This window comes from Micromonospora sp. NPDC023814 (genome assembly GCF_040639595.1).
GTDB lineage: Bacteria > Actinomycetota > Actinomycetes > Mycobacteriales > Micromonosporaceae > Micromonospora.
In genome coordinates, this window is the sequence record NZ_JBFAAF010000029.1 from 1 (window position 1) to 91,016 (window position 91,016).

At 73.3% G+C, this 91,016-nt stretch carries 87 protein-coding genes, 3 tRNA genes and 2 pseudogenes; 51 read left to right on the top strand and 41 right to left on the bottom strand.

Annotated features, from left to right (window positions below; genetic code table 11):
• Positions 1-112: 112 nt before the first annotated feature.
• Positions 113-928, bottom strand: a complete 816-nt coding sequence (locus AB0G14_RS17435; RefSeq protein WP_357698402.1) for a D-Ala-D-Ala carboxypeptidase family metallohydrolase — start codon at positions 926-928, stop codon at positions 113-115.
• Between the two features lie 305 nt (positions 929-1,233).
• On the opposite strand from AB0G14_RS17435, the gene AB0G14_RS17440 reads away from it, so the two are divergent.
• Positions 1,234-1,875 (top strand): hypothetical protein, encoded by a 642-nt coding sequence (locus AB0G14_RS17440; RefSeq protein ID WP_357698404.1) that lies wholly within the window; start codon positions 1,234-1,236, stop codon positions 1,873-1,875.
• A 93-nt stretch (positions 1,876-1,968) separates the two neighbouring features.
• On the opposite strand, the gene AB0G14_RS17445 is transcribed toward AB0G14_RS17440, so the two are convergent.
• Together AB0G14_RS17445 and AB0G14_RS17450 are read right to left on the bottom strand one after the other, a co-directional pair.
• Positions 1,969-2,610: an NAD(P)H-binding protein gene (locus tag AB0G14_RS17445; protein ID WP_357698406.1), complete on the bottom strand. Its 642-nt coding sequence runs from the start codon at positions 2,608-2,610 to the stop codon at positions 1,969-1,971.
• Between the two features lie 137 nt (positions 2,611-2,747).
• Positions 2,748-3,980 carry a serine hydrolase domain-containing protein gene (locus AB0G14_RS17450; RefSeq protein ID WP_357698409.1) on the bottom strand — a complete coding sequence of 411 codons (1,233 nt, stop codon included), beginning with the start codon at positions 3,978-3,980 and terminating at the stop codon, positions 2,748-2,750.
• 79 nt (positions 3,981-4,059) lie between these two features.
• Here AB0G14_RS17450 and AB0G14_RS17455 point away from each other — a divergent pair, with 79 nt between their 5' ends.
• The 6 genes from AB0G14_RS17455 (at position 4,060) to AB0G14_RS17480 (ending at position 7,680) form a co-directional block, all read left to right on the top strand.
• A complete protein-coding gene (locus tag AB0G14_RS17455) occupies positions 4,060-4,653 on the top strand; it encodes a pentapeptide repeat-containing protein (protein ID WP_357698411.1) in 594 nt (197 codons plus the stop codon).
• Between the two features lie 46 nt (positions 4,654-4,699).
• Entirely contained in the window at positions 4,700-5,149 is a 450-nt protein-coding gene (locus AB0G14_RS17460; RefSeq protein ID WP_357698413.1) for a pyridoxamine 5'-phosphate oxidase family protein, read from the top strand.
• A gap of 154 nt (positions 5,150-5,303) precedes the next feature.
• Positions 5,304-5,741 carry a nitroreductase family deazaflavin-dependent oxidoreductase gene (locus AB0G14_RS17465; protein WP_350676869.1) on the top strand — a complete coding sequence of 146 codons (438 nt, stop codon included), beginning with the start codon at positions 5,304-5,306 and terminating at the stop codon, positions 5,739-5,741.
• Positions 5,742-5,860: 119 nt separating this feature from the next.
• Positions 5,861-6,205, top strand: a complete 345-nt coding sequence (locus tag AB0G14_RS17470) for a DUF1330 domain-containing protein (RefSeq protein ID WP_357698416.1) — start codon at positions 5,861-5,863, stop codon at positions 6,203-6,205.
• Positions 6,206-6,277: 72 nt separating this feature from the next.
• Positions 6,278-7,264: a hypothetical protein gene (locus AB0G14_RS17475; protein WP_357698418.1), complete on the top strand. Its 987-nt coding sequence runs from the start codon at positions 6,278-6,280 to the stop codon at positions 7,262-7,264.
• Positions 7,265-7,353: 89 nt separating this feature from the next.
• Entirely contained in the window at positions 7,354-7,680 is a 327-nt protein-coding gene (locus AB0G14_RS17480; RefSeq protein ID WP_357698420.1) for a hypothetical protein, read from the top strand.
• Positions 7,681-7,766: 86 nt separating this feature from the next.
• On the opposite strand, the gene dacB is transcribed toward AB0G14_RS17480, so the two are convergent.
• Entirely contained in the window at positions 7,767-9,350 is a 1,584-nt protein-coding gene (gene dacB, locus AB0G14_RS17485) for a D-alanyl-D-alanine carboxypeptidase/D-alanyl-D-alanine-endopeptidase (RefSeq protein ID WP_357698422.1), read from the bottom strand.
• 62 nt (positions 9,351-9,412) lie between these two features.
• Positions 9,413-9,844 carry a hypothetical protein gene (locus AB0G14_RS17490; RefSeq protein ID WP_357698424.1) on the bottom strand — a complete coding sequence of 144 codons (432 nt, stop codon included), beginning with the start codon at positions 9,842-9,844 and terminating at the stop codon, positions 9,413-9,415.
• A 168-nt stretch (positions 9,845-10,012) separates the two neighbouring features.
• On the opposite strand from AB0G14_RS17490, the gene AB0G14_RS17495 reads away from it, so the two are divergent.
• Positions 10,013-11,086: an NAD(P)-binding domain-containing protein gene (locus tag AB0G14_RS17495; protein WP_357698426.1), complete on the top strand. Its 1,074-nt coding sequence runs from the start codon at positions 10,013-10,015 to the stop codon at positions 11,084-11,086.
• Positions 11,087-11,266: 180 nt separating this feature from the next.
• Positions 11,267-11,548: an adhesin gene (locus AB0G14_RS17500; RefSeq protein ID WP_357698428.1), complete on the top strand. Its 282-nt coding sequence runs from the start codon at positions 11,267-11,269 to the stop codon at positions 11,546-11,548.
• A gap of 37 nt (positions 11,549-11,585) precedes the next feature.
• Here the strand turns inward: AB0G14_RS17500 and AB0G14_RS17505 are convergent, their stop codons facing one another.
• From AB0G14_RS17505 to AB0G14_RS17520, 4 genes are all read right to left on the bottom strand, one after another.
• Positions 11,586-12,689, bottom strand: a complete 1,104-nt coding sequence (locus tag AB0G14_RS17505) for a hypothetical protein (protein WP_357698577.1) — start codon at positions 12,687-12,689, stop codon at positions 11,586-11,588.
• A gap of 277 nt (positions 12,690-12,966) precedes the next feature.
• The gene (locus AB0G14_RS17510) at positions 12,967-13,470 is read right to left on the bottom strand and encodes a PepSY domain-containing protein (RefSeq protein ID WP_357698430.1); all 504 of its coding nucleotides are present in this window, start codon (positions 13,468-13,470) and stop codon (positions 12,967-12,969) included.
• A 227-nt stretch (positions 13,471-13,697) separates the two neighbouring features.
• Entirely contained in the window at positions 13,698-14,972 is a 1,275-nt protein-coding gene (locus AB0G14_RS17515) for a HAMP domain-containing sensor histidine kinase (protein WP_357698432.1), read from the bottom strand.
• Positions 14,969-15,661, bottom strand: coding sequence for a response regulator transcription factor (locus AB0G14_RS17520; protein WP_350676845.1), 693 nt, complete (start codon positions 15,659-15,661; stop codon positions 14,969-14,971). Before AB0G14_RS17520 ends, AB0G14_RS17515 begins: the two co-directional genes overlap by 4 nt.
• A 102-nt stretch (positions 15,662-15,763) precedes the next feature.
• Between AB0G14_RS17520 and AB0G14_RS17525 the strand changes: the two genes are divergently transcribed.
• The 3 genes from AB0G14_RS17525 to AB0G14_RS17535 all read left to right on the top strand — a co-directional run bounded on the left by AB0G14_RS17525 (position 15,764) and on the right by AB0G14_RS17535 (position 18,850).
• On the top strand, positions 15,764-16,216 hold the full coding sequence (locus tag AB0G14_RS17525) for a septum formation initiator (RefSeq protein WP_357698435.1): 453 nt from the start codon (positions 15,764-15,766) through the stop codon (positions 16,214-16,216).
• 285 nt (positions 16,217-16,501) lie between these two features.
• Complete coding sequence (locus tag AB0G14_RS17530; protein ID WP_357698437.1) at positions 16,502-16,906, top strand: cupin domain-containing protein; 405 nt, start codon at positions 16,502-16,504, stop codon at positions 16,904-16,906.
• Between the two features lie 147 nt (positions 16,907-17,053).
• Positions 17,054-18,850, top strand: a complete 1,797-nt coding sequence (locus tag AB0G14_RS17535; RefSeq protein ID WP_357698439.1) for a glycoside hydrolase family 15 protein — start codon at positions 17,054-17,056, stop codon at positions 18,848-18,850.
• Between the two features lie 65 nt (positions 18,851-18,915).
• On the opposite strand, the gene AB0G14_RS17540 is transcribed toward AB0G14_RS17535, so the two are convergent.
• Together AB0G14_RS17540 and AB0G14_RS17545 are read right to left on the bottom strand one after the other, a co-directional pair.
• The gene (locus AB0G14_RS17540) at positions 18,916-20,109 is read right to left on the bottom strand and encodes a threonine synthase (protein ID WP_357698441.1); all 1,194 of its coding nucleotides are present in this window, start codon (positions 20,107-20,109) and stop codon (positions 18,916-18,918) included.
• 75 nt (positions 20,110-20,184) lie between these two features.
• Entirely contained in the window at positions 20,185-21,234 is a 1,050-nt protein-coding gene (locus AB0G14_RS17545; protein WP_357698443.1) for a DNA polymerase ligase N-terminal domain-containing protein, read from the bottom strand.
• Positions 21,235-21,330: 96 nt separating this feature from the next.
• Between AB0G14_RS17545 and AB0G14_RS17550 the strand changes: the two genes are divergently transcribed.
• The 6 genes from AB0G14_RS17550 to ctaD all read left to right on the top strand — a co-directional run bounded on the left by AB0G14_RS17550 (position 21,331) and on the right by ctaD (position 27,523).
• Entirely contained in the window at positions 21,331-22,119 is a 789-nt protein-coding gene (locus AB0G14_RS17550) for an aldo/keto reductase (RefSeq protein WP_357698445.1), read from the top strand.
• Between the two features lie 186 nt (positions 22,120-22,305).
• Entirely contained in the window at positions 22,306-22,470 is a 165-nt protein-coding gene (locus AB0G14_RS17555; RefSeq protein ID WP_357459210.1) for a hypothetical protein, read from the top strand.
• Positions 22,470-23,432 carry an N-acetylmuramoyl-L-alanine amidase gene (locus AB0G14_RS17560; RefSeq protein WP_357698448.1) on the top strand — a complete coding sequence of 321 codons (963 nt, stop codon included), beginning with the start codon at positions 22,470-22,472 and terminating at the stop codon, positions 23,430-23,432. Before AB0G14_RS17555 ends, AB0G14_RS17560 begins: the two co-directional genes overlap by 1 nt.
• Positions 23,433-23,595: 163 nt before the next feature.
• On the top strand, positions 23,596-24,288 hold the full coding sequence (locus AB0G14_RS17565; protein ID WP_357698450.1) for a DUF4304 domain-containing protein: 693 nt from the start codon (positions 23,596-23,598) through the stop codon (positions 24,286-24,288).
• 217 nt (positions 24,289-24,505) lie between these two features.
• Positions 24,506-25,612 (top strand): FAD-dependent monooxygenase, encoded by a 1,107-nt coding sequence (locus AB0G14_RS17570; RefSeq protein WP_357698452.1) that lies wholly within the window; start codon positions 24,506-24,508, stop codon positions 25,610-25,612.
• Positions 25,613-25,765: 153 nt separating this feature from the next.
• A complete protein-coding gene (gene ctaD, locus AB0G14_RS17575) occupies positions 25,766-27,523 on the top strand; it encodes a cytochrome c oxidase subunit I (protein WP_357698454.1) in 1,758 nt (585 codons plus the stop codon).
• Positions 27,524-27,983: 460 nt separating this feature from the next.
• On the opposite strand, the gene AB0G14_RS17580 is transcribed toward ctaD, so the two are convergent.
• The 4 genes from AB0G14_RS17580 to AB0G14_RS17595 form a co-directional block, all read right to left on the bottom strand.
• The gene (locus AB0G14_RS17580; RefSeq protein ID WP_357698456.1) at positions 27,984-29,213 is read right to left on the bottom strand and encodes an MFS transporter; all 1,230 of its coding nucleotides are present in this window, start codon (positions 29,211-29,213) and stop codon (positions 27,984-27,986) included.
• Positions 29,214-29,278: 65 nt separating this feature from the next.
• A complete protein-coding gene (locus AB0G14_RS17585) occupies positions 29,279-29,860 on the bottom strand; it encodes an isochorismatase family protein (RefSeq protein ID WP_357698458.1) in 582 nt (193 codons plus the stop codon).
• Positions 29,861-29,873: 13 nt separating this feature from the next.
• Entirely contained in the window at positions 29,874-31,160 is a 1,287-nt protein-coding gene (locus AB0G14_RS17590; protein ID WP_357698460.1) for a nicotinate phosphoribosyltransferase, read from the bottom strand.
• Positions 31,161-31,176: 16 nt separating this feature from the next.
• Complete coding sequence (locus AB0G14_RS17595) at positions 31,177-33,852, bottom strand: LuxR C-terminal-related transcriptional regulator (protein ID WP_357698463.1); 2,676 nt, start codon at positions 33,850-33,852, stop codon at positions 31,177-31,179.
• Positions 33,853-34,054: 202 nt separating this feature from the next.
• Here AB0G14_RS17595 and AB0G14_RS17600 point away from each other — a divergent pair, with 202 nt between their 5' ends.
• From AB0G14_RS17600 to rdgB, 10 genes are all read left to right on the top strand, one after another.
• Positions 34,055-35,614 carry a hypothetical protein gene (locus tag AB0G14_RS17600; RefSeq protein WP_357698465.1) on the top strand — a complete coding sequence of 520 codons (1,560 nt, stop codon included), beginning with the start codon at positions 34,055-34,057 and terminating at the stop codon, positions 35,612-35,614.
• Between the two features lie 148 nt (positions 35,615-35,762).
• Positions 35,763-36,053 (top strand): ATP-dependent Clp protease adapter ClpS, encoded by a 291-nt coding sequence (gene clpS / locus AB0G14_RS17605; protein WP_350702872.1) that lies wholly within the window; start codon positions 35,763-35,765, stop codon positions 36,051-36,053.
• 2 nt (positions 36,054-36,055) lie between these two features.
• Entirely contained in the window at positions 36,056-36,550 is a 495-nt protein-coding gene (locus AB0G14_RS17610; RefSeq protein ID WP_357698580.1) for a DUF2017 domain-containing protein, read from the top strand.
• A gap of 53 nt (positions 36,551-36,603) precedes the next feature.
• Positions 36,604-37,092, top strand: a complete 489-nt coding sequence (locus tag AB0G14_RS17615; RefSeq protein WP_350676806.1) for a M67 family metallopeptidase — start codon at positions 36,604-36,606, stop codon at positions 37,090-37,092.
• 74 nt (positions 37,093-37,166) lie between these two features.
• Positions 37,167-37,502, top strand: coding sequence for a MoaD family protein (locus AB0G14_RS17620; RefSeq protein WP_350702868.1), 336 nt, complete (start codon positions 37,167-37,169; stop codon positions 37,500-37,502).
• A 10-nt stretch (positions 37,503-37,512) separates the two neighbouring features.
• Entirely contained in the window at positions 37,513-38,478 is a 966-nt protein-coding gene (locus AB0G14_RS17625) for a pyridoxal-phosphate dependent enzyme (RefSeq protein WP_357698468.1), read from the top strand.
• A 292-nt stretch (positions 38,479-38,770) separates the two neighbouring features.
• The gene (locus AB0G14_RS17630; RefSeq protein WP_357698470.1) at positions 38,771-39,517 is read left to right on the top strand and encodes an MBL fold metallo-hydrolase; all 747 of its coding nucleotides are present in this window, start codon (positions 38,771-38,773) and stop codon (positions 39,515-39,517) included.
• A 57-nt stretch (positions 39,518-39,574) separates the two neighbouring features.
• Entirely contained in the window at positions 39,575-40,279 is a 705-nt protein-coding gene (locus AB0G14_RS17635) for a hypothetical protein (protein WP_357698472.1), read from the top strand.
• 72 nt (positions 40,280-40,351) lie between these two features.
• Positions 40,352-41,080: a ribonuclease PH gene (gene rph / locus AB0G14_RS17640; RefSeq protein WP_357698474.1), complete on the top strand. Its 729-nt coding sequence runs from the start codon at positions 40,352-40,354 to the stop codon at positions 41,078-41,080.
• 108 nt (positions 41,081-41,188) lie between these two features.
• Complete coding sequence (gene rdgB, locus AB0G14_RS17645) at positions 41,189-41,809, top strand: RdgB/HAM1 family non-canonical purine NTP pyrophosphatase (protein ID WP_357698476.1); 621 nt, start codon at positions 41,189-41,191, stop codon at positions 41,807-41,809.
• 49 nt (positions 41,810-41,858) lie between these two features.
• Here the strand turns inward: rdgB and hutH are convergent, their stop codons facing one another.
• The 6 genes from hutH to AB0G14_RS17675 all read right to left on the bottom strand — a co-directional run bounded on the left by hutH (position 41,859) and on the right by AB0G14_RS17675 (position 49,866).
• Entirely contained in the window at positions 41,859-43,397 is a 1,539-nt protein-coding gene (hutH, locus tag AB0G14_RS17650) for a histidine ammonia-lyase (protein ID WP_357698478.1), read from the bottom strand.
• Positions 43,394-44,596: an imidazolonepropionase gene (gene hutI, locus AB0G14_RS17655; protein WP_357698480.1), complete on the bottom strand. Its 1,203-nt coding sequence runs from the start codon at positions 44,594-44,596 to the stop codon at positions 43,394-43,396. Before hutI ends, hutH begins: the two co-directional genes overlap by 4 nt.
• A gap of 58 nt (positions 44,597-44,654) precedes the next feature.
• Entirely contained in the window at positions 44,655-46,013 is a 1,359-nt protein-coding gene (locus tag AB0G14_RS17660; protein ID WP_357698482.1) for a formimidoylglutamate deiminase, read from the bottom strand.
• Positions 46,014-46,119: 106 nt separating this feature from the next.
• Positions 46,120-47,340, bottom strand: a complete 1,221-nt coding sequence (locus AB0G14_RS17665) for an allantoate amidohydrolase (RefSeq protein ID WP_357698484.1) — start codon at positions 47,338-47,340, stop codon at positions 46,120-46,122.
• Between the two features lie 11 nt (positions 47,341-47,351).
• The gene (gene hutU / locus AB0G14_RS17670; RefSeq protein ID WP_357698486.1) at positions 47,352-49,001 is read right to left on the bottom strand and encodes a urocanate hydratase; all 1,650 of its coding nucleotides are present in this window, start codon (positions 48,999-49,001) and stop codon (positions 47,352-47,354) included.
• 13 nt (positions 49,002-49,014) lie between these two features.
• Entirely contained in the window at positions 49,015-49,866 is an 852-nt protein-coding gene (locus tag AB0G14_RS17675) for a MurR/RpiR family transcriptional regulator (protein ID WP_357698488.1), read from the bottom strand.
• A gap of 159 nt (positions 49,867-50,025) precedes the next feature.
• Here AB0G14_RS17675 and AB0G14_RS17680 point away from each other — a divergent pair, with 159 nt between their 5' ends.
• Positions 50,026-51,972, top strand: a complete 1,947-nt coding sequence (locus AB0G14_RS17680) for a trypsin-like peptidase domain-containing protein (protein ID WP_357698490.1) — start codon at positions 50,026-50,028, stop codon at positions 51,970-51,972.
• Between the two features lie 68 nt (positions 51,973-52,040).
• Here AB0G14_RS17680 and AB0G14_RS17685 read toward each other — a convergent pair whose 3' ends face one another.
• On the bottom strand, positions 52,041-53,018 hold the full coding sequence (locus AB0G14_RS17685; RefSeq protein WP_357698492.1) for an acyltransferase: 978 nt from the start codon (positions 53,016-53,018) through the stop codon (positions 52,041-52,043).
• A gap of 191 nt (positions 53,019-53,209) precedes the next feature.
• On the opposite strand from AB0G14_RS17685, the gene AB0G14_RS17690 reads away from it, so the two are divergent.
• Positions 53,210-55,423, top strand: a complete 2,214-nt coding sequence (locus AB0G14_RS17690; protein ID WP_357698494.1) for a sialate O-acetylesterase — start codon at positions 53,210-53,212, stop codon at positions 55,421-55,423.
• A gap of 49 nt (positions 55,424-55,472) precedes the next feature.
• Here AB0G14_RS17690 and AB0G14_RS17695 read toward each other — a convergent pair whose 3' ends face one another.
• The 6 genes from AB0G14_RS17695 to AB0G14_RS17720 form a co-directional block, all read right to left on the bottom strand.
• On the bottom strand, positions 55,473-56,786 hold the full coding sequence (locus AB0G14_RS17695; RefSeq protein ID WP_357698496.1) for an O-antigen ligase family protein: 1,314 nt from the start codon (positions 56,784-56,786) through the stop codon (positions 55,473-55,475).
• A 1-nt stretch (position 56,787) separates the two neighbouring features.
• The gene (locus tag AB0G14_RS17700; RefSeq protein WP_357698498.1) at positions 56,788-58,152 is read right to left on the bottom strand and encodes an oligosaccharide flippase family protein; all 1,365 of its coding nucleotides are present in this window, start codon (positions 58,150-58,152) and stop codon (positions 56,788-56,790) included.
• Positions 58,149-59,219 (bottom strand): glycosyltransferase, encoded by a 1,071-nt coding sequence (locus AB0G14_RS17705; protein WP_357698500.1) that lies wholly within the window; start codon positions 59,217-59,219, stop codon positions 58,149-58,151. Before AB0G14_RS17705 ends, AB0G14_RS17700 begins: the two co-directional genes overlap by 4 nt.
• Positions 59,219-60,175, bottom strand: a complete 957-nt coding sequence (locus AB0G14_RS17710) for a glycosyltransferase (protein WP_357698502.1) — start codon at positions 60,173-60,175, stop codon at positions 59,219-59,221. The genes AB0G14_RS17705 and AB0G14_RS17710 overlap by 1 nt, the downstream gene beginning before the upstream one ends.
• Positions 60,176-60,301: 126 nt before the next feature.
• Positions 60,302-61,840 (bottom strand): sugar transferase, encoded by a 1,539-nt coding sequence (locus AB0G14_RS17715; protein WP_357698504.1) that lies wholly within the window; start codon positions 61,838-61,840, stop codon positions 60,302-60,304.
• Positions 61,841-61,953: 113 nt separating this feature from the next.
• Positions 61,954-63,003: an LCP family protein gene (locus AB0G14_RS17720; protein WP_357698506.1), complete on the bottom strand. Its 1,050-nt coding sequence runs from the start codon at positions 63,001-63,003 to the stop codon at positions 61,954-61,956.
• A 176-nt stretch (positions 63,004-63,179) separates the two neighbouring features.
• On the opposite strand from AB0G14_RS17720, the gene AB0G14_RS17725 reads away from it, so the two are divergent.
• Positions 63,180-64,013, top strand: a complete 834-nt coding sequence (locus AB0G14_RS17725) for a class I SAM-dependent methyltransferase (protein WP_357698509.1) — start codon at positions 63,180-63,182, stop codon at positions 64,011-64,013.
• 53 nt (positions 64,014-64,066) lie between these two features.
• On the opposite strand, the gene AB0G14_RS17730 is transcribed toward AB0G14_RS17725, so the two are convergent.
• The 3 genes from AB0G14_RS17730 to bcp all read right to left on the bottom strand — a co-directional run bounded on the left by AB0G14_RS17730 (position 64,067) and on the right by bcp (position 65,356).
• The gene (locus AB0G14_RS17730; protein ID WP_357698512.1) at positions 64,067-64,606 is read right to left on the bottom strand and encodes a GNAT family N-acetyltransferase; all 540 of its coding nucleotides are present in this window, start codon (positions 64,604-64,606) and stop codon (positions 64,067-64,069) included.
• Positions 64,607-64,700: 94 nt separating this feature from the next.
• A tRNA-Leu gene (locus tag AB0G14_RS17735) sits at positions 64,701-64,783 on the bottom strand.
• Between the two features lie 96 nt (positions 64,784-64,879).
• Positions 64,880-65,356, bottom strand: a complete 477-nt coding sequence (gene bcp / locus AB0G14_RS17740; RefSeq protein WP_357698514.1) for a thioredoxin-dependent thiol peroxidase — start codon at positions 65,354-65,356, stop codon at positions 64,880-64,882.
• A 248-nt stretch (positions 65,357-65,604) separates the two neighbouring features.
• Between bcp and AB0G14_RS17745 the strand changes: the two genes are divergently transcribed.
• The 4 genes from AB0G14_RS17745 to AB0G14_RS17760 are packed head-to-tail and all read left to right on the top strand — an operon-like array spanning position 65,605 to position 68,269.
• Positions 65,605-66,321 carry an energy-coupling factor ABC transporter permease gene (locus tag AB0G14_RS17745; RefSeq protein WP_357698517.1) on the top strand — a complete coding sequence of 239 codons (717 nt, stop codon included), beginning with the start codon at positions 65,605-65,607 and terminating at the stop codon, positions 66,319-66,321.
• Entirely contained in the window at positions 66,318-66,725 is a 408-nt protein-coding gene (locus AB0G14_RS17750) for a PDGLE domain-containing protein (RefSeq protein WP_357698519.1), read from the top strand. The genes AB0G14_RS17745 and AB0G14_RS17750 overlap by 4 nt, the downstream gene beginning before the upstream one ends.
• A 6-nt stretch (positions 66,726-66,731) precedes the next feature.
• Positions 66,732-67,502 carry a cobalt ECF transporter T component CbiQ gene (gene cbiQ, locus AB0G14_RS17755; RefSeq protein ID WP_357698522.1) on the top strand — a complete coding sequence of 257 codons (771 nt, stop codon included), beginning with the start codon at positions 66,732-66,734 and terminating at the stop codon, positions 67,500-67,502.
• A complete protein-coding gene (locus AB0G14_RS17760; RefSeq protein WP_357698524.1) occupies positions 67,499-68,269 on the top strand; it encodes an ABC transporter ATP-binding protein in 771 nt (256 codons plus the stop codon). The genes cbiQ and AB0G14_RS17760 overlap by 4 nt, the downstream gene beginning before the upstream one ends.
• 98 nt (positions 68,270-68,367) lie before the next feature.
• Here the strand turns inward: AB0G14_RS17760 and AB0G14_RS17765 are convergent, their stop codons facing one another.
• Genes AB0G14_RS17765 through AB0G14_RS17780 form a run of 4 tightly spaced genes read right to left on the bottom strand, consistent with a single transcriptional unit; the run spans position 68,368 to position 71,326 of the window.
• Positions 68,368-69,468 (bottom strand): hypothetical protein, encoded by a 1,101-nt coding sequence (locus AB0G14_RS17765; RefSeq protein WP_357698526.1) that lies wholly within the window; start codon positions 69,466-69,468, stop codon positions 68,368-68,370.
• Complete coding sequence (locus AB0G14_RS17770) at positions 69,465-70,181, bottom strand: thioredoxin domain-containing protein (protein ID WP_357698528.1); 717 nt, start codon at positions 70,179-70,181, stop codon at positions 69,465-69,467. The genes AB0G14_RS17765 and AB0G14_RS17770 overlap by 4 nt, the downstream gene beginning before the upstream one ends.
• Positions 70,174-70,692: a MauE/DoxX family redox-associated membrane protein gene (locus AB0G14_RS17775; RefSeq protein ID WP_357698530.1), complete on the bottom strand. Its 519-nt coding sequence runs from the start codon at positions 70,690-70,692 to the stop codon at positions 70,174-70,176. Before AB0G14_RS17775 ends, AB0G14_RS17770 begins: the two co-directional genes overlap by 8 nt.
• Positions 70,693-70,741: 49 nt before the next feature.
• Positions 70,742-71,326 (bottom strand): sigma-70 family RNA polymerase sigma factor, encoded by a 585-nt coding sequence (locus tag AB0G14_RS17780; protein WP_357698533.1) that lies wholly within the window; start codon positions 71,324-71,326, stop codon positions 70,742-70,744.
• A gap of 107 nt (positions 71,327-71,433) precedes the next feature.
• Here AB0G14_RS17780 and AB0G14_RS17785 point away from each other — a divergent pair, with 107 nt between their 5' ends.
• The 4 genes and pseudogenes from AB0G14_RS17785 to AB0G14_RS17800 form a co-directional block, all read left to right on the top strand.
• Entirely contained in the window at positions 71,434-72,078 is a 645-nt protein-coding gene (locus tag AB0G14_RS17785; protein ID WP_357698535.1) for a zf-HC2 domain-containing protein, read from the top strand.
• 109 nt (positions 72,079-72,187) lie between these two features.
• Complete coding sequence (locus AB0G14_RS17790; RefSeq protein ID WP_357698537.1) at positions 72,188-73,852, top strand: copper resistance protein CopC; 1,665 nt, start codon at positions 72,188-72,190, stop codon at positions 73,850-73,852.
• A gap of 15 nt (positions 73,853-73,867) precedes the next feature.
• Entirely contained in the window at positions 73,868-74,602 is a 735-nt protein-coding gene (locus AB0G14_RS17795; RefSeq protein WP_357698539.1) for a YcnI family protein, read from the top strand.
• 701 nt (positions 74,603-75,303) lie between these two features.
• A pseudogene (locus AB0G14_RS17800) lies at positions 75,304-75,519 on the top strand (hypothetical protein); the annotation flags it as partial.
• A 438-nt stretch (positions 75,520-75,957) separates the two neighbouring features.
• Here the strand turns inward: AB0G14_RS17800 and AB0G14_RS17805 are convergent.
• Complete coding sequence (locus AB0G14_RS17805; protein WP_357698542.1) at positions 75,958-77,226, bottom strand: glycosyltransferase 87 family protein; 1,269 nt, start codon at positions 77,224-77,226, stop codon at positions 75,958-75,960.
• A gap of 75 nt (positions 77,227-77,301) precedes the next feature.
• Between AB0G14_RS17805 and orn the strand changes: the two genes are divergently transcribed.
• Positions 77,302-77,892 (top strand): oligoribonuclease, encoded by a 591-nt coding sequence (gene orn, locus AB0G14_RS17810; RefSeq protein ID WP_357698545.1) that lies wholly within the window; start codon positions 77,302-77,304, stop codon positions 77,890-77,892.
• Between the two features lie 97 nt (positions 77,893-77,989).
• Positions 77,990-78,062 (top strand) — tRNA-His (locus AB0G14_RS17815).
• 52 nt (positions 78,063-78,114) lie between these two features.
• Here the strand turns inward: AB0G14_RS17815 and AB0G14_RS17820 are convergent.
• Both AB0G14_RS17820 and AB0G14_RS17825 read right to left on the bottom strand, forming a co-directional pair.
• Positions 78,115-79,407 (bottom strand): Ig-like domain-containing protein, encoded by a 1,293-nt coding sequence (locus AB0G14_RS17820; protein ID WP_357698547.1) that lies wholly within the window; start codon positions 79,405-79,407, stop codon positions 78,115-78,117.
• Positions 79,408-79,728: 321 nt separating this feature from the next.
• Entirely contained in the window at positions 79,729-80,985 is a 1,257-nt protein-coding gene (locus tag AB0G14_RS17825; RefSeq protein ID WP_357698549.1) for an Ig-like domain-containing protein, read from the bottom strand.
• 187 nt (positions 80,986-81,172) lie between these two features.
• Here AB0G14_RS17825 and AB0G14_RS17830 point away from each other — a divergent pair.
• Together AB0G14_RS17830 and AB0G14_RS17835 are read left to right on the top strand one after the other, a co-directional pair.
• Positions 81,173-81,248: transfer RNA gene (locus AB0G14_RS17830), tRNA-Lys, on the top strand.
• A 150-nt stretch (positions 81,249-81,398) separates the two neighbouring features.
• Complete coding sequence (locus tag AB0G14_RS17835; RefSeq protein ID WP_357698552.1) at positions 81,399-81,824, top strand: DUF4326 domain-containing protein; 426 nt, start codon at positions 81,399-81,401, stop codon at positions 81,822-81,824.
• On the opposite strand, the gene AB0G14_RS17840 is transcribed toward AB0G14_RS17835, so the two are convergent.
• The gene (locus tag AB0G14_RS17840) at positions 81,814-82,704 is read right to left on the bottom strand and encodes a hypothetical protein (RefSeq protein ID WP_357698583.1); all 891 of its coding nucleotides are present in this window, start codon (positions 82,702-82,704) and stop codon (positions 81,814-81,816) included. The two genes, AB0G14_RS17835 and AB0G14_RS17840, sit on opposite strands and share 11 nt — an antisense overlap.
• A gap of 525 nt (positions 82,705-83,229) precedes the next feature.
• On the opposite strand from AB0G14_RS17840, the gene AB0G14_RS17845 reads away from it, so the two are divergent.
• Positions 83,230-84,027, top strand: coding sequence for a MarR family transcriptional regulator (locus AB0G14_RS17845; protein ID WP_357698554.1), 798 nt, complete (start codon positions 83,230-83,232; stop codon positions 84,025-84,027).
• A gap of 325 nt (positions 84,028-84,352) precedes the next feature.
• Entirely contained in the window at positions 84,353-85,033 is a 681-nt protein-coding gene (locus AB0G14_RS17850; protein WP_357698557.1) for a YdcF family protein, read from the top strand.
• Between the two features lie 6 nt (positions 85,034-85,039).
• On the opposite strand, the gene AB0G14_RS17855 is transcribed toward AB0G14_RS17850, so the two are convergent.
• A complete protein-coding gene (locus AB0G14_RS17855; protein ID WP_357698559.1) occupies positions 85,040-86,266 on the bottom strand; it encodes a helix-turn-helix transcriptional regulator in 1,227 nt (408 codons plus the stop codon).
• Between the two features lie 370 nt (positions 86,267-86,636).
• On the opposite strand from AB0G14_RS17855, the gene amcA (AB0G14_RS17860) reads away from it, so the two are divergent.
• From amcA (AB0G14_RS17860) to AB0G14_RS17885, 6 genes are all read left to right on the top strand, one after another.
• A complete protein-coding gene (amcA, locus tag AB0G14_RS17860; protein WP_357698561.1) occupies positions 86,637-86,801 on the top strand; it encodes a multiple cyclophane-containing RiPP AmcA in 165 nt (54 codons plus the stop codon).
• The gene (locus AB0G14_RS17865) at positions 86,798-87,145 is read left to right on the top strand and encodes a hypothetical protein (RefSeq protein WP_357698563.1); all 348 of its coding nucleotides are present in this window, start codon (positions 86,798-86,800) and stop codon (positions 87,143-87,145) included. Before amcA (AB0G14_RS17860) ends, AB0G14_RS17865 begins: the two co-directional genes overlap by 4 nt.
• The gene (gene amcB, locus AB0G14_RS17870; protein ID WP_357698565.1) at positions 87,142-88,278 is read left to right on the top strand and encodes a cyclophane-forming radical SAM peptide maturase AmcB; all 1,137 of its coding nucleotides are present in this window, start codon (positions 87,142-87,144) and stop codon (positions 88,276-88,278) included. Before AB0G14_RS17865 ends, amcB begins: the two co-directional genes overlap by 4 nt.
• Entirely contained in the window at positions 88,275-88,457 is a 183-nt protein-coding gene (gene amcA / locus AB0G14_RS17875) for a multiple cyclophane-containing RiPP AmcA (protein ID WP_357698568.1), read from the top strand. The genes amcB and amcA (AB0G14_RS17875) overlap by 4 nt, the downstream gene beginning before the upstream one ends.
• Positions 88,458-88,518: 61 nt before the next feature.
• Positions 88,519-89,181 carry a pentapeptide repeat-containing protein gene (locus tag AB0G14_RS17880; protein ID WP_357698571.1) on the top strand — a complete coding sequence of 221 codons (663 nt, stop codon included), beginning with the start codon at positions 88,519-88,521 and terminating at the stop codon, positions 89,179-89,181.
• A 14-nt stretch (positions 89,182-89,195) separates the two neighbouring features.
• Complete coding sequence (locus AB0G14_RS17885) at positions 89,196-89,765, top strand: kinase (RefSeq protein WP_357698574.1); 570 nt, start codon at positions 89,196-89,198, stop codon at positions 89,763-89,765.
• Positions 89,766-89,878: 113 nt separating this feature from the next.
• Here AB0G14_RS17885 and AB0G14_RS17890 read toward each other — a convergent pair.
• A pseudogene (locus AB0G14_RS17890) lies at positions 89,879-90,365 on the bottom strand (HAD domain-containing protein).
• Positions 90,366-91,016: the final 651 nt, after the last annotated feature.

A 91,016-nucleotide genomic window follows, 5' to 3' on the forward strand; every position in this document is an offset into this window, starting at 1 on the left:
TGCGTACCACAGGGCGCCCGACCGGCTGAGGTCGTCGCCGCCGGGCTCCGGGACGGCGCCCAGGCGCGGGAATTTCCCACCCGCGCCCCGGGCCGGCGTCGCCGTGACCGTCCTACCGATCCGCCGGCTCCTGGCTGGCCCGGGCGTTGCCGGCGCCGATCCCGCAGTCCGGCGCGGACCAGCTGGTGGTGTTCGGCGTGCGGTCGCTGTCGTTCTCCCGCCGCGAGTCCACGTGCACGTGGTCGTCGTGGTCCGGGTAGCCCGGCCCGTAGATTCCGCTGAAGCCCCGGTTGCGGGCGTCCCGGGCCACCTCGCACAGCGAGCTGGTGCGGGAGACCACGTCGGCGGCGTTGCCGTATAGGTGCTGGCTGTCCGACGCCCCGCCGACCTGGTCGTTGCAGGCGCGGCTGCGGAAGCCGCTGCTCACGTAGAGCGGCTTGTCACCGAGGCTGCGCCGCAGCGCCTCCAGCTTCCACATCGTCTGCAGGGCGTTCTGCCGGGTCTGGGCGGGCGGCAGCGGGCCGCCGGTCCATCCGCCGCGACCGCAGCCGTCGTCCATCTCCGCGAAGCTGAAGTGCCGCGGGGTGCAGTCGTTGTCCTGCAGCTCGTAGAGCTTGGCGTACGTCTGCGGTCCGGCGACGCCGTCGACCCGCAGCCCGTACGCGGACTGGAACCGCCGGACCGCGGCGGCGGTCTTCGGCCCGAAGCGGCCGTCGAGTTCGACGATGTCCCGGTTGCCGGCCCAGCCGGCGACCCGGATCTGCAGCTGGCGGACGTCCTCGCCGGAGCGCCCCTGGTAGAGGTTGCGGTTCCACGTGTAGCAGGCGTCGGCATGGGCCGCCGGCGCGGCGACCACCGTGGCGATCGCGGCTCCCGGCACCGCCAGGGCGAATGCGACAAGCGCCCGTTTCAGGGTGTTAACGCGCACAGAAGTCCTCCCGATAGGAGTGCGATTGGGGTGGCGTTCGGGACTTCGACCGGGGCGTCCCGCGTTTCCACCCTGGCACCTGGGAGGCCCTTTGGCGGCAATTAACGAGAATTGTCCTCACGATTGGCTGTTCCTAGGTCCTGCCCGGGCATCGGGCCCATTTGCGAAACGCCCAATCGCTGCGAACCGGCCGCAGAAAACCGCGAACGGCACGCGGCGTCGCAATCGGCGACACCGAGGGTGATGTTCTGCGGGCGGTTCGACGCGGTAACGTCAGCGCCGGCGGGAACGGGGGAGGTGGCGGCGTGGCGCGCGGTGGCGTCTTCTGCGTCGAGGGCCAGTGGCACCGGGACCTCAACGAGCGCGGTTCCGTCCTGCCCACCCTCGAACTGCTCGAACGGCTCGGGAAGATCCGCTTCATCCACAAGGACGCGGCGACCCGCGACGAACTCTTCTACTTCGTCGACCGTTGGTTGCTCAAGCAGTACGCCGACCACCGGGTGGGCTTCTTCGCGATGCACGGCGAACCGAGCCGGCTCTGCCTCACCGACTGGGAATCCGTCGAACTCGCCGACGTCGCCGAACTGATGGCCGGTCGTTGCGAGGGTCGGCGGCTCTATTTCGGCAGTTGTTCCGTGCTGCGCGCCTCCGACGCCGCGCTGCGGGACTTCCTGGCCGCCACGGGAGCGGCGCTGATCTGCGGTTTCACCCGGGAAGTGGACTGGGTGGAATCGGCCGCCTTCGAAACCGTCCTGCTCGACGTGCTGGCCAACGGGCAGCGGCACAACGCCGCCGAGCTGCGGATGGGCTCGGCGCACTGGGCGCCCCTCGCGTCGTACCTCGGTTTCCGGATCATCTACGCCAACGGCCGCGCCTGGCGGCCCTCGGTCCGCCCCCGGGTCCCCGCCCAGCCCGCCGCCGGCCGCGCCGCGCCCCGCCCGCGCTGACCGACTGGTAGAAACGGGTGGTGGCAGGCATCGCGACGAACACCCGGGTCGACCGGGCCGGGTCGACGGCACCGCGGAGGTGCTGAACCGCCGTCAGTACGCGGCGGTGAACCGCTCGTTCGTGTGGCGCGGGGTCTCGATCTCGTCGACGATCGCCACCGCCAGGTCCTCGTAGCTGAGCACCGAGCGGCCCTCGTCGTCGGTGACCGGCTGGTCGCCGCCGGTGCGGTAGTGCCCGGTCCGCTCGCCCGGATGGAACTCCAGCGGCGGCGGGGAGACGTACGTCCAGGTCACCCCGTCGGCCGACGAGCGGTAGAAGTCCAGGGCGTCGGCCTGGCCCAGCGCGGCGTCGCGGTACTCGTCGGGGAAGTCCAGCTCGTCGAGGTAGCGGGTGCCCTTCGGGGTGAGCAGCGTGGACCCGCCGCCCACGTGGATGATCCGGGGCGCGGCCGGCAGGTTCCGCAGGGTGCCGACCAGGGTCCGCGCCGCGTTGAGCCAGAGGCCGCGCTCCCCGCCACCGATCGCCACCACCATCGCGTCGGTGTCGGGCGCCAGCTCCCGTACGCTCCGCCCGCTGGTGGCGTCGCCGGTGACCAGCTTGACCGACGGCGGCAGGTACGAGGTGGCCTCCGGGCGGCGCACCGCGGCGGTGACCCGGTGCCCCCGGCCGACCGCCTCGGCGGTGATCCGCGAGCCCGCGGTGCCGCCCGCCCCGAACACGACGATGTTGCTCATGACCGCCTCCCGCCCCCGTCCGGCCGGGGCGGTGACCGTCTGCCTGCCCGCCCGCCGGGTTGCCGTCCGCCTCCCAGGTTATGGAGCGGGTGGCCCGGCCGGTGCGGTAACCGGCGATCCGACCGTGCCCGGCCGGCTCAGTCGACCAGGGCGGAGTAGACGAGCTGGCGCAGCTGCGGCCGCAGCGGGTAGGTGCTCGACGGCATGAGCTGGGTGAAGAGCAGCGCGGTGACCTCCTCGGCGGGGTCGACCCAGAACGCCGTGCTCGCCACCCCGCCCCAGTAGTACTCGCCGACGCTGCTCGGCACCCGGCTCGGGATCGGGTCCTCCACCACTGCGAAACCCAGCCCGAAGCCGATCCCGTCAAAGGTGGTCTCGGCGAAGCCGCCGGTGGAGAGGGTCCCCAGGTCCTGCCCGCCGGGCAGGTGGTTGCGGGCCATGAAGCGCACCGTGCGCGGCGCCAGCAGGCGCGCCCCGTCCAGCTCGCCGCCGCGCAGCAGCATCTGGGTGAACCGGTGGTAGTCGGCGGCGGAGGAGATCAGGCCGCCGCCGCCGGAGAGGAGCAGGGGCTTCTCGTACGCCAGGCCGCCCAGCCTGTCGTAGCGGAACGCGCGGCCGGTGCGCGGGTCCGGCGCGTAGAGCGCGGCGAGCCGGTCCGCGGCGTCGCCGTCGGCCCACCAGTGGGTGTCGGTCATGCCCAACGGGCGGAAGATCCGGTCGGCGAAGAAGGCGTCCAGGCTCTGCCCGGAGACCACCTCGACCAGTCGGCCCAGCACGTCGGTGGCGACGGAGTAGCCCCAGGCGGTGCCGGGCTGGAACAGCAGGGGCAGCTCGCCGAACGCCTGGCAGGCGGTGGCCAGGTCGACGTCCGCCGGCGGGTAGATGTCGTAACCGGCGGCCCGGTAGAGGCCGTCGACCACCGAGGTCTGCATGAAGCCGTACGTCAGGCCGGCGGTGTGGGTGAGCAGGTGCCAGACCCGGATCGGCTCGATCGCCGGCACCGTGTACGGCTTGAGGGCCGAGCCCTTGCTGTAGACCCGCAGGTCGGCGAACTCGGGCAGCCAGCGGCTGATCTCGTCGGTCAGCTCGAAGCGGCCCTCCTCCCAGAGCATCATCGCGGCGACCGAGGTGACCGGCTTGGTCATCGAGTAGATCCGCCAGAGGGTGTCCGCCTCGACGGGCGCCCCCGCCTCGACGTCGCGCAGCCCGTACGTCGACGAGTGGGCGATCTCGCCGCGCCGGGTGACCACCACCTGCCAGCCGGCGAGCCGGCCGTCGTCGACGTACCTGCCGAAGTGCTCGTCGATCCGCGCCAGGCGCGCCGGGTCGAAGCCGATCTGGTCCGGGTCGATGCTGCGTGCCACACTCACGCCGCAGAACCTACTAGCCGGTACCCCGCACCGGAAGAGTCGGCGGCCACATGTCGTACGACGTCGGTAGCCTGGCCCGATGCCCGAGCTGACCGAGGACGCGACCTTCCGCAACGAGGACTGGTACGGCGAGGAACTGGTGGACCGGCACTTCGTCGGCTGCTCGTTCTTCCACGTCGACCTGACCGAGGCGGTCAGCCAGGGCGCGGTCTTCGACGGGTGCACCTTCGGCAACGTGCGGTTCAACGCCTCCCGGCACACCGACTCGGCCTTCACCCGGTGCACCTTCCAACGGTGCAACCTCTTCGAGGCCGAGTTCACCGGCTGCAAGCTGGTGGGCAGCACGTTCGCGCAGTGCGACCTGCGGCCGTTGACGGTCTCCGGCGGCGACTGGTCGTTCGTCGCCCTGCCCGGCGCCGACCTGCGCGGCGTGCGGATCACCGACGTACGGATGCGGGAGGTCGACCTCACCGGGGCCAACCTGACCGGCGCCACCGTCACCGGCGTGGACCTCTCGGGCGCGCAACTGCACAGCTCCCGGCTGTCCGGCGCCGACCTGCGCGGCAGCGACCTGACCGCGCTCGACCCGACGGTCGTGGAGCGGGCCGGGGCGATCGTCGACCCGGAGCAGACCGTGGTGATCGCGCAGGCGCTCGGGTTCGAGATCCGCTGAGGAAAGCTGCCACGGGTTGTCCGGATTGGCTGCCACGCTGAGCCCCATGACATGGTGGTCCGACCTCCTGCGCGAGGAACCCGAGTTCGCCGAGCGGGTGCGTGCCCGCTTCGCGGTACGCAAGCACGGCACGATGGCGACGCTGCGCCGGGACGGCTCGCCCCGGATCAGCGGCACGGAGTTCGACTTCGGCCCCGAGCACCTGCGGTTGGGCAGCATGGCCGGCGCGCTCAAGGCCCTCGACCTGCGCCGTGACCCACGGGTGGCGCTGCACTGCCCGACGGAGGACGCTCCCGAGGACGATCCGCGGTCCTGGGACGGCGACGCGAAGATCGCCGGCCGGGCGCACGAGGAGCCGCCCGCCGACGACGGCTCGCACCGGTTCCGGATCGAGCTGACCGAGGTGGTCCTGACCCGGGTGGGCGATCCGCCGGACCACCTGGTCATCGAGAGCTGGCACCCCGGCCGCGGGCTGCACCGCCGCCGGCGACACTGATCCGCGCACGAGCCCGGGCGACCCGGCCCGCAACCACTCCTGCGGCGGCGTCCGCCCCGGCGGGCCGCCGCGCGGCGGCGTTCGCCCGGTGGCCGGCCGCGCCCGGGGGTAGCGTGAGCGCAACGAGGAGCGACGCGGACGAACGGGAGGGCGGATGACGTCGGGCGAGCAGGTGCTGGACAGCCCGCAGGGCTGGGTGGCCGACCACATCCGGCGGTACGTCGAGACCGACGGTGCCGAGGGCCACGAGTGGCGGCCGGGCGTCTTCACGCTGCTGCTGACCACCCGGGGCCGGCGCAGCGGGAAATTGCGGCGCACCGCGCTCATCTACGGCCGCGACGGCGACGCGTACCTGGTGGTCGCCTCGCAGGGCGGCGATCCGAAGCACCCGGCCTGGTACCTGAACCTGCTCGACGAGCCGCTGGTCGAGGTGCAGGTGGGTGGCGAACGGTTCACCGCGCGGGCGCGTACCGCGACGGCCGAGGAGAAGCCGCGGATGTGGTCCACGATGGCCGCCATCTGGCCGTCGTACGACGAGTACCAGGCGAGGACCGACCGGGACATCCCGGTCGTCGTGCTCGACCGCGTCTGAGCAGGGGCGGCGGGTCGCCGTTACCCCATGGGTAATCGACGCCGGGCGGGCGCCGGCGCGAGACTCGGCGTACCGCACCGGCGACCGGCCGGGCGGACCGGCCCCACGGGGAGGGATCCATGCCCGCGTTCGCGCTCGCCCACCTGCACGCACCGCAGATCAACGAGGACGTCCTGACCTACATCGAGCGGATCCAGGCCACGCTGGACCCGTTCGGGGGCCGGTTCCGGGTGCACGGCGCCGAGGTGGAGGTCAAGGAGGGCGACTGGCCCGGCACCGTGGTCATCGTGGAGTTCCCCGACCTGGAGCGCGCCCGGGCCTGGTACGACTCGCCGGCCTACCAGGAGATCGTTGCGCTGCGCACCCGGCACATCCCGGGCGCGACGCTGATCGTCGACGGGGTCGCCCCCGACTACGACGCCCGCCGCACGGCGGCCCGGCTGCGGGAGCGCGCCGCCCGCTGATCCCCCGGGCGGGGGAGCCGGTCCACCCCTGCCGGGGAACCGTCGCGCCACGTACGACGGCAGCCTGGCGGCATGACCACCACGCTGCCGTCACCGGCCCCGTCACCCGCCGCCGCCCGCCCGCGCCGCCCGGTCCTGCCGTACGCCGTGATCGCCTGGGCCCTGCTCTACGGCGCGGTGCGGGTGCGCTGGGCCCTCGTCGGGTCGCCGGCCTTCCCGCCGCTCGACACGGACCTCGTGGTCTTCACCGGCTGGTGGGCGGTGGCGCTCTGTGCCGCCGCCGGGCTGGTCGGCGCGGGCCTCGCCGCCGCCCGCTCCTGGCGGCCGGCGCTGGCCGTCGCCGGCTGGGTGGTCTGTGCGGCGGTGCTGTTCTCCTGCGCGTTGCTGCTGCTGGACGTGGTCGGGCTGCTGATCCTCGATCCGGGTGCGGCGTTCCACCCGGGTGCCCTGCTCAGCCGCCTCGCCTGCCTCGCCGGGGCCGCGCTGCTGCACGCGGCGGTCCTGCAACACCGCCACCGGCTGCGGGGCGACTGCCGCCGGTGCGGGCGCACGGGCCCGGCGCGCGAGGCGGCGACGACGGTGCCGACGTGGGCCCGGGCGGCGGCCTGGTCGGCGGTGGCCGGCTGCCTGCTGCGCCTGGCGGCCCAGGTGTGGGTCGGCTTCGAGGACATGCCGCTCAGCCAGGGCGCGTCGATGGTCGCCTTCGAGGTGGGCTTCCTGCTCGCGGGCGTGCTGCTGCCGCTGGCCCTGGCGTACTCCTGGGGCGTGGTCTGGCCCGGGTGGGTGCCGCTGCTCGCCGGCCGGCGGATCCCCCGGCTGCTGCTCCTCGTCCCGGCCGCGCTGTTCTCCGTCGGCCTGGTCTGCTACTTCGGGCTCGGCCTCGCCCAGCTCACCGTCGAGACGGTCACCGGCACGTTCGACCCGGGGGACGGCCGCTATCCGCTCGCGTTCTTCTGGGTCGCCGAGCCGGCGTACTGGCTGTGGGGGTGGGGGCTGGGGGTCGCGGCGGTCGGGTACCACCTGCGTACCCGGCGCCCGTGCCGGGGCTGCGGTCGCTGACTCCGGGACAGTTTGTCCGTCGCGTTGCGTTCGCCGTGTCGTAACTTTCTGCTGTCCACGTCCGACAATCCTCTGTGGAGGCTCGACCGATGAGCAGCACCATCGCCCGCACCGTCCGTCCGCCCGCCCCACGCGGCGCCGGGGAGCCCTCCGGGGAGGTGCTCCGGGAGATCCCGCTGCCGCCGTACGTCACCGCCGAGGACGCGCAGTTCGCCGTCCGGGCGGTGGTGGTGCACGCGCCCCGAAGCTGGTCCGGCGGGACGGTCTGTCGCAACGACGCCAGCTCGCACCCGTGCCGGCTGCACCGCTGGGGCGTCCGGGTGCTGGCGAAGCGCGGCCTGCGCCCCGCCGACATCGCCGCGCTGATCGCCGGCGGCGACCCGACCGCCGAGCCGCCGCAGCGCCCGGGCGCCTGAGCGCCTGAGCGCCTGAGCGCCGGCGGGGCCCTCGCACCCGGCCCCGCCGGCCCGTCGGCGGGACCCGGCCCGGGCCCGCCGGCCCGTCAGCAGGCGACGGGTTTCACCCAGGAGCACTCCCGGCCCTCGGGGACCCGGGGGGCGTCGGGCGCCGTCGGGGGCGCGACCCGCGCCGCGGCGGCGCCCTTCTCGGTGTACGAGGCGAGCGCGATCGCGATCTGGTCCTCCAGCCCCTTCACAGACGAGGCCAGGTAGTTGTTGAGCAGGATGGAGAACGCGAGCACCCGCCCGTCGGCGTCGGTGACGTAGCCGGAGAGGCCGGAGACGCCCGTCAGGCTGCCGGTCTTGGCGTGCACGTTGCCCGCCGCCGGGGTGCCGCGCATCCGGCTGCGCAGCGTTCCGCCGACGAAGCGGTCCGGGTCGCCGGCGACCGGCAGGGCGGCGTACCACGTGTCGAACCAGGGCTCGGCCCGGACGGCGGTGAGCAGGTCCACGAACTCGTCGGCGGGGATCAGGTTGCGCCGGGAGAGCCCCGAGCCGTCCCGCTGGCGCAGCGTGCCGGTGTCCATCCCCGCGTCGGCGACGTACTCGCTGATCGCCGTCAGCCCGGCCGTCCAGGTGCCGGTGCCGGAGAGCACCCGGCCGATCTCCTTGGTCAGCACCTCGGCGTGCCCGTTGTTGGACAGCTTGAGGAACGGCACCATCAACTGGGCCAGCGGCATCGACTCGTGCCGCCCCACCTCGGCCGCCTCCTCCGGGGTGGCCTGGCCCAGCACGGTGCGGCCGAGCACCCGCACGCCGTGCTTGCGCAGCGCGGAGCGGAAGACGTCGGCGGCGTAGCCGGTCGGCTCCCAGACGGTGACCCAGTCGCTCTCCGGCGCGTCGCCGAGCGCGATCTGCCCGGTGACAACGACCGTGTTGCCGCCGTGCGCCCGTTCGAAGGAGATCGACGTCTCCCCGTCGGCGACCGTCTGGGCCCGGTTGTCGATCTTCAGGTACCCGGTGGCGGGGGTCGTGGTGACGACCGGGCGGGCGCCGGCGCCCGCGCCGGGTGCGGCCCGCACGATGACGGTGCCCGCGTCGTAGTCGGTGTCGGGAGCCACGGTCAGGGCGGAGACCTGCGCCGCGTAGTAGTAGGGCTCGTCGTCCCAGGTCCAGTCGGGGCCGAGGCGGGTGCTGTCGTAGCGGGTGTCGTCGGCGACCAGGTTGCCGGTGACGACCCGGACGCCCTTGGCGGCGACCTGCGCGGCCAGCGCGTCGTAGTCGGCGGCGAGCATGGTCGGGTCGCCGCCGCCGCGCAGGTAGAGGTCGCCGGAGACCAGGCCCGCGCGCCGGGTGCCGGTGGTGTGCACCTCGGTGGCGAAGCGGTGCCCGGGCCCGAGCAGTTCCAGCGCCGCGGCCGAGGTCAGCAGCTTCGTGTTGGAGGCGGGCACCAGGCGGCGGTCGCCGTTGCGGTGGTAGACGGTCTCGCCGGTGGCCGCGTCCTTCACGACCACCGATGCCTGCGCCCCGGCCAGCCGGGAGTCGGCGAGGATCGCGTCGATGGTGGCGTTCAGGCGGGTCGCCGCAGGGGTCGGCGCCTCGGCGGTGGCGGTCGGGGCGCCGGCCGTGGCGGCGGCGGCCACCAGCGCCGCCAGCGCGAGCGTCCGGGGGAAGAGACGACGATGCATGCGCTGATGCTGCCACGGAGGTATTCGCCAGAGAAGACTGCCGACCGAAAGAAAATTTCCGCTCAGCCGTCGAGTGGCGTGGCGGTGACCGGACCGCCGGACGCCTCCGGGGTGAGGACGGCGACCGCCCGGTCGACCAGCCCCTCCGCCACCAGCACCAGCCGCCGGCACTCGGGGTCGCCGGTCCGGTCGGGGAGCCGACCGGCCAGGGCGCGCACCTTCTCGGCCGAGGCGTCGTCCAGCACGAACCCGTCGGCCCGCCACCGCCCGTCGACGCTGAAGAACGCCTTGCTGTCGTGCTCCAGGTCGCCGTTGAGCACCACCGTCCGGTCCCCGCCGCTCAGGTCGCTCGACGCCTCGTTGAGCCCCCACGCCTCGTACGACGCCGTGCCCTCGGTCGGCGCCTCGGCCACCCCGACGCCCGTGCAGCCGCTCAGCAGCACGCCCAGCGCCGCCGCCGGCAGCAGCGCCCGCCATCCCCGCCGTCCACCCATTCCCGCCTCCCGCCCGAGCCCGGCCCGTACGTCGATCAGACTCCGGGCGAGGCGGGCCGGTTCCTACCCGGGCCGGAACGTCACCGCGCCGGCGGCGCGGCGCGCTGTGTGAGCGGCGAGACGCCACCCGGCGGGCAGTCGGAGCGGACGTGCGTTGTTGTACCCGACATGGACGAGCGCTCCGTCGACGTGCTGGTGATCGGGGCCGGCCAGGCCGGCCTCTCCGCCGGCTACCACCTGCGCCGTGCCGGTTTCGCCCCCGGTGACGGCTTCGTGATCCTCGACGGGGACGACGGGTCCGGCGGGGCGTGGCGACACCGCTGGCCGACGCTGCGGCTCGACCGGGTGCACGGCTTCCACGACCTACCCGGCCTGCCGTTCCCGGCGGCGGATCCCGACCGGCCGGCGGCCGAGGTGGTGAGCGCCTACTTCGCCGCGTACGAGCGCGAGTTCGCCCTGCCGGTACGGCGTCCGGTGCGGGTCCGCGAGGTGCGCGACCGGCCCGACGGCCGGCTGGACGTGCTGACCGACGGGGGTGCTTGGTCCACCCGGGCCCTGGTCAACGCCACCGGCACCTGGACCCGGCCGTTCTGGCCGCACTACCCGGGCCGGTCGGGCTTCCGGGGCCGCCAGCTGCACACCGCCGACTACCGGGGTCCGGCGGAGTTCGCCGGCCGGCGGGTCGTGGTGGTCGGCGGCGGGACGTCCGCCGTCCAACTGCTCGCCGAGGTCTCCGCCGTCGCGGCAGGCACCACCTGGGTGACCCGGCGCCCGCCCGACTTCCGCGACGAGGAGTTCACCCCCGAACGGGGGCGGGCGGCGGTGGCCCTGGTCGACGCGGCGGTCCGCGCCGGCCGCCCGCCGGCCAGCGTGGTCGGGGTGACCGGGCTGCCGCTCACGCCCGAGCTGCGCCGGCTGCGCGAGCGCGGCGTGCTGGACCGGTTACCCGTCTTCGACCTGATCACGCCCGACGGCGTGGCCTGGGACGACGGCAGGTTCGTGCCCGCGGACGTGATCCTCTGGTGCACCGGCTTCCGGGCCGCGCTGGACCACCTCGCGCCGCTGCGGCTGCGCGCGCCGGGCGGCGGCATCACGATGGACGGCACCCGGGTGGTCGCCGACGAGCGGATCCACCTGATCGGGTACGGACCGTCGGCGAGCACCGTCGGCGCCAACCGGGCCGGCCGCGCGGCGGTACGCGAGATCCGGGCACTGCTCGCGCCGGCCCGCGCCCGGCACTGATCCCGCTCTATTTGACGGATCCCCCGGCAGGGGGCACCGTAGGCCGTGGAGGGGCTTTCACCTGCCCCGACCTGCGACGGCGATGTGCGTGTCGCCCTTCCATCGCCTCCCACGTGCGCTCGTGCGCGGGCCGAATCCCGGTCCGCACCGCGTATCCGAGAATCCACGAGGAGTTCCGCCATGCTCACCATGACCGACAACGCCGTGATGGTGATTCGAGACCTCGCCAACCAGCAGGACGTCGCCGAGGACGGCGGGGTGCGGATCGCCGCCGACACCCAGGCGGGCTCGCTCACCGTCGAGCTGGTCGCCGAACCGGTCGACGGCGACCACGTGGTCGACAACCAGGGCGCCCGTATCTTCCTGGACTCCGACGCCGCCGAGCTGCTCGGCGACGCCTCCGTCGACGCCTCCGTCGACGACGAGGGCATCGTGCAGTTCGGGTTCACCGAGAAGCAGTGACGTGCCCGGTGCGGGTTTCCGGCGCTGAGGTGGCGGGTCAGCCGGCCCGGCGGGTCTCCCCGCCCCGGTGCGGCCGGGCGGGCCGACCCCGCTCGGCGGCCGGCTGACCGGAGCGCCACGGCTCCGGCCGGGCCTCCCGCCCGGGGCGCGCCAGCGTCGCCAGCACGTGCGCCAGGTGGTGCGACGTGCTCCACGCCGCCCAGTTGCTGGCCGAGCCCGCACCGGCGCCCCGCCGGGCGCGCCGGACGATCTCGTGGTCGCCCCAGGAGAAGTCGGCCCCGGCGGCCGGCCAGTGCGGCGCCGAGACCAGCGCGCGGCACAGGTCCGCGAACCGGTCGTCGCCCCGCCCGCCCCGCCGCGACCAGCGGTACACCCACCAGGCGTCGTCGGTGGTGTAGCGCACGGTGGGCAGCCGGTCGCCCGGCTGGTCGGCGCCGGGCACCGCCGAGCCGACGCCGTAGTCGCCGTACCCGACGCCGAGATCCGCCAGCCGCTGCCAGAGCCGCCAGTCCCAGCGGTCGAGGCGTACCGGCTCGTCGGTGGGGAGGCCGGACACCGCGGGCGGCATTCCGCCGGCCGCCACGCTCACCGACCGCCAGGCGTGCCGGCGTGCCCACTCCAGCAGCCGGCGCAGCCGCGGCTCGGCGAGCCGCACGTCGGCCGCGCAGCACACGTCCCCGGCGTCGAGGAGCAGGTCGCACTGCTCGGGGACGAGGCGCGCGAGGCGCCAGACGCGCTCCACCGCCGCCGTGGTCGCGTCCGGGCCGGCCCGGTCCTGGCCGACCCGCAGCCGGACCACCGCCCGGTGGGCGTGGCCCCGCGCCGCCGCGCCGTGCGCCACCAGGCGCCGGTCGCTGTCCGCGAGCCCGATCACCGGCACCAGCGGTACGCCCCAGCGGGCCAGCTCGGTCTCCGGAGCGTCGGGCAGACCGGTGACGTCGACGGCCGGGAGCAGCCCGGTGGGCAGCCGACCGAGAACGTCCAGTGTGTACGAGTCCAGGATGGACACCTGGAGAACCGGGGCGAGCAGGGAAGTGACGACGTCGTCGAGATGACCGAGCGCCTCCAGCTCGCCCCGCCGGCTGGCGAGGATGGGGCGGTAGACCGGTTCCGCCGCCCGGCCTCCGTGGGCGGGCACCATACCCCAATGTAGCCAGACATCGGTGTCGGTCACAGGGTCGATCGGCCCGCCCTGACGCGCCACCGGCCCGCGATCCGCCGACGCCCGCCACCGGACGCCCGACGTCTCACGCCGTATTCGGCACGCCTGACGCCGTACCCGGGGCGCCTGACGCCGTACCCGGGGCGCCTGACGGCGTACCCGGGGCGCCTGACGTCCGCCGTTGGCGGCCGGTCCGGACGCGACCCGGGCAGCCGACGACGCCGTCCCCCTGATGCGGGAGGCGGCGGCACCGCGGTCAGTCGTCGTCGGAGTCGTCGTCGCGGTCGTCATCGTCATCGTCATCGTCGCGGTCGTCATCGTCGTCGACGGGCTCCTGCTCGGCCTTGACCACGGTGCCGTTCTCCCGGTCGACGTCGATCTCGTGCTCGGTCTGCCCGGCGACGATCTCCACACTCCACACGGGCCGGCCGTGCTCCTGCTCGGCCTCGATCTCGACGACCTGGCCGCCGCCCGCCCGGGCGAGCGCGATCTCGCGGGCCCGCTGCTCGCTGACGGCATCCCCGCCGGTCGCCGGGGCTCCGCTGCCCGACGTGCCGGGGGCCGCCGAGGGGCCGCCGGTCGCCGGGGTGCTGGTCGCGCTGTCCGGGGTCGCGGCAGTGGTCGGGGCGGTCGTGGCGGCGGCCAGGGTGGTCGCCCGGGCGGGACCGCTGTCGGCGGCCGCGACGCCGAGGGTCGCGCCGGCTACGGCGAGCACCGCCATGCCGCCGACCGACGCCAGGATCAGGGGGTTCCGCTTCATCTCGTTCGCCTTTCCTCGGTTTCTGACCACGAGGATCGCGCCCAACGGGATAGCGGCACGCTGCCCGAACGCTAAGCCCGGGTTAAGGTCGCCGCGTTCGGCCGCCGCGTCCGGTCGCCGCGCCCAGCCGCCGCGTCCGGTCGCCGCGCTCGGCCGCCGCGTCCGGTCGCCGCGCCCAGCCGCCGGGACCCCGAACCGCCCCGCCGGCGCGGCGCGAGCCTGCCCGGTCAGGGCGTCGGCGGGCCGAGTTCGAGGCGTACCTCGGCACCGCCGGAGGGCGCGTTGTGCAGGGTGAGGCGGCCGCCGGCGGCCTCGGCGGCGCGCCGGGCGATGTCCAGTCCGAGTCCCGTGGAACCGGCGGTGCTGGCGCCCCGGTCGACGGTGTCGGGCGCGATGCCCGGCCCCTCGTCCGCCACGGTCAGCACGGCCCGGCCCGCCCGGGCCGTCAGCCGGACGGCGAACGCCGTGCCGTCCGGGGTGTGCGCGAAGACGTTGCCGAGCAGGGCGTCCACGGCCGCCGCCAACTCGTCGGCGGGCACGCCCACCGGCAGCGGTCCCGGCGCCAGGTCCAGCGTGACCGCGCGCCCCGTGTCCTCGGCCAGGACCGACCAGAAGGCGACCCGTTCGGCCACCACCGTGGCCGCGTCCGCGCTGGCCGCCCCGGCTGTCGGCGCCCGCCAGCGGGCCTGCCGGATCAGGCCGGTGACCGCCCGCTCCAGCCCGTCCACCGCCGCGGTCACCCGGGCCGCGTCCTCCGGGTCGCGAAGCGACTCGGCCTCCAGCCGCAGCGCGGTCAGCGGGGTGCGCAGGCGGTGTGACAGGTCGGCGACCTCCTCCCGCTCCTGCGCCAGCAGCACCTGGATCCGACCGGCGAGGTGGTTGAGGGCGCCGGCCACCTCACGCAGCTCCGGCGGCCCGGCGGGCGTGACGCGCGCGTCCAGTTCGGCGTTCGCCAGCCGGTGCGACACCGCGGACAGCTCACCGATCGGCCGGACCAGGGTGCGGGCCAGCCGGTCGGCGACGGCCAGCCCGATCAGCACCAGCAACACGCCGAGCAGGGCCAGGACCAGCCAGGAGCGGGTCACCCCGGCGGTCAGCTCCTCGGGCGGGACCACCGTGCGGATCACCCCGGTGCCGTCCGGGCGGCCCTGCACCGCGATCACCACCTCGCGCCCCCGCCCCGACTCCGCGGTGAGGCTCTGCCCCCGCGCCGCCAGCGCCACCGCGGGCGTCCGCGCGGCCGGGGCGCCGAGCACGGTGCCGTCGGGCAGGAAGACGCTGACCGGCCGGTCGGACTCCGCGGCCAGTTGCTCCACCGTCAACCGGATCGTCGCGGTGTCGGCGGTGCCGACGACGGTGACGAGGCTCTGCGCGTCGGCCGTGGCCCGCACCGTGGCCCGGTCCTCGGCGACGGTCCGCACCAGCAGCGCCAGCGGCACCAGGAAGGCGACCAGGGTGAGCACGCTGACCGCGGCGACCAGCAGGGCCAGCCGCGCCCTCATCCGGCGCTCCCGGGCGCTTCGAGCCGCACCCCGACGCCCCGCACCGTGTGCAGGTAGCGGGGCGCCTGGGCGCTCTCCCCGAGCTTGCGGCGCAGCCAGGACAGGTGCACGTCCACGGTCTTGTCGGCGCCGCCGTACGGGATCTGCCACACCTCGGCGAGCAGTTCCCGCTTGGTGACCACCTGGCCCGGCCGGCCGGCGAGGTGGTGCAGCAGGTCGAACTCGCGCGGCGTCAGCTCGACGGGCTCGCCGTCCAGGGTGACCTGCCGCGACCTCGGGTCCACCCGCAGCCCGCCGACCACCAGCGCCGGGTCCTCGGGGACGGACCCCGCCCCGCGCCGGAGCACCGCCCGGATCCGCGCGTCGAGCTGCGCCGCCGTGAACGGCTTCACCACGTAGTCGTCGGCCCCGGCGTCGAGCACCCGGACGATCTCGGTCTCGTCGTCGCGGGCGGTGGCCACGATCACCGGCACGACGCTGACGGCGCGCAGCATCCGCAGCAGCTCCCGGCCGTCCAGGTCGGGCAGGCCCAGGTCCAGCACGACGAGGTCGGGCCGGTCGTCCAGCGCGTCGCGCAGGCCGGCCATCGCCGTCGAGGCGGCGGCCACCGCGTGCCCCCGTTCGCGCAGCGCCCGCAGCAGCGGCGTACGGATCGTCAGGTCGTCCTCGATGAGCAGCAGGCGGGCCACAGGGGGCAGGGTAGCCGCCCCGGACGTGCCGGCCCGGGTCCTTAACCGTCCCTTAGCCTCGGCCAGGGCTCGGCCCAACCCGGGATCGGGGACACTCGGTGGATGCGCCGCCGTTCGTTCCTCGCTGTCGCCGGTTGGCTGGCCACCGCCGCCGTCGCCACCCTGATCGGGGTGGCCGCGATCCGGTGGGTGGGGGAGAGCATCGCCGGCACCCCGGGCGGCGTCGTGCTGAGCCAGGAGGAGGTCGAGCGCGCCCTGGCCTCGCCCGAGTCGACCGCCACCGGCGCGGGGCCGTCGTCGCCGGCACCGACCGGCTCCGCTCCGCACGGCGAGCGCCGGGCCTTCGTCACGGCGGGCGGCACGGCCGTGGCCGAGTGCGGGTCGGACGGGGTGCGGCTGGTCTCCTGGGCGCCGGCGCAGGGTTACCGCGTCTCCGACGTCGACCGGGGGCCGGACGACGACGTGGAGGTCGCGTTCGCCGGCCCGGCCGGCGAGTTCGAGCTGAAGGTGCGCTGCGTCGGCCGGGAGCCCGTGGCGGCCGCCGACGACGACTGAGCGCGCCACGGCCCCTCGAGGAGCGCGCGACGACGGGCGTTCCGCCGCCCTGGCGGGGGACATGAGCGCGCGGCGCCGCTCGGATCCCTCGGGATCGGAACGTCGCCGCGCTCTGGCCGTCTCCCACCGCCGCAGCCGTACGGCGGTACGTCAGCGGGGACCTGGCTCGACCGGCGCCGTGCGCCCGTCCCTGTCTCGATCCCCGCCCACGGGGGCGCCAAACCTGGGATCAGTGGGCAATTCCACCATCTGCACGTCTCGGCGTGGCGTCGCGCCCGAGCGGGTATGTGTGGCGGCATGGAGCATTACACGATCGCGACCGTTGCCGAGAAGAGCCCGGATTTCCGGCGGGTGCTGTGGACCGGTGAGCACACCCAGCTGGTGATCATGACGATCCCGCCGGGTGGTGAGATCGGCGAGGAGGTCCACGAGGACATCGACCAGATTCTCACCTTCGTCAGCGGCACCGGCGAGGCCCGGGTGGCGGGGGAGAAGCGCGAGGTCGTCCAGGGCGACCTGGTGGTGGTGCCGGCCGGTACGAAGCACAACTTCGTCAACACCGGCCCGAACCCGCTGGTGCTCTACACCGTCTACGGTCCGCCGGAGCACGCCGACCAGGCGGTGCACCGGACGAAGGAGGAGGCCGACGCGGCGGAGGAGGCCGGCGAGGACGAGCCGCCCACCTCCTGACCCGTCCACCGGGCGGTGCCGCCCGCCTGACCGCTCGCCGGCGGGGTCGCCGCCTGACCGCCCGCCCGCGGGGCCGCCCTCCTGGTCGGCCCGATCGGTGCCCCGGCGGGGCTGCCTGAGGCGGGCCGAACGGGGTACCCGCAGCGGGTGGACCAGCCGGCGATCTCCGACTACGGATTCCTCTCCGACTGCCGCTCGGGCGCACTGGTCGGCCGGGACGGCTCGATCGACTGGTGGTGCCCGGACCGGTTCGACGCCCCGTCGGTCTTCGGCCGGCTGCTCGACCCGGCGGCCGGCCACTGGCGGCTGGCGCCCGTCGCGGCCGGGCTGCCCGGGCACCGGACGGAGCGGGCGTACCTCGCCGACACGCTGGTGTTGCGCACCGTGCACCACACCCCGGAGGGCAGCGTGGCGGTCACCGACGCGCTCGCCGCCGAACTCGGCGCCCGGGGCCACGAGCTGGGGATGAACTCGCCGGCGGTGCTGCTGCGGGTGGTCGAGGGGCTGACCGGGCGGGTGCGGATGTCGCTGGACTTCCGCCCCCGCCCGGAGTACGGCCTGCTCACCCCCTACCTGCACGAGCGGCCCGACGGCGGGGTGCTCGCCGCGGCCGGCCCGGTGGTGCTGAGCCTGCGCGCCGGCGGGGTCCCGCTGACCGTCGAGCGGGACCGCGTCCGGCAGGACTTCGAGGTCGCCGCCGGGCAGGTGGTCGGCTTCGACGTGGCGTACGGGCGGGCGTACGGGGCGGCGCCGGTCCGGCTGGACCCGGTGACCGCGCTCGCCGAGACGGTGCGGGCGTGGCAGGCGTACCGGGAGGCGCACCACTACGACGGCCGCTACCCGGGCCAGGTCCGGCACAGCGCGACCGTGCTCACCGGCCTCACGTACGCCCGCAGCGGCGCGGTCGCCGCGGCCCTGACCACGTCGCTGCCGGAACGGATCGGCGGCGACCGCAACTACGACTACCGCTACTCGTGGCTGCGTGACTTCGCGATGACCATGCGTGCCCTCTGGGTGGCCGCGTGCCCGTCGGAGGCGTCCCGCCTCTTCGCCTGGGCGGCCCGGTCGATCGGTCGGGTCGGCCCCGCTCCCGTGCCGGTGCTCTTCGGGCTGGAGGGGGAGCGGGACATCTCCGAGTACGAGTGCCACCACCTGCGCGGCCACGCCGACAGCCTGCCGGTCCGGGTCGGCAACGACGCCTGGCGGCAGCGCCAGCTCGACGTGCCGGGCGAGGTGATCTCGGCGGTCTGGCGGCTGCGGGATTACCTGGGCGAGACGTTCGACGAGGAACTGCGCGAGATGGTGCTCGGCCTGACCGAGCAGGTGGCGGCCACCTGGCACCTGCCCGACCGGGGGATCTGGGAGACCCGGGACGCCGACCGGCACTACCTGTCGTCGAAGGTGCTGTGCTGGGTGGCGATCGACCGGGCGGTGCGGCTCGCGCCCCGGCTCGGCGACCGGGCCGACCCGCGGCGCTGGGCGAGCACCCGCGACGAGATCCGGGCCGCCGTGCTGCGCGAGGGCTGGGACGAGCGGGTCGGCGCGTACACGGGGGCGTTCGGCTCGCCCGAGCTGGACGCCTCCGCGCTGCTGCTGCCGTTGGTGCACTTCCTGCCGGCGACCGACCCGCGGATGCGCGCCACCATCGAGGCGGTCGAGCGCGAGCTGGGCGCCGGCAACGGCCTCCTCCGGCGCTGGGGCACCGACCCGGCCGGCTTCCTGCTCTGCTCGTTCTGGCTGGTGGAGTGCCTGGTGATGGCCGGCGAGCGAGGGCGCGCCGAGGCGCTCTTCGAGCGGGTGCTCGGGCACGCCAACGACGTCGGCCTGTTCAGCGAGCAGATCGACCCGCGTACGGGTGCGCAGCTCGGCAACACCCCGCAGGCGCTGTCGCACATCGGCCTGGTCAGCGCCGCCTGGCGCCTCACCGACCCCACCACGGACTGACGGCGGTGTAAGGAAGGGCCCCCTCCTATCGCAATTTGTAGAGGAAGGGTCCCTTCCTTACACCGTCAGGCCGGCAGCACCGGCACGTCGGCGACGTCCACGGTCTCCGGGTACTTCAGCCCGGACCCGGTGTTGAGCACCACCACCCGCTCGCCGGCCCGGATCCAGCCGCCGGCGCGCAGGTGCCGGGCGGCGGTCAGACAGGCGGCCCCCTCCGGGCAGAGCAACAGCCCCTCCCGCGCCGCGAAGTCCCGCAGGTCGGCCAGGATCTCGGCGTCGTCGACCGCGATCGCGGTGCCGGCGCTGGCCCGCAGCGCGTCGAGGATCAGCTCGTCGCCGAGCGGGGCGGGCACGGTGATGCCGAACGCCACGGTGTGCGCGTCGGCCCAGGGTCGCGCCCGCTCCTCCCCGGCGGCGAAGGCCCGGACGATCGGGGCGCAGCCGGTCGACTGCACCGCGACCAGGCGGGGCAGCCTGTCCTCGATCCAGCCCAGCTCGCGCAGCTCGTGCAGCGCCTTGTGAATGCCGATCAGGCCGACCCCGCCCCCGGTGGGATAGACGATCACGTCCGGCACCTGCCAGCCGAGCTGTTCGACGATCTCGTACCCCATCGTCTTCTTGCCCTCGAGCCGGTACGGCTCGCGCAGCGTGCCGGCGTCGAAGACCGCGCCGCCGGAGCCCGCGACCAGCCCCGCGACGTGCCGGCCGGCGTCGCCGATCAGCCCGTCGACCAGGCGCAGGTCGGCCCCGGCGGCCACGCACTCCCGCCGGCAGACGGCCGGCGCGGACAGCGGCATGACGATCGTCGCGCCCAGCCCGGCCCGCGCGGCGTACGTCGCCCAGGCCGCGCCCGCGTTGCCGTTGGTCGGCATGGCGATCCGCCGCACGCCCAGCTCCCGGGCCCGGCTGACGCCCACCGCCGCGCCGCGCGCCTTGAACGAGCCGGTCGGCGTCAGCCCCTCGTCCTTGACCAGCAGGTCCGGAATGCCGATCTCCGCGCCGTAGGCCGGGGTACGCAGCAGCGGCGTCCAGCCCTCGCCCAGCGTGGTCGTGTGCCGCGGGTCGGCCACCGGCAGCAGCTCCCGGTAGCGCCAGAGGTCGGCCGGGCGCAGCGGGAACCGCTCCGGGGTGAGCACCTTCGCCACCGCGGCCAGGTCGTAGCGGGCCAGCAGGGGCGAGCCGCAGTCGCAGAGGTTGACCAGCTTGCCGGCGTCGTGCTCCCGCCCGCAGCGCGGGCACTCCAGGTGGGTCAGGTACACGCTGCTCCTCGCCGTCTCGACTCGTGTCGCGGATCGTGGTCCCGCTCGTGTCCCGGCTTCCGGCCGCCCCGTTCCTCAGCCCGCGTCGATGCTCAGCCAGCGCCGACTGCGGCGGCCGGGCTCGTAGGTCGAGTCCAGCCGCTTCGCCACCACCCCGGGCAGCCCCTGCTCCCGCCCGGTCCGCAGCGCCTCGGGGCCGGCACCGGGGAACCAGGGCGGAGTTTGCCAGTGCGGGCCGGCGAGCGCCAGACCGTCGAGCAGCTCCCGGCGCTGCGCGTACGGCAGGTCGGTGCTGGTCACGCCCTCCAGCCAGAGCAGGTCGAAGATCAGGTACTGCGCGTCCGGGGTCCGGCGCCCGCTGCGGGCGGGGCGTACCCTCCCGGCGGTGTCGATGCGGACCAGGACGCCGTCCAGCACCGCCTCCGCCGGGGCCAGTTCCTCGGCCATCTCGCGCAGCCAGGGGTACGTCCCGGAGATGTCCTCGTCGCCCTCCGAGAGCAGCCGCAGGCGTCCCCCGGAGACGTACGCGACCGCGCGCACCCCGTCCCAGCGCAGCTCGTAGCCCCACTCCGCCTGGTCCCTCGGCAGTTTCGCCGCCGGCGTGGGACGCATGGGGCGGACCAGCTCCGGCATGCTCGTCCAGCCCTCCGGCGGCGGGTCGGTGCGCCGGACCATCCAGTCCCGGCCACCCTTGCCACCGGTGGCGAAGAGCACGTACCGCCCGGCGGTGCGTTCCCCGTCGAGCACCACGACGACCTCGTCGTCGCGCCACTTCTCGCAGCGGTACGTGCCCCGGTCGTGGATGGTCATCCGGCCGCCGCCGTACTCGCCCGCCGGGATCTCGCCGTGGAAGTCCAGGTATTCCATCGGGTGGTCCTCGGTGTGCACGGCGAGGTGGTTGCGGCCGGTGTCGCGGGGCAGCCCGCGCGGCACCGCCCAGGAGGCCAGTACGCCCTCGTGCTCCAGCCGCAGGTCCCAGTGCAGGCTGCGGGCGTGGTGCTGCTGGATGACGAACCGGGCCGTCCCCTCGGCCGGCTTCTTCCGCCGTGGGGGCCGCTTCGGCACCGGCTCCGGGGTGCGCGCCGCGTCCCGTTTGCGCCGGTACTCCTCCAGCCGGTCAGCCACCCCCGCATTCTCCGGCAAACCGCGCCGGTCCGCTGGGCGCCCGGTTGTCCGGATCGGCGGAGCATGTCGGGGGTCAGCACGGGTAGACCCGTCGGCATGGACCACCTGGAGCAGCCGACGGTTCCGCTCCCGGGCGAGGTGCGGATGCCTCTGCTCGGCTTCGGCACGTGGCAGGCCACCGGCCAGGCCGGGTACGACGCCGTGCTCGCCGCGCTGGACGCCGGCTACCGGCACGTCGACACCGCCACCATGTACGGCAACGAGGAGGAGGTCGGCCGGGCGGTACAGGAGAGCGGGCTGCGCCGCGAGGACGTCTTCGTCACCACGAAGCTGCCGCCGGACCGGGTCGGCCGGGAGCGGGAGACCCTCGAGGCGAGCCTGACCGCGCTCGGCACCGACTGCGTCGACCTGTGGCTGGTGCACTGGCCGCCGGCGAACCCGGGAGACAGCATCCCGGTGTGGCGGGAGCTGCTCGCCGCCCGGGACGAGGGGCTCGCGCGGGCGGTGGGGGTGAGCAACTACAGCACCGCCGAGATCGACGAGCTGATCCAGGCGACGGAGGAGAACCCGGCGGTCAACCAGATCCGGTGGAGCCCGTCGCTGTACGACCGGCAGCGGCACCGGGAGCACCGGGACCGGGGCGTGGTGCTGGAGGGTTACAGCCCGTTCAAGACCAGTGACCTCGCCGACCCGGTGCTGACCCGGATCGCCGCCGCGCACGACGTCTCCCCGGCCCAGGTGGTGCTCCGCTGGCACGTCGACCACGAGATCGTGGTCATCCCCAAGTCGGTGACCCCGGACCGGATCCGCGCCAACGCCGACATCTTCCACTTCTCGCTCACCGCCGAGGAGATGCGCGACATCGACGCCCTCGGCAACCCCTGACAACCCCTTCGGTGACCCTTGGTCCTGGGTCCGCACGGCCCCCGGACGGTGGTCGGGTTGCCAAATTCCTTCAGCCCGAATAGGGGCGATGAAGGGTATCGACATAGATGCTCGTGACGATATAGCGTGCGCGTCACCAGTTCATCGGTCAGTCGGAACCCCTCCGCCCTCGCTGAAGGAGCCCCCATGAACGCGCCACGACCCGCCCGCCTGCGCCGCCGCAGGCTCCTGGGCATGTCGGCCCTGGCGGCCACCGCGGTGGTCGTCGCCGCCAAGCCCGCCGCGGCCAGCGCCGCGCCGATCGCCGCGCCGAAGGCCGAGTGCCTCGCCGACCTGTTCGGGGAGTCCTGATGGCCACCATTCCCTGGCTGGTGGACGTCCTGCGGGGGGCGGGCGTCCAGGTCGTCGTCGAGGGCGACTGGCTCAACCGGATGCGTCCGGGTGACTTCAACCCGATCGGCGTGCTCTGGCACCACACCGCCGCGACCTCCAGCGCCACCAACCCGCACCCGGCGCTCAACGTCTGCATCAACGGCCGGTCCGACCTGCCCGGCCCGCTCTGCCAGGCCCTGGTCGACTACCACGGCGTCTTCCACGTCATCTCCGCCGGGCGCTGCAACCACGCGGGTGTCAGCGGCGGCAGCGGGCCGATCCCGGCCGGCGACGGCAACACCCTGATGATCGGCTGGGAGATCGACTACAACGGGGTCAGCCAGCAGATGACGACGGCGCAGTACAACGCGTCGATCGCCGCCACCGCGGCCGTGCTCAAGCGGCTGGGCCGGGACGCCAGCTACGCGCGCGGGCACCGGGAGACGAGCACCACCGGCAAGATCGACCCGTCGTTCATCGACCTGAACAAGATGCGCTCCGACGTCGCCGCCAAGATGGCGGGCGGAACCGCCTGGAGTTCCGTGGTGGACAACAACACCGCCGGCCGGTTCACCGCCAGCGCCAACTGGGGCACCTCGACGTACTCGGGCCAGCGCTACGGGGCCGACTACCGCTTCGCGGACCCGGTCGCCGCCAGCGACGCCGCCTGGTACAAGTTCAACGTCCCGGCGACCGCGAACTACCGGGTCGACGCCTGGTGGCCGGCCAACGCGGGCTACAACGCCGCGACGCCGTACATCGTCGCCACCACCACCGGCAACCGGACGATCATCGTCGACCAGCGGGCGACCGGCGGGCAGTGGCGCACGCTCGGCACCTTCACCCTGCCGGCCGGCGACGCCAACCGGGTCGCCGTCAGCCGGTGGAGTTCCGCCAGCGGCCTGATCATCGCCGACGCCGTCCGACTCACCCGGGTCTGACCACCGGTCCGATCCGTAACGACGTCCGCCAGGCCCCCGGGGGTGGCCTGGCGGACGTCGCGCGTCCGGTTCGCCGCATCGCAGGATCCTCGGGAGGCTCGCCGCACCGCTCGAAGAAAGGTGGCGCGGCGGTTCCCACTGCGCACCGAGAGTGAGAGGGGCGATGACTGAACACCTGGCGAGGAACCTGAGCCGGACGCTCTTCCAGGAGTTCCTCGATCCGGTCCTGGCGGAGCACCGCCTGACGGGGACGGGACGTGTCTACCGGCGCATCGGAGACGACGGCGACGCTCTCATCGTGGAGTTTCAGCGATCCACGTCGTCAACCAGGAATGCGTACGCGTTCTTCGTCAACGTGGCCGTCGTGCCGCACGCGTGGTTGCAGAAGACGCGTAGCGACTCGACGTCAGCGGACGCCGAACCACCGGATTTCCCGGAGGGCTTGATCAGAACCCGGTTGATCAAGCCGAATTCGCTCTGGGCGTTGCCGCGTGAGGAGATGCTCCGCATCCTGACGAGTGGCAGGGTCCCCGCCGGGATCGACTCCGGAGATCACGAGCTGTGGTGGATCGATTCCCCTCAGGCGGTGGCCGAGAAGGGGCCGACGCTGCGGAGGCTGTTGGCGGAGAAGATCGTGGAGTTCGCCCCGCTGTTGGATCGCGCCGTCCTCAGGGAACGGCTCCGGTCGGGTGCCCCGCTGCCGGGTGACTGCCCCCGCGACGCAGCGCTGGCCGTTCTACTTGCCGATGAGGGCCCCAGTGCCGAGCTGGACGACGTGCTGAGCAGCTTGGACGACCCCCAGTCGTCGTTCGTCGACTGGGTTCGCCGGTACGCGGCCAGAGCCGGGAACCGGTGATCTCCGGCACCCTTGCGCAACGGTCGTGGGGTATTGGCGAGGTAGGTGAGGTTTGTCACGACCGGGCCGCGCAGTGGGCAGGCGGTCCACCGCGCAACGGGATCGGCCCACCGAGGAATGTTTCGGAGTGGCACGATTGACTCTGGTGTGTGCCGATTGCGCCGAGTAGTGTCTTGCCTCCAACGCGTGCCGAACCCCTCCGGAGGCGTACACCACCATGGGTGGCTTCCCCCTGCGCATCCTCGTCGTCGGCGCGGGCATCGCCGGCCTGGCCGTGGCCCGGGCGCTGCGGATGGTGGGCTTCCGGCCCGACGTGACCGAGAGGCTGCCCTCGGGCGAGAACGTCGAGACCGGGCTCTACCTGCCCGGCAACGCCGCCCGGGCGCTGCGCCGGCTGGACCTCGACGGGCCGGTCCGCCCGCTCGGGCAGGTCATCCACCGCCAGCGGTTCCTCGACGCGGCCGGGGCGCCGCTGTGCGAGGTGGACCTCGACGCGCTCTGGGCCGGCGTCGGCGAGTGCCGGGCCCTGCCCCGGTCGGAACTGCACCGGGTGCTGCTCACCGGGGCCGGCGGCGCCGTCCGGCACGGGGCCGAGGTGCGCACCCTCGACCTGCTGCCGCGGTCCGTCGGCGTCACCTTCGTCGACGGCACCGCCACCGAGTACGACCTGGTGATCGGCGCCGACGGGCCGCGCTCCACCGTCCGTTTTCTCGCCGCGCTCGGCGGCCCGCCCCAGCCCGCCGGCCAGGTCGTCTACCGCAGCGTGGTGCGCGGCGGCCCCCGGCTCGCGGAGTGGACCGCCCTGCTCGGCCAGCGCGCCGGCTTCCTGGCCGTGCCGCTCGGCGCCGGGCGGCTGCACTGCTACGCCGACGAGGCCGGCACGGTCGCGCCGGCCGACCCGGTGGCCCGGCTGCGCGAGCTGTTCGGCGACTACGGCGGGCCGGTGCCGGAGGTGCTGGAGGTGCTGGACCGGGTGCACGTCGGGGTCACCGAGGAGGTGGAGCTGGGGCGCTGGTCCCGGGGGCGGGTGCTGCTCGTCGGCGACGCCGCGCACGCCACCGCCCCGACGCTGTCCCAGGGCGCGGCGATGGCACTGGAGGACGCCGTCGTGCTCGCCGAGTCGCTCGGGGCGGCCGGCGGCGTCGAGGCCGCGCTGGCCGCGTACGAGAGTCGTCGTCGCCCCCGTACGCGATGGGTGCGGGACCGGACCCGCGACCGCAACCGGACCCGGGACGTGCCGCCGGCGCTGCGCGACCCGCTGCTGCGCGGGCGCGGCGGCCGGATCTTCGGCGAGCACTACCGACTGCTGCTCGGCCCGCTGTAGGTCGCGGCGGGCCGCCCACCAGAGCAGGTGGCGCAGGCTACCCGACCACCCCACGCGGCGCAGCCACCTGCCGGGGACTATCCTCCTTGCGGATGACGGCCCGCAGATAACCAGCGTGTGCCGAGCGGGACAACCCAGAACCGGAGGCCACTCGTGACCACCGTCGCACCCAAGCCGGTCGTGACCCGGCCCTGGCCGGTCCGAGCGCCGGTCAAGGGGTCGGCCATCGCGCGGCTGCTGCGGACCACGGACGCGAAGCAGATCGGGATCATGTACATGGTCACCGCGTTCGTGTTCTTCATGATCGGCGGCCTGATGGCCCTGATCATGCGGGCCGAGCTGGCCCGACCCGGGCTGCAGTTCCTGTCGCCCGAGCAGTACAACCAGCTTTTCACCATGCATGGCACCGTCATGCTGCTGTTCTTCGCGACGCCGATCGTGTTCGCCTTCGCGAACTACGTGGTGCCGCTGCAGATCGGCGCGCCGGACGTGTCGTTCCCCCGGCTGAACAGCTTCGCCTACTGGCTGTTCCTCTTCGGCGGCTCGATGACGATGGTCGGCTTCATCACGCCGGGTGGCGCCGCCGACTTCGGCTGGACCGCCTACGCGCCGCTGAGCGGCGTCGAGCACTCCCCGGGCGTCGGCGCCAACCTGTGGGTGATCGGCCTGGTCATCTCCGGTCTGGGTTCGATCCTCGGCGCGGTCAACCTGATCACCACGATCCTGACCCTGCGCGCGCCGGGCATGACCATGTTCCGGATGCCGATCTTCACCTGGAACATGCTGGTCACCAGCCTCCTGGTGATCCTGGTCTTCCCGCTGCTGGCCGCCGCGCTCCTGGCGCTGGCCGCGGACCGCATCATGGGCGCCCACGTGTACGACCCGGCGACCGGCGGGCCGATGCTCTACCAGCACCTCTTCTGGTTCTTCGGCCACCCCGAGGTGTACATCATCGCGCTGCCGTTCTTCGGCATCGTCAGTGAGGTCATCCCGGTCTTCTCCCGTAAGCCGATCTTCGGCTACAAGGGCCTGGTCGCCGCGACCATCGCCATCGCCGGCCTGTCGATGAGCGTCTGGGCGCACCACATGTTCGCCACCGGCCAGGTGTTGCTGCCCTTCTTCAGCTTCCTGAGCTACCTGATCGCCGTGCCGACCGGTATGAAGTTCTTCAACTGGATCGGCACCATGTGGCGGGGCCAGGTCAGCTTCGAGACGCCGATGCTCTTCTCGCTCGGCTTCCTGGTGACGTTCCTCTTCGGTGGTCTCACCGGTGTGCTGCTCGCCAGCCCGCCGCTCGACTTCCACCTGCACGACTCGTACTTCGTGGTGGCGCACTTCCACTACGTGCTCTTCGGCACGATCGTGTTCGCCGTCTTCGCCGGCATCTACTTCTGGTTCCCGAAGATGTTCGGCCGGATGCTCGACGAGCGGCTGGGCAAGGTGCACTTCTGGCTGACCATGATCGGCTTCCACACCACGTTCCTGGTGCAGCACTGGCTGGGCAACGAGGGCATGCCGCGTCGGTACGCCGACTACCTGCCCGAGGACGGGTTCACCACGCTCAACATGGTCTCCACGATCGGCGCGTTCCTCACCGGTATCTCGACGCTGCCGTTCATCTGGAACTGCTGGAAGTCGTACAAGGCCGGGCCGGTCGTCGAGGTCGACGACCCGTGGGGCCACGGCAACTCGCTGGAGTGGGCGACCACCTCGCCGCCTCCGCTGCGGAACTTCGACCGGATGCCGCGGATCCGCTCCGAGCGGCCCGCGTTCGACCTCAAGTTCCCCGAGCTGGCCGCCGGGCAGACGCTGGCCGGCCCGCCGGAGGGCGGCGCCAAGCCGCTGACCAGCGAGTCCGACGGCGGCGCGAGCTACCAGGAGGACGTCGCCTCCGACGTCGACCGCCGCTGACGCTCACGCACCACGTACGACGGGCGCCGCCCCCACAAGGGGCGGCGCCCGTCGCCGTTGTCGGAGGTGACGTCGCCCGGTCGCCCTCCGACAGGGGCGCGGACAGCCGACCGGACAGCGGTACGGTCCCCAGCGCCGCCCGGCGGCGGGACCGGACAGGCGGGCCGGGCCGCCGGCAGGCCGCACCGATCCACTGACGAGATCGAGGCGGCACCGGCCGGATGGACGTCAGGTGCGTCGACGCCGAGTTCGGCGCTGGCCGCCGGGCATCCGCGCCAACGGCCCGTAGCCGAAACCCGAGCCGCCCACACCGCCCACGGCAGGATCCCCAGCCCTCAGCCAACCGCCCCGCGATCTTGCACTTGCTGCCCCGGCGAGACCGAACAAAGGCCACATATCGAGGGCCGAAAGTGCAAGATCGCCGGGCGAGCCGCGGCGGCGGCGGCGGGGGCGGCGGGGGTCAGGTGGCGGGGAGCGGGGCCAGGTCGGGCTCGGGCTCGGGCTCGGGCGTGGGCGGGGTGGTGGTGCGGCGGCGGCGCAGTTCGATGGGGAGCACGGCCAGCGCCACCAGCGCGCCGATCGCGCCGGTGACCGCGAAACCCCAGGCCGGGGCGGAGGCGTCGATCACGGCGCCGGCGAGCGGGGCGCCCACCGCGATGCCGACGGTGACCGCCGAGCCGTGCAGGCCCATCGCCTCGCCGCGGACGGACGCGGGTACGAGCCGGCTCACCGCGTCGGCGGTGGCCGCGAGGGTCGGCGCGCAGAGCGCCCCGGCGGGGATCAGCGCCAGGCAGAGCAGCCACCAGTGCGCCCCGCCCAGCCCGACCGGGATGGTGCAGAGGCTGAGCGCGGCCATCAGGGCCAGGGGCGAGAAGGAGCGGCTGACGGCTCCGTACGCGAAGCCGCCCACCAGCGAGGCGACCGCCCACACGGCGAGTACGGCGCCCGTCCACCCGACGTCGCCGCTCTCCCGCAGCACGGCGACCACGGCCACGTCGGTGCCGCCGAGCACCAGCGTGCCGGCGGCGCTGATCGCCAGCACGGCGAGCAGCCGCGGGGTGAGCCACGCCCGACGGGGCACCCTCGGCTGCGGCCCGGTCGGCTCACCGCCGCCCCGGACGGGCGGGTTCAGCAGCCAGAACGCGATGCCGGAGGCGACGATCCCGGCGCCGACCAGGTAGAGGGTCGTCCGGGCGGAGATCGCGGTGACCGCCGCCACGGCCAGCGCCGGGCCGACCATGAACGACAGCTCCACCGACATCGAGTCCAGCGCGTACGCGGGGCGGCGCCGCTCCGGCGGCACCATCGCGGCGATGGACTGCCGGACGACCGAGAAGATCGGCAGGGCCAGCGAGCCGGCCAGGAACGCGGCCGGCAGCAGCAGTGGGTAGGGCAGCATCGGGGCGGTGGACCAGAAGAGCGCCTCGGCGATCCCGGTCAGCACGAGCACCGGCCGCAGGCCGCGCCGGTCGACCAGCCGGCCGAGCAGCGGGCCGCCGATGGCGGCGCCCACGGTGATGGCCGCGCCGACGAGACCGGCCGCCCCGTAGCCGCGCCCGAGGTCGAACACGACGTAGAACGTCAGGGTCACCCCGGTCGCGGTGAGCGGGACGCGGGCGAGCACCGACACCAGCAGCAACGACCGGAGACCGGGCAGGGCGAGCGCGTCCCGGTAAGGCTTCAGGTTCATGTCGGTGCGTACCTCCGCCGGACATCCTCGGCTCGGGGTACGCCACCCGCCAACGATTTACCGCCTCATGCGGCCCTGATCACAGGCCGCCCGCGCATGGCGACCCCGGCGCCCTCCATCGCCCGCAGCGCCACGTCGGTGGTGTCCGGGGCGACGGCGGCGGTCAGGTCCAGCAGCACGGTGGTGGCGAAGCCCTCCCGGGCGGCGTCCAGGGCGGTGGCCCGGACGCAGTGGTCGGTGGCGATGCCGACCAGCTCGACCGTGTCCACCCCGTGCCGGCGCAGCCAGTCGGCCAGGCACTCGCCGTCGTCGGCGTGTCCCTCGAAGCCCGAGTACGCCGCCGCGTGCTCGCCCTTGTGGAAGATCGCCGCGATCCGGTCGGTCGCCAGCTCGGGGTGGAACTCGGAGCCGGGGGTGCCCACCACGCAGTGCCGGGGCCAGGAGTCGATGAAGTCCGGTGGGTCGCCGAAGTGCGGGCCCGGGTCGACGTGGTAGTCCTTCGTCGCCACCACATGGTCCCAGCGGTCCGGCTCGGCCGCGAGCAGTCGGGTGATGCCGGCCGCCACGCCGGCCCCGCCGCCCACGGCCAGCGAGCCGCCCTCGCAGAAGTCGTTCTGCACGTCCACGATGATCAGCGCGTTGCCCACCAGAGGGCTCCTTTCAGTCGGCCGGTACGACCGTGACGGGGATGGCGGGGTCGCCGCCGGAGAGCTTCAGCCCCTCCCAGGGGATGGAGATGAGGCACTGCCGCAGGTGCTCCCGCGACTCGTCCAGGGTCGGCAGGTCCACCGGCTCGCCCCCGACCAGGAACGGCCGCTGCAGCAGCCGGTCGTTGGGCTGCCGGTCGGGCACGCCCTGCGGCACGATGACCTCCTCGATGGCGGTGCCGGTCGGCTTGTGCCGGCGTACGGCCACCTTCCGGCCGCCGATGGTGGCCTTGCGCTCGGAGCGCTTGACCACCGCGCGGCCGTCGACCTCGACCAGCTTGTAGACGAGCCCGGCGGTGGGCGCGCCGGAGCCGGTGACCACGGCGGTGCCCGCGCCGTACATGTCGACGGGCTCGGCGGCGAGCGCGGCGATGGCGTACTCGTCGAGGTCGCCGGAGACGATGATCTTGGTCTCGGTGGCACCGAGCGAGTCGAGCAGCTCGCGGGACTGCTGGGCGATCACGGCGAGGTCGCCCGAGTCGATCCGGACGGCCCGCAGGTCGGGCCCGGCCACCGCGATCGCGTTGCGGATGCCCTCACTGATGTCGTACGTGTCGACCAGCAGCGTGGTCTCCTTGCCGAACGTGGCGACCTGCGAGGCGAACGCGGCCCGCTCGTCGTCGTGCAGCAGGGTGAACGCGTGCGCGGCGGTGCCGGCGGTCGGGATGCCGTACCGCTGCCCGGCGGCGAGGTTGGAGGTGAACCGGAACCCGGCCAGGTACGCGGCCCGCGCCGCGGCCACGGCCGCCTCCTCGTGCGCCCGCCGGGAGCCCATCTCGATCAGCGTCCGGCCGCGGGCCGCGGTGACCATCCGCGCGGCGGCCGCCGCCACCGCGCAGTCGTAGTTCAGCACCGAGAGGACCAGCGTCTCCAGCACGACACACTCGGCGAAGCCGCCGGAGACGGTGAGGATCGGCGAGCCGGGGAAGCACAGCTCGCCCTCGGCGTAGCCGTCGACGTCGCCGGTGAAACGGTAGTCGCGCAGCCAGTCGGCGGCCCGCTCGTCGACCACCCCGGTGCGGCGCAGGAAGTCGATCTCGTCGGCGTCGAAGCGGAAGTCGCGGATCATCTCGACCAGCCGGCCGGTGCCGGCGACCACCCCGTAGCGGCGGCCGGCGGGCAGCCGGCGGTTGAACACCTCGAAGACGCAGCGGCGGTCGGCGGTGCCGTCCCGCAGGGCGGCACTGACCATAGTCAGCTCGTAGTGGTCGGTCAGCAACGCGGGGCGAAGGGTGCTCACCGCCCCAGCCTAGAGTTCACTCCGGCAGGCCGCCCTCGTGGCCCGGGATCGCCCGCAGAGCGGCCCGCAGCTCGGCCCGGCCGGTCACGCCGAGCTTGCTGTAGATCCGTTGCAGGTGGTTCTCCACGGTGCGGGCGGAGAGATAGAGCCGCTCCGCGATGGCCCGGCTGGTCACCCCGTCCGCCGCGAGCCGGGCCACCTGCCACTCGCGTTCGCTCAGCGCGGGCGCCCCGGCCTGCAACGCCGGCGTGCGGATCAGGTCGCAGCGGCCGAGCAGCGCGGCCAGGCGTTCCCGGGCCGCGCCCGCCGCCGGGGACCGCTGCCGGCGCAGCCGGTCCAGGGCGGCGGCGGCCGCCTCCGCCGCGTAGACGGCCAGGTCCAGCGCCTCGAAGCCGTCGGCCACCGCCAGCAGGTCGTCGGCGGAGCCCGCCGCGGCGGCCCGGGCGTGCCGGGCCAGCAGCGGCGGCAGCAGCCCGTCGACCCGTTCGGAGAGCTCCGCCAGCCGCTGCGCGACCGTGCGCCGGCTGCCGTCGGAACAGGTCGGGCCGATCGGGGCGGTCGCCCGGTCCAGCCGGACCAGCTCGTACAGCACGTGCACCTCGTGACCGGCGAAACCGTCCGCCCGGAGCCGGTCGGCGAGCTGGACGAGGTGCTTGGCGGCGCCGGGAACGTCGCCGCCGGCGGCGAGCACCGCGCCGCGCGCCTGCTCCAGCCACGGGTACAGCACGACCATGCCCGGGGCGTGGGTGCGGTCGGCCTCCGCCATCGCCTCGGCCGCCTGCGCGGCGTCGCCGCGCAGGGCCGCCGCCTGGGCCCGTTCGGCCTGGGCCAGCCCGGCGTAGACCCGGCTGGTCGCGAGCACCGCGCACGCCTCGAGGCTGGTCCGCAGCGCCGCGTCGCTCTGGCCGCGCAGCCGGGCCGCGTACGCTTGGAGGATGGCCAGGTAGCCGGTGCCGAGCCGGAAGTCTCCGGCGCCGGCCAGGTCGGCGAACTCGTCGGCCACGATCGCGTCGATGCCGGGCAGGTCGCCGGCGAGCGCCAGCCGGGTGCCCCGGGCCAGCTCCAGGGCCAGTTGCAGGTACGGCATGTCGGCCCGCCAGCGGCTCGCCTCGGCCTGCACCTGGTCGATCGCGGCGGCGCTGCGGTGCAGCTGCCCCTGCGCCGCCTGGAGGTAGGCGATGGTGCTGCGGGCCAGCTCCCGGGCGGAGACGCTGGCGGCCGGCCGGTCCAGCACCGTCTGCCCGAGCCGCAGCGCGAGGCCGGTGTCCAGCCGGTGCAGCCGCATGATGCCCTCGAAGGCCAGCACCCGGGCCTGGTCGGCGGAGTCCTTCAGCGTCGAGCCGTGGGCTGCTATCTCCTCCACCGTGGACTCTCGGCTCAGGCCCCAGTAGCTGACCATGCCCCGCACGGTCAGCCAGCGGCTGAGCCGCCGGTCGCCGCGGATCTCGGCGGAGACCGCGTCGAGGACCGCGATCGCCTCCTCCGGCCGGTCGGCGAACATCAGGATGGTGGCCAGCAGCTCCGCGGCGTCGAACCCGCCGCCGGCGTCGAGCGCCGCGCGGGCCAGCCGGGTCGCCAGCGGTACGTCGTAGCGGGCGAACGCCTGCCCGGCCGCGTCGAGCAGCAGGGTCGGGTCCTGGGCGGTGCCGGAGTCGAGCCGCCAGACCGCCACCCGGAGCAGGTCGTCGCGGCGTCGCTTGCCGACCTGCTCCAGCAGTTCGGCGAGGCGGGCCTCCAGGCGGCGGGTCCGGCTGACCGGGCAGCGGCGGCGCATCACCTCGCCGTACAGCGGGTGCGCCAGCCGCACGTTGGCGCGCCGGTCGTCGCGCACCACGACGATCAGCCCGCGCTCCTCGGCGTGCTCCACGTCTGCCGGGTCCACGGCCTGGTTGAGCAGGTGCAGGCCGAGCGGCTCGCCGAAGGCGACCAGCTCGACCACCGCGCGTACGCCCGGGGTGAGCTGCCCGATCCGGGTGTCGATCAGGTCGGTCAGGTTGGGCGCCAGCTCCAGCCGGCCGGTCCACTTCCAGATCCCGTACGTGCGGGCCAGCTCCCCGCGGTCGGCGGCGAACACCAGCTCGCGCAGCAGCAGCGGGTTGCCCGCCGAGAGCCGGCCCAGCCGGTCGGCGGAGGTGGCGTCGACCGGGCCGTCGAGGATCTCGGAGAGCAGCCGGGTGGTCTCGGCCGGTGCCAGCGGGTTCAGCTCGACGTGGTCGACGAGGTCGTCGGTCCACAGCGCACGGATGGGCAGCGGGAGCTGTTCGCTGTCGCGCAGCGTGCCGATGACCGTGGCGTTCTCCGCCCGGGCGACCAGGTGCACCAGCGCGGCCGAGGGCGGGTCGAGCAGGTGCGCGTCGTCGATCGCGAGGACGATCCGGCGGCCGGCGGCCTGCTGTTGCAGCACGTCCACCGCCCAGCGCAGGATGCCGGCGGGGGACAGGCCCTGCGGCTGCTCGGCGGGGAGCACCTGGACCAGCCCGCCGAACGGCAGCGCGGCGGTGGTGGCGCTGGCCGCGATCCACCACACCGCGTACCCGTCGCGGGGCAGCGCCGCCACCCCCTCGCGCAGCAGGCGGCTCTTGCCGATGCCGGCGCTCCCGCTGAAGAAGAGGCCCCGCCCCTCCGCGCCGGTCACCGCCGACAGCAGGCGGCTGAGCTCATCCGTTCTGCCGACGAAACTCCACCGACTCATCGAGGCAGCATATCCATCGAAATCCGTCCGCGCTCGCATCGTCACGCAGCGAAGTTGAGTAATCTCGTGATTACTCCTAAGTATCCGAGGTGTTCGGGTAGGGGCCTGGTCGCCCGTACTCTTCCGGCATCCGGGTGCCGTCACCGGACGATTCCACGCGGCCGGCAGTTGCCAGCCGCCTGTCATGGGAGGCCGCTCTCGAATGAAGCCCGGTCCTCTCCCCGCGGTCGACGTGCCCGGCGACATGGCCGCCGCCGCGAAGCTGCCCCACCGCGGTCCCCTGCCCACCAGGCTCGGGGTGACCGAGCCGGGGCCTGAGGAACCGCTGGCCGTGGTCGCCGTCGGCCCGGCCGGCGCGGGTCGGTCCGAGGTGCTCGCCGGTGTGCTCCGGCTGGATCCCGGCATGCTGACCGTGCCGGCCGGGAGTTGGCTGGTGGTCCGGCATTCCCGGGTGCCGACCCGGGCCGCCTACGTGCCCGGTTACCGCCAGCCGCACTCGTACGGGGCCGACCGGCTGGCCGCCGGCCCGGCGCTGGCCCGTCCGCCGCGCCGCGTCGAGCTGAGCGTGCCCGAGCCGCTACTGCGGCACTTCAGCCTCGTCGACACGCCGGACACGGGCGCCCTCGGGGCGGCCGGCACCCGGCTGCTGCTCGACGCGGCGGGCCGGGCCGGGGCGGTGCTCTTCGTCACCGCCGCCGACCAGGCCTTCACCGCCGTCGAGCTGAACCTGCTCGCCGAGGTGGCCCGTGCCCGCGTGGAGGTCTTCTTCGCGGTCACCCCGGGCGCGGCCGGCTGGGCGCCGGTGCCCGAGGTCCCGGCGGTGACGGAGGGCACGGGGGCGTCCGTCGCGCCGGTCGGGTCGGCTTCCGGGCCGGCCCCGGTGGACCCGGTCGCGGTCACCGTCGAGGCGCACCGGGCAGCCCTGCTCGCCGCCGTTCCGGGGCTCGCCCGTGCCCGCTGGTTCGCGATCGCCGACGGCGACGGCGACGGGGCGGACCTGCGCCGGGCCCTGGCGGGCTGGGCCGCCGACGAGGGGCTGCGGCGGGCCAGCGCCGACCCGCCGGTGCTGCCCGGGGCACAGGGCCGGGTGCCGGTGGCCGCCGACCCGGGCGACTGGTCCGAGCGGCTCGACGGCCAGGCCCGCTCCTGGGCCCAGCGCATCCGCCAGCACCTCGCCCTGGAGCTGGCCAACGCCCACCTGCGCGTGGTGCAGGAGATCGTCTTCGGCGTCGGCTGCGCCGGCCTGCCGCAGCTGCTCGACCGGGAGATGGAGGCGCTGTCGCTGCTGGCCACCGCCCAGTGCGACCACGCGGTCCGCCGGCTCGTCGAGGAGGCCGCCGGCCGCGTGCTCGGCGCGCCGCTGTCCGCGGGCGTGCGCCAGCGCCTCTCCTTCGCGGTGCGTTGGGGGCTGGCCGACCACCGGGCCGGCCACGAACTGGACCGCGTGCTGCTGGTGACCAGCACCGGTGGCGTGGCCGGGCTGACCGGTGCCGGCGCCACCGACGCGCTGGCGAGCTGCCCGGGCGCCGAGCGCGAGGAGGTGCTCCCGCCCGTCGCGGTGGCCCTCTCGGGTGGCTGCTGGCAGCACTGGCGCAGCCCCGGCAACCACGATCCCAACGCCGCCCGCGCCTGGGCGCAGCGCGCACTGCGCGAGATCGAGGTGGAGCTGTCCCGGGAGGTGTCCCGGCGGATCGAGGTGGTCCGCCTCTCGCTGGACGGGGTGCTCTCCGATGCTGTCGACCACGGCATCCTGCTCGCCTGACGGCGACCGCGTCGTCCGTGCCGCCGGCCCCGCGTCGGGGCCGCCGCGGGCTGCCTCCGACGCGCCCGGCCAGGCCGGACGCGGTGTTCCACGGCGGGCCGGCGTTCCGGTTCCTCGGTTCGCCGGATCCGGTGGCACGATGGGGGGCATGGCGGCTCCGCAGGTTGCACCGGTCGAGACGCCGGACACCGATGAGGTGCCGGCGTCCGACCGGCCGTGGGTGACGATCGTGTGGGACGACCCGGTCAACCTCATGACCTACGTGACCTGGGTGTTCCAGAAGCTCTTCGGCTACAGCCGGGAGAGGGCCGAGCAGCTCATGCTCGACGTGCACCACAAGGGGCGCGCCGTCGTCTCCAGCGGCGCCCGCGAGCGGATGGAGCACGACGCGTCGCAGCTGCACGCGTACGGGCTGTGGGCGACGGTGGACCGGTCGTGAGCATGTTCCGTCGCCAGGGCGACCGCTACGTCGCCACCTTCGCCGTCGACGAGGTCCGGGTGCTGCGCAAGGTCGCCTCCGAGGTGGTCGGCCTGCTCACCGACGGCTTCGACCACTCCGACCCGGTGGTCGGCCGGCTCTTTCCCGACGCCTACCCGGAGGACCCGTCCGGCACCGCCGAGTTCCGCCGCTACACCGAGGGCGACCTCAAGACCGGCAAGATCGACCAGGCCGGTGCGATCCTCGCCGCGCTGCCCGACTCCGCCGGCGGCGAGGTGCGCCTCGACGCGGAGGCGGCCGAGGCGTGGCTGCGGGCGCTCAACGACGCCCGGTTGGCGATGGGCGTGCGGCTGGAGATCAAGGACGGCACGGACCTCGGCGAGGAGCTCGACGACGCGGTCGCCGAGGATCCGACCTCCAGTCGGGTGTTCCAACTGTCGGTCTACGCGTACCTCGGGTACCTCCAGGAGTCCCTGCTCAACGCCTTGATCGACTAGGGGTGACCGGCACCACCTTAAGCTGGTGCCCCGTACGCGTTAGGCTGGAGCACGTGCTGAGCATCGACCGGTCGATCGTCGACGCGATCGTCGCCCACGCGCGTCGGGACCACCCCGACGAGGCGTGCGGCGTGGTCGCCGGTCCCGCCGGCAGCGACACCCCCACCCGGCACATCCCGATGGACAACGCCGCCCGCTCCATGACGTTCTACGAGTTCGACTCGATGGAGCAGTTGCGGGTGTGGCGCGAGATGGACGACCGGGACGAGGAGCCCGTCGTCATCTACCACTCGCACACCGCCACGGAGGCCTACCCGTCCCGGACGGACATCTCCTTCGCCGGCGAGCCGGGCGCGCACTACCTGCTGGTCTCCACCCGGGAGCCCGACACGGAGGAGATCCGCTCCTTCCGGATCGTCGACGGCGTGGTGACCGAGGAGCCGGTGCGCATCCTCGACGCGGGGGTGGACCCGCATGCCGTGCAGTCCTACATGTTCGGGCAGAGCCCGGCGACGGTCGACTACGAGTGTTCCGGCCGCTGACCCCAGCGCCGCACCACCCGTCCACGTCCCGTCACCTTCCGGCACACCCGATCATCACCGAGGAGCACGACATCATGGCCATCGAGGTTCGCATCCCCACCATCCTGCGCAGCTACACCGGCGGCGCGAAGGTCGTCGAGGGCGCCGGCGACACGCTCGGCGACCTGCTCGCCGACCTGGACTCCCGGCACGCCGGCCTCCGGGCCCGGCTGGTCACCGACACCGGGGCGCTGCACCGCTTCGTCAACGTCTACGTCAACGACGAGGACGTCCGCTTCCTCGGCGCGCTCGACGCCAAGCTCAACGACGGCGACAGCGTGACTATCCTGCCGGCCGTCGCCGGTGGCGCGTTCGGCTTCGCCGCCGCCGCGGCGATCGCCGGCCACCGCGCGTCCGTCGCCGCCGGCTGAGGCGGCCGCGATGACGCGGTACGACAGCCTCCTCGACGCCTGTGGGGGCACCCCCCTGGTGGGCCTGCCCCGCCTCTCCCCGACGGTGCCCGCGGGGGCGCCGCCGGTGCGGCTCTGGGCCAAGCTCGAGGACCGCAACCCGACCGGCAGCATCAAGGACCGGGCGGCCCTGTTCATGGTCCGCGCGGCCGAGGAGGCCGGCCGGCTCCGCCCGGGCGACACCATCCTCGAACCGACCAGCGGCAACACCGGCATCTCCCTGGCCATGGTGGCGAAGCTGCGCGGCTACCGGCTGGTCTGCGTGATGCCGGAGAACGTCTCGACCGAGCGGGTGCAGCTGCTCCGGATGTACGGCGCGGAGATCATCTTCTCGCCGGCCGCAGGCGGCTCGAACCAGGCGGTGGCCACGGCGAAGCAGATCGCGGCCGAGCACCCCGACTGGGTGATGCTCTTCCAGTACGGCAACGAGGCCAATGCCCGGGCGCACTACGAGACCACGGGCCCCGAGCTGCTGCACGACCTGCCCACCATCACGCACTTCGTGGCCGGCCTCGGCACCACCGGAACGCTGATGGGCACCGGGCGCTACCTGCGCGAGAAGGTCGACGGGATCCAGGTCGTCGCGGCCGAGCCGCGGTACGGCGAGCTGGTCTACGGGCTGCGCAACATCGACGAGGGGTACGTCCCGGAGCTCTACGACGCCACCGTGCTGTCCCGGCGCTTCTCCGTCGGCACCCGGGACGCCGTGCTGCGGACCCGGCAGCTGGTGGAGGTCGAGGGCGTCTTCGCGGGCTTCTCCACCGGCGCGATCCTGCACGCCGCCCTGGCGGTGGCGCACGAGGCGGTCCGCGACGGCCGCCGCGCCGACGTGGCGTTCGTGGTCGCCGACGGCGGCTGGAAATACCTTTCCACCGGCGCGTACGGCGGGACTCTCGCCGACGCCGAGGCGGCGCTGGAGGGTCAGCTCTGGGCCTGAGGACGCCGCCGCAGGGTCACCGCCACGCGTGGTGGCCCTGCGGGCGGCTGCCGGTCGCGGTGGGCGCCCTGCTCACTCAGCGCTACCGTCGGGTTTCGGCTCGTCACGCACCGGCCGCGCGTGGCGCGGCGGGCCGGGGGCGGGTGTCACGTTGGTGACAACTTCCTGTGGATGATTCTTGCCGCCCCGCGTGCCGGCGTAGGCTGCGCAGCGTGGCGCACGCGTCGGTAAAGATCATCGAGAGAGCGACCGTCGGCGCGATCGCTACGCAGCGCGACAGTGAGACCACTCGATGCGTCTGACCGTGCTGGGCTGCGCCGGCAGTTTTCCCGGCCCCGAGTCCCCCTGCTCTGCATACCTGGTCGAGGCGGACGGCTTCCGACTCCTGGTCGACTTCGGCTCCGGGTCGCTGTCCAACCTCCAGCGCTACGCCGGGCTGCACGCCCCCGACGCCATCCTGCTGACCCACCTGCACTGCGACCACATCCTCGACGCCGCGTCCTACGTGGTGGTCCGCCGCTACGCCCCGGACGGCCCCTACCCGCCGCTGCCGGTCTACGCGCCGTCCGGCGCGCCCGACCGGCTGGCGGCCGCGTACGGGCAGGAGGACAGCACGGTCGAGGACGTCTACCAGTTCTACGCCCTCCAGCCCGGCACCTTCCCCATCGGCCCGTTCAGCGTCACCGTCGACCGGGTCAACCATCCCGTCGAGACGTACGGCGTCCGGCTGGAGCACGGCGGCCGGGTGCTCTGCTACTCCTCCGACACCGCGCCCTGCGACGCGCTGCTCCGGCTCGCCCAGGACGCCGACGTCTTCCTCTGCGAGGCGAGCTATCTCGACGGCGTGGACAACCCGCCGGACCTGCACCTGACCGGCCGGGAGGCCGGCGAGGCGGCGACCAAGGCGGCCGTCGGCCGGCTGCTACTGACCCACCTCGTGGCCGCCTGGGGCAGCGAGGCGATGACCGTGGAGGCGGCCGGGGCGGCGTACGCGGGACCGCTCGAGGTGGTCCGCGCCGGCGCGACGTACGACGTCTGAGCCGCGCCGGCGCACCGGGGGCCTCGGAAACGAGATCGTCCGCCTGGGATCTCGCCGGTGAGCAACTCCCCCGCCCAGCCGGCCGGCTGGCAGCCCCACCCGCCGACCCCTCCGACGGGTCCGCCCGGCGCGCCGTACCCGCAAGGCGCGCCGTCGCCTGCCGCCGGTCCGGTTCCCGGGCCCGCGCCGTTCGCCGCCGGACCGTACCCGGCCGGCCAGCCCGTCGCATACCCGGCGGCGGCCACCTTCCCGCCGGCCGGGCCCACCCCGGCGCCGCCGCGCCGGTCCACCGGGCTGCGGGTGTTCTTCGTGGTGCTCGCCGGGCTGCTCGCGATGGGGCTCTGTGCCGGCGGCGGCATCGCGGGGTACGTGGGCTGGTGGGCGCCCCGGCAGGACATGGCCGAGCGAAGGGCGATCTTCGCGGACTGGGGGCGGCCGCACAGCTTCACCTCCGACGGGCTCGTCGAGGGCGACGACGCGACGCTGCAGGTGTACCGGTTCACCTGTCCCCAGGGGCGGTGCCCGGTGGACCTCGGCGAACGGGTGCACGACTGGCTCGTCGCGGCCGGCGCGCAGGACGCGAAGATCGAGGACGTGACGCGCTGCGTGGCAAACGGCTTCCAGTACGGCGGCCCCACCTGCACCTGGACGTGGCGGGTGAACAGTTGCCGGGCGACCGCGACGACGACGGGGCTGGACAAGGTGCCGCTCGGCTGGGACCGGCCGCTCGTGCTCAACGTCCGCGTCCGGGAGTGCGACTGAGGAGGGACGCCCTCACGGCGGGCACCCGGCACCCCGCAACGGGCCGGCCATCGCACCACATAGGGTGCAGGCATGGCACGACCTGACGGGCGGCGACCCGACGAACTCCGACCTGTGACGCTGACCCGGGGCTGGAGCACCCATCCGGAGGGCTCGGTGCTCGTGGAGTTCGGCGACACCCGGGTGCTCTGCACCGCCAGCGTGACCGAGGGGGTGCCCCGCTGGCGCAAGGGCTCCGGGCTCGGCTGGGTCACCGCCGAGTACGCGATGCTGCCCCGCGCCACCAACACCCGCTCCGACCGGGAGAGCGTGAAGGGGCGCGTCGGCGGGCGTACGCACGAGATCTCCCGGCTGATCGGCCGGAGCCTGCGGGCGTCGATCGACCTGAAGGCGCTCGGCGAGAACTCCATCGTGCTCGACTGTGACGTGCTCCAGGCCGACGGCGGCACCCGGACCGCGGCGATCACCGGCGCCTACGTGGCGCTGCACGACGCGGTGACCTGGCTGGCCGGGCGCAAGGCGCTGGCCGGCAAGCCGGAGAAGGTGATGCACCGCTCGGTGGCGGCCGTCAGCGTCGGGGTCATCGCCGGCGAGCCTCGGCTGGACCTCAACTACGCCGAGGACGTGACCGCCGAGGTCGACATGAACGTGGTCTGCACCGGTGCCGGGGAGTTCGTCGAGGTGCAGGGCACCGGGGAGGCGGGCGTGTTCGCCCGCGAGCAGCTCGACGCCCTGCTCGACCTGGCCGTCGCCGGCTGCGTGGAACTGGCCGAAGCCCAGCGGAAGGCTCTCGGGTCGTGAGCGCGAGGAGTGAGCTTGCGAGCCCCGCAGCCGCGAACAGAGGTGAGGTCCGGTGAGCGCGAGGAGTGAGCTTGCGAGCCCCGCAGTCGCGAACAAAGGTGAGGTCTGATGAACAAGGTGCTGCTCGCCACCCGTAACCGCAAGAAGCTCATCGAGCTGCAGCGCATCCTCGACGGCGCGCTCGGCGCGCACCGCGTCGCCCTGGTCGGCCTGGACGACGTCGAGGAATACCCGGAGCTGCCGGAGACCGGCCTCACCTTCGGCGAGAACGCCCTGATCAAGGCGCGGGAGGGCTGCCGACGCACCGGAATGCCGACGATCGCCGACGACTCCGGCCTCGCCGTCGACGCGCTGAACGGCATGCCGGGAGTGTTCAGCGCCCGCTGGGCCGGCCGGCACGGCGACGACCAGGCCAACCTCCAGCTGGTGCTGGACCAGATCGCGGACCTCGGTGACGAGCACCGGGGGGCGTCCTTCGTCTGCACGGTGGCGCTGGTGCTGCCCGGCGGCAAGGAGCACCTGGTCGACGGCCGGCAGACCGGTCGGCTGCTGCGTTCGCCACGCGGCGACGGCGGCTTCGGCTACGACCCGATCTTCCTCGGCGACGGGCAGGAACGGACGAACGCCGAGCTGACGCCGCAGGAGAAGGACGCGGTCAGCCACCGCGGCAAGGCGCTGCGCGAGCTGGCCAAGCTGGTGGCGAAGGTGCTGCCCCCGGCCACCGCCTGAACGCCGACGGGCGGGCCTCCGGCCCGCCCGTCCGTCATCTCCTCCGGATTCAGGCGAGAGGGCCGGTCTCGCGCTCGATCGCGGCGCGCAGCTCGGGCCCGGCCACCACGGCCCGGGCGGCCTCCATCAGCGGGGCGAGGAACACGTCCGGCCCCGGCTCGCCGGCGATTCCGCCGAGCGCCGCGACGGCCGCCCGACCGGCCGGCGACGGGTCGAGCGGGGCGCGTAGCTGGAGACCGCGTACGGCGGCGAGCAGCTCGACAGCGAGCAGGCTGGTCAGGTTGTCCAGCACGGTGCGCAGCTTCTTGGCCGCCGCCCAGCCCATCGAGACGTGGTCCTCCTGCATGCCGCTGGTGGGCAGCGAGTCCACCGAGGCGGGCGCGGCGAGCCGCCGGTTCTCCGCGACGATCCCGGCCGCCGTGTACTGGGCGATCATCAGCCCGGAGTTGACCCCGGCGTCGGGGGAGAGGAACGCCGGCAGCTCCCGGGACCGGGTGACGTCGAGCAGCCGGTCCACCCGACGCTCGGCGATCGCGCCGACCTCGGCGGCGGCGATGGCCAGGAAGTCCGCGGCGAAGCCGAGGGGCGCGCCGTGGAAGTTGCCGGTCGACTCGACGCGGCCGTCCGGCAGCACCACCGGGTTGTCGACCACCGAGACCAGTTCCCGGCCGGCCACCGTGCGGACGAAGTCCAGCGTGTCCCGGGCCGCCCCGGCCACCTGGGGGGCGCACCGCATCGAGTACGCGTCCTGCACCGCGTGCGCCAGGTCGTCGCGGTGCGAGTCCATCACCCGGGAGTCCTGGAGCAGCCGGTGGATGTTCGCCGCCGAGGCCGACTGCCCGGGGTGCGGCCGGATGGCGTGCAACTCCGGCAGGAACGGCCGCTCCGAGCCGAGCATCGCCTCGATCGCGAGGGCGGCGGTGACGTCGGCCATGGTGAACAGGTGCGCGGCGTCGTGGATCGCCAGCAGCAGCATGCCGAGCATGCCGTCGGTGCCGTTGATCAGCGCCAGCCCCTCCTTGGCGGCCAGCTCGATTGGCCGCAGACCGGCCCGGCGCAGCGCGTCGGCGGCGTCGATCCGCTCGCCGGCCGGGCCCAGCACCCAGCCCTCGCCGAGCAGCACCAGCGCGCAGTGTGCCAGCGGCGCCAGGTCGCCGGAGGCGCCCAGCGAACCGTGCTCCGGCACCCACGGCGTCACGTCGTGGTTGAGCAGGTCGACCAGCGCCTCGGCGACCAGCGGCCGGACCCCGGAGCGGCCGAGCGCCAGCGAGCGGACCCGCAGCAGCATCATCGCCCGCACCACCTCGCGCGGCATCGGCGCGCCCACCCCGGCGGCGTGCGAGCGGATCAGCGCGTGCTGCAGCTCGGCCCGCCGTTCCGGCGCGACGAACGTGTTGGCGAGGGCCCCGAAGCCGGTGGAGACGCCGTAGACCGGCCGGCCGGCGGCCTCGATGCCGTCGACGATGGACCGGCTGACGGTCATGGCGTCCACGGCGGCCGGGTCGAGCACGACCTTGGCGGTGCCGCGCGCCACGGCGAGCACGTCGGCGGGGGAGACCCCGGTGGGCAGAATGGAAACAGACGTCATTGCGGCGCTCCGTTGTGCAGGACCTGGCGGATCAGTGGCACACCGGGCCGGTAGGCCAGGTGCAGGTGGGACGGGGCGTCGAGGATCATCAGGTCGGCCCGCGCCCCGGGCTTGAGCACCCCGACGTCGTCGCGGCGCAGCGCCCGCGCACCGCCGGCGGTCGCGGCCCAGACGGCCTCCGCCGGGGTTATCCGCATCTCGCGTACGGCGAGCGCCACGCAGAAGGGCATCGACGAGGTGTACGACGAGCCGGGGTTGCAGTCGGTCGCCAGCGCCACGGTGACGCCGGCGTCGAGCAGCCGGCGGGCGTCCGGGTACGGCGAGCGGGTGGAGAACTCGGCGCCCGGCAGCAGGGTCGCGACGGTGGCGGTGTGCCCGCCCTCGGGGGATGTGCCATCGACCCGGCTGGAGGCCAGGGCGTCGACGTCGGCGTCGGTCAGGTGGGTGCAGTGGTCGACGCTCGCCGCGCCCAACTCGACGCCGAGCTGGACGCCCGGCCCCGGGCCGAGCTGGTTGGCGTGCACCCGTACGCCCAGCCCGACGGCCTGGCCACAGGTCAGGATCGCCCGGGTGTGGTCGGCGTCGAAGGCGCCCCGCTCGCAGAACACGTCGATCCAGCGCGCGTGCGGGGCGGCGGCGGCCAGCATCGGCCCGCAGACCAGCCCCACGTAGTCGTCGGGACGGTCGGCGTACTCGGCGGGGACCACGTGGGCGCCGAGGAAGGTGGTCTCCTCGCTGACCTCGGCGGCGATCGCCAGGGAGCGGGCCTCGTCGGCGACGGTGAGCCCGTACCCGCTCTTGATCTCGATGGTGGTGGTGCCCTGCCGCATCGCCTCGTCGCGCAGCCGGCGCACGGTGCCCCGCAGTTCGTCGTCGGAGGCGGCCCGGGTGGCGCCGACCGTGGTCCGGATGCCGCCGCCGGTGTACGGCTGCCCGGCCATCCGGGCGGCGAACTCGGCGGCCCGGTCCCCGGCGAAGACCAGGTGGGCGTGGCTGTCCACGAAGCCGGGGAGCACGGCGGCGCCCCCGGCGTCCAGGCGCCGGTCGGCGGCCGGCGCGTCGCGGGACGGCCCGACCCAGGCCACCCGGCCGTCCTCGACCAGGAGGGCGGCCTCGCGGCGGATGCCCAGCGGGCCGCCCTCGCCGCCGCCGTCGTTGGTCACCAGCTCGCCGATGTCGTCGACCAGCAGACTGCTCACGCGGTGCTCCCCTCCGTTCGCGACTGCGGGGCTCGCAGGACCGGCTCACTCCTCGCGCTCACCGCGTCACCTCCTCGATGGCCGCAGTCAGCTCGGCCGGCACGTCGACCGTCAGGTGGCGGCCGTCACGCACCACCACCCGGCCGTCCACCACGACCTGCGCGACGTCCGCGGCGCCCGCCGCGAACCAGACCCCCACCGGCGGTACGCCGGCCGTGCGCGGGCTGTCCAGCCGTACCGTCACCAGGTCGGCGCGGGCGCCCACGGCGATCCGCCCGGCGTCGCGCCAGCCCAGCGCGGCGTGGCCGCCCACGGTGGCCGCGTCCCGCAGCTCGGCGGCGCCGAAGTGGCCGCGGCGGCGGGTGCGCAGCCGCTCGTCCAGCTCGACCGCGCGCGCCTCCTCGAAGAGGTCGACCACGGCGTGGCTGTCGCTGCCCAGGCTGAGCGGCAACCCGACGTCGGCCATCCGCCGGGCCGGGCCGATCCCGTCGGCCAGGTCCCGCTCCGTGGTCGGGCAGAGGCAGACGCCGGTGCCGGCGTCGCCGAGCAGCGTGAGGTCGCCGCTGGTCAGGTGGGTGGCGTGCACGGCCGTGGTGTGCGGGCCGAGCGCCCCGTGGTCGGCGAGCAGCCGGGTCGGGGTGCGGCCGTGCACGGCCCGGCAGGCGTCGTTCTCGGCGGGCTGCTCGGACAGGTGCACGTGCAGGGGCGCGCCCCGCCGGTCCGCCCAGTTGGCCACGGTGGCGAGCTGCCCGGCCGGCACGGCGCGCACCGAGTGGATCGCGGCGCCCACCCGGGCGTGGTCGCCGGCGGGCGTGAACGCGGCGACCCGCTCCGCCCAGCGCAGCGCGTCGCCGTCGCCGAACCGCCGCTGCGGCCCGGTGAGCGGCTGCCCGTCGACGGTGGCGGTGAGGTAGCAGGTGTCCAGCAGGGTGATCCGGATACCGGCGTGCGCGGCAGCCTCGACCAGCGCCTCGCCCATCGCGTTCGGATCGGCGTACGGGGTGCCGTCCGGGTTGTGGTGCAGGTAGTGGAACTCGCCCACGCAGGTGATGCCGGCCAGCGCCATCTCGGCGTAGACCGCCCGGGCCAGGGCCAGGTACGAGTCCGGGTCCAGGCGGGCGGCGACCGCGTACATCCGGTCGCGCCAGGTCCAGAAGTCGCCGCGCCCGCCGTGGGTGCGCCCGCGCAGCGCCCGGTGGAAGGCGTGCGAGTGCGCGTTCGCGAGCCCGGGCAGGGTCAGCCCGGGCAGCCGCTCGGCGTCGGCCAGGACCTCGACCCCGGCGGTCGGTGCGCCGTCCCCGGCCAGCGGCGTGACGGCGGTGATCCGCCCGTCGGCCGTCTCGATCAGCACGTCGGCGGTCGGTTCGGCGTGGTCGGGCAGCCAGGCGTACTCGGCCAGCCAGCGGGTCGCGGTCATCTCGTTCGCCCCCTGTCGAGCTGCCCCGTCCATGAGACCACCAGCCCCGGCGTCCCGGCCGTCCATCGCGCGTCCCGGCGGGGCCGCCCCGCCGCCGGCCGGATGTTCACCGGCATGCCAGCTCCTCCAGCACCCGGGCCAGGGCGGCCACCCCGGCGGCGCAGTCGGCGTCGGTGGCCGACTCCGCCGGGGAGTGCGAGACCCCGGTCGGATTGCGCACGAACAGCATCGCCGTGGGCACGTGCGCGGCGAGCACCCCGGCGTCGTGGCCCGCCCCGGTCGGCAGCACCGGCGCGTCGAGCAGGGCCGCGAGCCGGCCGGCCAGGCCGCCGTCGAAGGCGACCAGCGGGGTGGCCGACTCCTCGGTCAGCGCCACCTCCGTACCGTCCCGGCGGGCCCGCTCGGCGGCCTTGGCGTGCACCGCGTCGACCAGCCCGGTCAGCGTGTCCGGCTCGGCGGCGCGGGCGTCCAGCCACCCGGTCACCTTCGACGGGATCGCGTTGGTCGCGTTCGGCTCCACCGACACCCGGCCGACGGTGGCGTGGGCGTCGCGCAGCCGGGCCTCCTTGTTCGCCGCCAGCACCGTGAAGGCGTACGTCAGCATGGGGTCGCGGCGGTCGGCCATCCGGGTCGTACCCGCGTGGTTGCCCTCGCCGGTGAACTCGAAGCGCCAACGGCCGTGCGGCCAGATCGCGCTGGCGACCGCGACGGGCGCGTCACCCTCGACCAGCGCGCGGCCCTGCTCGACGTGCAGCTCCACGAAGGCGGCGAAGCGGCCGACCAGCTCCGGCTGGGCGCCCGCCGGCCGGGCGCCCAGCGCCTCGGCGAAGCTCACCCCGGCGGCGTCGCGCAACCCGGCCGCGCGGTCCACCGCGATCTCCCCGGTGAGCAGCCGCGACCCGAGGCACGGTACGCCGAACCGCGCCCCCTCCTCCTCGACGAACGCGCCGACCACCAGCGGGCGGGCCGGCGCGACGCCGGCCGCGCGCAGCTCGTCCACGGCGAGGAACGCGCTGACGATGCCGAGCGGCCCGTCGTACGCCCCGCCGTGCGGTACCGAGTCGAAGTGGCTGCCGGTCAGCACCGCGCCGCCGGCCGCCGGGTCACCCCACCAGGCGAACAGGTTGCCGTTGCCGTCCTCGGTGACCGGCATGCCACGCCGGCCGGCCTGGTCGCGGAACCACTCCCGCAGCCGCAGCTCCGGCTCGGTCAGCGCGTACCGCAGGTAGCCGCCGCTGCGGTCGTCCCGCCCGATCGGGGCGATCTCGTCCCACAGCGTCCGGAACCTGTAAGGAAGGGACCCTTCCTCTACCAAATCCGTTAACAAGGTGCCCCGCCTCACGCCTCGGCCATGGGGGTGCGGACGCCGGTGCGCGCGGCGACCTCGCGGGCGGCGTCGTAGCCGGCGTCGACGTGCCGGATCACGCCCATCGCCGGGTCGTTGGTGAGCACCCGCTCGATCTTCTGCCCGGCCAGGGCGGTGCCGTCGGCGACGCAGACCTGCCCGGCGTGGATCGACCGCCCGATGCCGACCCCGCCCCCGTGGTGGATCGACACCCAGGACGCCCCGCTGGCGGTGTTGACCAGCGCGTTGAGCAGCGGCCAGTCGGCGATCGCGTCGGAGCCGTCGGCCATCGCCTCGGTCTCCCGGTAGGGGCTGGCCACGCTGCCGCAGTCCAGGTGGTCCCGGCCGATCACCACGGGCGCGCTCAGCTCACCGGAGGCGACCATCTCGTTGAACCGCACGCCGGCCTTGTCGCGCTCGCCGTAGCCGAGCCAGCAGATCCGCGCCGGCAGACCCTGGAACGCGACCCGCTCGCCGGCCATCCGGATCCACCGGGCCAGCGACTCGTTCTCGGGGAACAGCTCCAGGATGGCCCGGTCGGTCGCGGCGATGTCGGCCGGGTCGCCGGAGAGCGCCGCCCACCGGAACGGGCCCTTGCCCTCGCAGAACAGCGGCCGGATGTACGCCGGCACGAAGCCGGGGAAGTCGAAGGCCCGCTCGAACCCGCCGAGCTTCGCCTCGCCCCGGATCGAGTTACCGTAGTCGAAGACCTCAGCCCCGGCGTCGAGGAACCCGACCATCGCCTCGACGTGCTTCGCCATCGACGCCCGCGCCCGGTCGGTGAACTCGGCCGGCTTCGCCGCCGCGTAGTCCCGGGCGTCCGCCAGCTCCACCCCCTCCGGCAGGTACGACAGGGGGTCGTGCGCGCTGGTCTGGTCGGTGACGATGTCGACGGCGACGCCCCGGCGCAGCAGCTCCGGGAAGACCGTGGCCGCGTTGCCGACCACGCCGACGCTCAGCGCGCGGCGGTCCCGCTTCGCGGCGAGCGCCCGCTCGACGGCGTCGTCGAGGGAGTCGGCGACCTCGTCGAGGTAGCGGTCGTGCACCCGGCGGTCCAGCCGGCTCCGGTCCACGTCCACGATCAGGCAGGCGCCCCCGTTCATGGTGACCGCGAGGGGCTGCGCCCCGCCCATCCCGCCGCACCCGGCGGTCAGCGTCAGCGTGCCGGCCAGGGTGCCCCCGAACCTCTTCGCGGCGACGGCGGCGAACGTCTCGTAGGTGCCCTGGAGGATGCCCTGGGTGCCGATGTAGATCCACGAGCCGGCGGTCATCTGCCCGTACATGGTCAGGCCGAGCTGCTCCAGGCGGCGGAACTCCGGCCAGGTGGCCCAGTCGCCCACCAGGTTGGAGTTGGCCAGCAGCACCCGGGGCGCCCACTCGTGGGTGCGCATGACGCCCACCGGCCGGCCGGACTGCACCAGCATGGTCTCGTCGTCGCGCAGGTCGGTCAGGGTGCGCACCAGCGCGTGGTACGACGGCCAGTCCCGCGCGGCCTTTCCGGTGCCGCCGTAGACCACCAGGTCATCGGGGCGCTCGGCCACCTCCGGGTCGAGGTTGTTCATCAGCATCCGCAGCGCGGCCTCCTGCGGCCAACCACGGGCGGTGCGTTCGGTGCCGCGCGCGGCGCGGACGGGCTGGGACATCTCGGGTCTCCTCTCAGCCGAGGAACAACTGGCGGCGGGCGGCGGACGCCTCGAAGGCCTCCAGCCGGCGTTGGGTGTCGGCGGGGTCGGCGTCACAGATGGCCTGGAGCAGCACCATGGCCAGGGTCATCGGGGCGGTGTGCAGGTCGAAGACGAGCTGCGCGCCGACCGCGGCGGGCAGCACCACGTCGGCGTGCTCGGTGGCCGGGCTGACCGGCGAGTCGGTGATGGCCACCACACGCAGGCCGGCGGTGCGCGCCTCGCGCAGCGCGTCCAGGGTCTCCCGGGGGTAGCGGGGGAGCACGAAGGCGAGCAGGGCGCCCGCCCCGGCCGCGGCGGCCTGTTCGAGGCGGTCGGTGAGCAGGCTGCCGCCGTCGTCGAGCACCCGCACGTCGGGGTGCACCTTGGCCGCGAAGTAGGCGAAGTACGCGGCCAGCGGCGCGGCGGCCCGCAGGCCGAGGACCGGCAGGGGGCGACTGGCGGCCAGCAGCCTCCCGGTCTCGGCGATCCGGTCCCGGTCGGCGAGCTGCCCGGCGAGCCGGTCGAGGTTGCCGATCTCGGCGCGTACCGCCTGCTGGAGTTCGTTGCCCGCGCCGGCGGGGCCGCCCGGCGTGCCGGCGGTCAGCTCGCGGAGCCGGCGGCGCAGCGCGGGGTAGCCGTCGTGGCCGAGCGCCACCGCGAACCGGGTCACCGACGGCTGGCTGACCCCCGCCAGCTCGGCCACCTCGGCCGCCGACAGGTACGCCGCCGTCGGCGCGTGCTGCACCAGGCAGTGCGCGATCCGGCGCTGGGTCGGCGTGAGCCGGACCCCCTGGAACAGGTCCAGCACCTGCTCGGTGGGCACCGCGACAGCTCCTTCATTCACACGATGACTCTATGCATAGAAACTTTCACAAGACAATACGGCCGTCGCGGAGTCCTGCGGGAGCCGCCCGTCCCGCTGACTGTCGGGCCAGCGACCGGCAGGGAAAGAACTGGCCCTGCCTCGGTACTATCCCCACGGCAGTTGAGTGGAGGAGTGCACATGCAGCCGGAAGGCCCCTACAGGTTCACCCACGTGTTGGGCGGATCTCCGGTCGGAAAGGCCTGGGCTGCCATCGACGGACAGGGCCGCCTCGTCACCGTGGCCGTCCTGGACGCCGCCGTCGCCGCCGCCCCCGGCTGGCGGGAGGCGTTCGCGGGGATCGCCGACTCCCTCGCGGAGGCGCAGGCGCCGAACGCTGTGCCGTACACGTACGCCGACTTCTCGGCCGCCTCACCCTGGGTGGCGTACTCCTCCGAGGTGGGTCCGGGGGCCGAGAAGCTCTTCCGGGCACTCGGCGTCGAGTACGAGCCCGCGCCGGCCGCCGCGCCCCCCGTCTCGGCCCCTCCCCAGCAGGTCTCCGCAGTCCCGCACCCGGTCTCCGGAGCGCCGCATCCGGTGTCCGGACTGCCGCACGTGCCGTGGGCGATGCACACCAGCCCGGTCTCCGCCCAGCCGGCGTCGGCGGCCCCGCATCCCGTCTCGGCCGCGCCCGCCTCGCCCGCCGGGGCCGATACCGTGGCCTCAGCGGCGCCGGCCGCCGGCCCGGCCCAGCCGCAGGCCGCCCAGGGAGGCCCGGTCGAGGTCCTACCGCACGACCCGTTCGCCGCACCGGTCCGTCGGATCCAGCCCTCCGGCCCGCCACCGCGCCGCACCGGGCGCTGGATCGCCGTCGCCGCGCTTCTGCTGGTGGCGGCATTGGGCGGCGTGGTTGGGGCCTGGGCGGTCACGGCCGGCGGCTCGGGTGAGCCGGCGAGCCCGCCCACGGCCGCCTCCACTGCCTTTCCGACCGCCACCCCGGTCAACCCGGGCCTCAAGCCCTGGGCCCAGGCGGCCCTCTACAGCGCCGAGGAGCGGGCGCTGGCGACCGCTGCGCCGTCCATGGTCTTCGTGGAGGTCATCTTCACCGGCTATGTCAGGAACAAGCAGAGCAACGCCCTGCTGCGGGAGGCGCCCGTCACGTTCAGCCGGCGCTGCAGCGGGTTCGTGGTCAACCACGACGGACACGTCCTCACCAATGGTCAGTGCGTGCAGCCGACTGAGGACATTGTGCTCGCGGGCGCCCTCTCCGCCCTGGCCAATGTCCTCGTCAGCGAGAAGGAACTCGCCGCGGCGGAGGTGCCCGCCTACACCCGGGCCAGGATGAAGACAACCCGTTTCACCGGCACGGAGGCCACGACGGCCCCCGAGGTCAAGCTCTTCGGACAGTTGAACGCCGCCAAGGGAGACGTCACCGACAGCCCGGCGATCCCCGGCACCGTCGTCCAGGCACTCGGGCTGGAAGAGGGAAACCTCGCGCTGGTCAAGCTCGACCAGCAGAACCTGCCCGCCGCCGAACTGAACCCCTCCGCCACCATCAGCCCGGAGACCCCGTTGCTGGTCCTGGGCTACGGCACCACCGACGCCAGCTTCCGGTCCGCCACCTACACGGTGCTGTCCAAGCCTGTGCAGGTGACCGGGGTGGACGCCCAGTCACCGGTCAACGCGTACCGCATCAGCGAGGACGTCGGCCTGTACTCCCGGGGCGGGATCGCGATCGACCCGCAGGGTCGCGTCGTCGGGTTGCTCGACAACGACATCCTCCGGCCCGACAAGGCCAACCGCCTGGTTGTGCCGGTTTCCACGATGACCGGTCTGCTCGACGCGGCGGGGGTGCAGAACGCCCTCGGTGAGCACGACAAGCTCTACCGCTCCGGCCTGGACGCGTACTTCGCGAGCGACGAAGCCGCCGCGATCACCCGTTTCGACGGCGTGACGGAGAAGTCCCCGGCCAACCTGTTGGCGCAGGCGTACCGTCAGGCGGCCGTCGACAGCGGTGGGGGCGAGGGTGGCTCGTCGGACCGGCCGGGCTGGGCGGTGCCGTTGCTCGTCGCCAGCGGTGTCGTGCTCGTGATCGGGCTCGTCGCGCTGATCGCGATGCTGTTCAGCCGACGGGGGAACCGGGCGTAGGGCCGGGCCCGCCGCGTACGCCAGGACGTCGGCCGGCCGGGTCGGTCCGGCGACCCGGCATCGCCGTCCTACGGCCGGCGTCCGCCCGTCCCGGTCAGTTGCGGACCGAAGCGCGTCCCCAGCACGGCCAGCGCGAACGCCCAGGGCAGCACGAGGGCCGCCGCCAGGTCGACCCAGCCGCCGTCCGGGCCCGTGCGCAGAACCCACAGCACCGCCGCGTGGCTCAGCACGACGGCGATGCCGCACGCGGCGAGTCGGCCGACGAGGCGCGCCGCGGGCACGCCGACGCGCTCGTCGAGCGCCTCGGCCAGCAGGATGAATCCGCAGCTGAGCAGCGTCGCGGTCAGCACACCGAAGACCGGTTTCCCGAAATCGCCGGCCTTGATGTCCAGCGAGCCGCTCGCACCGATCAGCACCAGACCGGCCCCGGCCGACACCATGCCGGCGCCCATCCCGGCGGACAACCGCGGCCGCAGTTGACGCAGGTGGCGACCGCAGAGCACGAACAGCAGGCAGGCCGGGACGAGGAACAGACCGAGGGGCCCGGCCGTGACCACGTTCGGAGCGAGGTAGGCGGCCAGCAGCCCCACCAGGGCCACCCCCCAGCTGACGGCCGTTCCGAACCGCTCCAGCCAGCGGTAGGCGACCGCGATCAGGAACAGCACGGAGACGAACCAGAACGCCGAGAACGGCCGTACGGCGGCGGTGCCGCCGTACAGCGCTCCGCCGAAGGTGTCCGATCCCACGCCACCCTTCACCGCCGCCACGGCCGCGAGCATCGCGAGCAGGATCACCAGCCAGGCGAGGTACGGCACACCGAGGGTCTGCCACCGCTTCCGCAACTCGCCGCCGATCGGGCGGCCGGCCGACCAGAAGTAGCCGGTGAGGATGAAGAACAACGGGACGTGCCAGGTGTAGATGACGGCCCGCGTGGTGTCGTCGATCCAGACATGACCGACGACGACGGCCGCGAGACCGATGATCCGGAGGGTGTCGATGCCGACGGACCGGGTGCCCACCGTGGGCGTGGAGGTGGTGGCGGCCATGGCGCGCATCATCGCAGACAACGACGACCAGTCATGTCGCGCCCCGTGCCGACCGCCGCGCCCTCCTGACGGGCCCCGACGGGTCACGCCGGGGGCCGCGGTGCGGTCGCAGGTCCCGGGCGCGGACGATCCGTCGCCCCGCATCGCATAGCCTTGCCCGGACGAACCGCCCGACCAGTGGAGGTCCGAGGGTGTCCGATCCTCTCTCCCCCTTCCAGCGCCTCCGGCCCGTACCCCGGAAGGTCTGGATCGCCGTGGGGACGGTCGGGCTGCTCGCCTCCGCACTGGCGGTCGTCGCGTGGCCTTCGTCGCCGGTGGCGACGCCGCCTGCGGCGTGGTCGACGTCCGGCGACGACCGGGCCCGGCCGACGGCCGCCCCGGTGGACGGGACGACGTGCGCGGCGAACGTCTCCGGCATGGCCGACTTCGTCCCGGTCGCGGCGGTGGACCTGCCCGACCGCGTCAACTGGGCGAACCGCAACCCGACGTACGCGTTCGACCGCACCGAGGTGACCCGCGGCTTCGACCGGGTCGGCTACTGCCTGGAGCTGACGGGCCCGGCCGGCCGGCAGTGGGTGTGGACGGCGATGGCGCCGTTCACCACCGACGCCCGTCGCCTGGGTCTGCCCACCCGGCGCGGCCAGATCGTCCGGCAGCGGGTCAGCGACCTGGAGATCGCGTCCAACGTCGAGGGCCTGCCGGCCGGCACGGGGCTCCCCGGCTACCTGGAGATGTGGCCCAACTCGTACAACGCCGGGGCGTCCGGCCAGATACCGGGTGCCTCCGCCGGCCGCTTCGACGCCGACGACGACCTGCGGGGCGCCATCGGGTACGGCTCCTTCCAGGTCCACCTGGTCGCCCCCACCCGCCCCTCCGCCGTCCCGCCGCAGACGGTGTTCGCGGTCAACGGGTTCACCTCGAAGAGCAATCCGTTGTCTGTCGGCATCGGTACCGCGCCGGACGGTCACCCTGACTGGACGCTGTCCGACAACGCAGGCGCCTTCACCGAGCGTCGGCTGACGGTGTACGCGCGACCGTCGGTGCTCACCCTCGACCAACATCCCCGCGACCGGCAGTTGTACCCGAGGGACGCCGAGAGCGGCGCCGTGGTCCCTGTCATCGGCAAGGTGCACGACGCCCGGGTCAGGGCCGTACGACTGAAGGTCACCAGCGGGGCCGAGGGGTGGGAGGACACCCTGCCGGTGACCAGCGCCGGTGATTTCACCTTTCGCCGACGCATCGTCGCGGCGCTGCGGGAGTACCGCTTCGAACTGCACGTGCTGGGTGATGGCCTGAGCCGCCGGGTTGGCCTCTGGGACGGCGTCGTGGCCGGTGACGTCTACGTTATCCAGGGCCAGTCGAACGCCGTCTCGGCGAAGTACCGGGGATCGTCAGTGGGGGAGGAATCCGCCTTCGTCCGCAGCTACGGATCGTCTACGGCGGACCGTACGTTCTCGGCGTCGGACCGAGGGTGGAACTACGCGGTCAGCGAGGCGATCCGGCAGCCCGGGTCGGTCGGCCAGTGGGGGATCCGGATGGCCCACCGGCTCTCGGACACCTACCAGGTGCCGGTGGCCGTCCTCAACGGCGCCGAGAACGGGAAGCCCATCTCGTTCTTCCAGCGCAACGACGTCAGCCCCGGCGACATTGCCACCAACTACGGTCGGCTGCGGCAACGCCTGACAGCCGCCGGGGTGATCGGGCGGGTCAGGGCCGTGCTCTGGTACCAGGGCGAGTCGGACAACGACAACGCCACCAGGCACGTGGCTGGCGTCACCGCCCTGCTCGGCGACTGGCGGCGGGAGATCGGTATCGACATCCCCGGCGGCAGCCGGTACTACGTCTTCCAGGTGCGTACCTCGCCCTGCGGTGACAGCAGCACCGGACGGCTGCGGGAGGCCCAACGGCGGATGGGCGACACCCTCGGCGTGACGGTGCTGTCCACCAACGGCCTGTCCGGCCACGAGGGCTGCCACTTCGCGTGGGAGCAGGGCTACCGCGAGCTGGGCGATCGGGTCTTCAGTGTGCTGGCCCATGACCTGTACGGCGGCCCGGGCGACGGAGTGGCCTCCCCCGACCCGCGGGCGGCAGCCTTCGGCAACGCCGAGCGCACCGAGGTGGTCGTCCAGTTGCGCGACGACGACCCGCTCACGGTCCAGCCGGGGGCCCAGGCGGACTTCCGCATCAACGGCAGCACCGTCACCGTCACCGGTGTTGCGTACCGGGACGGCGGCCGGCTGGTGCTGACCCTCTCCGGCCCACCCGCTGGCGCGACCGGCGTGAGCTACCTGGGCCACTCCGGGGCGGGACCGTGGATCGTCAACGGCACCGGCGCCGGGTTGCTGACCTTCCACAACCTGCCGATCGCCGGCAGCGCTCCGCCAGCCGTCGCCTCCGGAGGCTGACGGCACCGCGCTACCGCGGCGCCGGTCCAGGCGGCCGGTCGGCGGCTGTCTAGGACGCCAGTCGGCGCCGCGCCGCCCACCGGCCGTCCGGTCGGTCGGCCGCGTCCACGGGCCCGGAACCGCGGACCTCCGCCGTGGCGGCGGCCGAGGTGGTCAGCATGAGCGCGACGTAGATCCACGACAGCCCGTCAACGGAGAGCGGGTTCCAGACCACCTCGGTGAACGAGTAGACGACGAGCAGCACCACCGGCGCCTTCGCGGAGAAGGCCCGGCCGTCCGTGACGGGCCCGTGCAGCAGGGTGGCCGCCCAGAGGCCCCAGAGGGTCAGCGCCACCAGACCGCCGGAGAAGATGACCAGGACGTAGCCCGAATGGAAGAAGTGGGTGGGCGCCTCGCCGATGTCCCGCAGGTAGTACCACTTCGACACGCCGGCGCCGGTGGCCTCGGCACCGGCGATGTACTCGCGGGCGGCCATCCAGATGTTGCCGCGGTTGCTCAGGGTGGTCTTCGACGCGCTCCAGGTCAGGTAGGTGGCCAGTGCGAGGGCGGCCACCACCAGGGCGACGCAGAGGGCGAAGTTGATCCGGAAGAACTGCCGCCGCCGTTCGAGGACGAGGCTGCCGAGCACCCAGACGCCGGCGGCGGCGAGGGACAGGTAGCTCGTGCGTGAACCCGTGGCGACGATGATCAGCAGGCAGAAGGAGACCGTTGCCAGCAGCTCCAGCCGCCGCATCGCACACAGGCTGGCGACCAGCGTGAAGGACGCGAGCATGGCGACGTAGTTCTCGGAGTCATAGAAGCTCTTGAACAAGGCCCCCGCTACCGAGCACTTCTCCAGCTTTCCGGCGGTGCAGGCCCGCCACGCCTGCCCGGTGAACAGCGTCGGGATCGTCATGATCGACAGGACGGCCAGACCCATGAAGACCAGCGCCCGCGTGTTCAGGGCGGTGCGGCGGGACATCAGGACCAGGGCGACCAGCAGCAGCGCGGAGGCCGCGTACGCCGCGAGCCGCGAGCCGTACAGGCCGGCGCCGACGAGGCTGTCGACGGCGAAGCACCAGGCGAGCAGCGCGCCGATCATCAGCAGCGAGATCCGGAGCCAGATGTCGGCGGGGCCACGCAGGCTGCGGCGGCCCGACACGATCAGCCACGCCAGCAGGCAGAGCACCAGCAGCCCGATGAGCGCCGAACTGCGTTCCCCGGCGAGCACCGGCGCGGCGTTCGTGAGCACCGCGAACCCGATGAGCGCGACCGCCGCAGCGCCTTCGCCGAACGAAGCGGCGACACGCCGCCGGGCGCGTACCAGCCAGACGGCCACCGCGACACCACTCGCCGTCAGCAGGAAACCGAAGAGGCTGACCAACTCAGACCCTTTCACTGTCCGTCGCCGCGCGGGCGCCCGGGTGCCGGCGGAGCGAGGCGAGGAGGCAGCCCCACAGCAGTATGCCGAGGAGCGCGTCACACACCAGGCTGGAGACCACGGCGCCCTGCCAGCCGTAGGCGGGGATGAGCCAGACATTCAGCCCCGCGTTGACGACACCGACCACGATCTGGCAGACGGTACGACGGCCCTGCATCCGGCTTCCCGACAGGGTGTCGGCCGCGAGGTAGTGAATCGCCTTCAGCACGAGCAGCGCGCTCAGCCCCTGGAGCGCCGTCTCGGCCGCCGCGAACTCGGTCCCGAAGACGTACGGCATCACCCAGGCGAACGCGACGAGCGACAGGCTCGCCGGCACCGCGAACCCGAGGTAGCGCGGCAGCAGCCGTCGGGTCAGCGCGAACGCGGCCCGGGGACCGTCCCGGCCGGCCTCGAAGAACTTGGGGTAGGCGACCGCCGCCATGGAACGGCCGGGGGTGTACGCGAAGTCGACCACCCGGTACGCCGCGGCGTAGATGGCGGCGCTCTCCGGTGTGCTCAGCCGCGACAGCATGACCTTGTCGAGGTCGTTGTAGACCGTCTGGGCCGACAGGCCGACGGCGAAGAGCATCCCGGCCCGTGCCTGCGCGAACGCGCCGCGGCTGTCGAACGGGAACCCACCCGATCCGCGCAGGCCGTACCCGATCACCAACAGGCCGATGACGGCGGAGAGCGCTGCCGACGTGACCGCCCAGGTATGCAGCGTCATCGGGTCCGGGCCGGCCAGGCCCAGGGCCACCGCCCCCGCCAGCCGCGCCACGTGCAGGACGGCGGGGATGATCGACGCGACGAAGACCCGACCCCGGGCCTGGACCGAGGCCGCCACCACCTCGACGAGACGCCACGCCACCAGGTCCGCGAAGGCGAGACAGGCCACGTCGACCACGCTCACCTGGGCGCCCCAGATGGCCACACCCGCGGCGGTCACCAGCACCGTCGCGCCTGCGCCGAAGACCGTGGACAGCAGCAGGCCCCGGGCGAGGTGCCGGGGCCACTCGGCCGGCGAGTCGGCGTAGTTCTGGAAGATCAGGCTCGGCGCGCCGGCCGACGCGAACGGCGACACCAGGGCGATGAGCGCGGTCACGCCGACGAACAGCCCGTAGGTGCCGATCGGCATCTCCCGCGCGAGGAGGACGAAGAGCACGCCCTGCGCGACGGTCCGCAGCAGGGTGCCGGTGAAGAACTTGCCGGACTTGCGGAGGAAGCTGTCCCCCCGGCCCCCGATGGCGGAGCTCCGCCGGTGTGACCCCGGCCGTCGTCGGCGGTCGTCCTGGTCCTGCGCCGGGCCGGCCGTTCCCTGAGCCAGGGTCACCGCTGCAACGCCTCCACCCACTGGCGGCTGACCTCGGCGGGATCGAGCGCGGCGCAGCGCGCGTGCCAGGCCTTCTCGAAGTCGGCGGGGCCGGGGCGCTCGCCGCCCTGCGTCAACCTCAGCACCGTTTCGGCCAGGGCCGAGGGGGTGGTGTCCGCCGCCAGCGCCCCCGGCACCAGAGCCGGGATCAGCTCGTCCAGCGCGGGCACCGGCAGAGCGGCGACGGGCAGACCGGCCTCGGCCGCCTCGACCAGGCTGAAGCCGAACGTCTCGGCCCGCGAGGGGTGCACCAGCAGGTCGGCCTCGGCGAGGAGCCCGCCGACACCCGGCACCCTGCCGAGGAACGTCGCGCGGCCCTCCAGGCCCAGGTCACGTGCCTGCGTATGGAGCAGCTCCCGCTCCTCGCCGTCGCCGGCAAGCGTCAAGTGGTAGTTCTCGGGCAGGAGGGCCAGGGCGGAAAGGGCGCAGGAATGGTTCTTGTACGGGCGGAACGCCGCGGTGGTGAGGAGTTGGATGCGCCGACGGTCGACGACCTCGCGGGGCGCGACGAACGGACGGGGCGGCAGCGGGTTGGTGATCGTGACGACCGGCTGCCCCGGCGCGAGCTGCTGGACGGTCCGCGCGACACCCCCGGAGACCGCGACGACGAGCCGGGGGCGCAGCGCGCCGACCCGGGTGATCCGGGCGAGCGTCCGCACCCGGCGATCGATGCGCAACCGCGCGGGCAGCAGCGAGTGCTCCCACGCGACGAAGCTCCGCCCGGCGCCGGCCAGCGCCGCGCCCACCGGGACGCTTCCCCACAGCCCGCTCGCGACGATCTCGACGTCCGCCGGCAGGGCCTGCAACCGTCGCCGCAACGGCGGGACGGCCTCCACCAGCCGGGTGATCCTGGAGCCCAGGTTGAGAGTGTCGATGCTGAGGTCCTCCAGGCCGGCCGGGACACCCCGCGACAGGACGGTCGCCGAAACCTCCACGCCGTGCGCCTGGAGACCACGGATGAGCAGGGCCGCCGCCAACTCCATGCCGTAGAGGGGCTCCAGTTGGGGCAGCACGAAGTGCAGACGCATCAGTGGGCTCCGTCGGTCGGCAGTGAGCTGGCGGACGCACGGGACTTGCGCATTGCCACGCGCTCCAGGGTGGCACGCGGCACGAGACCGAGCGCGGCCAGCACCGCGTTGCGGGCCGACGGGGCGGAGTTCCGCCGGATCGCGCGCACCATCTCCCGTACGCCTTCGCCGTCCCTGGCCTGAAGGGCATACCGGAGGGTCTGCGCGGCGATGAAGTCGGAGAACGTCTCCGGCGACCACACCCCTTCCCACCGCTTGGCCCACTGCCACGACTGCCGCCAGTCGGCGCGCGCGGAGATGGAGCCGGGGCTGCCGACGGTGTAGACGGCGGTGGCCTCCTCGACCTGCACGATCGTGGCGCCCGGGATGCGGGCGGCACGCACCAGCCAGTCCCAGTCCTGGTGGCGCGGCAGCGTCTCGTCCCACGGGCACAGGGTGGCCAGCTCGTGGGTCGTGAGCAGCGTCGACGTGGGCAACGACTGACGGCCCACGCCGAGGTGCCGACGGCGGAAGAGGTAGTCCTCGGGTGGCATGCCCTCGGCGATCAGCGTCTCCGGGGCGGCCGTCGGCAGCGGTGCGGCACCGGCCTTGCGTTGCAGGATCCGGGACGACACGACGGGCCGCCTGCCGGCGGCGGCCAGCCGGTCGACGACCGGCACCTGGACCGACAGCTTCGTCGGCAGCCAGGCGTCGTCGTCGTCGAGGAACGCCACGTGACTGCCCGGCGCGGCGTGGGCGACCCCGAGGTTGCGTGCGTGGGAGCCGCGTCGTCCGCCGCCAGTGCAGACGATCTCGTCCACGTGCCCCCGCAGTTCCTGCACGGACGCGGGTATCCCGGCCGTGTCGCAGACGACCACGATGCGTACGGACACCCCCTCCTGTGCGCGGGCGGACAGCACCGCCTCGGCGAGGCTGGGCCTGCCCGTGGTCGGGATCACGACCGATACGTCCGGCATCGACTCTCCAAGCGGTCGGCGCGCGGTCGACGGCGAGCGCGCAGAAGGGGGGACAGCAGGGGGTGTTGCGGGCGGCTAGCACTCGTCGATCGGTCTGGCCGGCGGTTCACCGGCCCCACCAACCGGTCAGCGACCACCGCCGCGGAAGACCTCGGCCACCGTGCGGATCAGCACTTTGGCGTCGAGCCAGAGAGACCAGTTCTCGATGTAGTAGTTGTCGAACCGGGCGCGGTCGGAGATCGGGGTGTCGCCCCGCAGGCCACTGACCTGTGCCAGCCCGGTCAGCCCCACCGCCACCCGGTGGCGCATCGCGTAGCTGGGGTACTCGGCCGAGAACTTCTCGACGAAGTACGGCCGCTCCGGCCGCGGTCCGACCACGCTCATGTCGCCGCGCAGGATGTTCCACAGCTGCGGCAGTTCGTCCAGCGAGGTGCGACGCATGAAGCGCCCGATCGGTCCAACCCGCCGGTCGTGGGCGATCGACCAGTTCGTCTGCGACTCGTGTTCGTCCACCGGACGCATCGAGCGGAACTTGATGATGTGGAACGGCTTGCCGTGGCGGCCGATCCGTTCCTGGTAGAAGAAGATACCTCGACCGCCGTCGATGAATGTCGCTATCGCGCAGAGCGCGAGCACCGGGCTCAGTACGAGCAGCGCCGTGGCGGCGAAGACGATGTCCGAGGCGCGCTTGAGCGCCCACCGGGGGCCCGACAGCGTGATGTCACCGACCTTGACGATCGGGATCGCGCCGATGTGGTCGCCGTGCGAGCGGGAGCCCCAGAGCCGGGGCACCGCCCACAGGTCGCAGCTCGCGCTGCCCGGACGGCGGAGGAACTCCATCAGCGTCAGTTCCGGGCAACTCGGGTCCGCGATGATGAGCACGTCGCACTCGACGATCCGCACGAGCTGTTCGAGCTGGTCCAGGGTGCCGATCAGCGGGAGCGCCGTCGGCGCCTGCGGGGGCGCGGAATCGACGCAGCCGACGAAGCGGAGCCCGTACTGGGGGTAGCGCCGGAGGAGGCGGGCGAGTTCCACGGCGATCGGCCCGCTACCGATGATGACCGCGTTGTGTTCCACCCACCGACGCTTGCGCGCGATGGTCGCGAACTCCCGGGAGAAGGCGCGCCCGACGAGGACCAGCCCGGCCGCGAGGGTCACGCCGCGGGCGAAGCCGCCCACGTACGCCGCGGAGTCGTGACGCAGGGCCGCGATGATGGTGACCACCGCCGCGCAGGCCAGCAGGCGCCCGCAGAGGCTCGGCAGCTCGTCCAGGATGCTCACGTGGCGGCGGGCGCGGTAGAGCCCGCCAGCAGCGAAGACGGTCACGGTCAGGGCCGCCATGGCCAACGTCCCGCGCCAGTACTGCTGGGTGAGCAGCAAGGGCGTCAGCAGGGCCGCGACATCGACGGGAGCCGTCATCATCCAGGCCCGCAGCCCACGGGTGCGCGTGGACGCGCGGGAGCCGGCATAGGGCAGCACCGCCGTCACGTCGAGACCCGGACGCGACGTGTCGCCGTCCACCTGCCCACCTGCTGGCGGACCCGACCTCGGCGTGGCGGTCGCGGCGGCGTCCTCGTCGGCCACCGTCGTCACCACGCGTCGTGCCGGCGAGTCATCAAGCCACGCCGCAGTGGCGTCCGGGCCCGTCGCCTGTTGGCTGGACATGGTTGGTCCTTCCCCCGTTTACTGCCTCGTCCAAGTGCATGACAGACCCGAGGCGAACGAAGGATACGACCGAGGCAGTCGCCTCACCAGAGCCGGTACGTCAGTCCGACCTCCTACTTTCCGGTGCTCAGGATCTCCGGCACCGCGTCACGCCGCACGGCGTCGTAGAAGGACTTCGCCTTCTCCGTGTTCGCGAACACGACGCTCTCGCTGCCCACCCGTCCGGTGCCCTTCGTCGGACTGGTCATGAAGACGAGGTTGCTGCCGCGCAGGCCCCGCAGGTCGGTCGCCATGCCGAGCAGCGACATGTCCTCGTCCACCGACACCGCGTTCGACGTCGCCTTCACGAACGAGTTCAGCCTGCCGGGGTTCGTCACGATGCCCCCGGACACGGCCCGGTCCAGGATCGCCTTGATGACCTGCTGCTGGTGGCGGATGCGGGCGAAGTCGCCGTCGGGGAACTGCTTGCGCTGCCGTGAGTAGTCGAGCGCTGTCTCACCGTCCATGCGCTGCATGCCCTGGCGGAATGTCCGGAACGGAGGGTGGATCGAGGTGAAGTTCTTCTCCGAGTTGACGTCGATGCCGCCCAGCGCGTCGATGATCTCCTTGAATCCCGCGAAGTCGACCATCATGACGTGGTCGATCCGCACGCTGGTGAACTTCTCGACGGTCTGCACCATCAAGGGCACCCCGCCCCACGCGTACGCGGCATTGATCTTGGCGTCCCGGCCGCCGTGGTTGCCGTCCTTGGCGCGGGGCACGGCCACCCAGGTGTCCCGGGGGATCGAGATGAGCTGGGCGCTCGACCGGTCCTTCGGCAGGTGGGCCAGGATGATCGTGTCAGTGCGGGAACCCGACGTGCTCTCCGGATCGCGGGTGTCGCTGCCCAGGATCAGGATGTTCATGGCGCCCTTGGCCACCGCCTGCGGGCGGCCCTCCTCCGGAACGTCCGCGAAGGCGTCGACCCGCTCGATGTCCGACTCGACCGAGCGCAGGTAGAGCCCGCCCGCGATCATGCCGGCACCCCCGAGCAGTGCCACCACCAGCAGGCTGATGAGGGCGATCCGCCGCCATCGACGACGCGGCTTGCCATGCCTTCCCGGCAGGGTGTCGGCGTTGTCAGCGACGGGGTCCGGCTCGACGAACTGGTGTGCACCTGGCATGGCGCGATGCTACTTACGCAAGCGAGTGTGCGCGTACCCTCATCCGCTCCGGGGATGGCCCCTCCTCCTACCGGTCAGAACGGTACGGAGACGGCTGGCCCTCGTGTCCCCGCCGCCCAAGCCCATGGTTGAAACTTTTTCCGCGGCTGTTTCCCTTCGCCTGGTAGAACCCTTTCGTGGACGCAACGAAGCTCCGGCGAGCCATCGCCCGCACCCCCTTCGCCCCCGTCGCGGCCTTCCCCAAGCGCCTGGCCCGGGTCGCCCGCCACGACGCCAAGGTGCTGCGCACGTCGGCCCGGTGGCTGCTCACCTCCCGGGAGCACCACAACTACACGTACGAGCTGACCAAGCTGAGCCGGCACCACCTCGCGTGGTTCGTCAGCGTGGTCTGCGACGTGCCCGTCAAGCAGGTCCGCGCGTACTTCGGCGAGATCGAGTCGGACGACGTGCTGCGCCGGCACATCGAGTCCGCCACCGCCGGCGCGGCCCGCCGGGGCCTCGCCGACCGGCACGTCCGCTATGCCCGCCGGATCGGCTGGTACGCGATCGTCCGCGCCACGCGACCGCAGCACGTCGTGGAGACCGGCGTCGACAAGGGGCTCGGCAGTTGCGTCCTGGCCGCCGCGCTGCTGCGCAACGCTGCCGAGGGGCACCCCGGCCGGGTCACCTCGCTGGACATCAACCCCGAGGCCGGCTACCTCGCCCGGACCGCGCCCTGGTCCGAGGTGGTCGACCTGGTGATCGGCGACTCCATCGCCTCCATCGCCGCGCTGGACCGGCCGGTCGACCTCTTCCTGCACGACAGCGACCACAGCCGGGCCCACGAGAAGCGCGAGTTCGAGGCGGTCGAGGGCAAGCTCGCGCCGGGCGCGATCCTGCTCACCGACAACGTGACCGCCACCAACGTCCTCGCCGAGCACGCCGAGCGCACCGGCCGGAAGTTCCTCGCCTACCGGGAGACCCCGGCCAACCACTGGTACCCGGGGGACGGCATCGGCGTGGCATGGTGACCGGGTGCGGCTGAGCCGTCGGCTCGGCGCGCGGGCGTGGGCGAAGCGGTCGGTCAGCGCGCGGGCGCGTGCGGGGCGGTCAGGTCGAGCCACATGAGGATCTCGTCGCGGTCGTCGCCGGGTGCGACCCGCAGCGCGCCGGGCAGGCGCCCGACCTCCCGGTAACCGAGCCGCCGGTAGAAGCGGTCCAGCCCCAGCCCGTCCCGGACCGTCACGTGCAGCGCCTCCCGGCCCAGCTCGCGGCCGAGGCGCTCGGCCTCGCGCATCAGCGTCAGGCCGTACCCGTGGCCCTGGGTGTCCGGGTGGACCATCACCCGCTTCAGCACGCACCAGTGCGCCTTCAGGTTGAACCGGTTGTCGCAGAAGATCAGCGCGGCGACGAGGCGGTCGCCCGCGTACCCGAGCAGGAGGCGGTCCGTGCCCTCGGCGATGCCGGCGAACGTCGGGTCCGCGGTGCGCCGGACGTCGGCGGTGGTGACCGGCGGCACGAAGCCGACCGCCCCGCCGGCGTTGGTCACGTCGACCCAGAGCGCGACGATCGCCTCGCGCAACTGGGGGGACAGTTCGGGGTCGAGGACGAAGCGCAGGGTCACCGGGCAATCCTGACCGCGCGGGGCCCGCGCCGACCCGCGATCGTGACGCGTCCGACAGCGCAGCCGGTGGCACGGGCGGGGCGGACCCCGAAGGTGCGGGAGGGGGGATTCGAACCCCCACGTCCTTTCGGACAATAGGACCTAAACCTACCGCGGCTGCCATTACGCCACTCCCGCCGACCCGCTGAGTCTAGAGCGTCGGGTCACGACGGTGCCGAGCCCGTCTCGCCGGCCGGGCGGCGAGACGGGCCCCGCGACCGGTCGAGGGCGGCCTCAGTCGAGCCCGAGGTCGCGGCGCAGCTTGGCGACGTGGCCCGTCGCCTTGACGTTGTAGAGCGCGCGCTCGATCTTCCCGTCGGCGTCGATCACGAAGGTCGAGCGGATCACGCCGGTCACCGTCCGGCCGTACGACTGCTTCTCGCCGTACGCGCCGTACGCGGTCAGCACCGACTTGTCGGTGTCCGCGACCAGCGGGAAGGTGATGGCGTCGCGCTCGCGGAACTTCGCCAGCTTCTCCGGTTTGTCCGGCGAGATGCCGACGACCTCGTAGCCGGCCGCCTGGAGCGAGGCGAGCGAGTCGCGGAAGTCGCAGGCCTGCTTGGTGCAGCCGGGCGTCATGGCCGCCGGGTAGGCGTACAGCACGACCTTGCGGCCGCGCAGGTCGGCCAGCGAGAGCGTCTCGCCGGTGTCGGTGGGCAGGCTGAAGTCGGGCGCGGGGTCACCGGGGGAGAGGCGGTCGGGCGCGGTCATGGCCACGACCCTACCGCCGGCGCCGGCCCGCCGGCCCCGGGCGACGCGCCGGCATCGGCACCGGCACCGGCACCGGCCAAGCGTCTCGGTGCGTGCCGGCCCGGCGTCCGGTGCGCTCCGGCCCGGCGTCCGTGCGGCGGACGGTGATCGCTGCCATGCGCTGTTGCCAGATATTGGCAACAGCGATGTACGGGAAATACGCTGACCCCGCGGGAGCGCGGACGGACCGCCGACGCGTGGGAGGTCGTGTGGAAACGCTGGCGATGCACATCTCGAACGGGATCATCGACGGTCCCGTCGCCGCGCTCTTCGCGGCCGTCGCGGTGGCCGCGATGACCCTCGGCGTGCTGCGCGGCCGGCGCGACCTGGACGACCGGCTGGCGCCGATGGCGGGTCTCGTCGCGGCCTTCATCTTCGCCGTGCAGATGCTCAACTTCCCGATCTTCACCGCCGGCGTCAGCGGCCACCTGCTCGGCGGCGCGCTCGCCGCGATGCTGGTCGGCCCGTGGGTCGGCGCGCTCTGCGTGGCCGTGGTGCTCGTCGTGCAGGCGCTCGTCTTCGGTGACGGGGGCGTCGCGATGCTCGGGCTCAACATCACCAACATGGCGGTGATCGGCACCGCCGCCGCGTACCTGCTGATCGCGCTGCTGCTGCGGGTGCTGCCCCGCACCCCGACCGGCCTCGGCGTGACCGCCTTCGTCTCCGCCCTGGTCAGCGTGGTGGTCGCGTCGATGGGCTTCGTGTTCCAGTACTGGCTCGGCGGCACCACCGACCTGGGCGGCAACCTGGGCGGCCTGGCCGGCACGATGGCCGGCGCCCACCTGCTGATCGGCATCGGCGAGGGCCTGATCACCGCGACCACGGTGGTCACCGTCGCCAAGGTCCGGCCCGATCTCGTCTACGCGCTGCGCGGGCTGCGGCCCGCGTCCGTACCCACCGTCCCGGCCGTCGGAGGTGTCCGGTGAGGAAGCGTTCCTGGGGGTTCGTCGTCGGCGGGCTGCTGGTGGCCCTGCTGCTCGCCGGGGTGGTGAGCAACTTCGCCTCGTCGCACCCCGACGGGCTGGACTCGTCGCTGCGCGAGGGCTGCACGTTCGACGCCGACGACAACATCACCGGCGGCAGTTGCCCGGCGCAGCAGGAGAAGGAGCACGAGATCGGCGGCCCGCTGGCCGACTACGGCATCGCGGGGATCGACAACGACTTCCTCTCCACCGGCCTGTCCGGCGTCCTCGGCGTGCTGCTCACCTTCGCCGTGGCCGGCGGGGCCTTCTGGCTGGTCCGCCGCCGCGGCCCGCGGGACGGCCAGGCGGCCGACCGCGAGGCGGCCGACGGTGAGCGCGCCACCACCGGCGCGACGGGCCGGGGCTAGCCGGGGATGGGCGCCGGGCACGCGCACGTGCTGTACCGGGAGGGCGCCTCGCCGGTGCACCGGCTCCCGCCCGAGGCCAAGATCGCGGCGATGGTGGTCTTCACCCTCGCCGTGGTGGCCACCCCGCGCGAGGCGTTCTGGGCCTTCGGCGGGTACGCCCTGCTGGTCGCGGCGGTCGCCGCGCTGGCCCGGGTCGGCCCGGGCTGGCTGCTCGGCCGGTCGCTGATCGAGCTGCCGTTCGTGCTCTTCGCCGTCGCCCTGCCGTTCCTCGGCGCCGGCGAGCGCGTCGACGTGCTCGGCCTCAGCCTGTCGTCCGACGGGCTGCTCGGGGCCTGGAACATCGTCGCGAAGGGCACCCTCGGGGTGCTCGCGTCGCTCCTGCTGGCCGCGACCACGACGACCCGTGACCTGATCGTCGGCCTGGACCGGCTGCGCTGCCCGCAGATCCTCACCCAGATCGCCACGTTCATGCTGCGCTACCTCGACGTGCTGGTCGGCGAGGCCCGCCGGATGCGGGTGGCCCGGGTCTCCCGCGGCGACGACCCGCGCTTCCTGTGGCAGCTGCGCGGCTTCGCCGCCGGCATCGGCGCGCTCTTCCTGCGCGCGTTCGAACGCGGCGAGCGGGTCTACCTGGCGATGCTGTCGCGCGGCTACGCCGGCCGGATGCCGGCGGTGTGGCAGGGCGCGGGCGCGGCGACGGCCGGGCAGTGGCTGGTCGCGGCCACCGTGCCGGTCCTGGCGGCCACCATCGCCGCCACCGCCGTCGTGCTGACATGATCGGAGACGTGCAGACCGCTGTCTCGCTGGACGTCCGTGGCGTCCGGTACGCGTACCCGGACGGGCACGTCGCCCTGCACGGGGTGGACCTGACCGTGCCGCGCGGCGACCGGGTGGCGCTGCTCGGCCCCAACGGCGCCGGGAAGACCACCCTGGTGCTGCACCTCAACGGCATCCTCACCCCGACCGAGGGGAGCGTGAGCGTCGGCGGCCTGACCGTCAGCCAGGACCGGGCCACGCTGGCCGAGGTGCGCCGCCGGGTGGGCATCGTCTTCCAGGACCCGGACGACCAGCTCTTCCTGCCCACGGTCGCCGAGGACGTGGCGTTCGGGCCGGCCAACCTGGGGTTGCGCGGGGCGGAGCTGGCCGCCCGGGTGGACGAGGCGCTCGCCGCGGTGGGGATGGGCGAGCACCGGGACCGCGCGCCGCACCACCTCTCCTTCGGGCAGCGGCGCCGGGTGGCGGTGGCCACCGTGCTCGCCATGCACCCGGAGATCCTGGTCCTCGACGAGCCGTCGTCGAACCTCGACCCGGCGGCCCGCCGCGAGCTGGCCGAGATCCTGCGCGGGCTGCCGGTGACGCTGCTCATGGTGACCCACGACCTGCCGTACGCCCTGGAGCTCTGCGACCGCTCGGTGATCCTGGACGCCGGTCGGATCGTCGCCGACGGGGCGACGCCGGACCTCCTGGCCGACCAGGACCTCCTGTCCCGTCACCGCCTGGAGCTCCCGTACGGCTTCACCCCGACGGCCCGCACCCCCCACTGACCCCCACCCTGCCCCCGGCGATCTTGCACTTGCCGCCCCCGACAAAAGGGGGCTTTCCTCTCATATGGAGGGGCCGAAAGTGCAAGATCGCGGATTTGTCAGGGGCGGGGCGCCGTGGGGGCGGGGGTGGGAGAGGGAGAGGGGCGGCGGGAGGCGGCGTGGAGGCGGAGGGCGCCGGCCGCCGCAGCGCCGATTCCGACGACCAGGACGACGGCGATCAGGATCCGGGCCGCCGTCGCCGGCCACGGGACGGGGGCGACGGCGCGGGCGAAGACCGCGGCGTTCGCCACCCCGGCGAAGAGCGCCAGGCAGGCGCCGGCCAGCGCCAGCGCGAAGTCGGCGGCCGGCCGTCGGGCCAGCGCGTACACCCCGGCGGCGATCGCGCCGAGCCCGGTCAGCAGCGCCCACACCTGCCCGCCGAGCAGGCCGATCAGCAGGCCGCCGACGCCCCGCGCCCCGGCATCGAGCTCCCGGCCCACGGTGAACGCCACCGCGGCCACCCCGCCGAGCACCAGCAGCCCGCCGAGCCCGGCCAGCGCCCGCGCGCCCGGCGCCGACGCGGCCGGCAGCAACCCCAGCGCGCCCACCGCGAGCAGCCCGACCGTGGCGACCACCCACCAGGCGTACGCGTCCGGCGGCGGCACCCAGTCCAGGGTGCCGCGGATCTCCATCGGCTCGGCGCCGGCGCGCAGCGGCACCACCCAGTCCCGCACCCGGTGCTCCCGGTCTGGGGCGGCCCGCACCTGCGGCGGCGGCGCCGACTCGCGCCAGAGGGCCCGCTGGTCGTGCCAGCGCACCGTGGACGAGTCGTCGACCCGCCGCCAGTCCGGCGGCGCGGCCGGGTCCGCCTCGGCCGGCAGCCGGGTGTCCCCGGCGATGGTCCGGTTCAGATACGTCGCGGGGGAGCGGACGTTCTCGTACACCCCGTCGGGACCCACCCGCAGGTACGGCTCGCCGGAGTAGCCGACCACCTCGACGGCGTGGTCGCCGGAGTTGGTCAGCTCCAGCCGGGCGCCCGCCTCCACCACCCGTACGCTCAGCCCCGCCCGGGCCGGGGTGACTGCCGTCACCTCGGTGCGGTAGTCGGTGCCGTCGGGGGCGTCCGCCCCGTGCGCGGCCGCCGGCCCGGCGAGCGCGAGCGTCGCGGCCAGCGCGGCGGTGAGCACCAGGCCGGCGCGGGCCAGCAGGTCACGGATCACTTGCCGGCCGCCTCCACCGCCGCCTTGATCCCCTCCGGGCTGCGGTCGGCGACCTCCTGGCCGTCGACCAGGATGGTCGGGGTGCCGGTGATGCCGGCCTTGCTGGCCTCGTCGGTCACGTGCTCCGTCCACGGCTTGAAGGTGCCCTCCCGCAGGCAGGAGGCGAACCCGTCCCGGTCGATGCCGGCGCCCGCCGCGATGTCCGCCAGCTCGTCGTCGCTGAGCCCGGCGCCGCCCTCCGGCGGCTGCCGGTCGAACAGTGCCTTGGCGTACTCCCGGTACCGGCCGCCCTCCGCCGCGCAGCCGGAGGCCGCCGAGGAGCGGGTCGAGTACTGGGTGGTGGAGAAGCGGTTGAGGTAGGCCACCGGGTGGTAGACGACCCGGACCTTGCCCTCGCTGATGAGCTGGTCGATCGTCGGGCCGCTGACCTGCTCGAACTGCTTGCAGGCCGGGCAGAGGAAGTCCTCGTAGATGTCCACCGTCACCGGGCCCGAGCCGGCGACGACGCCGGTGCCGGCCTCGTTCGCGCCGGTCGGCGGGGTGAAGTCGTCGGAGCGCTGGCTGGAGTAGATGCTCCAGCCGATGAGGCCGGCGATCACCAGGACGGCGACGGCGGCCACGGAGACCCAGAGCGTCCGCTTGCGCCGCTGCTCCCGGGCGAGCTGCTCGCGGACCACCCGCGCGGCGACCTTCTGCCCCTTGCGACTACTCATTCTCGTCCTCCACCGGTGCGTCCCCCGTCAGCCAGCCGTCCACGGAGACGGGCGTGCGGGGCCAGATCAGCAGGAACCCGGCCAGTGCCAGGAATCCCAGGTCCCGGAGGATCTCCGGGAGATAGCTCGGCGCCTGCCCCTCGGCGAGCTGGCCGCCGCTGCCGAAGCAGCCGCAGTCGATCGCCAGGCCCCGGCTCCAGGCCGAGGCGATGCCGGCGACGAAGACCACCAGCAGCGCCGCGGAGACCGCGGCGCTCAGCCGGGTGGCCAGCCCGAGGAGCAGTAGCACGCCCAGCGCCAGCTCCACGAAGGGCAGCGCCGCGCCGACCACCGTGGCGACGTCGTACGGCATCACCTGGTACGCGTTGACGGCGCGACCGGAGGCGGCCAGGTCACCGACCTTGCTGCCGCCGGCGATCAGCCAGACGGCGGCCAGGCCCAGCCGGGCGGCCACGCCGAGCCAGGGACGGACGGCCGGCCAGCGGGCGGCCGGAGTACGGGGGGCGGTCACGATCATTGGACGTCGCGTCCGTCGTGGAAGTTCCCGGCCACGTTCCCGCTCATCCGGCGAGGGCGTCGCCGACCGCCTCGACGAGGTCGTTGCGGGCCCGGGCCACCCGGGAGCGGATGGTGCCCACCGGCACCCCCTCCACGGCGGCGGCCTCGGCGTACGACAGGCCGAGCAGCTGGGTGAGCACGAACGCCCCGCGCCGCTCGACGGAGAGCCGGCGGACCAGGTCGGCGGCGCCGAGCTGGCCGGACGGGTCGGGGTGCGACCGGTCGGCCCCCGCGTCGGCCGCGAGCCGCTCGTCGAGCCGCCGGCGGCGCACGACCGTGCGCAGGTGGTCGGCGCAGGCCCGCCGGGCGATGCCGAGCAGCCAGGTCCGCGCGCTGGACCGCCCCTCGAACGCCGGCAGCCCCCGGAACGCCCGCAGGTAGGTCTCCTGCGTCAGGTCGTCGGCGCTGTCCGGGTCGACCAGCGCGGCGGCGAAGCGCCACACCTCGGCCTGGGTGAGCCGGACGAAGGCGGCCTGGGCGACGGGATCCCCGTCGCGGGCGGCCAGCGCCCACCCCGTCGCCGACTCGCGCACGACGGCGGCATCGGTGGGACCGACGGCGGAGGTGTCGCGCGGGGCGGGGATCACGACAACCCAGGTTACGCGGCACGGCAGGCGGGGGCAGGGTCCTTCGGCCCTTCCATGGCCTGCGCCACGCCGGGAACTTTCCCGGCACGTTGAACGACTACCCGCTCATGACATGCGACGACGTACGCACGGCGCTGTCGGCGCGGCTTGACGGCGAGGACCCGCAGGCGGCGTCGGCGGTGCTGGACGCGCACACGGCGCGTTGCCCCGGCTGCCGCGCCTGGCTGGCCCGGGCCGAGCAGGTGACCCGGCTGGCCCGGGTGCGGGCGGTGTCGGTGCCCGACCTGACGGCCTCGGTGCTCGCGGCGGTCGCCGCCGACCCGGTCGCGGTCCGGCGCGCGCCGGAGGCGACCAGGCGGGCCCGCCGCCAGGTGCTGCGGGTCGCCGTCGCGGTCGCCGCCGTCGCCCAGTTGTCGATCGCGCTGCCGGTGCTGCTGGCCGGGCTGGGCGTGACCGTCGACCCGCACACCAGCCGCGAGATGGCCTCCTTCGACGTGGCGCTGGCGGTCGGCTTCGCGCTGGCCGCGTGGCGGCCGGAGCGGGCCCGCGCGTTCGTGCCGGTGGCGCTGGTGCTGGCGGTGTGCCTGGCCGGCACCAGCGCCGTCGACATCGCCAACTCCACCACCGCCCTGGTGCACGAGGTCGGCCACCTGGCCGCCGTGGTGCAGGCGGGGCTGCTGTGGGCGCTGGGCCGGGTCAGCGGCGAGTCCGGCAGCCCGGTGTCGACGTCACTCCGGGCCCGGCATGGCTGACCACGCTCCGCCCCGGGCACGCACGCCCGAGCAGGAAGTCTCGCGGGCCGGTGGGCTTCGGGCAGTTCCGCGCGATCGGACTCGCGCCCGGCGGGTCGGGTCCGCGAGCATGACCGGCATGAGTGTCGCCAACCGTCGCCGGTTCGCCCGGCTGACCGCCGCCGCCGGCCTGCTGATCGCCATCGTCGCCCTGTTGATCGCCCCGGCCGGCCCCGCCAGCGCCCACGCGGTGCTGGTGAGCAGCAGCCCGGTCGCCTCGGCGGTGGTGTCGAGCGGGCCGGCCGAGGTGGTGCTGACCTTCAGCGAGTCCGTCCGCAAGGTGCCGGGCAAGATCCGGGTCGTCGCGCCGGACGGCGCCCGCGCCGACCGGGGTGAGCCGAGATTCTCCGGCAGCGTGGTCACGATCCAGGTCGACCCGGCCGGGGGGCGCGGCACCTACCTGGTCAGCTACCGGGTGATCTCCGCCGACAGCCATCCGGTCTCCGGCGCGTTCACCTACTCCGTCGGCGCGCCCTCCACGCCCCCCGTCGACACCGGGGACGACAGCCGGGCCGACCCGGTGGTCGGCAACGCGGTCAAGGTCGCCAAGTACGTCGGCTACGCCGGCCTGCTGCTGCTCGTCGGCCCGGCGATGGTCCTCGCCGCGCTGTGGCCCCGGCGGCTGCCCCGGCAGGGCCCGGCGCGGCTGGCCTGGGCCGGGCTCGGCCTAGTGGTGCTCTCCACCGTGGCGAACCTCCTGCTCCAGGTGCCCTACACCGCCGGCGGGGGCGTGTTCGACGTGACCGGCGAGGGGCTCGGCGCGGTGCTGGGCAGCACCTTCGGCGCGGCGCACCTGGTGCGGCTGGGCCTGCTGGCCGCGGCGGCGTTCCTGCTCCGGCCGCTGCTGGCCGGGCCGGTCGGCCGCGCCGACCTGGTGATCCTGGGCATCCTCGGGGTGGCGGCCCTGCTGACCTGGCCGCTGGCCGGGCACCCGGCGGCCTCGCCCGCCCCGGCGGTCTCCGTCGTCGTCGACACGATCCACCTGGGCAGCATGGCCGTCTGGCTGGGCGGGCTGGTGATGCTCGCCGGCTTCCTGCTGCGCCGGGCCGACGAGCGGGAACTGGGCGCGATCCTGCCGATCTGGTCGCGCTGGGCGACGCTGGCCGTCTCGGCGCTGCTGCTCGCCGGCACCGTCCAGGCGCTGATCGAGGTCGCCACGCCGGGCGCGCTCGTCGACACCACCTACGGGCGGCTGCTGCTCGGCAAGCTCGGGCTGTTCGCACTGGTCGTCGCGGTGGCCGCGTACTCCCGGCAGTTGGTGCGCCGGCGCACGGCGGCGGGCCGGCCGGCGCCGATGCGGCGGGCGGTCTGGGCGGAGTTGGCGATCACCGCGGTGGTGCTCGGCCTGACCGCCGTCCTGGTGCAGACCACCCCGGCCCGCACCGCCGGCTCCGACGTGACCGGCGGTTCCCCCGGTTACTTCTCCACGACGCTGTCCAGTCCGATCTACTCCCTCCAGGTGGAGCTGGACCCGGCCGAGCGGGGCAACAACACCGTGCACTTCTACGCGTACACGAAGGACAACCGGCCGCAGCCGGTGGTGGAGTGGCGCGCCACGGCGGCCCTGCCGTCGGCCGGGATCGAACCGATCGAGGTCCCGCTGCTGCCGCTGACCGACAACCACGCCACCGGCGAGGTCAACCTGCCGGCGGCGGGGGAGTGGCAGTTGCGCGTGACCGTCCGCACGTCCGACATCGACCAGGCCACGGTGACCGCCACCGTGCCGATCAGGTAACAGGAAGGCTCCCAGATGATCCGTCACCGGCGTACCGCAGCCGCCGCAGCCGCCCTGGCGCTCGGCGCCGTCGCCACCGCCGTCCTCGGCTTCGCGGCGCCCGCCTCCGCCCACGTCACGGTCAACCCGCAGGAGGCGACCCAGGGCGGCTACGGCCGGTTCGCCTTCCGGGTGCCGAACGAGAGCGACACCGCCTCCACGACCAAGGTGGAGGTGGTGCTGCCCGAGAACGCGCCGGTGGGCTCCGTGTCGACCATGCCGGTGCCCGGCTGGACGGTGGCGGTGGAGAAGCGCAAGGTCGACCCGCCGGTCGAGGTGCACGGCAGCCAGCTCACCGAGGCCGTCGCCAAGCTCACCTGGACGGCGACCGGAAACGCGGGGGTCAAGCCCGGCGAGTTCCAGGAGTTCCCGGTCTCGATGGGTCCGCTGCCACAGGTCGACACGATGGTCTTCAAGACGCTGCAGACCTACTCCGACGGCAACGTGCAGCGCTGGATCGAGGAGCCGACCCCCGGAGGGGAGGAGCCGGAGAGCCCGGCCCCGGTGCTCACCCTCACCGCGGCCTCGCCGTCGGCCGCCCCCACCGGCGGCGCCGCCCCGGCGCAGGCCGACGACGACGATGACGACGCCGAGGGCGTCGGCCTGGCCACCGGGCTCGGCATCGCCGGCCTGGTCGCCGGGGCGGGCGGCCTGCTGCTCGGCGGTCTCGCCTTCGCGCGGAGCCGGCGGGAGCCCGCGCCGAAGGCGTGAGCCCCTCTCGCACCCTCCACCGGCCCGTCGGCGTACCCGGCGGGCCGGCGGCTTTCCGGGCCGGTGCTGTGGATATCCGCTGATCAGTCGGTCCTCGTCGGTAAGGTCGGCCGGGTATCCGGCTACGGAGGGGGACGAGGCGAATGCGGTTCGTGCGGGCGCTCGGCGGAGTGCTGCTGCTGACCATCGGGATTCCGGCGCTGCTCGCCGGCGGGGTGCTCGGGATGCTCACCCGGCACGCCGACCCGGCAGGCGCCTTCAGCGCCCGGTTCGAGACCGTGCACACCCCCGGGCACGCGGTGGTCGTCCGGGACCTCGACGAGCTGCTGCGCGCGGAGGCGCCGTTCGCCCGGGTCGGGCAGGCCCGCCTCCGGCTGGACGCCCGCACGGCCGACGGCCCGGCCTTCGTCGGGCTGGCACCCGCCGACGAGGTACGGCGCTGGCTCGACCCGGTGCCGCACGCCGAGGTCCGCCGGGTGGCCCTGGCCCGGGGCCCGCTGCCGGTCCGGCTGGAACCCGCCGCGCCGTCCGCCGGCACCACGCCGCCCACCGGCTCCACACCAGCCGCCGGCGCCGCGCCGGCCGTCACGCCGATCGGTCAGCCCTTCTGGGTACGCGAGGGGATCGGCACGCTGGAGTGGTCCCCGCAGGAGTTGGCCGACCGGCGGCTGAGCCTGGTGGTGATGCGTCCCGACGGGCGTGCCGACCTGACCCTGGAGCTGCGCGCCGGGCTGCGGGCCGGCTGGACCGCCCCGGCGACCGCGGGCCTGCTGGCCGGCGGGGTGCTGGCGGTGGTGCTCGCCGTGCTGCTCCTGTTGCGCCCGGTACGCCCGCGCGAGGTGGTCTTCGTGGTCGAACCGGACCAGGTGCCGGTGCTGGCCGGGCGGCTCGGCGTGACCTCGCTCAGCGGGCTGGGTGCCCAGCCGACCCGGGACAGCGACCGGTCCCGGGTCGTCGGGCGTCAGCTCGCCTCGGTCGGCGCCGGCCCCGCGCTCTCCCGGGCCGCCATCGGGCCGGTGCCCGCGCGCCGCCCCGCGACGCTCGCCGACCTCGCCGGCGGCGACCCGGCGGTCCGCCCGCCCGACGTGACCCTCAGCCTGGCATGGCCGCCGGCCGTTGCCGAGGCGACGGCCGCACCGGCCCCGACGGAGGGCCGGCCCCGTCCGGACTCCCCCGCCGCCCCGGCCGCCCCGGATTCCCCGGCCACCCCGGACGCCGCGCGCTGACCGCGCCCGGGCGGTTCGGACGGCGAGCGGCCCTCCGCGCTGCCGACGCGGAGGGCCGCTTTCACCGGGGGATCGGTGCTACCCGAGAGACACCTGAGGTAGTTGTGACCAGATTAGCGGTGAAGGGGGCTACTCGGGAAGACTGTCCATTTGGTGCGACTTCCCGGCCCGGCGCCCGACCGGCAGCGCCACCAGCAGCAGCAGGCTCAGCAGCACGTACGTGTTGCGCACCAGGAACTCGCCCGGCGAGTCGGTGCGCACCGGGGCGACGCCCCAGTCGTAGAAGGTCACCACCCCGTACACGATCAGGGCGGTCGTGCCGACGGCGAGCGCGGCCAGCCCGTTCCGGCGGCGGAGGCCCTCGCCGGTGCCGGGGTCTGTGCTCAGCGCCGCGTCCGCCAGCACCACCACCGCGGGGATGAACCAGTAGATGTGGTGGGTCCAGGTGATGGGGCTGACCAGCGCGCCGACCAGCCCGGTGAGGGCGAGCCCGGTGAGCGGGTCCCCGGCCCGGGCGGCCCGCGCCGCCCGCCACAGCCCGTACCCGGCGACGACCGCGACCAGCAGCAGCCAGAGCAGGCGGTCCGGCTTCTCCGGGGCGGTGATGCGGCTGAGCAGCCCGAACAGCGACTGGTTGCCGGTGTAGTCGGTGCGGCCGACCCGGTCGGTCGCCCACAGCTCGTGGGTCCAGAACCGCCACGAGTCACGCGGCGCGACCGCCGCGGCGAGCAGGGTCGCGGCGGCGGCCGTCGCGCTGGCCACCGCCGCCGCCCGCCACCGCCGGGTAGCCAGCAGGTAGACGATGAAGATGCCCGGGAAGAGCTTGAGCGCCGTCGCCAGCCCGACACCCACGCCGGCCCAACGAGCCGCCCGGGGTACGGCGAAGAGCAGGTCGGCCAGGATCAGCACGACCAGCAGCATGTTGATCTGACCGAAGGTGATCGTCTCCCGGGTGCTCTCCACGGCCAGCACGAGCAGGACCGCCACCGTGAGGGTGAACACACGGGGCAGGCCGTGCCGGGCGATCACCGGCGCCGACAGCCAGCGGGTGGTGACCACCACCGCGAGCGCGGTCAGGATAGTGAAGATCGTCACGGTGGCGCCCAGCGGCAGCAACGCGAACGGGCGCAGCAGCAGCGCGCTGAACGGCGGGTAGGTGAAGTAGAGCTCGCCCTGCACCCGGTCGGGCTGGACGTAGTCGTAGAGCGGGTTGCCGGCCGCCCACCAGTCCATCGCCCGCATGTAGATCTTCAGGTCGAAGAAGTCGTGTACCAGCCCGGGCAGGTAGAGCGCCGGCAGCATGGCGGCCAGCGCCAGCACGGCGGCGAGCCGACGGACCGTGCGGCCGCCGGGGTCGTCGTCGGTGACGGCGGGCGGTGCGGCGGGTTCGGCTGGCACGGGGAAACCCTAGCGGTCGGGTCGCGCCACGGTGCGCGGGCGCGCGGCCGGCGGGGCTGCGCGTAGTCTGGGCCGGTGGCTGATCTTCTCGTCTGGATCGACTGTGAGATGACCGGGTTGGACCTCGGCAGGGACAAGCTGATCGAGGTCGCCGCGCTCGTCACCGATCCCGATCTCAACGTGCTCGGGGAGGGTGTCGACGTGGTGATCCACGCCGACGAGGCGGCGCTGGAGGCGATGCCGGAGATCGTCCGCACGATGCACGGCAAGTCGGGGCTGACCGAGGAGGTCCGGCGCTCGACGGTGACCCTGGCCGAGGCGGAGGACATGGTCCTCGATTACGTCGCCAGCCACGTCAAGGACCCGCGCACCGCGCCGCTGTGCGGCAACTCGATCGCCACCGACCGGGGCTTCATCGCCCGGGACATGCCGCGCCTCGACGCGCACCTGCACTACCGGATGATCGACGTCTCCTCGATCAAGGAGCTGTGCCGCCGCTGGTATCCGCGGGTGTACTTCGGTCAGCCGCAGAAGGGGCTCGCGCACCGGGCGCTGGCCGACATCCGGGAGAGCATCCGGGAGCTGGAGTACTACCGGCGGACCGTCTTCGTGCCGCTGCCCGGGCCCGACGTGGAGACCGCCAAGGCGATCGCCGCGCAGCTGTAGCGGCGGCCGGGACAACCCGCTGGACGCGGCGGGCGGGGGTGGGGCTATTATTGGTCCGCACCCCGCCCGGGGCGATCGACCGGGTGTGGAAGGCATGGTGGCTGTAGCTCAGTTGGCAGAGCACCGGGTTGTGGTCCCGGTTGTCGTGGGTTCAATTCCCATCAGTCACCCGGTTGACGAAGGCCCCCTCCTCGCGGAGGGGGCCTTCGACGTTTCCGGTGCTCAGGCGGTCGGGCTGGGCGCGGGCTCGCCGCTGGCGTCCGGGTCGGCCCCGGCCGGCTCGTACGGCAGGGCGCTGCCCTTGACGTACTCCTCCCAGCTCATGTTCCAGTCCGTCCAGCCGTTGCCGTTCTGCAGCTTGCGCTCGGTGCCCTTGACCGTGATCGGGTCGCCGATCCGGGTGTTGGCGAACAGCCAGGCGCCGTTGGCCATCGAGACGTTCACGCAGCCGTGCGAGACGTTCACGCTGCCCTGCTGTCCCTCCGACCAGGGCGCGGCGTGGATGAACTCGCCACCCCAGGTCAGCCGCTGGGCGTAGTCGATCTTCGTGCGGTAGCCCTCCTCGGGGCCCAGCTCCTCGAAGGTGTCGAAGACCGTCTTGCGCAGCTTCTCGATCACCACCATCGTGCCGCTCGACGAGGGGGTGCTCTTCTTGCCGAGGCTGACCGGGATGGTCTTGATCACAGAGCCGTTCTTCCTGACGGTCATCCGCTTGGTCTTGTTGTCCACGGTCATGATCACCGCAGCGCCGATCTTGATGTCGACGGTGAGGTCCGCCCGGCCGTACCAGCCGTCGCCCAGCGGCAGGCCGCCTGCCTGGACCCGGTAGGAGACGGTGCTGCCGGCCTGCCAGAACTCCTTCGGGCGGTAGCGGATCTCCGTCGGGCTGACCCAGTGCCAGATGCCCTCCTGGGCCGGCGTGGAGGTGACCGTCATCCGGCGCTGGACGTCGTCGCGGTAGTCCTCCGGGATGGCCCGGCCGAACTTGACGATCAGGGGCATGCCGACGCCGACCACCTGGTCGTCGCCGAGGAAGCTGGTGATCCGGACCTGCTTGCCGGGCTTCGCCATGGTGGTGAAGGTGCTGGTCGCCGTGGCGGGCCGGCCGTCGTCGCCGGTCGCGGTCACGGTGGCGGTGTACGTCTCGCCGTACTCCAGCGCGCCGGCGGGCAGCCAGCTCGTGCCGTCCCCGGCGAGCTTGCCCTCGACGGCCTCGCCGGCCGAGTCCTTGAGTTCGACGCTGGTCTCCTGGGCGTCCTTCGTGGTGAAGGTGATGCCGGTCGAGGCGGGCACGTCCTTCGCGTCGGCCTTGGGCTCGACGATCGTGGCCGCGGCCTTCGGCGCGGCGGGCTGGCCGCCGCCGTCCTGCCCGCCGGGCGGCTTGCCCCCGCCGCCGTCGGTGCAGGCGGAGGTCAGGGCGAGTGTCGCGGCGAGCACCGCCGCCGCGATCCCACGGCGTCGTCCGCCCCGCCGGTCGTCCCCACGCCGGATCAGCTGGTCCTGGACAGCTCGCATGATTCCCTCACAGTCGTGGTCCCCGGTTGCCCATCGTCCCTCACTGACGCATCCGGACAGATACCCGTTCCTCAGGGTGAACCGAAACACGTCGGGCAACCTGTCCGAATATTGATAAATCGAGGGCCTTGCGAGGTGGGTTCGTGTTACCCGAGGTGACGGGGTAACGGGCGCGGCGGGCCGGCCGGGGGCGGCGAACTCGGTCGGCGATGTCGCGGCCGGGGGTCGTGACGAACGACCGGAGCCGGTGCGACCCGGCCCGGAACGCGGCGACCGGCCCGCGGGTGCGGACCGGTCGCCGGGTCGTCGGGTGGAGGTGCGTCAGAACGCCGGCCCCGCACCGCCCTCGGGCACCGGCAGGGCGCTGCCCTTGACGAACTCGGACCAGCTCACGCTCCACGCCGTCCAGCCGTTGCCGGCGGCCAGCTTGCGCTCGGTGCCCTTGATGGTGATCGGGTCGCCGACCTTCGTCTTCTCGAACAGCCACCTGGCGTTCGCCGTCGAGACGTTGACGCAGCCGTGCGAGACGTTCTGCCGGCCCTGCACGTGCTCCGACCAGGGCGCGGCGTGGATGTACTCGCCGCCCCAGGTGAGCCGCTGCGCGAAGTCGATCTCCGTGACGTAGCGGTTCTCCGGATCCGGGTCGTCCCGGGTGTCGAAGACGGTGGACTCCTTCTTCTCCATCACCACCATCGTGCCGCTGGAGGAGGGCGTCTTCTTCTTGCCGAGGCTCACCGGCAGGGTGCGGACCACCTGGCCGTCCTCGTACACCGTCATCTTCTTCGTGGCGTTGTCGACCTTCATCTCGAACGCCCGGCCGATCTTCGCGGTGGCCGTACGGTCGACGTTGCCGTAGCGGCCGTTGCTCAGCGGGATGCCGGCCAGCGCGATCCGAACGGTGAGAGTGGTGCCGGGCTTCCAGTACTCCGGCGCGCGGTAGTAGGCCTGGGTGCCGTTGTCGACCCAGTGCCAGGCGCCCGGCTGCGGCGGGTCGGTGTGCACGAACATGCGCTTCTGCACGGCGGCCCGGTCCTTCTTCGGGATGCCCGGGTGGAACTCGGTGACCACCGGCATCGCCACGCCGTACGTCTTGTCGTCGAAGAGGTACAGGCCCGAGCTGATCATGGACTTGGGCTTCGCCATCGTCGTGAAGGTGCTGGTGCCCTGGCTGGTCCCGCCGTCGGCGCCGGTGGCGGTGACCGTGGCCGTGTAGCGGGTGCCGTACTTCAGCGGCTTCGACGGCACCCAGGACGAGCCGTCGGCACGGAGCCGCCCCTCGACCTGCTTGCCGTCTGCCGCGGTCAGCGTGACGCCGGACACCTTGCCGCCGTCGGGCAGCTCCGCGCTGATCTCGGAGCTGACCGGCTTGTTCTTCGCCCCGTCGGCCGGGCTCAGCGCCAGCGGCGGACCGTTCGGCGCCGCCGGAGTGGCGGGATCGGCCGCCGCGCTCGCGGTGGCCGGCGTGGTGCCGCCCACGAACTCCGCCTTCTTCTGCTCGTCGCCGCAGGCTGTCAGTGCCAGCGACGCCATCAGACCGAGGGCGCCCACCATCGCCCCGGCCCGCGCGAACCTGCCCATCCCCACCTCTGTTCTCGCGTACCTGGCGCACATCGTGCCGCATGGACCCCGCTCCTCAGGCCCCTGTCGTCGTACGCCTGGTGGTTTTGCCCTTGGATGCCCCTTAAGCTCGACCGAAGGGGGGAGCCGGGGATCGGGTTGGAACCCGGCTCGGAGGGCGTGCTAATGTTCTCCCCGTTGCCAGCGAGCGCCGCTAGCTCAACTGGCAGAGCAGCGGACTCTTAATCCGCGGGTTCGGGGTTCGAGTCCCTGGCGGCGCACCAACGATCAAGGCCCTGGCCTGGTGGTTCACACCGGGTTGGGGCCTTTTTCGTGTACGTGGTTGGCGGGCGGTCGCTCGATGGGTGCTCGGGAGCCGTTGGACCGGGCCGGCGTTGCGGGGACATGTGGTTGTTCCGTGGACGCCTGCGCTCATGGTCATCTCTGAGGTGGCCAGCCCGCATCGGGCCTTCGGGGTCATTGGGGCATCCGCCAGTCCGGGCGTCGACGCGCTTCCTTCGAGCATCCACTCGGGGCCGATCATTGGCGATTACGCTGGCGGCGTGGGGGGACAGCCTCGGGTTCGTGTGCAGGGGGATCTCTATCACCCGGTGGTGCCGCCGGGTGCCGTGTACGTGGGGCGGCAGGGGTTCGGGTTGCGGCGTTCTCCTTGGGCCAATCCGTTTAGCCTGCGGAAGCATGATCGGGCGGAGGCGTTACGCCTCTATCGGCAGTGGCTTGTGGGGCAGCCGGCCCTTGTTGACCGGGCGCGTCGGGAACTCACGGGGAAGCAGTTGGCGTGCTGGTGTCGGGTCGAGGATGCGTGCCATGCCGACGTGCTGGCCGACGTCATTGGTTGACGTGCAGCCGGTACCGGGCGGTGGGCCGTCTCGGTGCGTAGACGCCGCCGATGCTGAAGGACTGAGGTCTTGCCGCTTGGTTGCCTACGTAGAAGGCGACGTCGCGGTCGGCGGCGCAGAGCTGGGTGAGGAACTTGTTTCTCAGCTGCTCCTCGGCCTCCGGGTCGGTGAGCTGGCCCAGGCGACGTTGTAGGGCGACGAACTCCCAGTCCCAGAGTGTCTGCCGGTGACCGCGGCAATGACGGTCCGCGCAGCGGTAGCGGTAGGCGCCGGTGAAGCGTGGTGCTTGCAGCGGGCTGCGTTTGGCCGGTTCCAGTAGGTCGAGCTGGTTGAGGTAGCCAGTGATCTTCCTGCGATCCTCCGCCGACCAGCCGGGATGTCGCTTGACCTGCAGAGCCGAGATGTCGGCCACGCGAATCAGCGCGATCGATCGTGCGCTCGGGTCGTCGCGGGCCTGTTCGTTGAGCCGGCACATGGAGTCTTCGACGAGTGGATCGAGGAGGTTTCGACGCGACTGCCGACTGGCGAGGTGCCGCTCGGTGGTGATGGTGTCCACGATCGGCTTCCAGCTCTCGCGTCGCTGGTCTTGCCTGGCTGGCAGTGCGTCGACGTGGATGATGTCGTACTTGTGGAACTTGCCGTCGTCGTCGAGGTCCCGATAGTGGACCGGGTAGAGGCGAATCCAGCCCGTCCAGGGTGGGTCCATGCCCAGTGCCCCGACGCAGACCGTCTCCCCGTACCGCGCGGAGGGGTTGGGTGCCGCCTTCACTGTGATCAAGAGGCGCAGCTTTGCTGGTCGTGCCAGAAATGGCTTCGGTCTCGGATCTTCGTCGGTGCTCGGTCCCCACAACGGGAGCTGTTCCAACGGAACCACCCACATCGCTAAATGCAGCTGCCCAGGCACATTTAGTTACATAGACAGTCTCACATCTGAGTGGAGCGAGCGCTAGCCGGCAGGGGGCGAGGGGCAGCCTCGCAGCCGAACGCCGGCGCGCAGAACTCATCTGGCTTATCACTATTAGTAACCGCCGACTCGGCGAGTGGCGCGCCATCGCCGGGGCCGGGAAGGCGCGTGTCTGGCATTTCTGGAGATCGGTGCCCGGTGCGGTACTCTCCGTGAAGATCAACTATGGGCTGCCCGGTTTGACTGCTTCGCTTCTTCTGTCCTCAGCTCTTTGGCTGATTCACTGAACAGTGATCTCCAAAATCGGCCCCAAAACCACGGTTTGGGTATGTGGGTGCTCGCAGGGCCCGCCGACGCCTCGCTCAATGGCCCACGGCGGGCGTTGTCTCCGCTCACGGCGGTCCCGGCTTCCGATCCTCCGGCCGGGGCATTGACCACTCTCTGTTACGGCTGTGGGAAACAGGATGTCGGACTGCCGGTGCGCGGAGGGATCATCGGGGGATGGTTAACCAGGGTGCCACGCGGCGGTTGTCTCCGCGGCGGTGGCGGATCCTGTCGTACCTGGCGCAGCATGGTGCCGCGTCGACGCTGGACGTGGCGCTTGTCTGTGCGGTGTCGCGGCTGACCGCTCACCGGGAACTCGTATGGCTGCACGAGGCGGGACTGGTGCGCCGCGAGCGCTCGCCGGAGGACCGGACCCATACCTGGTGGTACGGAGTCACGGCCGAAGGGACCGAGGTGCTCCAGCGTGCCTTGACGGCGTCGGGGCAACCAGTTCCGTTGCGGTTGGGTCAGCGGTCCTCCGGTGTGGCGGATGCCCTGCTTTTCCTGCCGCTGGTGGAGGTGTCGCGGCGCAACCCGGGGCGGTGCGAGCTGTTCCAGTGGCTGGCGACGATGGAGACCTCGTCGTGGTTGCGCCAGCACGACCTGGCGCAGTTGCGGGCCGACGGCTACGGCGTCTGGCTGCAGGACGGGCGGTGCCTGCGGTTCCTGGTCCACGTCGACCGTGGCCCGATCGGCGACGTTGTTGCCGAGCACGAGCGGCCGACGTCAGGGCTGGGTGGCCTGCTCGCCGGCTACCGCCGCGCGGACCGGCTGGTGCCGGTCGGGGCGGTTCTCCTGATCGCTCAGGACGTCGAGCGGGAGGAACGACTACAGGCCGATCTGCTCTGCGAGCCGCTGTGGAACATTGTCGCCACGACCACCCGGCAGTTGTTGTATCGCCACTGGCCGGACGAGCAGGTATGGCGGGTGCCGGGCGAGACTGGCAGGCACCGCCTCATCGAGGTCGGAACCTGACCGAACCACGTCACGATCCCAAACCTCCTGATCGTGACGAGGCCGGCGGCGTGGTGCTGGAGTCAGCGGCGTCGTGCTGCGCTGCTACCCCTACGCTGGCGGCATGAGGGAACCCAGCGCGGACCGGACTTACGCCACGCCTGACGACCTTCCGCTGTCGGCTGTGCTACCTGAACTACTGCGGAGCGTGCGTGAGGGCCAGATTGTCTACCTGAGCGAGCGGGACGAGCCCGTGGCCGCTGTCGTTCCTCTGGAGGTGGCGAGGGCGGGATTGGCGGCCCTGGGCAGGTCCGACGGGGGCCCCGATGACGGCCCTCTCCGGTAGGTGGTGATGAACCGGCGTGCGGCGGCACATGCCGAGGCGATTCCCGACGCTATCCGGGCGGACGTGGAGACGCTCTGGCGCTACCACGACATGCGTCACGAGTTGCGCCCGTGCGACGTGGGGATCGGGTTGGGCAGTCATGACCTTGGCGTGGCTGTCATCGCGACGCGTTTGTTTCACGAGGGCCTGTTCCCAAGGATCGTGTTCACGGGCGCGAACGCCCCGACGACCGTCGAGCGGTTCCCGCGTGGAGAAGCAGTGCACTACCGCGAGTACGCCATCGAGCAGGGCGTACCTGCGGAAGCGATTCTCGTGGAGCCGCGTGCCACGAACACCGCCCAGAACCTGGAGTACTCGCGTCAGCTCCTGACCGAACACCGGATCCCGGTGAAGTCGGTGCTGATCATGTCGCGGCCCTACCAACAGCGTCGGGCCTACGCCACCTGCAGGCTGATGTGGCCGGAGGTCGATGTGGTGTGCGCGTCGAACCCACTTGAACTGGACGACTACGTGAGCAGCATCGGCGACCCGCGGCGGGTGGTGGACATGCTGGTCGGCGATACGCAGCGGATCGAGGTGTACGCCGAGCGCGGGTTCGCGATCCCGCAGGAGATGCCGGACGAGGTACGGGAGGCCTTCGAGCGCTTGGTGGCGGCTGGCTACACGAGCCGGCTGATCTGAGCCCAGCTACCAGCGCGGCCCTCCCGACCGGACACCCATCCGGTCGCTGAGTTCGACGGCCAGTCGAGGTGGCCGGGGGCGAGTGAGGATGTCCCGGACAAGGTCGCGGGAGAGCCGGTGGTAGCGCACCTGGTCGGGGCCGATGACCTCGGCGTCCAGAAGCGCCGCGAGCGCGTCGTCGATGCGGTTCCACCGGGCAAGGGCTCGGGCGGTTTCGATGGCGTGCCGAACCTGCCGCTCGACGGGCACGGTGCTGGTGTCGAGTGGGGCGCCGATGGCGATGGCGCGTTGCACGTCGCCGAGTTCCATCGCCACGGTCGTCTTGTGGATCGACACGTTGGTCGGGCCGAACGCGGTCCACACGTGGTTGCCATCGGCACCGAGTCGCCGTGCGGCGGCATCGGCCTCGGCGATGTGGGTGTCGGCCGAGGCGCGGTCGTCGTCTCGAGCGGCGGCCAGCGCGCAGACCAGGTGCAGGCTGCCGTAGACCGACAGCAGCTGCGGAGTCGGCTTGACTAGCCGTAATTCCAGGAACTGTGCCGCCGTGGCGGCGAGGCCTCGGGCTTGGGCGTACTCACCGATGGACGCCAGCGAGTGCGCGGCGGAGCGGCTGAGTGAGCCAATGACGACGTGATCGTGGCTGGCGTTGGCGGCGGCCAGCCCTCGGCTGGCGGCGGTCCACGCGAGGTCACCTTCGCCCAGCTTGGTGAGGAACAACGCGGCGAGCTGGTGCGCGTAGGCGGTCATCGCATGCGCGCGCTGGCCGTCGTCTCCGTCGTACGCCTCGGTGGCGGTGAGGCAGTCGTGGATGAGGTAGGGCAGCCGGCGGGCGAGGGTGCCGTACCGCGAGTGCTGGTAGGCGGTCCAGATCTCGGCGACATCGTTCTCGATCTCGCGCAAGGCAGGAGCCTCGACGTCCCCCGTGCGGGCCAGCGCTGGCGCGAGGTGACGATAGTCGTGAAGCGCGGCCCGCAAGGCCGGGATCGTCTCGCGCCCTGAGTCGTCCGACCACTCGAACAGGCTCGGTGCACCGATCAGGTCGCCGAGGGACACGTCGAGGGCCTTGGCGATCGCGCGTATGACCGACAGCCGGTCCAGGTCGGCCCGGTTCGTCTCGACCTTGCGTAACCACTCTTGCGTCTTGCCGACCAGACCGGCCAGCACCTCCTGGGAGAGCCCTCGCCGACGCCGGTAGAAAGCGACGCGCTGGCCGATCGTCATGTCGTCCGTCATCCCTCGCACACCATCACCCTGCCCGCTGAAGGCCGCCGGACCCGGTACGGATTTTCCCGGTCCTCCGGACGGACCGATCCTACGTTCAGTTCACCCCCAATTACCGGCGTGTGTCGATGCCGGTGTCAGGGATGACTGACAGGGAGCTGCAGATGGAGGGATCGATGAGCGGCGCACCACACCACGGCATGGGCCGCTGGCTCGGCCCGTCCGGGAGCGAACTGTCTCGGCGCTTTCCCCGCCTGCGTACCGCCATCAGGGCTGCGCGGGTGGGTGATCGGCGGTCTGCTCCCAGCCGCCGTGATGCGGCGGCGGGCTCGCCCTTCCCCCGGCGAGCCCGCCGCTCATCGTCCCTGGTGGGGGTGGTGGCATGACGGTGTACGTCTCGCGTAACGCCATGGCCGGCCAGTCCCGGCGCCCCGAGCCCAGGTGGACGGCCTCGCCGGGGCAGGTGTGGCCCGCTGACCCGCCGCTGCTCACCTTCGTGTGGCGTCGGCTGTTCGCGCAGCAAGCCCGCGAGGGCGGTCGCCGGTGACTGGCCAGCAGCGCCGTCTCGCGGCGAACCGGCGCGCGCCCGCCGAGGTGGAACATCTGCCGATGCGCCCGCTGTGGCTGTGCCGCCGATGCGGGCAGCCGTGGCCCTGCGGCGCAGCGAAGCTCGCGCTCCTGGCCGAGTACCGAGAAGTGCCGGTGAGCCTGTTCCTCTACCTGGCCGGCTGCCTGCACGACGCGATCGACGACCTGCACCGGCTCAACCCGAGCGTCACGGGCAGCGCTGCCGACATGTTCGACCGGTTCCTCGGCTGGCCTGCCCGCCACACCCACGCCTACCGCGTCAGTACCACCACGGCCGTCAGCATCGAGGGGGCCACCTCGTGAACGGCATCGGCCTCATCAACGCCACAGGCCAGCCGGCGATCGCCGGCAGCTTCCACACCCTGGTCGTGCAGCCAACGAGCTTCTGCAACCTCGACTGCACCTACTGCTACCTGCCCGACCGGAGATCCCTCCGCCTGATGAGCGGCGCGGTCGCGCGGGCCTGTGCCGAGTCGATCGCCCAGCAGAACAGCGGTCATCCCGTGAGTGTCGTGTGGCACGGGGGTGAACCCACCGCCACACCCATAGGGCTGTTCCGGGGCCTGCTGGCCCCCTTCGAGGAGCTGCGGAGCGCGGGGATGGTGCGTCACGAGATTCAGACCAACGGCACGCTGATCAACCGCCAGTGGTGCGAGCTGTTCACCACCTACGGGTTCGAGGTCGGGGTCAGCATCGACGGACCGGGCGCGTTGAACCGTAACCGCCTCGACCGGGCCGCCAACCCGACGGACGCCCGGACCCTGCGTGGCATGCAGACCCTGGCCGACGCAGGGCTGAGGTACTCGGTGATCTGTGTGGTCACCCTGGAAACCATCGACCACGCGGAAGCCCTCGTCGACTTCTTCACCAGCCTTCCCGGCTGCGAGTCGGTGGGCTTCAACATCGAAGAGCAGGAGGGCGCCGACCGGGCACCGGTGTCGGAGGATGCCGCGTACCGGTTCTGGCAGCGCCTCATCGCACGTCGCGTCGGCGGCAGCCCGCTGCGGATCCGCGACGTGGACCGGCTGGCCGACTATCTAGCCGCCACCCGCGCTGGGCGCGTCGACCACGCGCCGTACGAGCCGATCCCGACCGTCTCTTGGGATGGGCAGGTGGTGCTGCTGTCACCGGAGCTGCTCGGCATCACCGAGCCGCGATACGGCGACTTCATCGCCGGCAACGTCCTCCATCAGCCGATAACCGCCATGCTCGCCCGTGCCGGCGACCTGGACTACGTCGCCGAGTTCGTCACCGCCCTCAACGGCTGCGCCGCCCACTGCGCCTTCTATGACTTCTGCCGTGGCGCCCAGGCCGGCAACCGCTACTTCGAGCACGCGACATTCACCGCCCGAGAAACGACCTACTGCCGAACCACCCGACAGGCCCTCGTCCGCGCCGCCGCGGACCACCTCACCCCTTTAGGAGGAGCCCCATGACCAACGCCCTCGCGGTCCTCGTCAACGCCGCACCCGAGCAACTCGCCCGCCTCGGCGTCGACCCGGAGCGGTCGGTAGCGTCGATCGACGCGGCGAAGTTCGACAACCGCCCCACCTGGGACAACCGCGGAAAGTTCGACAGCCGACCCGGCTGGGACAACTGGAACAAGAAGAAGTAGCCCCCGCCACGGGACGCGCGGGGTGGCGTGCCCACCCCGCACCAACACAGGTTGAGGACACATGCGCACCACCACGATCGGCGACGTGAAGGTCCTGCTGCCGGACCTCGAACCGGACGACCTCCACACCACGACGGACCTGGACGGCGGCCTCACCGAGGCCCTCGTCGAGGGCGCAGCGTGGCACGGCTCGCACCTTGCGGACGCCCGCATCCGCAGCAGCCTGATCACCGGCGTGGACCTGAGCGAGAGCACCTGGGAAGCCGGCAGCCTCTACGGCTGCGAGATCACCCGCACCGATTTCTCTGGCGCGACCCTGACCGGCATTACCATCGAACGCTGCGCGATCACCGGCTCCCGGTTCACCGGCACCAGACTCACCGACGTACGCCTCAAGGACGTCCTGTTCGACGACTGCCGCTTCGACTACGCCACCCTCCACCGCGTCACCGCCGCCGGCTCGGTCGCGTTCAACGATTGCACCCTTACCAACGGCGCGTGGTCTTCCTGCCGGCTACCTCGCGTCGCGCTGCGGTCATGTGACCTCGCGGGCCTGGAACTGGACTCCTGCCACCTCGACGGCACCGACCTGCGGGGCAGCCGGCTGCACGGCCTCAAGACGCCGCTGGACAACCTGCACGGCGTCACCCTCGGCGAGGACCAACTTCCTGACCTCACCCAGCTGACGGTCGCCGCCCTCGACCTCACCGTCCGCAGCAACTGAGCCGAGGAGGCATCGTGCTCGCTGAACCCACTGGCAGCCCGGACACGATCCTCGTCTGCATCCGGGGCAACTCCGGCTCGGGCAAGAGCAGCATCGCCCGCGAGCTACGACGCCGGCACGGCCGGGGCTGCGCCCTTGTCGAGCAGGATTACCTGCGCCGCATCCTGCTGCGCGAGCGGGACCGGCCCGGCGGCGCGGCACCGGCGTTGATCGGGCAGACCGTCCGGTTCGCGCTGGACCACGGCTACCACGTGGTGTTGGAAGGCATCATGCACAGCAGCCGCTACCGAAGCATGCTGACCTCACTGCGGGACGGCCACCGAGGGCGGTCCCTGTTCTGCTACCTCGACGTGTCCCTGGCCGAGACCCTGCGCCGGCATCTCACCCGCCCGCAGGCCACTGAGTTCACCGCCGAGCATATGAGCGGCTGGTACGCCGCTCACGACGTCCTGGGCTGGCCCGACGAACTCGTCCTACCCGAGACCACGGGACTGGACGAGGTCGTCGAGGCCATCGCGGATGCTGCCGGGCTGCCCCAGACCAGCCGCGACGACGACCTGCTTCCGAACGTTCCGTCCCCGTAGAACAGCCCAGCCGGCTACCGGTGTCGCCGTTCCGGCGCACCGTTCGCCAACGTCGGTTCCGAGTGGCCAGACAGCCCGTCAAGCGCGGCGACTGCGACGGCATGGAGCTCGCCCTACCGCGCCTGCATGAGCCAGCTCTCGATGACAGTGAAGTCCCGTTCGGTCAGCCCGCGACGTGGATCGACCCGATGCAGCAGGGCCGGACCGTGGTAATGAGTCGACACCCACTCCTGATCGGCGTGGGAGATCTCGTCGTCGACCCAAACGAAGGGCCGTCCCTGCGCCCACTCGACCAGCCCACGGGTCTTCCAGTGCAGGACGCCCACCTCGTCAGAGTCGGGCCAGTCCACGACTGGCAGGGTCGGCAGCCCGAGCAGCGGCGCGAGCACGTCGTTCGCGTCGCTCATCCAGGTCGACGCCCACACGATCACATGGCAGGGCCTTCAGCCAGCGGCCGTGTTCCGGATCGACCTTGTGCAGCAGGGGATGGGCGTCGGCTGGTAGGGCCGGTGCCTCGGTGTGGCCATGCGACATGCCCGGCCCAGCCGTCGTGACTGTTCCGAACGGGATGAGCGTGCCGTCCACGTCAAGGAACAGCAACGGACGCGGCGCAGGGGCGGACATGACCCAGAGGCTAGCCCCCACCCCGCCAACGGCTACCTCCGCGCGGTTGCCCCAAGTCCATTCGTCTCGCTGCTGCTCCCGGCGGCGGGCAGTCATGCGCCGCTGACGGCGACCACGGCAGGGGCGGTGCCGGGATGCCTCTCACCGGGCCCTTTCCGCTCCGGCGGCGCTGTGGTGACCCGACCACGCCACCAGCACCACATCCACACCTCAACTAAGGAGTTCTCGTGCTTTCGCCGACACCCTCCACTACCGCCGTAGGCATTGGCAGTGACGACTTCCGGCTTGATCCCCGTTCGGGGGTCGGGCTTGGCGTCAGCGTTGACGTCAGTCTTCAGCCGGACCCCCGAACGGACCCCCTGTTTCCTCTCACACTGCAGGTCAGCCCGTCTGTCAGCGCTGACGGCTTGTCCTGCGACAGACCCTGCCTGCTCTCGGGTCTCTCCCCCTGGGCGGCGGCATCCGCTCGCAGGGAGGTGGTGGCTGGTGGATGATCCGGTTCTGCGGGTCCAGTCGCAGCTGACCGACCGCGCCCTGTCTGCCAGGCTGAGATGAGGCAGCCTCCCCGGTGAAGCTAGGCTTGCTGGGAGACAGGAAGAGGATCATCGTGACACTGCCCAACACGCC

Bases quoted from the DNA above. Each gene is read 5' to 3' on its own strand.
- AB0G14_RS17445 (WP_357698406.1), bottom strand. From the start codon at position 2,610: ATGAGCAACATCGTCGTGTTCGGGGCGGGCGGCACCGCGGGCTCGCGG.
- AB0G14_RS17455 (WP_357698411.1), top strand. From the start codon at position 4,060: ATGCCCGAGCTGACCGAGGACGCGACCTTCCGCAACGAGGACTGGTAC.
- AB0G14_RS17460 (WP_357698413.1), top strand. From the start codon at position 4,700: ATGACATGGTGGTCCGACCTCCTGCGCGAGGAACCCGAGTTCGCCGAG.
- AB0G14_RS17465 (WP_350676869.1), top strand. From the start codon at position 5,304: ATGACGTCGGGCGAGCAGGTGCTGGACAGCCCGCAGGGCTGGGTGGCC.
- AB0G14_RS17470 (WP_357698416.1), top strand. From the start codon at position 5,861: ATGCCCGCGTTCGCGCTCGCCCACCTGCACGCACCGCAGATCAACGAG.
- AB0G14_RS17475 (WP_357698418.1), top strand. From the start codon at position 6,278: ATGACCACCACGCTGCCGTCACCGGCCCCGTCACCCGCCGCCGCCCGC.
- AB0G14_RS17480 (WP_357698420.1), top strand. From the start codon at position 7,354: ATGAGCAGCACCATCGCCCGCACCGTCCGTCCGCCCGCCCCACGCGGC.
- dacB (WP_357698422.1), bottom strand. From the start codon at position 9,350: ATGCATCGTCGTCTCTTCCCCCGGACGCTCGCGCTGGCGGCGCTGGTG.
- AB0G14_RS17490 (WP_357698424.1), bottom strand. From the start codon at position 9,844: ATGGGTGGACGGCGGGGATGGCGGGCGCTGCTGCCGGCGGCGGCGCTG.
- AB0G14_RS17495 (WP_357698426.1), top strand. From the start codon at position 10,013: ATGGACGAGCGCTCCGTCGACGTGCTGGTGATCGGGGCCGGCCAGGCC.
- AB0G14_RS17500 (WP_357698428.1), top strand. From the start codon at position 11,267: ATGCTCACCATGACCGACAACGCCGTGATGGTGATTCGAGACCTCGCC.
- AB0G14_RS17505 (WP_357698577.1), bottom strand. From the start codon at position 12,689: ATGGTGCCCGCCCACGGAGGCCGGGCGGCGGAACCGGTCTACCGCCCC.
- AB0G14_RS17510 (WP_357698430.1), bottom strand. From the start codon at position 13,470: ATGAAGCGGAACCCCCTGATCCTGGCGTCGGTCGGCGGCATGGCGGTG.
- AB0G14_RS17515 (WP_357698432.1), bottom strand. From the start codon at position 14,972: ATGAGGGCGCGGCTGGCCCTGCTGGTCGCCGCGGTCAGCGTGCTCACC.
- AB0G14_RS17525 (WP_357698435.1), top strand. From the start codon at position 15,764: ATGCGCCGCCGTTCGTTCCTCGCTGTCGCCGGTTGGCTGGCCACCGCC.
- AB0G14_RS17530 (WP_357698437.1), top strand. From the start codon at position 16,502: ATGTGTGGCGGCATGGAGCATTACACGATCGCGACCGTTGCCGAGAAG.
- AB0G14_RS17550 (WP_357698445.1), top strand. From the start codon at position 21,331: ATGGACCACCTGGAGCAGCCGACGGTTCCGCTCCCGGGCGAGGTGCGG.
- AB0G14_RS17555 (WP_357459210.1), top strand. From the start codon at position 22,306: ATGAACGCGCCACGACCCGCCCGCCTGCGCCGCCGCAGGCTCCTGGGC.
- AB0G14_RS17560 (WP_357698448.1), top strand. From the start codon at position 22,470: ATGGCCACCATTCCCTGGCTGGTGGACGTCCTGCGGGGGGCGGGCGTC.
- AB0G14_RS17565 (WP_357698450.1), top strand. From the start codon at position 23,596: ATGACTGAACACCTGGCGAGGAACCTGAGCCGGACGCTCTTCCAGGAG.
- AB0G14_RS17570 (WP_357698452.1), top strand. From the start codon at position 24,506: ATGGGTGGCTTCCCCCTGCGCATCCTCGTCGTCGGCGCGGGCATCGCC.
- AB0G14_RS17580 (WP_357698456.1), bottom strand. From the start codon at position 29,213: ATGAACCTGAAGCCTTACCGGGACGCGCTCGCCCTGCCCGGTCTCCGG.
- AB0G14_RS17595 (WP_357698463.1), bottom strand. From the start codon at position 33,852: ATGAGTCGGTGGAGTTTCGTCGGCAGAACGGATGAGCTCAGCCGCCTG.
- AB0G14_RS17600 (WP_357698465.1), top strand. From the start codon at position 34,055: ATGAAGCCCGGTCCTCTCCCCGCGGTCGACGTGCCCGGCGACATGGCC.
- clpS (WP_350702872.1), top strand. From the start codon at position 35,763: ATGGCGGCTCCGCAGGTTGCACCGGTCGAGACGCCGGACACCGATGAG.
- AB0G14_RS17610 (WP_357698580.1), top strand. From the start codon at position 36,056: ATGTTCCGTCGCCAGGGCGACCGCTACGTCGCCACCTTCGCCGTCGAC.
- AB0G14_RS17620 (WP_350702868.1), top strand. From the start codon at position 37,167: ATGGCCATCGAGGTTCGCATCCCCACCATCCTGCGCAGCTACACCGGC.
- AB0G14_RS17625 (WP_357698468.1), top strand. From the start codon at position 37,513: ATGACGCGGTACGACAGCCTCCTCGACGCCTGTGGGGGCACCCCCCTG.
- AB0G14_RS17630 (WP_357698470.1), top strand. From the start codon at position 38,771: ATGCGTCTGACCGTGCTGGGCTGCGCCGGCAGTTTTCCCGGCCCCGAG.
- rph (WP_357698474.1), top strand. From the start codon at position 40,352: ATGGCACGACCTGACGGGCGGCGACCCGACGAACTCCGACCTGTGACG.
- rdgB (WP_357698476.1), top strand. From the start codon at position 41,189: ATGAACAAGGTGCTGCTCGCCACCCGTAACCGCAAGAAGCTCATCGAG.
- hutH (WP_357698478.1), bottom strand. From the start codon at position 43,397: ATGACGTCTGTTTCCATTCTGCCCACCGGGGTCTCCCCCGCCGACGTG.
- AB0G14_RS17660 (WP_357698482.1), bottom strand. From the start codon at position 46,013: ATGACCGCGACCCGCTGGCTGGCCGAGTACGCCTGGCTGCCCGACCAC.
- hutU (WP_357698486.1), bottom strand. From the start codon at position 49,001: ATGTCCCAGCCCGTCCGCGCCGCGCGCGGCACCGAACGCACCGCCCGT.
- AB0G14_RS17680 (WP_357698490.1), top strand. From the start codon at position 50,026: ATGCAGCCGGAAGGCCCCTACAGGTTCACCCACGTGTTGGGCGGATCT.
- AB0G14_RS17685 (WP_357698492.1), bottom strand. From the start codon at position 53,018: ATGGCCGCCACCACCTCCACGCCCACGGTGGGCACCCGGTCCGTCGGC.
- AB0G14_RS17705 (WP_357698500.1), bottom strand. From the start codon at position 59,219: ATGCGTCTGCACTTCGTGCTGCCCCAACTGGAGCCCCTCTACGGCATG.
- AB0G14_RS17710 (WP_357698502.1), bottom strand. From the start codon at position 60,175: ATGCCGGACGTATCGGTCGTGATCCCGACCACGGGCAGGCCCAGCCTC.
- AB0G14_RS17715 (WP_357698504.1), bottom strand. From the start codon at position 61,840: ATGTCCAGCCAACAGGCGACGGGCCCGGACGCCACTGCGGCGTGGCTT.
- AB0G14_RS17720 (WP_357698506.1), bottom strand. From the start codon at position 63,003: ATGCCAGGTGCACACCAGTTCGTCGAGCCGGACCCCGTCGCTGACAAC.
- bcp (WP_357698514.1), bottom strand. From the start codon at position 65,356: ATGACCGCGCCCGACCGCCTCTCCCCCGGTGACCCCGCGCCCGACTTC.
- cbiQ (WP_357698522.1), top strand. From the start codon at position 66,732: ATGGGCGCCGGGCACGCGCACGTGCTGTACCGGGAGGGCGCCTCGCCG.
- AB0G14_RS17760 (WP_357698524.1), top strand. From the start codon at position 67,499: ATGATCGGAGACGTGCAGACCGCTGTCTCGCTGGACGTCCGTGGCGTC.
- AB0G14_RS17770 (WP_357698528.1), bottom strand. From the start codon at position 70,181: ATGAGTAGTCGCAAGGGGCAGAAGGTCGCCGCGCGGGTGGTCCGCGAG.
- AB0G14_RS17785 (WP_357698535.1), top strand. From the start codon at position 71,434: ATGACATGCGACGACGTACGCACGGCGCTGTCGGCGCGGCTTGACGGC.
- AB0G14_RS17790 (WP_357698537.1), top strand. From the start codon at position 72,188: ATGACCGGCATGAGTGTCGCCAACCGTCGCCGGTTCGCCCGGCTGACC.
- AB0G14_RS17795 (WP_357698539.1), top strand. From the start codon at position 73,868: ATGATCCGTCACCGGCGTACCGCAGCCGCCGCAGCCGCCCTGGCGCTC.
- AB0G14_RS17820 (WP_357698547.1), bottom strand. From the start codon at position 79,407: ATGCGAGCTGTCCAGGACCAGCTGATCCGGCGTGGGGACGACCGGCGG.
- AB0G14_RS17825 (WP_357698549.1), bottom strand. From the start codon at position 80,985: ATGGGCAGGTTCGCGCGGGCCGGGGCGATGGTGGGCGCCCTCGGTCTG.
- AB0G14_RS17835 (WP_357698552.1), top strand. From the start codon at position 81,399: ATGGTCATCTCTGAGGTGGCCAGCCCGCATCGGGCCTTCGGGGTCATT.
- AB0G14_RS17840 (WP_357698583.1), bottom strand. From the start codon at position 82,704: ATGTGGGTGGTTCCGTTGGAACAGCTCCCGTTGTGGGGACCGAGCACC.
- AB0G14_RS17845 (WP_357698554.1), top strand. From the start codon at position 83,230: ATGGTTAACCAGGGTGCCACGCGGCGGTTGTCTCCGCGGCGGTGGCGG.
- AB0G14_RS17855 (WP_357698559.1), bottom strand. From the start codon at position 86,266: ATGACGGACGACATGACGATCGGCCAGCGCGTCGCTTTCTACCGGCGT.
- amcA (WP_357698561.1), top strand. From the start codon at position 86,637: ATGACGGTGTACGTCTCGCGTAACGCCATGGCCGGCCAGTCCCGGCGC.
- amcA (WP_357698568.1), top strand. From the start codon at position 88,275: ATGACCAACGCCCTCGCGGTCCTCGTCAACGCCGCACCCGAGCAACTC.
- AB0G14_RS17880 (WP_357698571.1), top strand. From the start codon at position 88,519: ATGCGCACCACCACGATCGGCGACGTGAAGGTCCTGCTGCCGGACCTC.